Consider the following 115,343-nt stretch of genomic DNA (forward strand, 5'->3'; position numbering starts at 1 on the left):
ATCACCGCCGCCTGGTCAACACCCTCGAGCCGGGCCAGAGCGGCCTGCACCTCACCCAGCTCGATGCGATACCCGCGAATCTTCACCTGATCATCGGCACGACCCAGATACTGCAACTGCCCGTCGGCGCCCCACCGCACCAAATCCCCGGTGCGATACATCCGTTGCCCCGGACCGCTGAACGGACATGCCACAAACCGCGACGCCGTCAACCCCGCCCGCCCGACGTAGCCGTAGGCCACGCCGGCACCGGCGATATACAGCTCACCCACCACGCCGGCCGACACCCGGCGCAACCCGGCGTCGAGCACGAACAACGCCGCGCCGGCGACCGGCGAACCGATCGGCACCACCCCCGAGCCCCGCCGCAACGGCGCGCTGGCCGCCGCGTACACCGTCGCCTCGGTGGGGCCATAGGCGTTGATCATCACCCGATTTGGCGCCCACCGCTGCACCAGCTCGGCCGGACAGGCCTCACCGGCCACCACCAACGCCGCCGACTCCAACCCCGAGGCCGACAACACGCCCACCGCCGAGGGCGTCTGGTTCAAGACGGTTACCTGCTCGCCAATCAGCAAGGCGTGCAACTCATCCGGTGACGAGGCCACCTCCTCGGGTACCACTACCAACCGCCCGCCGTGCAACAACGCCCCGAAAATCTCGTACACCGACACGTCGAACACGAGCGAATGCCATTGCGACCACACCCGCCCGGAACCGATCGCCAGACCACCGGCCTCAGCGGTCAACAACTCGGTGACGCTGCGATGTGCGACTGCGACCCCTTTGGGCACACCGGTCGTGCCCGAGGTGTAGATCAGGTAAGCGACATCGTCCGGGGACGGCATCGCCGGCAACCCGGTGCTGACTTCGCGGCCAACAGCCGGATCGTCGACATCGATGACCACCACCGCGGATCCGTGCAGCCGATCGGCAAGCGCCCCCGTCGTCAACGCGGCGACCGGCGTCGCGTCGGCCACCATGAACTCGATCCGCGCCACGGGCAGCGCGGGATCGATCGGCAGATAGGCCGCCCCGGTCTTGAGCACCGCCAGGATCGCCACGATCGCCTCGGTCGAGCGCGGCACCAACAGCGCCACACACTCCCCCGGACGCGCGCCCCACCCGACCAGCAAGTGCGCCAACCGATTCGAGGCCTCGTCCAGCTCCCGATACGAGATTGAGCGCCCGTCACAGGTCAACGCCAACGCGTCCGGCGTTCGCGTGACCTGCGCGGCAAACAACTCAGGGATCGACACCGACGCCGACGGGCGGCCCAGCACCGCCCGATTGCCCCACTCGTCCAGCCCGACCTGCTCATCCTCATCGAGCAGATCGATCGACAGCAATCGGCGACTGGTATCGGCGGTCATGGCCGACAGCACCGTTTGCAACCGCGCGAACAGCGACTCGACCCTGGCCGCGTCGAACACGTCGGCGTCGTACTCGACGCGAAGGCCCAATTCGGGACCTGGAATGGCGGCGACCGTCAGCGGGTAGTGGGTGGATTCGTGCATGTCGAATCGGGTGATGGCCAACTCCTGGCCGCCAACCAACGCGGCGGTGTCCACCGGGTAGTTTTCGAAGACGAACAAGGTGTCGAACAATTGGTCGTGTCCGGTGGCGCGGTGGATCTCGGCCAGCGCCAGATGCTGGTGCTCCACCGTGTGGTTGTAGAAATCTTGCAGCTGATCCAGCAGGTCGGCGCCCGTGGTTGCCGCGGTGATCCGCGCCCGCGTCGGGACCGTGTTGATCAGCAGCCCCACCATCGAATCCGCACCGGCCAATTCCGCCGGCCGCCCCGACACCGCGGTACCGAAGGCCACATCGTGCAGGCCCGTCAGCCACACCAACAGCTGCGCCCACGCCGCCTGCAGCACGACGGCGACAGTGGTGTGCTGCGTGCGCGCCAACTCGCCGATGGCACGGGTGAGCTCCGCAGAGATCCAAAACGATTGCACGCCTGGCGGTCCCGGCTCTGATCGCCCTGGTGGGCTCACCACGGTCGGGGTGTCAAGACCGGCCAACACCTCACGCCAGGCCGCGAGGGCCGCGTCGCGATCCCGCTCGGCCAGCCAGCCGACAAAGTGGCGATACGACGGCGCCGCGGGCAGCTGGCGTCCGTAATAGCCGGCGAAGATTTCGGCCATCAGGATGGGCAACGACCAGCCATCCAGGACGATGTGGTGATTCGTCAGCACCAATCGGTGCCGGTCTTTCGCGGTGCGAAGCAACACCGCCCTGAATGACGGCGGGTCGGCCAGATCGCACACCGCGGCGCGTTCAGCAGCACCAATCTCTTTGACCCATTCGTCGACGTCCAAGTCGACGCCGTCCAAGTCGATGTACCGCCACGGCAGCACCGGATCGGCCGGGATGATCTGCACCGGCTCGTCGAAATCTGCGCAGAATCGAGCCGCCAGGTGGGGATGCCGGGTCACCACGGTGTGCAGCGCCTCGCGTAGCCGATCCTGGTCGAGGGCACCGCTGAAAGTGATGTCGAGCTGCACCGCGTACACGTCCTGGCCGCCCCGGGCGGTGCTGGTGTGAAACAGCAACCCCTGCTGCAACGGGGTCAACGGCAACACGTCAGCAAGCCGGTACTGCTCCTGCAGCTCATCGAGCTGGGTTTGGGTCAAGCGAGCGGGAGCGAAATCTGATGGCGTCCATCCGCCCCCGCCACCGCGAACATGCGCACAGATCCCGGCCAGGGCCTCAAACCACAATCGGCCCAGCCGATCGACCTGTTCGCGATCCAGCGCCGACGGGGCCCACGTCCAATTCGCGTGCAGCTGCGGGCCGGATTCGGTGTCCACCGTGCCGGCGTTGAGCTCCACTGTGTGCGACATCGGCATCGCCGGCGGCATCCCCGCGACCGCGCCGCTGAGCGACAGCCCGTCCCGATGCACCCGCCACGAATCGTCGAATACCTCGGCCGCCGAACCCAATCGGCCCAGATAGTTGAACCCTATCGCCGGATCGGGTCCGGCCAGCTCAACGTCGGGATTCAGGTAGCGCAGCAAACCGTAACTCAGCGGATCCGGCAGGGCGCGCAGCTGCTCCTTGACGTCCTTGACCAGCGCTCCCAACGGCGCCTCACCGGCGACCACTTGGCCCCACCTCAGCCCTCCGACGCTCAGCGCCGCGGGATATTTGGTGGTAAACCACCCCACCGTGCGCGTCAGGTCCACATCGGCGGCCAACTCCTCGTGGCGCCCATGACCCTCCACGTCGATGCCGATCGGCGTGGCTGGCCGGCGGGAGAACTCCGCAACCGCCAGCGCGAACGCGATCAGCAGAATGTCGTGCACTCCGGCGTGAAACGCCGTCGGCACTTCACCCAGCAGGATCCGGGTGGTCTCGGCGTCCAGCGACACCGACAAGAAACCGGCGGCGGCAAACGTATCCGCCTCGGGCTGCGCGGCCGGCAACACCGCCGGTGCGGCCGTCACCTGCCGCCATGCGTCGGCCTGATCGACGACCGCCCGCGTGCGCGCGTGCTCCGCCAGCAATGACGACCACCGGGCAAACGAGGTGCCCGCCGCCGGAAGAGCTATCGGGTGCCCGCCGCGGCGCTGAACCCACGCGAGGTTGAGGTCTTCCAGCAGAATTCGCCACGACACCCCGTCAACGGCCAGATGGTGAATGACCAACGCCAACTCGCCCGTCGGGCCGGCCCACACCGCACTGAGCATCACCCCAGCCGCGGGGTTCAACCGCGACCGCGCCTCGACCAATGCCTCCTCGGACAACGCGTCCACGCCTCGCAGGCAATCGCCGGCATGCACCGACCCCGGTTCGGGAACCTCCAGCAACCAGTTTCCGGCGCCATCGTCGTCGGCGCGCAGCCGCAGCATGGCATGGCGATCCAGCAGCGCCTGCAACATGGCCACCACATCGGGCTCGCTCACCCCGGCGGGGGCATGCACCACCACGGTTTGGTTGAACTGCTCGACCGGGCCACCGACCTCCTGTAGCGACCGCATGATCGGCGTCGCGATGACCGGCCCGACCCCCTCGTCAATGCGGCCGGCCTCGCCGCTGGCCACGGCTACCACCCTGGCCAGTCGGGCCACCGTCTGCTCGACGAATACGTGGCGGGGCCGAAACACCAGGCCCGCTGCCCGCGCCCGAGCCACCACCTGCATCGACAGAATGCTGTCCCCACCCAGCTCGAAGAAGGACTCGTCAACCCCGACCCGCTCGAGCCCCAGCACCTGGGCGTAGATCCCTGCCAGGATCTCCTCGGTCGCGTTGGCCGGCGCCCGGTAGCGATCGCCGTCCTGGTACTCCGGCGCCGGCAGCGCGCGGACATCGAGTTTGCCGTTGGTCGTCAACGGCAGCGCCTCGAGGACCACCATTGCGGTCGGCACCATGTAGGCGGGCAGCCGCTCCGCCAATGCGCTGCGCACCTGCGCCGGGTCGGAGATGCCGGTGACATAGCCGACCAGACGTTTGTCGCCGCGGCGGTCCTCACGGGTGATCACGGCCGCCTGCTCCACGCCGTCCAGGCCGGCCAACGCCGCCTGCACTTCACCCAACTCGATGCGATACCCGCGGATCTTGACCTGCTCGTCGGCGCGCCCGACATACCGCAATTGCCCGTCGACGCCCCAACTGACCCGGTCGCCGGTGCGATACATGCGCTGTCCGGCGCCCCCAAACGGACATGCCACAAACCGCGACGCACTCAAGCCCGCCCGGTCCACATATCCATAGGCCAGCCCGTCCCCGGCCACATACAACTCACCCACCGCACCGACGGGCACCGGATGCAACCACCCGTCCAGCACGAATAGGGCGGCCCCGGGTACCGGTACGCCGATCGGCACCGACGCCGCCCCCGCCTCGAGCGGTGCGCTGATCGCCACGACCATCGTCGTCTCGGTCGGACCGTAGGCATTGCGCATCATCCGCCCCGGCGCCCACCGATCCACCAACTCGACCGGGCATGGCTCGCCGGCGACCATCACCGCCGTCGATCCCAAGCCCTGCGGCGACAGCACCCCCAGGGCAGACGGGGTTCGGGCGAGCGCAGTGACCTGCTCGGTTACCAGCAACGCGTGGAGGTCTTCGGGTGAGCTGGCCACCTCTTCGGGCACCACCACCAGCCGTCCGCCACCCAGCAGCGAACCGAAGATCTCCCATACCGAGGAGTCAAACCCGTACGAATGACACTGCGTCCACACCCCGGGCCTGGGCAGGTAGGCATCCAGCACCTCGATCAGCTGGGTGACGTTCCGGTGGCTGACCGCCACCCCCTTGGGCACACCGGTAGTGCCCGAGGTGTAGATGAGATAGGCGATGTCGTCGGGCGCCGGAGCCTGCACGGCCGTGCCAGGGCAGGCCTCGATTCGGGGGTCGTCGACATCGATCACGGGAAGGCCGCATCCGCTCAGCCGCGGGCGCAGGTCCGCCGAGGCGACCGCGACGATCGGCGCGGCATCGTCGATCATGAATTTGATGCGCGCGTCGGGATGCGCCGCGTCGATAGGCACGTAGGCCGCACCGGTTTTGAGAACCGCCAGCATCGCGACGACGGTCTTGGCCGAACGCGCCAACAGCAACGCCACACGCTGCCCGGGACCCACCCCGTCAGCGGCCAAGAAATGCGCCAACCTGTTGGACGCGTCATCGAGCTCTCGATACGAGATCGATCGGCCCTCGTACGTCAGCGCTAACGCCTCCGGGACGAGGGCCACCTGCGCAGCAAACAGCGCCGGGATCGAACCCGACATGCTCGACTGGCGAGTCAACACCCCCTGGTTGCCCCAACCACCCAACCGATCATGCTCAGTGGCATCCAGCAGATCGATCGTCGAGAGCGGCCGTGCCGGGTCGGCCGTCATAGCGGCTAAAACCCGCTCCAACCGTCTCGCCAGATCGCGGACCTCGAAGTTCCAGGATGACTGCCCATTGGACGCCGTGCTAAGGAAAAGGTCGTCACCGGAGCTGGAGAACATCAGGCCGAAGCCGTCTACCACGCCGCTGTTGGTCAAGGAGGCCGAAGCCGCGACGCCGCCAAACGGCAGAGTGAATCGAGACGGGAGAAAATTGACGGTCACCCTGTCGAATGACCGACCATGCCCCCGAGCCTTGCGCTCGAGGGCTTCCACCGGAAACCTCTGGTGCTGCACCGCTTCCCGTATTCGGGTGTCCACGTATCCGCAAAAATCGGCAACCGTAGCCGCGGGCGACAGCCTCAACACCAGGGGCACCACTCCGGCCACCATCCCGGGAAGCGTTTTCGACTCCGGACGCACGCGTCGGCTGACGGGAAAGTCGAGTACTACCTCTGACGCATCCGCGTGGTACCCGCGGACCAGAAGCGCGCATGCGGCGGTGATGACCGACGAGCGGGGCACATTCCACACCCGGCACAACTCATCGATGCGCCGAATTGCCAAGGGATTCAACCGAACCGGATCAGAAGGCGGCTCCGGTTCCCGCTCGCCACAGGGTTGGGGCAAGCGATGCTGCTCTGCACCCTCCGCCGGGAGGTTCTGCGTCCAATAACTCTGGTCTTCCAGATACTCCTTGGATGCCTCATATTCCTGCTCGCAGTCGACCAAGTCCTGCAAGGAACCCAGGAGGGCGCCAGGAATTGGCGCCCCGGACACAACCGCGGAGTAGACGGCCGCGAGCCGCTGGCCGATCAGCGCTATGCCGGACCCATCCAGAACTATGTGGTGGACACACCAGAACAGGTAGAACTCATCGCGGCGCACCTGGAAAAGTACAAATTTGAACAGCGGCCCGGTGAAGGGCATCGGCGTGCTCTGTATCGACGACGCGATCCGTTGCGCTTCCTGCAGCGAATCGCTTGAGCAGGTCAGGTCGTAGAAGTCGACCTTGACGTCCGGGTAGTCGATCACGCTTTGCACAACCTGGCCGTCGACCTCGAAGAAGGCGGCCCTGAGCGGCTCAGCCTCGCTAACGGATCGGCGAATCGCCCACTCCAGGGCTTCGCGTTCCACCGGGCCCTCGAACTTCACGAACAGGCCCAACTGCCACCCCGCGCCCAGCTGACCCGTTTCCTGCGCAAGCCAAATCTCTAGTTGACCCCGCGTCAGTGGAAGTGCCCGGTCCCCAAGCACCATCGACTCCTTTAAGTAACAGAGCTGCTGATCAGAAGGCCGACCAGCTGAAAAGATTCAACGGCCGCGCATTGCTCCGGTCCTGTCCGATGGAATACAGACACGAAGCACGCTGCGCCGCGCCGTAGGCCGGCAGGCAGGCGGCTGGGACGCCGCCCCGCAGGCTGTCGTGCTCCACGTTGTTGCCCAAGACCAGAAAGCTCCCCCCGTACGGCTGTCGAACGGATCGATCCACAACACTTCCTCCCGCCGATTGAAGGCAAGCGATGTGAAACCGCTCCAAACCCTAGTGGAGGTCAACCCGCCCTGTGCGGGTTTCGGCAAACATTCTGGCGTTGCTCTAAGAACGGTGGCGGAAGAAACGCGCCCAGCCGGTAAACGGGGTCCTGAAGTGCAGCGATCGGCTGGCTGCACCTCTTATTTACCGACCTGTAAGGGGCGCCGGGGCAGCGCCCAAACGTTCGCTAACCGTCCGTCGGGGTTCGCCGTTGCCGCGGCCCGTCCGCCAAGTCCGCGTTGGGGTAAAACCACGTCACCGCGCCGAGCCCGCGGGCCCCGACGGCAGTACCCTTCGCCGGCATACTGTGCATTACGATCCAATATCGCGTTGGGAAAGTGCCGATACGAAGACCGCGCACGTGGTTTACTCGTCAAGATCAGGTCGCGGTCCCTGATGCGCTGCTAATTTGAGGTGATCGCCGCACGGCTACCCTGCGGCGCGCATGCTCGAACTGCTTGCTCTTTGGTGGACCGCGTTTGATGTGTAAGTTGCAAGTTCGAACAACTGACATACGCCAGTGTGGACGCGGGTGGAAGGTTGGATGCGATGGTCGAGCAGGGGGTGCGAGACGTTGCCGGAGCCGATACCGATGTCGCCGACACGACTCCCTTGCGCACCGGACATGAGTCCGGCCGAGGCGGTCTCCCGCGACGTGCGGGCCGGCCTCCCGCCGCGCCGCCAACGCTGAGCAGATCACGAGAAATCCGACGAACTCGGGGGTTTTCGATTTTCAAGGTTCTGGGACGGCTATGGGTGCCGCTGGTCATACTCGCCGTGGTTGTTGCAGGAGGCTTCACCGTGTCACGACTGCATGGCATCTTCGGCTCTGAGAAGCAACTTTCGTACTCCGACACCCGCGCCAATGATTCCAAGCCCTTCAATCCCAAGCACCTGAGATACGAGGTCTTCGGCCCGCCTGGGACGGTGGCCGCCATCAGCTACTTCGACGTCAATGGCGAACCCCAACACATCAAGGGAGAAAGCTTGCCGTGGTCGTTGGAGTTCGCGATCACCTCGGCGACGGCGGTCGGAAACGTTGTGGCCCAAGGGGATACGAACAGCATCGGTTGCCGCATCCTCGTCGACAATGTGGTCAAAGCCGAAAAGACTAGTCATGAAACGGCGGCGTTCACCTTCTGCATGCTGAAGTCAGCATGAGCGAACCACAATTGCGCGGCGAGCAGGCGTTGCGCGACGAGCAGGCCAGGCCGCCCTTCGCGCCGCGGATGATCCGTCGATTCGCGGTGCCCATCATCCTGATTTGGGTGGCGCTGGTCGTAATAATGGGCATCAGCATCCCTTCGTTGGAAAAGGTCGAGCAAACCCATTCGATATCGCTGGATCCGACCGATGCGCCCTCGTTCAAGGCGTCGAAGCGCATTGGCGATAAATTCAAAGAAAATGACAACGGCAGCGGCGCAATAATCGTCTTAGAAGGGCAGCAGCCACTCGGCGATTCCGCTCACGAATACTACAACAGCATAATTCGCCAATTACAAGCCGATCCGAAGCACGTGCAGCACATCCAGAATTTCTGGGGTGATCCGCTCACGGCGGGAGCTGCGCAAAGCGCCGACGGCAAGGCCGCGTATGTGCAAGTGGCCGTGCGCGGTACGCCTGGTTCGAGCGAGTCCACCGACTCGACCCTGGCCGTCGAGCACATAGTCGCGCGCACACCCGCGCCGCCGGGCGTCAAGGCGTATGTCACCGGACCCGCGGCGATCATCACGGACATGGCCAACAGTGGCGACCGTACGGTAGTCCTGATCACCGCGGTGAGCCTCGCAGTCATCTTCATCACGTTGCTTCTCGTCTACCGATCGATCGTCACCGTAATCGTGTTGTTGCTGATGGTCGGAATAGAATTGCAAGTGGCCCGTGGGATCGTGGCCTTCCTCGGCGATCATGGCGTCATCGGTCTTACGACGTTCGCCGTCAATCTGCTGGTGTCAATCGGCATCGCGGCCGGAACCGACTACGGAATTTTCTTTTTCGGTCGATATCATGAGGCGCGGCAGTTCGGCGAGGATCGGGAAACCGCCTTTTACACGACATATCACGGCGTCGCCAAGATCGTCCTAGCCTCCGGTTTGACCATCGCCGGCGCCCTTTTCTGCCTCAAGTTCACCCGGCTGCCCCATTTCCAAGCTTTGGCGGTTCCATGCGCGCTTGGCGTGGTGGTTGCCGTCGCAGTCGCCCTGACGCTCGTCCCGGCGGTTCTTCATGTCGGGAGCCGTTTCGGCCTATTCGACCCCAAGCGACGGATCACCGCTCATCGGTGGCGGCGGATCGGCACCTCGATCGTTCGGTGGCCGGCGCCCATTCTTCTCGCGACTTTGGCGGTCGCGCTCGTCGGGCTGTTGACCCTCCCGGGCTACCGGCCGAGCTACAACGATATGAACTACATCCCGGCGAATATCCCTGCCGCGCAGGGGTTTGGCGCCGCAAAGCGCCATTTTCCCCCCTCGCGAATGATGGCGCCCGAGGTCTTGATGGTGGAGGCCGACCACGATCTGCGGAACTCGGCGGACGCGCTGGTATTGGACAAGCTCGCCAAGGGCGTCCTCGCGGTTCCAGGCATTTCCACCGTGCAGAGCCTTACCAGGCCTGAGGGCACACCGATCGCGCACACATCGATACCGTTCATGATCGGCATGCAAAACGCGTCACAGCTAGAGATCATGCCGTTCCAGAAGGATCGCATGAATGACATGCTCGTTCAAGCCGACGAGTTGGCGAAAATGATCGCCCTCATGCAGCACATGTATGGCCTGATGCAACAGCTCGTCGCGACCACCCATCACATGGTCGGCGAGACGCACGATATGCAAGCGATCACCAACGAGATGCGAGACCACATCTCAGATTTCGAAGACTTCTGGCGGCCGATCCGCAGCTACTTTTACTGGGAGAAGCACTGCTACGATATTCCGATCTGCTTTTCTCTGCGATCGATATTCGACACCCTCGACGGCATTGATGAGATTACCGATAAATTGGGAGATCTGGTAAAAGATCTCGATCAAATTGACGTGGTCATGCCGCAGCTGGTGGCGCAATTCCCGGCGATGATCGAGACTATGCAGAGCATGCGAACCATGATGTTGACCATGCACAGCACCATGTCCGGCATCATGTCCTCGATGGACGAGGCCTCCGATAACTCGACGGCCATGGGCAAGGCTTTCGACGCCGCCAAGAACGACGATTCCTTTTATATCGCCCCCGAGGTCTTCAAGAATGCGGACTTCAAACGGGTCTTGGACATCTTCGTGTCCCCGGACGGCAAGGCCGCCCGCATGCTCATCACCCAAAAGGCCGATCCTGCGTCGCCTGAGGGCATCGGACGGGTCGACGCGATAAAGAGTGCGGCCGAGGAGGCGCTCAAAGGGACTCCGTTGGAATCCGCCCGGGTTTACCTGACCGGCACCGCGGCGTTCACGAAAGACATTATCGACGGATCCAAATACGATCTCCTAATTGCGGGAGTCGCGGCGTGCTGCCTTATCTTCATCATCATGCTGATCGTGACGCGAAGTTTCGTTGCCGCGTTGGTCATCGTCGGAACGGTATTGCTGTCACTGGGTGCGTCCTTTGGACTGGCCGTACTCGTCTGGCAATATTTACTCGGCGTACCAATACACTGGCTCGTCCTCATCATGGCTGTGTTGGTGCTCCTGGCGGTCGGTTCGGACTACAACTTGTTGCTGGTAGCCCGAATGCAGGAGGAATTGGGCGCCGGCATCAAGACGGGCATCATCCGCGCTATGGGCGGTACCGGCAAGGTCGTGACGAACGCCGGCCTCGTATTCGCGTTCACGATGGCGTCCATGATCGTCAGCGATTTGGTCATCATCGGCCAGATCGGCACGACAATCGGGCTGGGTCTGCTGTTCGACACGCTGATCGTGCGTGCCTTCATGACCCCGTCCATCGCCGCGCTACTGGGACGCTGGTTCTGGTGGCCGCAACGGGTACGCCCCCGCCCTGCCAGCGTGTTGCTTCGCCCGACAGGATCCCGCCCGTTGGTGCGCGCCCTGCTGAAACAGCCGCCCGTCGGTAGCGGAATTCCCAGCTGATCGCCGCATGAGTACGAAATACTCTCGGGAGCCCGCTCTGGCGCGGATGATCCGCAGGCTGTCAGTGCCCATCATCTTGGCCTGGGTGGCACTGACTGCGGTGGTGAGCCTGGCAGTTCCGTCGCTGGAGCATGTCGGGCAGAAGCATTCCGTGCCACTGGCGCCTCAAGACGCCCCGGCGGTGCAGGCCATGAAGCGAATGGGCCGGGACTTCAAGGAATCCGACTCGGATAGTTTCGCGATGGTCGTGCTCGAGGGGCAGCAGCCACTCGGCCCCGATGCTCACGCCTACTACGACAAATTGGTTCACGACTTAAGGGCCGATCCCAAGCACGTTCAGCATGTGCAGGATTTGTGGGGCGATCGACTCACGGCCGGGGGGGCCCAAAGCCCCGATCGTATGGCGACATACGTGCAGGTGAATCTGTCGGGCAACCAGGGCACGACCTTGGGGCAGGAATCGGTGGCCGCGGTCCGGGATATCGTGCATCGAATGGCGCCCCCGCCCGGCGTCAAGGCTTACGTCACCGGCCCGGCAGCGCTCGTTTCCGATATGCAGCGCAGTGGTGACCGATCCATTCTGAAGATGACGGCGATAGGTGCCGTGATCATCTTCCTGGTGCTGCTGTTCGTCTATCGTTCGATCGTTACCGTCGTCCTGCTTTTGGCCACGGTGGGGATCGAAGTGCTGGCGGCCCGGGGAATCGTCGCATTTCTCGGTAATAGCAACATCCTGGTGCTCTCGACGTTCGCCACCAGCCTGCTGACGGCCCTCGCGATGGCCGCCGGGACCGACTACGCGATCTTCTTTCTCGGGCGCTATCAAGAGGCCCGTCATGCGGGACAGGACCCGGAAACGGCCTACCACACGACCTACCGTGGTGTCACCCCCGTTGTCTTGGGTTCCGGCCTGACGATCGCCGGCGCGATCATGTGCCTGAGCTTTACCCGGATGCCGATTTTCCAGACCATGGGCGTGCCCTGCGCGGTGGGCATGGTCGTGGCGGTCGTGGTGGCGCTCACGCTGGTTCCGGCAGTTTTGACTCTGGGAAGCGGGTTCGGTTTGTTCGACCCCAAGCGCGCGATCGGGTACGGCCGGTGGCGGCGCATCGGCACCGCGATCGTGCGGTGGCCGGGCCCGATTCTGGTCGCGACCATAGCGATCGCGCTGATCGGCCTGGCGACACTGCCGGGCTATAAAACGAGCTATAACGACAAGCTCTACATTCCCAAGGACATTCCGGCGAATGTTGGGTACGCGGCCGCGGATCGACACTTTTCGCAGGCTCGAATGATGCCCGAAATTTTATTGCTCGAATCAAACCACGACATGCGTAATCCAGCGGACTTTCTGGTGTTGCATAAGGTCGCCAAGGCGATTTTCCGAGTTCCGGGCATTTCCCGGGTGCAGGGCATAACTCGGCCCGAGGGCACACCAATTGAGCACACCTCCATTCCCTTTTTGATCAGCTTGAGAAATGCGACTCAGCTTCAATACCAGCAATATATGCAGATGCGGGCCGACGACATGCTCAAGCAGGCGGACATCATGTCGACGCAGATCGCGACGATGAAACGTCTGTACGCATTGCAGTCGCAACTCACCGACATTACTCATCATTCGATCACCGTCACGAATGAGATGGTCGGCGTGGTCAATGAGCTGAGAGACCACATTTCGGACTTTGAAGACTTTTTCAGACCGATTCGCAGTTATTTCTACTGGGAAAAGCACTGCTACGACATCCCGATATGCTTTTCGTTTAGAGCGGTCTTTGACACCATCGACGGTGTAGACGAGCTCAGCGACAAGATGGAAGACCTTGTCAAGGATCTCCAGAACATGGACTCAGTGTTGCCGCAGCTGCTCGCGCAGTACCCCGCGATGATTGCGATGTCAGAAGACGCCCGGACCATGATTTTGAAGATGCACAGCACCATGGCCGGAATGCTCGGCGGAATGGACGAATCAAGCTCGAACTCGGCCGCCATGGGTGAGGCCTTTGACCAGGCCAAGAACGACGATTCCTTCTATCTGCCGCCGGAAGTGTTTGACAACGCCGACTTCAAGAAGGCGATGGAGTCGTTCTTATCCCCGGATGGGAAAGCCGCGCGGTTCATCATTTCGCACCGGGGCGACCCCGCCACGCCCGAGGGCATATCGAGGATCGACAAAATCAAGACGGCGGCAGAGGAGGCGCTCAAGACGACGCCCCTCGAGAGTGCCAACGTCTATCTCGCCGGGACGGCCTCGACATTCAAGGACTTCCACGACGGGGCGAAATATGACCTGTACATTGCGGGAATCGGTGCGCTCTGCCTCATCTTCATCATCATGCTCGTCCTCACGCGAAGCTTTGTGGCCGCGCTCGTCATCGTGGGTACGGTGGCCCTGTCGTTGGGGGCGTCTTTTGGCCTGTCAGTGCTGATTTGGCAGTACGTGTTGGGCTTCAAACTGCACTGGATGGTGCTGCCGATGTCAGTCATCGTTCTTCTGGCGGTGGGGTCTGACTACAACCTGCTGCTGGTGTCCCGAATGAAAGAGGAAATAGCCAGCGGGATCAATACCGGCATCATCCGTGCGATGGCCGGTACCGGCAAGGTGGTGACGAACGCGGGCCTGGTCTTCGCGTTCACCATGGCCTCGATGGCGGCGAGCGATCTGCGGATCATCGGCCAGGTCGGCACGACCATCGGCTTGGGATTGCTGTTCGACACTTTGGTCGTTCGCTCGTTCATGACGCCGACCATCGCCGCACTGCTCGGACGTTGGTTCTGGTGGCCGCAGATAGTTCGAACCCGTCCGCCCAGCCGGATGCTTCGTTCCCGGCCACCCCGCCCGGTCGTGCGCGAACTGCTCGGCGAGAGGTTCGGCGGCGACGACGCGGTCACCGCGCCGATTCCGAGGCCCTCGAGGCTTCCGTCCTATTAGTTGGGGCTGTCGCCTGGGCTCGTTCCGATGGACGTAGCCAGGGTCAGCCGGCGACCGCTCCAGGCTCGAAGTAGGGCGCACCGTATCCGGTGATCGGTTCGAAACCGCGCTTGCGCGCTTTCTCCGCGGCCTTGCGGATCAACGCATAAATTCCGACGAACGCCGCGTGATCGGTCATCACGAACGGTGTCAGCAGCCGGTTGTGCACCAGCGAGAAGGCCACCCCGCTCGCCGGATCGGTCCAGCCGAGCGAACCACCGAGGCCGACATGGCCGAAGCCGGGCATCACGCTCCCAATTGGCAAGCTGTGGTAGCCCAGGTGGAAAGCCAACGGCACGTAGAGGTTTCGGTCCGGGCGCAGGCTCCGCTCCCCCGTCAGACCGGCGACCAGCTGACGGGACAGGAATCGGGTGCCGTCGACCTCGCCGCCGTTGGCGATGGCGCCGTACATGCGCGCCAGCCCGCGCGCCGTCACTACGCCGTTGGCGGCCGGGATCTCGGCGTCCAGCAAGGGAACCTCGCCCCGAACGGCGCCCATCAGGCCCTTGAAGTACATCGACCGGTATGCCCCGGACATCTCGTTGGCGACCTTGCGAGTCACGAAGCCGACGACCGGGTTTCCAATCATGCTCTGCGGGCAGATGATCTCGGCGACCCGGGTCGGCGCGTCGGCGGGCGGGCGGCCGAGGTGCAGGCCGTCCGTGTTCAACGGCTGGGCGAGCTCCTCGCGGATCAGCGCGCCCATGCCTTTACCGGTCACGGCCCGGCCCAGACCCGACATCAGCCAGCCGAAAGTCAGTGCGTGATAAGCCGATTTGCCCAGCAGCCGTCCCGGGGCCGCCGCGGCCAGCTTTTGCTCCATCACGACGTGATCAAGCAGTTCGTCCATAGTGGCGCCCCGCAAACCCGACAGGCCGGCCTGGTGACGCATCACCTGCCGCACCGTCAGCTCGGCCTTCCCGTTCGCCGCGAATTCCGGCCAATACTCGGCGACGGGGGCTTCGTAGTCGATCAGCCCGCGGTCCGCGAGCCGGTGAATGACGGTGGCCGCCATCCCCTTGGTCGCCGAGAAAACCATCGGGGCGGTGTTCGCTGTCCACGGCCGCTGTCCGCCGCGGTCGGCCCATCCGGCCCAGACGTCCACGACGGGTTGGCCGTCGAGATACACGGCCAGCGCGCCGCCGCCGAAACGGCGGGCGGGGAACATGCTGGAAAAGCTGCGAACGACGCATCCGAAGTGTGAGTCCGCCGCGCCGGACACACGGTGACCTGCGTCAAGGTCATCGCGGACAGGGACCGCGCGGCGATCGACTCGGGTTTCCACCGTCACAATTTCGAATTTACTTGGATTTCACACCCGACAGGAGCGTAATCAGATTGTTTATCTATCCGTTATTCTGACGCTGCCGATAATATTTGCTGGGCCGCCAGCGCCGGGGTCAGCTCCCCCGCCTTGACTTGCCGTTCGACGTCGGCGCGCATCTTGCGAACCTTGGGGCTGGACAGCAGCCGGTCCAGCACCGTGTCGCGCACCATCTGCCAAGTCCAGTCGACCAGCTGGGCGCGGCGGCGCGCCTCGAATTCCCCCGCCTCGGTGAGAACCTGCCGATGACGTTCGATGGTGTCCCACAATTCCTTGAGGCCGGTTCCCTCGGCCGCACTCATCGTGAGAACCGGTGGCCGCCAGAGGGTTTCACGCGGATGTATCAACCGAATGGCTCCGGACAGCTCGCGCGCCGCCGACCGAGCTTCGGCGAGGTGATCCCCGTCGGCCTTATTCACCACGACGATATCGGCCAGTTCGAGCACACCCTTTTTGATGCCCTGCAGCTGGTCGCCACCGCGCGCCAGGGTCAGCAACACGAAAGTGTCGACCATGTTCGCCACGGTCACCTCGGACTGGCCGACCCCGACGGTCTCGATCAGGATCACGTCGAAGCCGGCGGCCGCCAGCAGGACCGCCGCTTCGCGGGTGGCCTTGGCCACCCCGCCCAGGGTGCCTGACGTGGGCGACGGCCGAATGTATGCATCCGGATGCATGGCCAGGCGCGCCATCCGGGTCTTGTCGCCCAAGATCGAGCCGCCGGTGCGGGTCGACGACGGGTCGACGGCCAAGACTGCCGCTCGGTGGCCCAGTTCGATCAGATGCATGCCGAGGGCCTCGATGCTGGTGGACTTGCCGACCCCGGGGATCCCGGTGATGCCGACCCGGTACGCATCGCCGGCGTCCGGCGTCAGCTCCAGCAGCAGCCGCTGGGCCTTCTCGCGATGGTCGGCGCGGGTGGACTCCAGCAGCGTGATGGCCCGCGGCAACGCCGCGCGGTCGCCGTTGCGAACCGCCTCGGCCAACCGCTCCACGGAGTCGTTCCGTTCGGAAGCCATTTAGTCGAGGGTGTAACCCAGCCGCGCGGCGAGCTTGTGCAGCAAGCCGATTGCGGCGTCAGCGATCACCGTCCCGGGCGGGAAGATGGCGGCGGCCCCGGCCTCGTACAGCTCGTCGAAATCGCCCGGCGGAATGACGCCGCCGACCACGATCATGATGTCGGGCCGCCCCACGTCGGCCATCGCCTCGCGCAGCGCGGGCACCAGCGTCAGATGGCCGGCGGCCAGCGAGGACACCCCGACCACGTGCACGTCGTTGTCGGCGGCCTGGCGGGCCACCTCCTCGGGCGTGGAGAACAGCGAACCGACGTCGACGTCGAATCCGATGTCCGCGAAGGCCGTCGCGATCACCTTCTGGCCGCGGTCGTGGCCGTCCTGGCCCATTTTCGCGACCAGAATCCGCGGGCGGCGGCCGTCGGCTTCCGCGAACTTCTCGACGAGTTCGGTCGCGGTTGCCATGTTCGTGGCCTTTCCAGCTTCGTCGCGGTAGACCCCGGCGATAGTACGGATCTCCGCCTGGTGTCGGCCATAGACCTTCTCCAGCGCATCGGAGATCTCGCCGACGGTGGCCTTATGCCGGGCCGCGTCGATGGCCAGTGCCAGCAGGTTGTTGCCCAACCCGTCCGCGCCAGCGCGGCCGTGGGCGGCCGCCGCGCGCGACAGTTCCGCCAGCGCGGCGTCCACCGCCGGCTGGTCACGGGTTTCCCGCAGTTCCTTCAGCTTGGCCAGCTGCTCGGCGCGCACCCGGCTGTTCTCGACCTTGAGGACCTCGACCTCTTGGTCCTCTTCTACCTGGTACTTGTTGATCCCGATCACCGGCTGGATCCCGGAGTCGATGCGGGCCTGGGTGCGCGCGGCCGCCTCCTCGATGCGCAACTTGGGGATGCCGTCGCTGATGGCCTGCGCCATGCCGCCGTGCTCGGCGACCTCGGCGATGTGGGCGCGGGCCCGCTGGGCGAGCTGATGGGTCAGCCATTCGACGTAATAGGACCCCGCCCACGGATCGATCGGTCGCGTGGTGCCCGACTCCTGCTGCAGCACCAGCTGCGTGTTGCGGGCGATGCGAGCCGAGAAGTCGGTAGGCAACGCGAGCGCCTCGTCGAGCGCGTTGGTGTGCAGCGACTGCGTGTGCCCCTGCGTCGCGGCCATCGCCTCGATGCAGGTGCGGGCGACGTTGTTGAAGGGATCCTGCGCGGTCAGCGACCAGCCGGAGGTCTGCGAATGTGTACGCAGCGACAGCGATTTGGGGTTCTTCGGGTCGAACTGGGAGACCAGCTCGCTCCACAACAGCCGGCCCGCCCGCAGCTTGGCGACTTCCATGAAGAAGTTCATCCCGATGCCCCAGAAGAAGGACAGCCGGGGCGCGAACTTGTCGATGTCCAGCTCGGCGTCCAGGCCGGCCTTGATGTAGTCGACCCCGTCGGCCAGCGTGTAGGCCAGCTCCAAATCGGCTGTGGCACCGGCCTCCTGGATGTGGTAGCCGGAGATCGAGATGGAGTTGAACTTCGGCATTTTCGCGCTGGTGTAGGCGAAGATGTCGGAGATGATGCGCATCGACGGTTTGGGCGGATAGATGTAGGTGTTGCGCACCATGAACTCTTTGAGGATGTCGTTCTGGATAGTGCCGGCCAGCTTCTCCGGCGGTACGCCCTGCTCCTCGGCGGCCACCACGTACAGCGCCAGGATCGGCAGCACCGCGCCGTTCATGGTCATCGACACCGACACCGTCGACAGGTCGATGCCGTCGAACAGCTGGCGCATGTCGAGGATGGAATCGATTGCCACACCGGCCATTCCGACGTCGCCCTGCACGCGCGGGTGGTCCGAGTCGTACCCGCGGTGGGTGGCCAGGTCGAAGGCCACCGACAGACCCTTCTGGCCTGCGGCCAGGTTGCGCCGGTAGAAGGCGTTGGACTCCGCGGCGGTGGAGAAGCCGGCGTACTGCCGAATCGTCCACGGCTGGTTCACATACATGGTCGGGTAGGGCCCGCGCACGAACGGCGGTTCGCCCGGGAAACTGTGCAGCGGGTACCCGTCGGCCTCTACGGCCGCCCGGTCTGCGCCGATATAAATCGGTTTGACGTCGATGTCTTCCGGTGTCTGCCACTTCAGTTGGTCGGGTGTGTACGAGTGCGCGGCCGCGGCCGCGGCCACGTGTTCCTCGACGGCGGCCTGGGTCGCCGGGGTGACAGTCCGCTCGCTGTGCAACGGCACATCGGCGAAGCTGCCAACCGCAGGTGCAGTGGTCGTCATGGTAACTACGCCCCCAGCCTTGTGAGCAGATCCGACAAAGCTTCGACCGCATTGATTTTCGCGGTCAGGAATTGGTCCGGTTGGTGCTCGGCGTCGGCAACGGCTTTGTCGGGACCGGCCAGATACACCCGCGAAATCCCCGCGCCGCGGGCCGCCTGCGCGACGTCGGAGACCTCGTTCTGGTAGCGCTTGTCGGTGCCGCAGATGACCGCCACCGTCGGCGTCCCCGCGTCCGCCACCGCTGATGCGACACTGTCGGCCTCGACCGTGCCGGGGTTGATCGCCTCGATGCCGCCGGACGCCAGCAGGTTCGAGGCGAACGTCGCGCGGATGTTGTTCTCGGCCAACGGCCCCAGCGGCAGCAACAACAGCTGCGGGCGGGAGCCGGTGCGGGCCAGGTAGGCGTCCGACCGGTCCCGCAGCGCCTCGAACTCCGCGGCGTACCGCACCAGTTTCCCGGCGGCGAGCGGCGAATACGTCGAGTCGCTTTGTGGCAGCGGAGGTTCGGTGAGGTTGGGGAATTCGTTTACCCCGGTGATCGCGGTCCTGCGGTGCGCGATGTCATCGGTGCGGCGAGCGGCCACCTCGGCGATCTGCTCGGCGATGAAGTTGCGGGCCTGCATGAATCCGCCATGGGACTCGATGGCCTGGAAATGCTCCCAGGCCCGCTCGGCCAGGCGCCGGGTGAGGTCCTCCACGAACCACGAGCCACCGGCCGGGTCCAACACGCGACCCACGTGTGACTCTTCGAGAAGCAGCAGCTGCGTGTTGCGAGCGATGCGGCGGGCGAAACTCGTTGCTATTCCCGGGAATCCGCCATCGATCGCCACGTCGAACGGGAACACCAGCAACGAGTCGGCGCCGCCCACACCGGCGCCGAAGGCGGCCAGGGTGCAGCGCAGCAGATTCACCCACGGGTCACGCTGGGTCATCATGGGCAGCGACGTCTCGGCGTGGACTACGGCCGCGCCGGCATCCGGCTCGCCGACAACTTCGGCGACCCGCGCCCAAAGGTTGCGCGCCGCGCGGAACTTGGCGATCGTCATGAACTGGTCGTCGTCGGCGGCGAACCGGAAGCTGATCTGCCGCAGCGCCTCGCCGATCGACAGCCCCGATTCGGTGAGCACCCGCAGGTAACTCACCGCGGCCCCGATACCGGCGGCGAGCTCCCACGTCGCGTTGGCACCGAGATTGTGGAACGCGGGCCCGTCGACGGTGATCGCGCGCACGCCGGTGTGACCGGCGGCCCGCTTGGCCACGGCGATTACGTCCGCGATCGTCGGCGCGGGCCGAACACTGTGCGCCGCGCTCAGCGGGTCACCGCCCAGGTCGATCGACAGGGTGGCGCGCTGGTCGGGCTCCACCCCGTCCGCCAGCGCAAGGGCCACGTCGCTGGCCGCCGGATAATCGGCGCCGGCTTGCAGGATCAGCGGCGCCATGCTCAGGTAGACACCCTCGAGCGTCTCCCCCAGCTGATCGGGCGCCACGCCCGATTCCCCGATCCGCAGCACCAGCGCGCCGGCCCCGTTGCCGAGCGCGTCCAGCACCGCGGAGTTCACGTCCTTGGCCGCGACGCCGGGCACCGGGGTAGCCGGAAAGGCTTCGGCGACCTTCCAACCGGCCTTGACGTCCCGCAACGCGTCGCCGCCACGCACATAGGGCCACTCGCCCGGCAGCGGCGGTTCCGGCAGTTCGTCGAGCGCGGTGTAGAGCGCGCGGACCGCAATTCCGTCGTAAGTCGGGGTTTCCAGCAGCCGCTCGGGGTCGTCCCCCAACTGTTCGGGGTTCTTCCGGGTGCTTTTGGCCAGCACACCGGCGACCGCACTGCGCCAACGCCCGCGAACCTGTTCTAGGTTGGCGAGCTCGGGTACATCAATGGACACCGATTGCTCCCTTTTCCCAGCATTTGGGCTACAACTCCGGGGATACCACTTAGCTACAGAGGCTAATTGATGACCGCTCATCGCAAGAAACCGCCACTTGCGGCGAGCGTTCGCGATTTCCGATGAAACACCACCCGCAGGAAACGGCTTATTCATCTGCGCCCCGTACCCTAGGAAGCCGTGACGGGTTCCGCCACCAGCAAAATCACCGAAACACTTCGCGATCTCGGCTGCGCCATCGGCGTCGCCGCGCGAGGCGTGTCCCGGTCGCGGGTCGCCTGGACAGTGGTGGGCATCACAGCCCTGGTGGTGCTGGCGTCGTGGTTGCCGCTTCCCTCGCCGGCGCAGATGCGTGACTGGGCGCAGTCCGTCGGACCGTGGTTCCCGCTGGCGTTCCTGGTCGCCCACATCGTCGTGACGGTGGTGCCCATCCCGCGCACGGCGTTCACCCTGGCGGCCGGACTGCTGTTCGGCCCACTGCTGGGCGTCGCCATCGCGGTGATCGCCAGCACCGCGAGCGCGATGATCGCGATGCTGCTGGTGCGCGCAGCCGGGTGGCGGCTGAACCGGCTGGTGCGCCACCGATCGATTGACACCGTGGAACAGCGCCTGCGACAACGAGGCTGGCTGGCCATCTTGTCGCTGCGGCTGATTCCCGCGGTGCCGTTCTCGGCGCTCAACTACGCCGCGGGCGCGTCGAGCGTGCGGGTGCTGCCCTATGCGATCGCGACCCTGGTCGGATTGCTGCCCGGCACCACCGCCGTGGTGGTTCTCGGCGATGCTCTCGCCGGTCACATCAGCACGCTGCTGTATTTGGTGTCGGCGATCACCAGCGCTTTGGGTCTGACGGGGCTGATCATCGAGATCCGCCACTTCCGTAGGCACCACCGCCGGGCACACCGTCCCGTCGACGGCGAGCGCTCCCCAGAGCCGGCCACTATCGGCTGATCGCCGACTTCGGTAAGACCGGCCTGCTGACGCCGAAAGGCACGGCGCCACCGCTGCCGCCGCACCCCGGGTGCAGGATGGGAAGGTGCCACGAGATCGATCGCCGTTTCCCACCAAGGTCGCCGGACGGCTGCTGCGCTCGCGCCGCCTCATGCGCGCACCGATCTGGATCTACAAGGCTCGCGCCGGCGCGCTGTTCGGTTCACGCATCCTGCTGCTCGAACACATCGGCCGCAAGTCGGGCATGCCGCGCTACGCGGCGTTGGAGGTCGTCGACCACTCGACGCCCGACACCTACGTGGTCGCGTCGGGCTTCGGCCGAAAAGCCCAGTGGTTCCGCAACATTGAAGCCAATCCCCGGGCGCGGGTCTACGCCGGCAGCCACCCGCCCAGAGCCGCGACCGCGCGCGTGCTGACCACACCGGAGGCCGATCGCACCCTGGCCGCCTACCGAACCCGCCACCCCAAAGCGTGGGAGCGGATGCGCCCGGTGCTGGAAGACACTCTCGGCGTCCCGATCACCGACACCGATACTCCGCTGCCGCTGGTCGAGCTGCGGCTGGACTAACTGCGGTCCGGTCCCTTGATCGTCATTGCGGCGACCAGCGCCAGGAACAACGCGGCCGGAAGGCCGTTGACGACTTTGTCGCGCACCCGGACGTGCGCGCCGACCGCCAACACGAAGTACACCGTCAGCATCGCGGTCGTCAGGCGCGCCAGCGCGGGAAAACGGTTGACCGACAGCAATCCCACCGCGGCCGCCGCCTTGACCGCCGGCAGCACGGGCCGGATGTCCTCCGGCAGGCCCACCTCATCGAGAACCTTCTTGATCGGAGCCACCTGGACGCCGCACGCCACCGCGTCGACGGCGTGGAACACGCCGAGCGCCGTGTAGGCCTTCGGGGAAGTCAACACACTCATGCCGCAATCCTAGGGAGTCAGCTCCGCAGTCGAGCCATCTGCGGGCTTGCCCGCGATCGCCTCGGCCTTAGCTACCGCCTGGGCGACCGAGGGATCGGTTTCGGTGGAGAACCAGTCGGCGACCTCAGCGTCGTCGTCGGCGCTGTGCTTGGGCGCGTCATCGACGGGCGAAGGCTGGAAGCGGAACACGCCGTCCTCACCCGGGGTTGCCAACAGCTTGGTGAATCCCTGCAACGCTGCGCTGAAGTCACTGGGCACCACCCACACCTTGTTGGCGTCGCCGCGCGCCATCTCGGGCAGCGTCTGCAAGTACTGGTAGGCCAGCATCTCCGGAGTGGGCCTGCCGGCCTTGATCGCCGCGAACGTCTTCTCGATCGCCTTGGCCTGCCCCTGCGCCCGCAGGTAGGCGGCGGCGCGCTCGCCCTGTGCGCGCAGCACCCGCGACTGCCGGTCCGCCTCGGCGGTCAGGATCGTGGCCTGCTTGGCGCCCTCGGCGGCGAGGATCTGCGCAGTCTTCTGTCCCTCGGCCTGCATGATTGCCGCTTGCCGGTTGCCTTCGGCGGTCAGGATCATCGCCCGCTTCTCGCGGTCGGCCTTCATCTGCTTTTCCATCGACGCCTGGATCGACGGGGGCGGATCGATACTGCGCAATTCGACGCGGGCGACCCGCAACCCCCAGCGGCCGGTCGCCTCGTCGAGCACGCCGCGCAGTTGCCCGTTGATCTGATCACGCGACGTCAGCGTCTGCTCGAGTGTCATGCCGCCGACGACGTTGCGCAGCGTGGTGGTGGTGAGCTGCTCGACGCCGACGATGTAGTTGCTGATCTCGTAGACGGCCGCCTGGGGAACGGTGACCTGGAAGTACACCACGGTGTCGATGTTCAGGGTCAGGTTGTCCTCGGTGATCACCGGCTGGGGCGGGAACGACACCACCCGCTCGCGCAGATCCACCCGGGCGCGAACCCGATCGATGAACGGCACCAACAACGTCAGTTGTCCGCTGACCGTGCGGCTGTACCGTCCCAGCCGTTCGATCACCGCCGCCTCGGCCTGAGGTATCAGCGCCACGGACTTGGCCACCACGACGATCGCGAAGATCACCAAGACGGCCAGCAGTACCAAACCAGCAACCGCACCTTGCATCGGACTTCCTCTCTCTACGGGTCCTTGGCAGCTTCGTCTCGCCGCTACAGACTGCTCTTGAACACCACCGCGGTGGCGCCGTCGATCTGCATGACGGTGACCGGCTCGCCGGGCTCGTAGACGTCGCCCTCGTTGAGGGGGCGCGCGGACCACACCTGGCCGTCGAGTTTGACCTGGCCCGCATCGCGCCCGACCCGTTCGAGCACCAGCGCGGTTTTTCCCTGCAGCGCCTCGATTCCCAACCGCGGCACCTCGGCCGGGGTCAGCCGCCGCTTCAGCGGCGGGCGAACGAGCACCAGCAGCAGCACCGACACGACCAGGAACACCGCCCCGTTCGTCCACGCCGGAAAGTCGGTGACCCAACTGGTCAGCGCCGCGGCCAGTGCGCCACCGCCGAGCATGACCAGAAACAAATGGCCGGTGAGCGCCTCCGCACCGGCCAGCACCAGCGCGAATATTAGCCAAAGCACCGCGGCGGGCATGCGGCAAGAATACGCGTGATCCGCCCGTGCCGGGCAAAACAACTACACTGCCTGATCGTGTGGTGTCCCAGTGTTTCGCTGTCCCTGTGGGCCAATGCCTGGCTCGCCGGAAAGGCCGCGCCCGACGACGTCCTGGACGCGTTATCCGTTTGGGCGCCAAAGCAATCGGTGACCGCGTATGATGCCGTCGCCGCGGGCCACACCGGCTTGCCCTGGCCCGACGTGAACGACGCCGGGACGGTCACGCTGCTGCAGACGTTGCGCGCCGCAATCGGGCGACGGACGCCGTCGTGCGGCGGCGCCGGCTTGATGCGCGGGACGATCAACGTGGTTTTGCCGGTACCCGGCGATGTGCGCGGGCTCGCCCCGGGAACGCAGTTCGAGCGGGACGCCCTGGCCGCCGGCGAGGCGGTCATCATCGCCAATCCCCGCAACCCCGGCACCGCGGTGGGTCTGGTACCCGAATTCTCCTACGAGGACGACGAGGACGCGCCCGAGGACTACGAGACGCGGCTGGCGGAATTGTGCGCACTGACGTGGACCGTGTACTCGCTGCCCGGCGCCCCGGTGCTGGACCACTACGAACTCGGCGACGCCGAGTACACGCTGCGGTCGGCGGTGCGCTCGGCCGCCGACGCTCTGGGCGCCATTGGGCTGGGAGCCGCGGCCACCGACGTCGACGACCCGCGCGGACTGGTCGAGCAGCTACTGGAATCCGCACGGCAACACCGCATTCCCGACCACGCGCCGACGCGGGCGCTGCGGGTGCTGGAGAACGCCGCGCACGTCGACGCCATCATCGCGGTCAGCGCGGGCCTGAGCCGATCGGATTCTGCAGACCGTTTCACCGCGCCGGTCGCCGCCGGCCTGGAACCGGTGGGAACGCAATCATCCTCCGAGGCCCGCATCGCCAGCGATGCGCTGCGACCGCTGACCGCCGTGGTGCGTTCGGCGCGGATGGCGGCCGTGACCGCGATCCTGCATTCGGCCTGGGGCGACTGATCCCGAGCGCTAGCTGTCGATCGAGAGCTAAGGCCCGGCCGCGCAGTGCGGCGGGCGGCACGGCGCCCCGTTGACGCTGGCCTGGCAGCCCGGCACCGGGTCTGCTCCGGGGACCCTCTCCGGTGGCCGGCCGTAACGCAGTTCGTCGATCAGGTCCGCGGCCAGTTGCGCGAAACGCGGGTGGGCGTTGGGCGTCGAGGGCCGCACCATCGCCACGCCCGCCGCCTCCGCCTGGGCCGCCAACTCGTTGTCGAGGTCCCATACCACCTCGATGTGGTCGGCCACAAACCCTACCGGGCAGACGATGACGGCCCTGGTCCCGGCCTGCGCCACGGCGGCCAAATGGTCGGCGACGTCAGGCTCCAGCCACGGAACCTGCGGCGGCCCCGACCGAGACTGCCACGCCAGGTCGTACTCGCGGTATCCGGCCGCGGCCGCCACAAGGCTTGCGGCGTAGGCGACTTGGCGACTATAGAGCCGCGGCCCCAAGCGGTCGTCGGCGGCCACCGGGATGGAATGCGCGGTGAACACCAAGCGCGCGTCGGCCTGTTGCTCCGCGGTCAGGGCGCCCGAGGCCGCCCCGATCGTGTCGGCGAAGATCTGCACGAACCGGGGGTGGTCGAAATAGGGCCGCAGCTTGATCAATTCGGGCGCATCCGGTCCGGCCGTATCGCGCGCCCGGGCGATGTCCTCGACATACTGCGTGCAGCTGGAGTATCCGCTCCACGCCGATGTGGTGAACACCGCGGCTCGACGAATCCCGTTGTCCCGCATTGTCGCGACGGTGTCTTCGACGTAGGGCGCCCAGTTGCGATTGCCGAAGTACACCGGCAGCTCCAAGCCGCGGTCTTCGAGCTCGGCGCGCAACTGCTCGATCAGCGCCAGGTTGATCCGGTTGATCGGCGACACGCCGCCGAAATGCAGGTAGTGCTCGGCGACGTGGTCGAGACGTTCCGGCGGCACGTCGCGGCCGCGGGTGACGTTCTCCAAGAATGGCCGCACCTGCTGGGGGCCTTCCGGCCCCCCGAAGGACAACAGCAGGACGGCGTCGAATTCCATTACCGTCTACAGCAATTGGGTGCTTGCGCCACCGTCGGCGTAGATGATGGTTCCCGTCGTCGCCGGCAGCCAGTCCGAGAGCAACGCGCACACCGTCTTGGCGACCGGCGTCGGGTCCTTCATGTTCCAGCCGATGGGGGCGCGCTGGTCCCAGCCCTCTTCGAGCAGCTGCATCTGCGCGCCGGTCTCTTCGCCGAGCGCGCCGCCGACGATCGCGCTCATCGCCAGCGTCCGGATCGGCCCGGCGGCAACCAGATTCGAGCGCACGCCGAACTTGCCGGCCTCGCGGGCCACGAACCGGTTAACCGATTCCAGCGCACTCTTGGCCACCGTCATCCAGTTATAGAAAGGCATCGCCCGGGTCGGGTCGAAGTCCATACCCACGATCGAGCCGCCGGGGTTCATGATCGGAAGCGCCGCCTTGGCCAGCGAGGCGTACGAATACGCCGAGATGTGAATGCCTTTGGAGACATCCTCATACGGCGCGTCGAAGAACGGGGTGATGCCCATCCCCGTCTGCGGCATAAAACCGATCGAGTGCACCACGCCGTCGAGCTTGTTGCCCTCGCCGATCTCGGCGGCCACCCGGCCGGCGAGCGAGTCCAGGTGCTCCTGGTTCTGTACGTCGAGTTCGATCAGCGGCGCCTTCTCCGGCAGCCGGTCGGCGATGCGCTGAATCAGACGCAACCGGTCGAACCCCGTCAGCACTAGCTGCGCCCCCGCCTCCTGAGCCGCCTTGGCGATGTGAAACGCAATCGACGCATCGGTGATGATCCCCGAGATCAGAATCCGTTTGCCGTCGAGCAGTCCTGCCATGTCCGTCCTTAATGTCCGTATGTCGTGGTTGAAGTCAGTGGCCCATGCCCATGCCACCGTCGACCGGGATGACCGCGCCGGCGATGTAACTGGCGTCCTCCGACGCCAGGAAGCTGACCACCCCGGCGACCTCCGCGGCGGTGCCGACCCGCTTCGCGGGGATGAACTCCAGCGCCCCGGCCTGAATCCGCTCATCCAGCGCGCGGGTCATCTCGGTGTCGATGTAGCCGGGGGCCACCACGTTCGCGGTCACCCCGGCCTTGGACAGCTCCCGGGAGATCGACCGGGCCATGCCGATGAGCCCGGCCTTGGACGCGGCGTAGTTGGACTGATTACCGATGCCCCAGCTGCCGGAGACCGAGCCCACGAAGATCATCCGGCCGAACCGCTTCTTCTGCATGCTGCGCGAGGCGCGCTGGGCGACGCGGAACGCTCCGGTGAGGTTGGCGTTGATGACCTTCTCGAACCGCTCCTCGGTCATCCGGATCAGGAACGCGTCCGCGGAGACCCCGGCATTGGACACCAGCACCTCCACCGAACCCTGGTGCTCCTCAACCTCTTTGAAGGCGCGGTCGACGGCGTCGTTGTCGGTGACGTCACACTCGACGCCGAACAGTCCCTCCGGCGCTCCGGACCCGCGGTGGGTGATAGCCACCTTGTGGCCGTCGGCCGCCAACCGCTGGGCGATCGCCAGCCCGATCCCCCGGTTTCCGCCGGTGACCAGGACTGAACGGGATACGAAAGGCGGTCTGCCGCCGCTGGCGGCGGGTTCGGTGGCTTGCTCGGTGGCCATGTCAGTCACCCGGCCAACTTATCGCCTCGGCCAGCCAGGGCTGCAATCGGCTCAGCGCGAACACAAGGTCGATCCACCCCCTACGGCCGGCTCACCTAGGATTTGACCCTCATGGCAGCCCGGACCCGCCACTCAAGCCTCACCGCCCACGCCGCTGCGCTCTTCGCGGTCTGCTGGGGCGGATTGCTCGTTCTGCTTCTGGTGCGCAACCGCGGGCTGTTCGCGCACGCCGTCTACGAGGCCGGAGATCCCGCGGCCAACTCGATCCTCACGCTGCAGGCCAAGCACTTCGCCCTGCTGACCGGGCATTACTCCAGGGTCGGGTTCCACCATCCCGGTCCGGCTTTCTTCTACGTGCAGGCCGGCGGCGAATGGCTGCTGCACGACCTGACTCGGCTCGTTCCGGCGGCGTACAACGGGCAGGCGATCGCGATCATGGCGCTTAACGCCGCACTGATCGCGCTGGCGCTGACCATCCTGTACACGTGGGTGCTCTCGGTGCCGACGGTACTGACGGCGGCCGGCATCACCCTGATCTTCCTCGCCGAACACCCCCAGCTGGTGTGCTCCACCTGGATGCCCCACGTGTGCTTCGCGCCGTTTCTGCTCTACGTCTTCGCGGTCGCGTCGGTGGCCGCCGGGCGGCTGGGCCAGCTGTGGATCATGGTGCTCGCGGGCGGCCTGCTGGTGCACGGACACGCGGAATTCCTGATGCTGGTGCCTCTGCTTGCGCTGGCGGCCCTGGTGCCCCAGCGGCGCCGGTTGCTCGCGCACCGGCGCGAAGTGCTGATCGCTTCGGCGGTGTTGGCGTTGTTCCTGCTGCCCATGGTGCTCAACGTGACCCTGCACTGGCCGGGCGAGATTCCGCAGTACCTGGCGTACGGCCACCGCGCGCCGAACCCGCCGGTGGCGGCGGCGCGATTTCTCGCGCAGTTCTGGGGTCCTGGTCCCACCCTCGGCACGGTGTTCCTGGTGGTGCTGTTCGCCGCGGATCTGGCGCTGGTTCGCAAGCTGGCACACCCCGATATCGACGAGCAGGTTTACGGCTTCTTACGCCGCCTGCTTCGCGTCACCGCCCTGGCCACCGCGCTGTTCGCCTTCTACTGCTGGTACGGCGTGGACCATCTCTGGCAGTCCTACATCGGCGTCTTCTCGTACGCGTTGCCCCTGGTTCTGCTCACCTTGGGCTCCTCGGCGCTGATGGTGCTGGCGCTGTCGCGGGACGTGCTGCTAGCCCACCGCTTGGCTGCCGGCGTCGCGGCGGGGAGTCTGGTGGTCGGGGTGGCGCTGGCGCTCACTACGGACGCCTTGCGCAGAGACCGCGACGAGCTGACGGGCGTGCCCATCGCACTGGATTACCTGGCCGCACACGCCCACGGTAAGCCGATCGTGCTGGAGACCCGCACCGACGAATCCTGGGCCGACGCACTCGCGCTCCTCGACGCCGCCACCCGGGACGGACGGCGCGCCTGCCTGGCACAAGACCGCTGGCGGCTCCAGGCCACCCCGCAGTTCATCTGCACGCCGCAAGAGCTGGCCGGCGGGGCGCGCTTCACGCTCAGCCGCGTCGACCCGGTGTCCCCCGGCACTCCGGTGGTGCCGAATCTCAATCCGATCCCCGCGTCGTATCCGCCGTCGGCGATCATCGCCGCCGGCTGACGATCGCCCCCGGCGATGCAACATCAGGTCGGCAGGCGCCGATTGATCAGCAGCGCCGCCAGCGCCGCCAGCGCCAACACCAGCGCACCCAGCCGCACCCAGCCCACGCTGGCATCGCCCTTGATGGTCTCGTAACCGATCTGCTGCTGCAGCGTCCCGTACACGGATTTCAATTCCTGCAATGACGCTGCGCTGTAAGCATTCCCGCCGGAAAGCTGGGCGACCTTCTTCAGCGTCTCGTCGTCGACGGGCACCGGCTGGCGCTGGTCGTTGATCTCGACGAAGCCGTACGGGGTGCCGAACGAGATGGTCGAGATCGGCACGCCCTGGTCCTTGGCGGTGCGCGCGGCGGTGAAGGCGCCCTTCGGGTTGTCCGGGTTGGTCGGCATCGTTTCCTTGCCATCGGAGAACAACACGATGCGGGCCGGCGGCGGTTTGTCGCCACCGCCGATCACGGCGCCAACCGTCGCGATGGCCTGCAGGGCGGTGAAGATGCCCTCCCCGGTGGCGGTGCGGTCTGCGAACTGGAGCTTGTCCAGCGCGGTCTTCGTCGATTCCCGGATGGTCGTCGGCGACACCAACACCGTCGCGGTCCCTGCGTAGGCGATCAGCCCGAGGTTGATGCCCGGGGTCAGTTCGTCGGCGAACTGCTTCGCGGCCTCCTGCGCGGCCGCCATCCGGTTGGGCGCGACGTCGGTGGCGCGCATGGACTGCGAGACGTCGATGACCAGCATCACCACCGCACGGTTGCGGGGAATCCGGACGTCGTTCGTCGGGCCCGCCATCGCGATGGTGAACAACACCAGGGACGCGATGAGCAGAATCGCCGGCAGGTGCCGCCACTTGGGTGGCCGTTTGGGGGCGACGCTTTCCAGCAGCTCCATGTTGGCGAAGCGCAGCATGCGCCGCTGCCTGGCCAACTGCATCAGGATGTAGAGCGCGGCCAGCCCGAACACGACGAGAAGGAACAGGAAGAACCACGAATGTTCGAAGCCCGACAACGACATTGGGCCGAGTAGCGGCAGCGTCACTGCCGCCCTGCCAATGCGCCCCGCCGGCGGGATTCGACAAACCGCACGATGTCGGCGATCCAGTCGCGGTCGGTGCGCAGTGTCAGTATCGGGGCCCCGCAGCTGCGGATGGTGCGCGCCACGTCGGCGCGGTGCGCCGCGGCGGCCTTGGCGAAATCGTCGCGCAGCTGGGCGTCAATGGTGAACTCGCGGGTGACGCCGGACTCGGCGTCCTGCAGCACCACGTCGCCGATGTCGGGCAGCTCGACGTCACGGGGGTCGAGCACCTCGACGGCCAACACCTCGTGCCGGGCGGCGACGGCCCGCAGGGGCCGCATCCAGTTGATCGGCCCGAGGAAGTCGCTGATGATCACCGCCATGCCGCGGCGGCGTTCCGGACGGCGCAACGCGTCGATCGCCGTCGCCAGATCCCCGCGCACCCCGACCGGAGCGCGCGGCGTGGTGGCGATGGTGCGCAGCAGCGTCTGCTCGTGCTGGCGCCCGGAGCGGGCGGGCACCCGGGTGAGGTTGGCGCCGGTGGAGACGATCGCGCCGAGCCGATTGCCGCCGCCGCTGTTGAGGAAGGTGATCGCGGCCGCGGCGGCGACGGCCAGGTCCCGCTTCTCACACACGGTGGTACCGAAGTCCAGGCTGGCCGACATGTCGACAACCAGCCACGTTTCCAGCTCGCGGTCGGCGATCATCTGCCGCACGTGCGGGTGCGTCGTGCGCGCGGTGACGGCCCAGTCCATCCGGCGGACGTCGTCACCGGGCTGGTACTCGCGCGACTCGCCGGGCTCCGAGCCCGGGCCCGGGATCAGGCCGAGGTGATCGCCGTGCAGCACACCGTCGAGCTTGCGTTTGACGGTGAGTTCGAGGGCGCGCAGCGCCGCGGACAGCTTCGGGTCGTCGATCTGCCCCCGCTGCATCGACGGCGGATGGACCACCGCCGGCCTCTTGGGATCGGTCACCGACCGCTGGCCGCGCCGGCGGGTTGCATCACCGGGGGCACCGAATGACCTTGCTGCGGAACGGCATTCACCTGAGGCAGGGCCACCGTCTGCAGCACCCGGTTGATGACGATCTCCGGTGAGATCTCGTCGGCCAGCGCGTCGTAGGTGAGCACCAACCGGTGGCGCAGCACGTCGGGAATGACGTCCACGACGTCTTGCGGGATCACGTAGTCACGCCCGCGGACCAGCGCCAGCGACCGGGCCCCGGCGATGATGCCCAGCGAGGCGCGCGGCGACGCACCGAATGAGATCCAGGTCTTGACGTCGTTCATGCCGAGCTGTTCGGGGTGGCGGGTGGCGGTCACCACGCGCACGACGTAGTCCACCAGCGCGTGGTGGACGAAGCCGTTGGCAGCGATGTCTTGTAGCCGCAGCAGGTCGCCGGTGTTGAGGATCTGCTTGGGCTCCGGCGGGCGCACGCCCATCCGGTAGATGATCTCCCGCTCCTCCTCGGGCGATGGGTAGCCGACGTTGATCTTGAACAGGAAGCGGTCACGCTGGGCTTCGGGCAGCGGGTAGACACCCTCGTGCTCGATCGGGTTCTGCGTCGCCATCACCAGGAACGGGTTGGGCAGCGGGAACCTCTTGCCGCCGATCGAGACCTGGCGTTCCTGCATGACCTCCAGCAGAGCCGACTGCACCTTGGCCGGCGCGCGGTTGATCTCGTCGGCGAGCAGGAAATTGGCGACCACCGGGCCGAGCTCGGTGTCGAACTCTTCCTTGCCCTGCCGGTAGATGCGGGTACCGATGATGTCGGTGGGCACCAGGTCGGGCGTGAACTGGATGCGCGCGAACGTCCCGCCGACCACCTTGGCGAACGTCTCGACGGCCAGCGTCTTGGCCACGCCGGGCACACCCTCGAGCAGCACGTGTCCCTTGGACAGCAGGCCGACCAGCATGCGCTCCACCAGCTGGTCCTGGCCGACGATGATGCGTTTGACCTCGAAGATGGCCCGTTCCAGAGTCTGCACCTCGGCGGCCAGTCCATTGCCGCCGCCCGCCGGCGCTTCGTGAGCCGGACCGGATTGCCCGCCCGCGCCCGAGTAACCGCTGGCGCCTGGCGGCGGCCCACCTGCTGATGTCATCAAGAACCCTCCACGCTCAAACGGACACGACTGCCGGGCAGCGACGTGCCCGCGTCCAACTATTCCAGGCCCGCCGAATTCCGTCGACGCTCGCCCAGCTAATGGGTTCGCTGGCCTGCGATCAGTACTCGATGATCCTGGTCAGGAACGGGGTCATGCCGGGCTTACGCACCGAGCTGACCGTAACCTTCGCGGCGCTGCCGGATGCCTCCAGCATCTGACCGTTGCCCAGGTACATGGTGACGTGCTGGCTGCCGTTCGGCCCGTAGAAGATCAGGTCGCCGCGCCTGGCCTGATCCGGCGGGATGTGGCGCCCGGCGTTGTACTGGTCACCGGAGAACCGCGGGATCAGCACGCCGACGCCGGCGAACCCGTACCGCATCAGGCCCGAGCAGTCGAAGCCGGTGATGTTCGCGCCGTCGCCGACGCCTTTGCTCGGGCCATCCAGCGAACCGCCGCCCCACGAATACGGCACCCCCATCTGGGAGCCCATCCGGCGAATCACGTACTCGATGGCCTGCCGGCCGTTTGCCCGTGGAATCTTGCCGCCGGGGTTGCCGGGAGAGCTCGCCGCGGCGGGCGGATCACCACCGAGGTTGATCCCGAGACCGCTCAAGAATTGTTTGCCCAAATCCATCGTGGTCTGGGTGGCCTGGGCGGTGGCCTGCAGCGAGGCGTTGGCGACGGCGAGCGGGTCGCCGGGCGCACCGGCACTGATCTGGGCTGGCAGGGTGGGGTCCCACTCGCCGGGGTCGGCCCCGGCGAGGGGAACCGGGGCGGCCAGAGAAAACATCAGCCCGGTCACCAGTGCGGTGATCCAGGCGAGGTTGATGAGACGAAACCGATTGCGGCGCATGGCTCCTCGTTCAGCACTCACTCGATCACCATTCGATGTACCGAATCACGTAGGGCGTCATGCCGCTGGTGCGCACCGGGGCGACGCGGACCTTCAACCCGATATCGGGGGCCTCGAGCATCTGGCCGTCACCGAGGTAGATCGTCACGTGCTGGCTGCCGCCCGGCCCGTAGAAGATGACGTCGCCGCGGCGCATCTGGGAGGACGGGATCTTGCGGCCCAGGTTGTACTGCGAACCCGAATAGTGCGGCAGCTTGATGCCCACCCCGGCGAACGAATACAGCACCAATCCCGAACAGTCGAAGCCGGTGATGCCGGCACCGGAATCGATGCCCTTGCTCGGGCCGGCCGCGTTGCCGCCGCCCCAGGAGTAGGGCACGCCGATCTGCGACATGCCGCGCCGGATCACGTATTCGGTGGCCTGCCGGCCGTAGACCCGGGGAATGCGCCCCCCGACCCCGCCGGGCGCCGCGTTGGTGATGCCGGTGTCGTCGGGCTTGAGGATTCCCATCTGCTGCAGGAAGTTGCGGCCCAGGCCGGCGGTGACCTGGGTCGAGGTGGCCGAGATGCCGAGCACCTGGTTGATCACCGCGATCGGGTCGCCGGGAACGTTGGCGCTAGGGATCATCGGCAAGGTGGGGTCCCAGGCGCCATCCCACTGGCGGCCACCGGACGACGGCGCCGGCGCGCCCGGCGATCCGGTCTCCCATCGGTCACCCGACGCTGGTGTCCCGGGGCCGCCGGCGCCTGCGGACCACACGCGTGCGGCCTCGCGCTTGGCCGCTTCGAGCTTGACCTGAGCCTGATCGCGTTCGGCGGCAAGGCGAATGATGTCGTCGCGTTGCCGGTCGAACTTCTGCTTGGAGTTGGTCAGCGCCTGCACCGCCGCGTCCTGGCTGGACTTGGCGTCGGCCGCGGCCTTGTCTGCGTTCTGCTTGGCCAGCCGCGCCGCCGATTCCTTGTTCACCTGCTCGGTCCGGGCCTGCTGCAGCTTGGCCATCACCGCCTGTGAACTGGTGGTCAGGTTCTTGGCGGCGGCTTCGGTGGCGATGATGTCGTCGGGGCTGCTCGCCGTCAGGTAGCTGTTCGATGGCCCATTCATATAGGTGGCCGCCGCGAAGGTGTCGAAGCGGTGCTGCGCCCCGGAAATGGCGATGTTGGCGTCTTTGACCGCCTGCTGGCTGGTCTCCAGGTCGTGCTGGGCGGTGGCCACGTTGTCTCGCGCGGTCTCGACGTCGACGAGGGCCTTGTTGACGCTTTCTTGTTCGGTCTGGATCTCGGCGCTCAGGTTCTGCAGCCGCTGGTTGGCTTTGGCGACGTCGGCGATGAGTGCGGCCAGGTTGTCGGCGGTGGGATCGGCCTCCGCGAGGCCGGGCGTCGCAATCAGAAGGGCCAGGCTCAACACAGATGGGACGACTGGCCGCATCAGCCTTGCGGCCGGTCGCGCAGAAGACCCCCAGCGTGTGCGTCTCATTCGACTCAGGTCTCCTACGGCTCAACACGACGGGTGGCGCCAGCCACAGGTTCCCCGAAAGGCGCCAAAGACAACACCAGCATCATTTGCACCGTACGTCACACGGTTGGGCGTGCAAACGCCCCACCGAAATCGCACTCTCTACGTGCGTTTAATGTGACCGAACGGTGACCTACCGGTTTGCCGCAGCAGGTCGTGACGGTTTGTCGAAAGAAACCGAAGAAGCGAATACCTGTGGTTAGACCGCGGTATTGGCGTCGGTAGCGGCGGTCGCCGCGGTGTCGTCGGATGTTGCTGCGCGCCTGCTGCGCAACTGCAACAAGCGGGTGCCGACGGCCGCAGCGAAGACGGCGATCAACAGGAAAATCGTCATCCCAGTCCAGGGAAACTCGGGCGTGTCCAGCTCGTGCAGGAAATGCTGCGCGGAGACCACCGGGTTGCCCGTCTTGGCATTGTCCTCACCGGCTTCGAGGGTGACGCGCGCGAACTGCGTGCTGTAGCTGCCGACGTAGCTCGGGCTGAGCGTCAGCACCGTCGCGTCGTGGTAGTCCGCACCGACCACCGTCGAGATGTCGCGCAGCGGGGTGTCGTTCGGCGGGTTGTGGTCGAGCAGCACGATCTTGAGGTTGATGCCCTCGGCGTGCGCGTGGTTGACCACGTCGACGAGCCCTGGCATCGCGGCCGGCGGCGCGCTGACTCCGGTCGCGGCGACCTGAGCCTTCACCATGGTCATGTCGACGTCCACCGGAATATAAAGCGGCAAAGCCTGCCCGACCATCGCGTCCTCCTCATGTGCCCGTCACGCTGGCGTGACTCACGGCCACGGCGGTCACTTTAGCGTGACGCTCGGCCAAGGATTGGAGAGCTCGCGGGGGGTTTCAACGGGCGGCCACGGCGACAAGACTGGATCCACGAGTGCCGTCGTAATGCAGGACAAGCGTACTGTTAAAGTGGGCACGACAGTTTGGACGACCCGCCGGCGCCAGCCCGTCGCGGTGGGAGAACTAAAGACTCTGGGAGTTGAAGTGACTGATTCCGTGAATTCGTTCGAAGCCCGCGACACCCTTGAGGTCGGCGACCAGAGTTACCAAATCTATCGTCTCGACGCCGTTCCCAACACCGAGAAACTCCCCTACAGCCTCAAGGTGCTGGCCGAGAACCTGTTGCGCAACGAAGACGGCAGCAACATCACCAAGGATCACATCGAGGCCATCGCGAACTGGGATCCCAAGGCGGAGCCCAGCATTGAGATCCAGTACACGCCCGCCCGCGTGGTGATGCAGGACTTCACCGGCGTGCCGTGCATCGTGGATTTGGCCACCATGCGCGAGGCCATCGGCGACCTCGGCGGCAAGGCGGACAAGGTCAACCCCCTCGCGCCCGCCGACCTGGTGATCGACCACTCGGTGATCGCCGACCTGTTCGGCACCGCCGACGCGTTCGAGCGCAACGTCGAGATCGAGTATCAGCGCAACGGTGAGCGCTACCAGTTCCTGCGCTGGGGCCAGGGAGCTTTCCAGGACTTCAAGGTGGTGCCGCCGGGCACCGGCATCGTGCACCAGGTCAACATCGAGTACCTGGCCAGCGTGGTGATGGAACGCGACGGCGTCGCCTATCCCGACACCTGCGTGGGGACCGACTCGCACACCACGATGGTCAACGGCCTTGGCGTGCTGGGCTGGGGCGTCGGCGGCATCGAGGCCGAGGCCGCGATGCTGGGCCAGCCGGTGTCGATGCTGATCCCGCGCGTGGTCGGCTTCAAGCTGACCGGTGAGATCCAGGCGGGCGTCACCGCCACCGACGTCGTGCTGACCGTCACCGAGATGCTGCGCAAGCACGGCGTGGTCGGCAAGTTCGTCGAGTTCTACGGCAAGGGCGTGTCGGAAGTGCCGCTGGCCAACCGGGCGACGCTGGGCAACATGAGCCCCGAATTCGGTTCCACCGCAGCGATTTTCCCCATCGATGAGGAGACGATCTCCTACCTGAAGTTCACCGGCCGCACGGAGGCGCAACTGGCGCTGGTGGAGGCCTACGCCAAGGAGCAGGGGCTGTGGCACGACCCCGATCACGAGCCGGCGTTTTCCGAGTACCTCGAGCTCGACCTGTCGACGGTGGTGCCCTCGATCGCCGGGCCGAAGCGCCCGCAGGACCGAATTGCATTGTCGGCGGCCAAGTCCACCTTCCGCGAGCAGATCCTCAGCTACGTCGAAGGTGACGGGGAACAGGGCTACTCGAAGCTGGACGAGTCGGTCGAGGAGACCTTCCCGGCCAGCGATCCCGGCGCGGTGTCCAACGGACATGCCGACGACGTCCCCGAGGTGCACTCGGCGGCAGCCCATGCCAAGGGCCGCCCGAGCAACCCGGTGACCGTAAAGTCCGACGAGCGAGGCGAATTCGTGCTCGATCACGGCGCGGTGGTGATCGCCGCGGTCACGTCGTGCACCAACACCTCCAACCCCGAGGTGATGTTGGGCGCCGCACTGCTGGCGCGCAACGCCGTCGAGAAGGGGCTGGCGTCCAAGCCGTGGGTGAAGACCACCATGGCGCCGGGTTCGCAGGTGGTCAACGACTACTACGACAAGGCCGGCCTGTGGCCCTATCTGGAGAAGCTGGGCTTCTATCTGGTCGGCTACGGGTGCACCACCTGCATCGGCAACTCGGGTCCGCTGCCCGACGAAATCTCGAAGGCCATCAACGACAACGACCTTTCGGTGACCGCCGTGCTCTCGGGTAACCGGAACTTCGAGGGCCGCATCAACCCCGACGTCAAGATGAACTACCTGGCGTCGCCGCCGCTGGTGGTGGCCTACGCGCTGGCCGGAACCATGGACTTCAATTTCGAGTCACAGCCGCTCGGTCAGGACAAGGAGGGCAATGACGTCTTCCTGAAAGACATTTGGCCGTCGCAGAAGGACGTCTCCGACACCATCGCCTCGGCGATCAACTCCGAGATGTTCACCAAGAACTATGGCGACGTGTTCAAGGGTGACGAGCGGTGGCGCAACCTGCCCACCCCAAGCGGCAACACCTTTGAGTGGAACGCCGATTCGACTTACGTGCGCAAGCCCCCGTATTTCGAGGGCATGCCGGCCGAGCCCGAACCGGTCGCCGACATCACCGGCGCCCGGGTGCTGGCGCTGCTGGGCGATTCGGTGACCACCGACCACATCTCCCCGGCCAGCAGCATCAAGCCGGGCACCCCGGCGGCGCAGTACCTCGACGAGCACGGCGTGGAGCGCAAGGACTACAACTCCTTCGGCTCGCGGCGCGGCAACCACGAGGTGATGATCCGCGGCACGTTCGCCAACATCAGGTTGCGCAACCTGCTACTCGACGACGTGTCCGGCGGCTACACCCGCGATTTCACCCAGGACGACGCCCCGCAGGCGTTCATTTATGACGCAGCGCAAAACTATGCCGCACAAGACATTCCGCTGGTGGTGCTGGGCGGCAAGGAGTACGGGTCGGGCTCGTCACGAGACTGGGCCGCCAAGGGGACGCGGCTGCTGGGTGTCCGCGCGGTGATCGCCGAGTCGTTCGAGCGGATCCATCGCTCCAACCTGATCGGCATGGGCGTGATCCCGTTGCAGTTCCCCGACGGGAAGTCGGCCAAGGATCTGGGCCTGGACGGCACCGAGGTGTTCGACATCACCGGGATCGAAGAGCTGAACAACGGCAAGACGCCGAAGACGGTGCACGTCAAGGCCAGCAAGGATTCCGGCGGGGACGCCGTCGAGTTCGACGCGGTGGTGCGCATCGACACCCCCGGTGAGGCCGACTACTACCGCAACGGCGGCATCCTGCAGTACGTGCTGCGCAACATGCTCAAGTCCGGTTAACCCGACCCGATTTCACCTCACCCGTGCCTAAGGTCAGCGAGGACCATCTGGCGGCTCGCCGCCGCCAGATCCTCGACGGCGCCCGCCGTTGCTTTGCCGAATACGGCTACGACAAGGCCACGGTGCGCCGGTTGGAGAAGGCGATCGGGATGTCGCGCGGCGCGATCTTCCACCACTTCCGGGACAAGGACTCGCTGTTCTTCGCCCTCGCCCACGAGGACGCCGAGCGGATGGCCGATGTGGCTTCCCGCGCGGGACTCATTCAGGTGATGCGCGACATGCTGGCCGCGCCGGACCAGTTCGATTGGCTGGCTACCAGATTGGAGATCGCCCGCAAGCTGCGCAACGATCCCGCATTCAGCCAGGGGTGGGCGGAGCGTTCCGCCGAGCTGGCGGCGGCAACCACCGATCGGCTGCGCCGGCAGACGGAGGCACACCGGGTGCGCGACGACGTGCCCGGCGACGTACTGCAGTGCTATCTGGAATTGGTGCTCGACGGCCTGGTGGCGAGATCGGCGGCCGGCGAGGACCCGCAGCGGTTATCCGCGGTCCTGGATCTGGTGGAGAACTCGGTGCGGCGCAACGATTCTGAGAAGCGGCCATAGCGTCACTGCGAACAAGGGGAGATGATTTCGCAGCTCGTCCAACAACTGGTCGCGTGTCCTGGCCGACCTTTGCGGCGTTCTCTTCATGGCGTTCTCTTCATGGCGCCTCCGACGCCTGACTCGATCGCAGGCACCCAGAGTAAAAAGCCGCCGACCACCGCGGGCCGATTCGCCCAATTCGCAGCCGAACTCAGGCCAGCTCGATGAGATCCCGGTATTCGTCAGACCAGAAGTCTTCGGTGCCGTCGGGCAACAGCACGACGCGCTGCGGGTCGAGGGCCTCGGCGGCACCGGGGTCGTGCGTCACCAGGACGACCGCGCCCCGATAACTGCGCAGCGCGTCGAGCACCTGCTCGCGCGAGGCCGGGTCGAGGTTGTTGGTCGGCTCGTCGAGCAACAGCACGTTGGCGGCCGACGCCACCAAACCGGCCAGCGCCAGCCGAGTCTTCTCACCGCCGGACAGGGTGCCCGCCGGCTGGTCGAGCTGGGCGCCGCTGAACATGAACGCGCCCAGCAGGCCGCGCAGATCCTGCTCACCCGAATCCGGTGCGGCGTGGCGGATGTTCTCCCACACGGTCGCATCGTTGTCGAGCGTGTCGTGTTCCTGGGCGAAGTAGCCGATCCGCAGTCCGTGCCCGGGCTCGAGTCCTCCGGTGTCGGGGGCCTCGGTGCCGCCCAAAATCCTCAGCAGGGTGGTCTTGCCGGCGCCGTTGAGGCCCAGCACCACCACCCGCGAGCCACGGTCGATCGCCAGGTCGACACCGGTGAACACTTCCAGCGACCCGTAGGACTTGCTTAGCCCGGCGGCCACCAGCGGCGTGCGCCCGCAGGCGGCGGGGTCGGGGAACTTGATGCGGGCCACCTTGTCGGCCACCCGCTCGTCGTCGAGTGCCGCCATCATCCGGTCGGCGCGGCGCAACATGTTTTGCGCCGCAACGGCTTTGGTGGCTTTCGCGCCGAGCTTTGCGGCCTGTGAGCGCAGCGCGGTGGCCTTGCGTTCGGCGTTCGCGCGCTCCCGGCGCCGGCGCTGCTCGTCGGTGGCCCGCGCGTCGAGATACTTCTGCCACGTCATGTTGTAGACGTCGACCTCGCCGCGCACCGCGTCCAGGAACCACACCCGGTTGACGACGTCGGCGAGCAGTTCGACGTTGTGGCTGATGATCACCAGTCCGCCGGTGTGCGCGCGCAGGAAGTCCCGCAGCCAGCCGATTGAATCCGCATCCAGGTGGTTGGTCGGCTCGTCGAGCAGCAGCGTGGTCGACGAACCCGACGTTCCCGCGCCGCCTTCCGACGCGGCGAAAAGGATGCGCGCCAATTCCACCCGGCGCCGCTGCCCGCCGGACAGGGTGCGCAGCTGCTGCGTCAGCACCCGCTCCGGTAGGCCCAGACTCGCGCAGATGCGGCTCGCTTCGCTTTCCGCGCCGTAGCCGCCCAGGGCGACGAAACGCTCCTCCAACTGCCCGTACCGGCGGATCGCGCGGTCGCGGGCGTCGTCGTCGGCGACCTCGGCCATCAACGCCTGCTGCTTTTCCAGATCGGTCAGCAACGCGTCGAGCCCGCGGGCCGACAAGACCCGGTCGCGGGCCAGCACATCGAGATCGCCCTCTTTCGGATCCTGTGGTAGATAACCGATTTCGCCGGTGCGGTTGATCGCCCCGGCATAGGGTTCGGTCTCCCCCGCCAGGATGCGCAGGGTGGTGGTCTTACCGGCGCCGTTGCGGCCCACCAGCCCGATGCGGTCGCCGGGCTGCACGCGTAGGTCGGGACCGTCCGGTGAGAGCAGGATGCGCGCACCAGCGCGGACCTCGAGGTCCGTGGCCGTGATCACGATCGCTCTCCTCGATGAAAAGACGCCTATTTGTCGTCGGTGAACACCGGTGGTCGTCGTTCTGCGCGCGCGGCAACCGCTTCTTCGAAGTTGGCGGTGAGCAGGCGGACGAAAAGCTGTCCCAAGCCTTCGGCTTGCATGTGCCCTTCCAGGCTACCGGCGTCCAGTCCACTCCACAGCGTGCGCTTGGTCAACTCGATGCCCGGCCGCGAGAAGGCCGATATCCGCGCGGCGATCGCGTAGCAGGTGTCCAGCAGTTGTTCCGCGGGCACCTGGCAGGACACCAGCCCGATGCGCTCGGCCTCCTCGGCGGTGACGTCACGACCGGTCAGCATGATCTCGAACGCGCGTGACGACCCGATGGCACGCGGCAACAGGTAAGACAGGCCCAGTTCGCTGGCGGTCAGCCCGTTGTTGATGCCGGCGGCACGAAAGTACGCGCTGGTCGAGGCCACCCGAATGTCGGCGGCCAGAGCCAGGCACAAGCCGCCGCCGATGGCGGGGCCGTTGACCGCGGCGATCACCGGTTGGTGCAACCGGCGCAGCGCCAGGATCACCTCGTCGAGGATCTCCATCGAGCGCAGCGCATAGGTGGGGCGGGTCAGCCCCTCCACGTGGGGCACCGAGCCGGCGGACTTGTGGTCGGCGCCGGAGGAAAAGCCGCGGCCCGCCCCGGTCAGCACGACCACCCGCACCGAATTGTCGTAGGTGACCTTTTCCAGGGCCTCTTTGAGGGGAAGCATGACGTCGAACGCCATCGAGTTCATCCGCTCGGGCCGATTCAGGGTTATCAGGGCGACGCCGGGTCGCGGGTGATCTACCAGTACCAAACTCACCCATGCAACCTAGCGCGTAGCTAGCCGTGATTTCGCCCCAGCGCGGTGTGGGCCTCGCCGGGGCTGCCGGGCCCCGGCGGCCCTAAACTTCCGAGACGTCGAACGCGCGGACTTGCTGGACCAGATCCTCCAGGGCGGCTGGCGGCAGGGCTCCGGGCTGATTGAACAGCAGTTTGCCCTTCTTGAAGGCCATCAGCGTGGGGATGGACCGGATCTGGGCGGCCGCGGCCAGCTGCTGCTCGGCCTCGGTGTCGACTTTGGCGTGCACGATGTCGGGGTGTTTCTCCGATGACGCCGCAAAAGTTGGGCCGAACTGGCGGCAGGGACCGCACCAGGACGCCCAGAAGTCGACGAGCACGATGTCGTTGCCCTCGATGGTTTCGTTGAACTTCTCCGCGGTGAGATCAAGTGTTGTCACATTTGCCGTAACGCCCGGCGCCGACGCCGTGTTCCCCGATGCAGTAGGCGTTCGGAATACGGCTGTCGGCGTACGCGCAGCTACCGGCGCACGGCGCCCTACCCGGCCGTCGCTGGTTACGGTTGCGTACGTTTTCCGGCGTCGGACAGACTGAGCCTGAGGATCCGCCGTTTTCAGGATCAGTGAGGGAATCGCCTTGAGCCACTACATCGCTAACGTTCGTGATCTCGAGTTCAACCTTTTCGAGGTCCTCGATGTCGGCGCCGTCCTCGGCACGGGCGGCTACAGCGACCTCGATACGGACACGGTCCGCACTATCTTGGCCGAAGCCGCGCGCCTCGCCGAAGGTCCGGTGGCCGAAACCTTCGCCTTCGCCGACCGCAATCCGCCGGTATTCGACCCGGCCGAGCACAAAATCACCGTCCCCGACGAGCTGGTCAAGACGGTGGCGGCGCTCAAGGAGGCCGGTTGGTGGCGGCTGGGTCTGGCCGAAGACATCGGCGGCATGGCCGCCCCGCCGCCGCTGGCGTGGGCGGTCAACGAAATGCTCATTTGCGCCAACCCTTCGGCGAATTTCTTCAATCTGGGCCCGGTCATGTCTAACGCGTTGTACGTCGAGGGCACCGAGCAGCAGAGGCAATGGGCCGCTCATGGTGTGGAGCGGGGCTGGGCCGCCACCATGGTGCTCACCGAACCCGACGCGGGCTCCGACGTCGGCGCCGGCCGCGCCAAAGCCGTCGAACAAGCCGACGGCACATGGCACATCGAGGGGGTCAAGCGCTTCATCTCCGGCGGCGACGTGGGTGACACCGCCGAGAACATCTTCCACCTGGTGCTGGCCCGCCCCGAGGGCGCCGGTCCGGGCACCAAGGGGCTGAGTCTGTTCTACGTGCCCAACTTCCTGTTCGATCCGGACACCTTCGAACTCGGCCCCCGCAACGGCGTTTACGTCACCGGCGTGGAACACAAGATGGGCATCAAGTCCTCCCCCACGTGCGAATTGACTTTCGGCGCAACGGATGTGCCCGCGGTCGGTTACCTCGTCGGCGACGTGCACCGGGGCATCGCGCAGATGTTCACCGTGATCGAGCACGCGCGCATGACGATTGGCGTCAAGGCCACCGGCACCCTGTCCACGGGCTACCTGAACGCGCTGGCCTTCGCCAAGGAGCGCGTGCAGGGCGCGGACATGACGCAGATGTCCGACAAGACCGCGCCGCGGGTCACGATCATTCACCATCCCGACGTGCGTCGCAGCCTGATGATCCAGAAGGCCTACGCCGAGGGCCTGCGGGCGCTCTACATGTACGCCGCCGCCCATCAGGATGCCGTTGTGGCGCAACGGGTCTCGGGTGCCGATCCGGGGATGGCGCACCGGATCGACGACCTGTTACTTCCGATCGTCAAGGGGGTGAGCTCGGAGCGCGCCTACGAGGTGCTGACCGAGTCGCTGCAGACGCTGGGCGGTTCGGGCTTTTTGGCCGACTATCCGCTCGAGCAATACATCCGCGATTCCAAGATCGATTCGCTCTACGAGGGCACCACCGCCATCCAGGCGCTCGACTTCTTCTTCCGCAAGATCGTGCGCGACCGGGGTGAGGCCCTGCAGTTTTTGACGACTCAGATCACGGCGTCCATCGACAGCTGTGACGAGGCGCTCAAGCCGATCGCCCAGCTGGTGCAGACCGCGTACGACGACGTGACGGCGATGACGGGCACGTTGACCAGTTACCTGATGTCCGCGGCACAACAACCCGGCGAGATTTACAAGGTGGGCCTGGGATCGGTGCGTTACCTGCTCGCGGTCGGCGATCTGCTGATCGGCTGGCGACTGTTGGTGCAGGCCGACGTCGCCACCCGCGCGCTGGCGAACGGCGCTCAGCACGACGACGCGTTCTATCGGGGCAAGATCGCGACCGCGGGTTTCTTCGCCAGGAACATGCTGCCGCAGCTGACCTCGCTGCGCGGCGTCATCGAGGCCATCGACGACGAGATCATGAACCTGGCCGAAGAAGCGTTCTGAGGGCCCACAGCTTAGGCACAGTTTAAACGGGTAACCATTACGTTGGCTTTAACCGACGAATGGAGAAACGTTGATGTCTGCCAGCTGTCAAGCGCCCCGGCTCGCTCGCTTTGCCGTATTCGCGGTCGCGGGAGCCACCGCATTGTCCCTGTCCGCCTGCGGCTCTTCGAACAATTCCAGTTCCACCTCCACCTCCACCTCCACGTCGACCTCCACCGTCACGTCGACGACGACGTCATCCACCCCCAATGCCGAAGCGCGCGTCAGCGGTCTGATCGCCTCGGTGGCGGGCAACTCCATTCAGGTCACCAAGGAAGACAACTCCACCGCGTCGGTCAACTTCACCTCGACCACCAAGGTCACCGAGGCCGTTCCGGCCGGGCTGCCCGACGTCACCCCGGGCAGCTGCCTCAGCGTGAAGCCGACGGAGGGGTCGGCGCCCGGCCAGGCGGTCACGGCCGCGTCGGTGAAGATCAGCGAGTCCGTCAACGGTGCGTGCCCGAAGCCGCCGCAGTCCGCGCCCGGCGGTTCCACCACCACGCCGCCGTCTCTCCCCCCGTCGAATGCGCCCACGAAGCCGGCCTGGGTCCGCGGCTCGGTGGCCTCGGTGTCCGGTAACACCATCAACCTGACCAACACCGATCCAAGCGGCAACACCACGCAAACGACCGTGACGGTCGATGACAAGACCAAATACACCAAGCAGTCGTCCGCTAAAACCGACGCGATCACACCGGGCAAATGCCTGTCCGCGCGCGGAACTCAAGAGAACGGCGGCGCGCTGCAGGCGACGAGCATCAAGCTACGGCAGGCCGTGGACGGCAAGTGCGGCAAGCCCAAGCAGCCCGGCCACGGTGGCTGAACCCGGCTGACTGAGATTGCCGTCACTCCCGCCGGACGCGGTGTGAAAACCGTGCCCGGCGGGGGTAATTGCTGGGGGCGGCGAAATGCATGATCGGAGATGAGATCTGTGCCTGCCTTGTTGAAGACCCGGCGGACCCAGATCGCGCTCGGCGTAGTCATTGCCTTCATCGCTGTGTGGGTGGCCATGTGCGGCTCCTCGCACGACACGTCGAACACCAGCGCGCCGCCCGCCGTCACCGCGGTCCCGCCGAGTGCGGCTCCCAGCGCCGCACCGCCGCCGGCGCCCCCACCCCCACCACCTCCGGTTGCCAAGGACTACGTCGAGGGCATGGTGCAGTCGAATTCGGGTCAAACGGTCGCGCTTCGCACGCGGACCGGCTCCGCGACGGTGGACTACACGCCCCAGACCATTGTCATGGACGTCACCCCGGCGAAGCTGGCGGATGTGACGCCGGGCAGCTGCGTGAATGTCAAAGCCACGCCGCAGAGCGCACCGCCCCCCGGGTCCATTACCGCGCAGACGGTGACCATCACCGCCGGCGCGGACGGCAAGTGCCCGCCGCCGGTCGGCTTCTACGGCACGGTGTCCTCGGTGTCGGGCAACACAATCACGGTCAACGGCCTGGGCGCCGGCGGTCCGGGAGCCTCCACCAACGTGACCGTCGCCGACTCCACCTCATACCAGCGGCAGACCCCGTCGGACACCCAGGCGATCACGAACGGCAAATGCATTGGGGCTCAAGGGATTCAGGATGGCGGCGTTTTACACGCCGCGATGATCAGTGTGGAGGCCTGCCCGCCGATGGGACGCCCACACCCGCACCTGCACCTACCTCACCTCCCTCACATCCACGTCTAGCGGCCTGAGACGAGGACAGCGCGTAGAGCGCGAAAGCCGGACTCAGACGGTGAAGCCGAGGGCGCGCAGCTGCTCGCGGCCGTCCTCGGTGATCTTGTCCGGGCCCCACGGCGGGTTCCACACCCAGTTGATCCGCAGGTCGTCCACCAAGCCGGCCCCCACCAGCGCGCTGCGTGACTGGTCTTCGATGACATCGGTCAGCGGGCAAGCCGCCGACGTCAGCGTCATATCGATCAGGGCGACGGTCCCGTCGTCACCCGCCTCGACGTTCAGCCCGTAGACGAGTCCCAGATCGACGACGTTGATGCCGAGTTCGGGGTCCACGACGTCACGCATCGCCTCCTCGAGGTCGGCGAGGAATTCGTCATCCTGCGCGGTGGTGTCGTTCATCTGTACCTCCTGACAAGTCCGCACCTTGGCCCGAATAGGCCTTGGCCAAAGCATCTTTGAAAGCCATCCAGCCCAGCAGGGCGCATTTCACCCGGGCGGGGTATTTGGCCACCCCGGCAAACGCGATCCCGTCGCCCAGCACGTCCTCGTCGCCCTCGATGGTGCCGCGCGAGGACACCATCTCGGTGAACGCGGCAATGGTCTTGAGCGCCTCATCGACGCTTTGACCGATCACCTGCTGGGTGAGCACCGAGGTCGCCGCCTGGCTGATCGAGCAGCCCTGCCCGTCATAGGACACGTCGGCAACGGTTTCGCCGTCCTCGGACAGCGCGACCCGCAGCGTGACCTCGTCACCGCAGACCGGGTTGACGTGAAACACCTCGGCGCCGAACGGCTCGCGCAGCCCGCGGTGCTGCGGGCGCTTGTAGTGGTCCAGGATCACGTCCTGATACATCTGCTCGAGACGCAATGTCAGCCTCTCCCAAAGAAATCCAGAACGCGGCGCACGCCGGCTACCAAGCGCTCGACCTCCTCGTCGGTGTTGTACACCCCGAAGGACGCCCGCGCGGTGGCCGCCACGCCGAACCGGCGGTGCAGCGGCATGGCGCAGTGGTGCCCGACCCGCACCGCGACGCCCTCGTCGTCGAGCACCTGCCCGACGTCGTGGGCGTGCACGCCGTCGACGACGAAAGAGACCGGCGAGGCGCGGTTCTCCATGGACACCGGCCCGACGATGCGCACGGCGTCGATGCCGGACAGGCCGTCGATGGCCGCGGCGACTAGGTCCTGCTCGTGGGCCTGCACCGACGCCATGCCGATGTCGCTGAGATAGCGGGTGGCCGCGCCCAATCCGACCACCTGCGACGTCATCGGAGTGCCGGCCTCGAACCGCTGCGGCACGGAAGCGTAGGTGGACGCTTCCATGGTCACGGCCTCGATCATGGAGCCGCCGGTCAAGAACGGCGGCAGGGCCGACAGCACCTCGCGGCGTCCATACAGGACGCCAATGCCGTTGGGGCCAAGCATCTTATGTCCCGAGAAGGCGGCAAAGTCCACGTTGAGGGCGTGGAAGTCGACGGGCTGGTGGGGCACCGACTGGCAGGCGTCCAGCACGGTCAGGGCGCCCACGGCCCGTGCCCGGCTGACCAGGTCGTCCACCGGCGCCACCGCACCGGTCACGTTCGAATGATGGGTGAAAGCGACGACTTTGACGCATTCGTCGAGCTTCAGCGAATCGAGGTCGATGCGCCCGTCGTCCGTGACGCCATACCAGCGCAGGGTCGCCCCGGTGCGCCGGGCGAGTTCCTGCCAGGGAACCAGGTTGGCGTGGTGCTCGAGCTCGGTGGTGACGATGACATCGCCGGGCCCGACGGCACGCTCGAAACGCTTGTCCCCCAGCACATACGACACCAGGTTGAGCGCCTCGGTGGCGTTCTTGGTGAATACCAGCTCGTCGCACTCGGCGCCGACGAACGCCGCGACGTCCGCGCGCCCCTGCTCGTAGGCGTCGGTGGCCTCCTCCATCAGCTGGTGCGCACCGCGGTGCACCGCGCCGTTGGAGGTCAGCAAAAACTCCCGCTCGGCGTCGAGCACCTGCAGCGGCCGCTGCGACGTCGCACCGGAATCCAGGTACGCCAGCGGGTTTCCGCTGCGCATGACGCGCTTGAGGATGGGGAAATCGGCGCGGATGGCCGCGAGATCGAGAGCGGAAGCCGCCGCATCAGGCCGAGTCATGTCAGGCCTTCGCTGACGCCGCCTGCTGGGGACCCCTCCCGCTTGCGGGGGAGAAGCGCACGTAGCCGTTCTGCTCGAGCTCGTCGGCCAGCTCGGGACCGCCGGATTCGGCGATGCGCCCGCCGACGAACACGTGCACGTATTCGGGGTGGATGTAGCGCAGGATGCGGGTGTAGTGCGTGATCAGCAGGACGCCACCATCCTCGGCCTCGGCGTAGCGGTTCACGCCCTCGCTGACTACGCGCAGGGCGTCGACGTCGAGCCCGGAGTCGGTCTCGTCGAGGATGGCGATCTTGGGCTTGAGGAGCTCCAGCTGCAGGATCTCGTGGCGCTTCTTCTCGCCGCCGGAGAAACCCTCGTTGACGCTGCGCTCGGCGAAGGCGGGGTCGATCTCGAGCGAGCCCATCGCCCCCTTGACCTCTTTGACCCAGTGCCGCAGCTTCGGGGCTTCACCGCGCACGGCGGTCGCCGCTGAGCGCAGGAAGTTCGACACCGAGACGCCGGGCACCTCGACGGGATACTGCATGGCCAAAAAGATTCCGGCCCGGGCGCGCTCGTCGATGCTCATCGCCAGCACATCCTCACCGTCCAGCGTGATGGAGCCAGAGGTCACCGTGTACTTGGGGTGACCGGCGATGGCGTAGGACAGCGTCGACTTGCCCGAACCGTTGGGGCCCATCAGGGCATGTGTCTCACCGGATTTCACCGTCAGGTCGACGCCGTTGAGGATGGGGATCTCGCGCTCGGATTCGGCGCCGTTCGGGTTGACGACGCTGACGTGTAGGTCCTTGATTTCCAGAGTGGTCATGAGGCTGTTGTTTCCGTCTTTTCCGTTAAGGCCAGTTCGTGTTCGATGGCTGCGGTCAGGCGTTCCCGGATCTCGGGCACCCCGATCTTGGAGATCATTTCGGCGAAGAAGCCGCGGATCACCAGGCGGCGAGCCTGCTCCTCGGGAATGCCGCGGGAGCGTAGGTAGAACAGTTGCTCGTCGTCGAAGCGGCCGGTGGCACTGGCATGTCCGGCCCCGACGATCTCGCCCGTCTCAATCTCCAGGTTGGGCACCGAGTCCGCGCGTGCCCCGTCGGTCAGCACCAGGTTGCGGTTCACCTCAAAGGTGTCGGTGCCGGTGGCTTCGGCGCGGATCAACACGTCGCCGATCCAGACGGTGTGCGCGTCGGGCAGCGCGGAATCCGGATTGCCTTGCAGCGCACCCTTGTACAACACGTTCGACTTGCAGTCGGGCCGCGCGTGATCCACCAGCAGCCGCGATTCCAGGTGCTGGCCGTCGTCGGCGAAGTACAGGCCAAGCAGCTCGGCGTCCCCGCCCGGGGCGGTATACCGCACGTTGGCCGTCAGCCGCACCACCTCGCCGCCGAGCGTGACGGCGACGTGGCGCAGCACCGCGTCCTTGCCCAGCTTGGCGTGGTGCATGCTGACGTGCACCGCGTCGTCGGCCCAGTCGGCGAGCCACACCACGGTGAGACGGGCGGCGTCGTCGACGACGAATTCCACGTTGTCGGCGTAGGTTCCGCTGCCCCGCTGGTCGATGACGACGACGACCTCGGCGAGCTCGGCGACTCGGATCTGCAGGTGCCCGTAGGCCACCGCGCCCTCGCCGGGGCCGGTCACGGCGATGCCGATCGGCTCGGCGATGCGGGTGTCGCGCTCGACGGTGACCAGCGTCGCAGAGTTGAACGACGAAAACGCTTGCGCGGCAACCCGATCGGTGGGGGCGCCGCCCTGGCCTAGCCGCTCGTCGCCGCGGGGGACGGTCTCGACCCGCAGGCCGGGCCGTTCGGTAACGCTGATCCCGGCCTTGGCGGTGGCGAGCGCCGAGCCGTCGTGCAGGCCACGCAGCCGGCGCAGCGGGGTGAACCGCCAGATTTCGTCGCGCCCGTGCGGAACCTCGAACGCATCCACCTCGAACGAGGAGAACAGCTCGCCCTTGTTGGCAGCGGCGAGGGCCGAACCCTCAACCGCCTCGGTCAATCCCGTCACTAGCCGACCGCACCTTCCATCTGCAGCTCGATCAGCCGGTTGAGCTCCAGCGCGTATTCCATCGGCAGCTCTTTGGCGATCGGCTCGACGAAGCCGCGGACGACCATGGCCATGGCCTCGTCCTCGGTCAGGCCGCGGCTCATCAGGTAGAACAGCTGGTTCTCGCTGACCTTGGACACGGTTGCCTCGTGGCCCATGGTGACGTCGTCCTCGCGGATGTCGACGTAGGGGTAGGTGTCGCTGCGGCTGATCGTATCGACCAGCAGCGCATCGCATTTCACGCTGGAGCGCGATCCGTGCGCGCCCTTGTTCACCTGCACCAGGCCGCGGTAGGAGGTGCGACCGCCACCGCGCGCGACGGACTTGGACACGATGTTGCTCGACGTGTTCGGCGCCAGGTGCAGCATCTTCGCGCCGGTGTCCTGGTGCTGGTCCTCGCCGGCGAAAGCGACCGAGAGCACCTCCCCCTTGGCGTGCTCGCCGGTCATCCAGACCGCCGGGTACTTCATGGTGACCTTCGATCCGATGTTGCCGTCGACCCACTCCATGGTGGCGCCGGCCTCGGCGCGGGCCCGCTTGGTGACCAGGTTGTAGACGTTGCCCGACCAGTTCTGGATCGTCGTGTAGCGAACGCGCGCATGGGGTTTCACGATGATCTCGACCACCGCCGAGTGCAGCGAATCCGACTTGTAGATCGGCGCGGTACAGCCCTCGACGTAGTGCACGTAGGAGCCCTCGTCGGCGATGATCAGCGTCCGCTCGAACTGGCCCATGTTCTCGGTGTTGATCCGGAAGTAGGCCTGCAGCGGGATGTCGACGTGCACCCCCTTCGGAACGTAGATGAACGAGCCGCCGCTCCACACCGCGGTGTTCAGCGCGGAGAACTTGTTGTCCCCGGCCGGGATCACAGTGCCGAAGTACTCCTGGAAGATCTCGGGGTGTTCGCGCAGCGCAGTGTCGGTGTCCTGGAAGATGACGCCCTGCTTTTCCAGGTCTTCACGGATGGAGTGGTAGACGACCTCGGACTCGTACTGGGCCGCGACGCCGGAGACCAGCCGCTGCTTCTCGGCTTCCGGGATGCCCAGCCGGTCATAGGTGTTGCGGATGTCCTCGGGCAAGTCGTCCCACGTCGCCGCCTGCTTCTCGCTGGAGCGCACGAAGTACTTGATGTTGTCGAAGTCGATGCCCTGAAGGTTCGAGCCCCAGTTCGGCATCGGCTTGCGGTCGAAGATGCGCAGCGCCTTCAGCCGGGTCTGCAGCATCCACTCGGGCTCGTTCTTCTTCGCCGAGATGTCGCGGACAACGGCCTCGGACAACCCGCGCTGGGCGCTGGCCCCGGCGACGTCGGAGTCCGACCAGCCGTAGCCGTACCGCCCCAGGGAGGCGATCGCCTCTTCTTGAGTCAGCGGCGCGGTGGCCGTCTTGCTGGCCTCGGGTGTGAGTGTCATCGAGACGCTCCTTTGATGCTCGTGGTGTCGTGGCGCGGGCTGGGCGCCTGGGTCAGGGGTACGTGCGTGGTGCAGGCGCAGTCGCCGTTGACGATGGTCGCCAACCGCTGGACGTGGGTCCCCAGCACCTCGGCCATGGCCTGCTGTTCGGCCTCGCACAGCTCGGGGAATTCCTCGGCGACGTGCGACACCGGGCAATGATGCTGGCAGATCTGCACGCCGTGAATCGGCCCGCCGACCTGCGTGGTGGTGGTGACGTAGCCGGCCTTGGTCAGCGCGGTGGCGATCCGGTCGGCCGCGGCCTCGACGTCGGGGTCCGCCGCGCTGTCGGCCGCGGGAACGTCGGCGAGGATGGTGTCGATGCGCTGCCGGGCGAAGGCCTGCACCGCCTCTTCACCACCGATCTCGCGGAGCTGCCGCATGGCCGCCGCCGCCAGGTCGTCGTAGGCGTGGTCGAGCTTGGCCCGCCCGGCCGCGGTCAGCCGGTAGCGCTTGGCGGGACGCCCGCGCCCCACCTGCTGCCACGCCGCGGCCGCCGTGGACTCGGCATCCCCGGCCTCGATCAGGGCGTCGAGGTGGCGTCGCACGCCGGCGGCCGCCAGGCCCAGCCGGTCACCGATCTCGCCGGCAGTGATCGACCCGGACTCCAGCAGCAGGCGCACGATCGCGCGGCGGGTGTGGCCATCCGTCACCGGCGCGCCGACGTCCGCCACGCGGGGAGCGACGGCGCCGCCCCCAGTGGCCCCATCGAGGCTGGTTCGGATTTTCACAACACCAGTGTGACGCAATTCCCGGGATCGGTCTAGCAAGGGTCCCCTGTCCTGGCGTTGCGCTGCTCACACCGCAGAGCCAGCTGGAACGGCGGCTAGGCTGCTCTGATGGCAGCCCGCCACCACACGCTGAGCTCATCGATCGCGAGTCTGCACGGCGACGAGCAAGCAGTGGGCTCGCCGCTGAACAATACCGAGCTCACCGCCCTGCGCCGCATCCGCCTGTTCGGCGCGACCGGCACGGTGGTGATGGCGATCGGCGCGCTCGGCGCGGGCGCGCGGCCCGTCGTCCAGGACCCCACGTTCGGGGTCCGGCTGCTCAACCTGCCATCGCGGATCCAGACGGTGTCGTTGACCATGACGACCACCGGCGCGGTCATGATGGCGCTGGCCTGGTTAATGCTCGGCCGGTTCGCCCTGGGAAACCGGCGGATGTCACGCGGCGACCTGGACCGCACCCTGCTGCTGTGGGTGCTGCCGCTGCTCATCGCCCCACCGATGTACAGCAAGGACGTCTATTCCTATCTGGCGCAGAGCCAGATCTCGCTCGAGGGTCTGGACCCGTACCGGGTGGGCCCGGCCTCGGGGCTCGGCCTGTCCCACATCTTCACGCTGTCGGTGCCGACGCTGTGGCGCGAGACGCCCGCACCGTACGGTCCGCTGTTCTTGTGGATCGGGCGCGGCATCTCGGCGATCACCGGCGAGAACATCGTCGCCGCCGTGCTGTGTCACCGGCTGGTCGAGTTGGTGGGCGTCGGACTGATCGTCTGGGCGACACCACGGCTGGCCCGGCGCTGCGGCGTCGCCGAGGTCAGCGCGCTGTGGCTGGGGGCGGCCAATCCGCTGCTGATCATGCATTTGGTGGCCGGCGTGCACAACGAGGCGCTGATGCTGGGCCTGATGCTGGCCGGGGCCGAATTCGCGCTGCGCGGCATCGACGCGCCGCGGCTGCTGCCCTCCTCCTGGAATATGGCCGCGGACTGGGAACCGCTCGGCATGCTGGCGGCCGGCGCCGTGCTGATCGTGTTGTCGTCGCAGGTGAAGCTGCCGTCGCTGCTGGCGCTGGGCTTCGTCACGATGGCGCTGGCCTACCGGTGCGGCGGCACCCTGCGCGCCCTGGCGGTGGCGGGCGGCTGCATGGCGGCGCTGTCGCTGGCGGTGATGGCGCTGGTCGGCTCGGCCAGCGGGCTGGGCTTCGGCTGGATCTACACGCTGGGCACCGCGAATGTGGTGCGCAGCTGGATGTCACCACCCACCCTGCTGGCGCTCGGCACCGGGCAGGTGGGCATCCTGCTGGGCCTGGGTGATCACACCACCGCGGTGCTGGGGCTGACCCGTGGGATCGGCGTGCTGATCATCACCGTGATGGTGGCCTGGCTGCTGCTGGCCGTCTTCCGCGGCCGCCTGCACCCGATCGGCGGGCTGGGTGTCGCGCTGGGTATCACGGTGCTGTTGTTCCCCGTGGTGCAGCCGTGGTATTTGCTGTGGGCGATCATCCCGCTGGCCGCGTGGGCGACCCGCACCGGCTTTCGGGTGGCGGCCATCGTCATCAGCCTGGTCGTCGGGATCTTCGGCCCCACCGCCAACGGCGACCGATTCGCGCTGTTCCAGATCATCGACGCCACCCTGGCCAGCACGGTCATCGTCGTCGCGCTCATCGGGTTGTCCTACTCGCGGTTGCCGTGGCGCCGCCCACCGGCTCAGGGCGCCGAGGCCGACGGCCAACCCGGCATCGACACGGCCGCGACGCCGGTCACACCGTCGCCCCCCCAGCCCGCGCCGGCACGCGACGCCTACGCTGATTCCACGTGAGCTCGGCCTTTCCAGAATCACGCGAATCCCCTGACGTAGTGGTGCGGCTGCGCGGGGTCACCAAGAAATACGGATCCGGCGCGACGGCTGTGGAGGCCGTCGCCAACCTCGATCTCGAGGTGCACGCCGCCGAGGTGCTGGCTCTGCTGGGCCCCAACGGCGCCGGGAAGACCACGACGGTCGAGATGTGCGAGGGCTTCGTGCGCCCGGACGCCGGCACCATCGAGGTGCTCGGCCTGGACCCGATCGCCGACAACGCGCGGCTGCGGGCCCGCATCGGGGTGATGCTGCAGGGCGGCGGCGGCTACCCCGCGGCCCGCGCGGGAGAGATGCTGAACCTGGTGGCGGCCTACGCCGCCGACCCGCTGGACCCCGCGTGGCTGTTGGACACGCTGGGCCTCACCGATGCCGCCCGTACCACCTACCGCCGGCTCTCCGGCGGCCAGCAGCAGCGGCTGGCGCTGGCGTGCGCGCTGGTCGGCCGCCCCGAACTGGTGTTTCTCGACGAGCCCACCGCGGGCATGGACGCGCACGCCCGGTTGCTGGTCTGGGAGCTGATCGACGCCCTGCGCCGCGATGGCGTGACGGTGGTGCTGACCACGCACCAGCTCAAGGAGGCCGAGGAGCTCGCCGACCGGCTGGTCATCGTCGATCACGGCGTCACGGTCGCCTCCGGTACGCCCGCCGAGCTGATGCGCAGCGGGGCCAAGGACCAGTTGCGATTCAGCGCGCCGCCACGCCTCGATTTGTCGTTGCTGTCCGCCGCGCTGCCGGAGGACTACAAAGCCACCGAGTTGACGCCGGGCGAGTACCTGGTGGAGGGGCACGTCGACCCCCAGGTGCTGGCAACCGTCACGGCGTGGTGCGCTCGGATCGACGTCCTGGCCACCGACATGCGCGTCGAGCAACGCAGCCTCGAGGACGTGTTCCTCGACCTCACCGGCAGGAAGTTACGGCCTTGACGGACAACGCGACCGGATCGAACACCTTCCCCGCGGGCACCTTCGCTCCCGATCCGCGGCCCAGCGCGGTGCCGAAAATGCTTGCCGCGCAATTCGGTTTGGAACTCAAGCTGCTGCTGCGCAACGGCGAACAGCTGCTGCTGACCATGTTCATCCCGATCACGCTGCTGGTTGGGCTCACGCTGCTACCGCTCGGCTTGTTCGGCCAGCACCGCGCGGCGACCTTCACTCCGGTCATCATGGCGCTGGCGGTCATCTCGACGGCGTTCACCGGTCAGGCGATCGCGGTCGCCTTCGATCGGCGCTACGGCGCTTTGAAACGGCTTGGCGCCACGCCACTTCCGGTGTGGGGCATCATCGCGGGCAAGTCTCTTGCGGTGGTCACCGTGGTGTTCCTACAGGCAATCCTGTTGGGCGCCATCGGTTTCGCGCTGGGCTGGCGACCCACGCCGGCGGCCCTGGCGCTGGGCGCGGCGGTCATCGCGCTGGGCACCGTGGTCTTCGCGGCGCTGGGGCTGCTGCTCGGCGGGACGCTGCGCGCCGAGATCGTGCTCGCGGTCGCCAACCTGATGTGGTTTGTCTTCGCGGGCCTCGGCGCGCTGACCCTGGAAACCGGGATCACCCCGACGGCAGTGAAGCTGGCCGCCCGGCTGACTCCATCCGGCGCGCTCACCGAGGCGCTCTCGCAGGCGATGACCATGTCGGTGGACTGGTTCGGAATGGTCGTTCTGGTGGCATGGGGCGCGGTGGGCGCGCTCAGCGCGCTGCGCTGGTTCCGCTTCACCTGACGTTCGTGCGTCGCTGGCCGCCGCGGCACGACACTTAAACCACGCCCACGACACGCCGCACCCTGTGTGCGTGGTTTAAGTCTCGCGAGCGGCCGGGCTTACTACGGGCTGTAGTTTTTGTTCGCATACCATCGGGCAATGCTTGGACGGATGCTGATGCGCGTGGTGGACCTGCTCCCCAACCCCAGCCCGGGTGTGCAGCGCCTGATCGCCGCGTTGGTCATCTTGACTCAGGGCGGCATCGCCATCACCGGCGCGATCGTCCGCGTCACCGCCTCGGGCCTGGGCTGTCCCACCTGGCCGCAGTGCTTTCCGGGCAGCTTCGTTCCGGTGGCGCACGCCGAGGTGCCGCGCATTCATCAGGCCGTCGAATTCGGCAATCGGATGGTCACCTTCGCGGTGGTGATCACCGCGGCGCTGGCCGTGCTGGCCGTGACCCGGGCGCGGCGACGGCGCGAGGTGCTGGTCTACGCCTGGCTGATGCCGGTGTCGACGGTCGTGCAGGCGGTGATCGGCGGCATCACCGTGCGCACCGGGCTGCTGTGGTGGACGGTGGCCATCCACCTGCTGACGTCGATGACGATGGTGTGGCTGGCGGTGCTGCTGTACGTGAAAATCGGCGAACCCGACGACGGCGCGGTTCGCGAGCGAGTGGTCCGGCCGCTGCGCGCGCTGACCGCGCTCTCCGCCCTGAACCTGGCGGCGGTGCTGGTCACCGGCACGCTGGTGACGGCCGCCGGCCCGCACGCGGGCGATCGCAGCCCCACCCGGACGGTGCCGCGGCTGAAAGTCGAAGTCGACACCCTGGTGCACCTGCACTCCTCGCTGCTGATCGCCTACCTGTCGCTGCTGGTGGGGCTGGGCTTCGGGCTGCTGGCCGTGCGTGCCGCCCGGCCCGTGCTGCTGCGGCTGGGGGTGCTGGTGGTACTGGTGTTCGCCCAAGCAGGGGTCGGCACCGCGCAGTACTACACCGGGGTTCCGGCCGTGCTGGTCGCCCTGCACGTGGCCGGGGCCGCGGCCTGCACCGCGGCCACCGCGGCGCTATGGGCTTCGATGCGAGAGCGGGCCGAGGCCGAGCCGCTCGCAAGCTGACTCCAACGCCAGCGCGAACCGGCGCTGGGCGAGTTCGCGGGCCGCGGTGTCCAGCCGGCGCCAACCCAATGAGGGCGCGACCAGGTCGAGCCCGACGAGCCGTGCCCCGGCCACATCGGCACGCGCGAAGAGCAACTCCCGCGCCCCAATGCCGGCGCGCCCGGCGGCCGCGGCCAGCGCGGCGTAGCCGACGTCCCACGACTCGAACTCCGGCTCGACCGGCCAGGCGTGTGACTGCTCGCCCCCCAGGAAGATCAGCGCCGCCTCGGGAATCGTGCCCGGCCCGCTCGTCGGCACCCCGTCGTCCTCGAGGTCGCTCAAGTACCGCTCATCGAGGTTCCAAGCCACCGCTCCGGGCGGGTTGAGCAGGTGGCGCACCCGCCGTGCCCACGACAGGAATTCGTCGCGCCGATCCGGGTTGCCCGCGGCTGCTCGCAGGATCACCAGATCTGCGCTGGCGGTATCCGGGTCGTCCCAGGGCAGCCGGCGCGCGTGCAGCCCGCGCCGCCGTAGCGCGCCCACCAGACCGGCGTCGTCCGCTGTCCTGTCCGCGCCGTCGGCCGGCCCCGCCAACACGATGCGGGGATGGAAGACGTCCGGGCGAGCGAGCTTCATGCCCGGGCATGATAAGCAGATGCACGCAATCGAAGTCAGCGAAACCGGCGGCCCCGAGGTGCTGCGCTACGTCGATACGGCCGCGCCGACGCCGGGAGCGGGTGAGGTGCTGATCAAGGCGGAGGCCATCGGCGTCAACTACATCGACACCTATTTCCGCTCCGGGCAATACCCGCGGGCGTTGCCGTTCATCCTCGGCTCGGAATTGGCCGGCACCATCGAAGCCCTGGGCGACGGCGTCGACGGGTTCAACGTCGGCGACCGCGTGGTCAGTGCGGCAGCGTCCGGAGGGTATGCCGAGTACGCTACGGCCCCAGCATATTTGACCGCCGAGCTGCCCGACGGCGTGACCGCCGACGTGGCGGCCTCGGCCCTGCTGAAGGGGCTGACCGCGCATTATCTGTTGAGGTCGGTGTATCCGGTGCAGGCGGGCGACACGGTGCTGGTGCACGCCGGCGCGGGCGGCGTCGGCCTGATCCTGACCCAGTGGGCTCACCTGCTGGGTGTGCGGGTGATCACCACGGTCTCGACCCCGGAGAAGGAGCGGCTGTCCCGCCGCGCCGGCGCCGACGAGGTGCTCCCCTACCCCGACGATCCCGCGGCGTTCGGCGACCGGATCCGTTCGTTGACCGACGGCGCCGGGGTGGCCGCCGTGTACGACGGCGTGGGCGCGACCACCTTCGACGCCAGCCTGGCCAGCCTGGCCATTCGGGGCACCCTGGCGCTCTTCGGAGCGGCCAGCGGACCCGTTGCGCCGTTCGACCCGCAGCGCCTCAATGCGGCCGGGTCGGTGTTCTTGACCCGGCCGTCGCTGGCGCATTTCGTCCAGACCGCGCAGGAATTCAGCTGGCGGGCAGAGGAATTGTTCGCCGCGATCGCCGGCGGCGACATCACCGTCGAGGTGGGCGGGCGCTACCCGCTGGTCGAAGCTGCCCGCGCCCACCAGGATCTGCAGGGCCGCAGGACGGCGGGCTCGATCGTGCTGCTGCCCTGAGGGGAATCACGAGCCGCAGTGATCCCGCCGGCCACAGTGATCTCGCCGCGGGGGCATTAGCCATTTGCCCGCCTTTGAGCGACAGACAGGAGTGGCAGGTGTGGCAGGCAGCCCGGTCGCGGCGACAGTCAGAACAGGTGCGGCAGGCCGATGGCCGAGTCCACGGCCAGCGCGCAGAACACCACGGCCAGATAGTTGTTCGATTGCAAGAACAACCGCAACGGCTTGACCGGCTCGCCGGCGCGGACCCCGGCGTACAGCTGGTGGGCCATCGCCAGGAACCACATCCCGGCCACCACGGCGACCGCCGCGTACAGCCAGCCCGTCGCCAGCGCCAGCGCCAGCGTGGCCAACACCGTCAGCCAGGTGTAGATCAGGATCTGCTTGGTCACCTGACGCTCGGTCGCCACGGCCGGCAGCATCGGCACGCCCGCCGCTTTGTAGTCGTCCTTGTAGCGCATCGCCAGCGCCCAGGTGTGCGGCGGTGTCCAGAAGAAAATGATGGCGAACATGACCAGCGCGGGCCACCCAATGGTGCCGGTGACGGCCGACCAGCCGATCATCACCGGCATGCAGCCGGCCGCGCCGCCCCACACCACGTTCTGCGAGGTGCGCCGCTTGAGCAGCAGGGTGTAGATGAACACATAGAACGCGATCGTCGCCAGGGCCAGCAGTCCGGACAGCAGGTTCGTCGTCCACCACAGCCAGAAGAACGAAGCCACCGTCAGCACCAGGCCGAGCACCAGGGCGTTGCGTGTGGGCACCGCGGCACGGGCCAGCGGCCGGCGGGCCGTACGCTTCATCACCTTGTCGATGTCCGCGTCGGCCACACAGTTGAGGGTGTTCGCGCCCCCGGCGGCCAGCATTCCGCCGATCAGCGTGTTGACGATCAGCAGCGGGTTCACGGTGCCACGCTGGGCCAGCAACATCGCCGGGATCGCGGTGACGAGCAGCAATTCGATGACCCGCGGCTTGGTCAGCGCCAGATAAGCCAGCACCGTGCCTTGTATTCGGCTTGGCAATCGGCTCGGCGCGACGCGCCCGCGAACGCTCACGCAATAACTCCTCGGGGTCGCAGCGGCGCGCAGCATCTACTACACACGATGGTAGACCGGGTTGTGGCGATGGCCCGCCCGCGGGTCCATTCCGCAGATTTTTCCCAGATTTCCGAACTGAATGTTAAACGTTTTCCACGGCCGCGTAATTTTCACATCTGCCGGCCGTGGGTACCCGAATCCTGCCGCTGCAAGAGCCGGCCCTCCCGCACTAGGGTGGGATTGATCAGCTCGATGACCCAAGGACAGAGTCTGTGACGACACTCGAAGAGATCTCCACGCTGACCCAACCGCACCTTCCCGACGACTGGACCGAGCTCGACTCGGCCGCCGTCGACACCATTCGGGTGCTGGCCGCCGATGCGGTGCAAAAGGTCGGCAATGGCCATCCCGGGACTGCGATGAGCCTGGCGCCCCTGGCCTACACCTTGTTCCAGCGCGCCATGCGCCACGATCCCAGCGACACCCACTGGCTGGGCCGCGACCGCTTTGTATTGTCCTGCGGGCACAGTAGCCTGACGCTGTACCTGCAGCTGTATCTGGGTGGTTTCGGCCTGGAGCTGTCCGACATCGAGTCGCTGCGCACCTGGGGATCCAAGACCCCGGGGCACCCGGAGTTCCGGCACACCAAGGGCGTTGAGATCACCACCGGTCCGCTCGGGCAGGGCCTCGCCTCGGCGGTGGGCATGGCAATGGCCGCGCGCTACGAGCGCGGGCTGTTCGATCCCGACGCCGCCCCGGGCACCAGCCCGTTCGACCACTTCATCTACGCGATCGCCTCCGACGGCGACATCGAAGAGGGCGTCACCTCGGAGGCCTCGTCGCTGGCGGCCGTCCAGCAGCTGGGCAACCTCATCGTCTTCTACGACCACAACGAGATTTCGATCGAGGACGACACCAACATCGCGCTGTGTGAGGACACCGCCGCGCGGTATCGGGCGTACGGCTGGCACGTGCAGGAGGTCGAGGGCGGCGAGAACGTCGTCGCGATCGAGGAAGCCATCGCCAACGCCAAGGCGGCCACCGACCGGCCGTCGTTCATCTCGCTGCGCACCATCATCGGCTATCCCGCACCCAAGCTGATGAACACCGGCAAGGCGCACGGCGCCGCCCTGGGCGACGAGGAAGTGGCCGCCGTCAAGGAGATCCTCGGCTTCGACCCGGACAAGAAGTTCGAGGTTCGCGACGAGGTGATCGCCCACACTCGCAAGCTGGTGGACCGCGGCAAGGAAGCGCACGAAAAATGGCAGGCGGATTTCGACGCCTGGGCGGAGGGCCAACCCGAGCGCAAGGCGTTGCTGGACCGGCTGACCGCCGAGGAGTTGCCCGACGGCTGGGACGACGACCTGCCGCACTGGGACCCCGGCTCCGACCCGATCGCCACCCGCAAGGCCTCCAACGAGGTACTCAACGCGGTCGGGCCGAAACTGCCGGAGCTGTGGGGCGGTTCAGCCGACCTGGCGGGCAGCAACAACACCACCATCAAGGGCGCCGATTCCTTTGGGCCGCCGTCTATTTCGACCAAGGACTACACGGCGCACTGGTACGGTCGCACGTTGCACTTCGGCGTTCGCGAGCACGCGATGGGCGCCATCCTGTCCGGCATCGTGCTGCACGGCCCGACCCGCGCTTACGGTGGCACGTTCCTGCAGTTCTCCGACTACATGCGGCCGGCGGTGCGGTTGGCCTCGCTGATGGACATCGACACCATCTACGTCTGGACCCACGACTCCGTCGGTCTCGGCGAGGACGGCCCGACGCACCAGCCGATCGAGCACCTCGCGGCGCTTCGGGCCATCCCGAATCTGTCGGTGGTGCGCCCGGCCGACGCGAACGAGACGGCCTATGCCTGGCGGACCGTCCTGGCCCGCGGCAACGGCAGCGGCCCCGTCGGCCTGATGCTGACCCGCCAGAATGTGCCGGTCCTCGAGGGCACCAGCGCCGACGGCGTCGCGCGGGGCGGCTACATCCTGGGCTCGGACGGCGAGGAAGCCGGCCAAGATCCCGACGTGGTGCTGATCGCCACCGGCTCGGAGGTCCAGCTCGCGGTCGGGGCACAGAAGTTGTTGGCGGACAAGGACATCGTGGCACGGGTGGTTTCCATGCCGTGCGTCGAATGGTTCGAATCCCAGCCCGACGACTACCGCGACAGCGTGCTGCCGCCGACCGTGTCGGCCAGGGTCGCCGTCGAGGCCGGCGTCGCGCAGAGCTGGCACAAGCTGGTCGGCGACACGGGCAAGATCGTCTCGATCGAGCACTACGGCGAATCCGCCGACTACGAAACCATATTCCGTGAGTTCGGCTTCACGGCCGAAGCCGTCGCGGCCGCCGCGGAAGAAGTAGTGGACAATTGAGGAAAGGGTAATTCACATGACCGCTCAGAACCCGAATCTGGCGGCGCTGTCCGCCGCCGGCGTATCCGTCTGGCTTGACGACCTGTCGCGTCAGCGGCTGCAGTCGGGCAACCTGCAAGAGCTGATCGACACCAAGAGCGTCGTCGGCGTGACCACCAACCCGTCGATCTTCCAGAAAGCGTTGGCGGAGGGCGATTCCTACAAGGACCAGATCGCCGAGCTCGCCGAGCGCGGCGCCGACGTCGAGGCGACCATCCGCACGGTCACCACCGACGACGTGCGCAATGGGTGCGACGTCCTCAAGCGTGAGTGGGAGGCGTCGGACGGGGTGGACGGCCGGGTGTCCATCGAGGTCGACCCGCGGCTGGCGGCCGAGACCGACAAGACCACCGCGCAGGCCGTCGAGCTGTGGAAGATCGTCGACCGCCCGAACCTGTTCATCAAGATCCCGGCCACCAAGGCCGGCATCCCGGCCATCACCGCCGTTCTGGCGGAAGGGATTTCGGTCAACGTCACGCTCATCTTCTCCGTCGAACGCCACCGCCAGGTGATGGACGCCTACTTGGAAGGCCTGGAGAAGGCCCGCGAGGCCGGCCACGACCTGTCCAAGATCCATTCGGTGGCCTCGTTCTTCGTATCTCGCGTGGATTCCGAGGTGGACAAGCGGCTCGAGAAGATCGGCTCGGATGACGCGAAGGCGCTGGCTGGACAGGCCGGTGTGGCCAACGCCCGCCTGGCCTATGCGGCCTACCAAGAGGTGTTCGAGGGCGGCGATCGCTTCGAGGCGCTCAAGGCCGACGGGGCCCGGGTTCAGCGTCCGCTGTGGGCGTCCACGGGCGTTAAGAATCCCGACTACTCCGACACCCTCTACGTCACCGAGCTGGTAGCGCCGAACACGGTGAATACCATGCCGGAGAAGACGATTGACGCGGTCGCCGACCACGGCGAGATCAAAGGTGACACGGTCACCGGCACCGCCGACGGCGCGCAGGAGGTGTTCGACAAGCTTTCGGGCCTCGGCATCGACCTCACCGACGTATTCAAGGTGCTGGAGAACGAGGGCGTGGAGAAGTTCGTGGATTCCTGGACCGAGCTGTTGGAGGAAACGCAGAAGCAGCTGGATTCCACCTCCAAATGAGCCCGGCCCGCACCGCGCAACAATGGCATAACCCCTTACGGGACAAGCGAGACAAGCGGCTTCCGCGCATCGCGGGGCCGTGCGGGATCGTTATTTTCGGCGTGACCGGCGACCTGGCCCGCAAGAAGGTCATGCCGGCTATCTACGACCTGGCCAATCGCGGCCTGCTGCCGCCCAGCTTCTCCCTGGTGGGCTTCGCCCGCCGCGATTGGAGCACCCAGGACTTCGGCAAGGTGGTGCACGAGGCCGTCAAGGAACACTGCCGCACTCCCTTCCGGCAGGAGAACTGGGATCGGCTGGCCGAGGGATTCCGTTTCGTGCCGGGCGCTTTCGACGACGACGAGGCGTTCGGCCGGCTGGCCGAGACCTTGGACAAGCTGGACGCCGAGCGCGGCACCGGCGGCAATCACGCCTTCTATCTGGCCATCCCGCCCAAGTCCTTCCCGGTGGTGTGCGAGCAGTTGCACAAGTCGGGTTTGGCGCGCCCGCAGGGTGAGCGGTGGAGCCGGGTCGTCATCGAGAAGCCGTTCGGTCACGACCTGGAAAGCGCGCAGGCGCTGAACAAGTCCGTCAACGCGGTCTTCCCCGAGGAGTCGGTGTTCCGGATCGACCACTACCTGGGCAAGGAGACCGTCCGCAACATCCTGGCGCTGCGGTTCGCCAATCAGTTGTTCGACCCGATCTGGAACGCGCATTACGTCGACCACGTGCAGATCACCATGGCCGAGGACATTGGTCTGGGCGGCCGGGCCGGCTACTACGACGGCATCGGGGCCGCCCGCGACGTGATCCAGAACCATCTGATGCAGCTGCTGGCGCTCACCGCGATGGAGGAGCCGGTCAGCTTCAGCCCGTCGGCGCTGCAAGCCGAGAAGATCAAGGTGCTCTCGGCCACCCACCTGGCCGAGCCCCTCGACGAGACCACCAGCCGCGGCCAGTACGCCGCGGGCTGGCAGGGCGGCGAGAAGGTCGTCGGTCTGCTCGACGAGGAGGGGTTCGCCAAAGACTCGACCACCGAAACGTTCGCGGCCATCACGCTCGAAGTGGACACCCGCCGCTGGGCCGGTGTTCCCTTCTACCTGCGCACCGGAAAACGCCTGGGCCGCAGGGTGACCGAGATCGCGCTGATCTTCAAGCGTGCACCGCATCTGCCGTTCGATGCGACCATGACCGACGAGCTGGGCACCAACGCCATGGTGATCCGCGTGCAGCCGGACGAAGGCGTCACGCTGCGGTTCGGGTCCAAGGTGCCGGGCACCGCGATGGAAGTCCGCGACGTCAACATGGACTTCTCCTACGGCTCGGCGTTCGCCGAGGAATCGCCGGAAGCCTACGAGCAGCTGATCCTTGACGTGCTGCTGGGCGAGCCGTCCCTGTTCCCGGTCAACGAGGAGGTCGAATTGGCTTGGGACATACTCGATCCCGTCCTCAACAACTGGGCGGCCAGTGGCAAACCCGAACCCTACGAGTCGGGCACGTGGGGTCCGGACTCCGCCTTTGAGATGCTGCGCCGCACCGGCCGGGAATGGCGGCGGCCCTGATGATCATCGATATGGAAGACACCACCACCACGGCGGTCAACAAGAGACTCGACGAACTGCGTGAAAAGGTCGGCGCCGTCGCGATGGGCCGGGTGCTGACCTTGATCATCGCTCCGGACAGCGACGAGATCTTCGACGAGTCGCTGAAAGCCGCGAACAACGCCAGCCATGAGCACCCCAGCCGCATCATCGTGACGATGAGGGGCAATCCGTATGCGGACAAACCACGCCTGGATGCGCAGTTGCGCGCCGGCGGTGACACCGGGGCCAGCGAAGTCGTGGTGCTTCGGCTGTCCGGGCCGCTGTCCGGCCATGCCGCCAGCGTGGTGACTCCCTTCCTGCTGCCCGACATCCCGGTGGTGGTCTGGTGGCCCGACGTCGCGCCGGCAGTGCCGGCGCAAGATCCGTTGGGCCGGTTGGCCATTCGACGCATCACCGACGCGACCAACGGGGTCGACCCCTTGTCGGCCATCAAGAGCCGACTGCCCGGATATACCGCGGGCGACACCGACCTCGCCTGGGCGCGCATCACCTATTGGCGCGCGCTGCTCACCTCGGCCGTGGACCTGACGCCGCACGAACCGATCGAGTCGGCGCTGGTGTCGGGCCTGGCAACCGAGCCCGCCCTCGACGTCCTGGCGGGGTGGCTGGCCAGCCGCATCGACGGCCCGGTGCGCCGGGCCGTCGGCGAGCTCAAGATCGAACTGGTGCGCAAGAGCGAGACCATCGTCTTGAGCCGGCCGCAGGAAGGAAGGACGGCCACGTTGAGCCGGACGGCCCGACCGGACGCCCTACTTCCTCTGGCGCGCAGGGAAACCGGTGAGTGCCTCGCCGAAGACCTGCGCCGACTGGATCCCGACGAGATATATCAATCAGCGCTTGACGGCATTGAGAAAGTGCAGTACGTGTGAGCACCAGCATCGAGATTTTTCCGGACAGCCAAACCATGGTCGAAGCCGCCGCCGCGCGACTGACCGATACCATCGCCAGCGCCGTGGCGGCGCGGGGCCGAGCGCTCATCGTGCTGACCGGCGGCGGCAACGGCATCGGGCTGCTGCAGTCGTTGGTGGGACGAGAGATCGACTGGGCGTCCGTGCATCTGTTCTGGGGCGACGAACGCTACGTCCCCGAGGATGACGACGAGCGCAACGACAAGCAGGCACGGGCCGCGTTGCTCTCCCACGTCGACATCCCGTCCAGCCAGGTGCATCCGATGCCGGCCAGCGATGGGGAATTCGGCAATGATCTCGCCGCGGCGGCGCTGGCCTACGAACAGCTGCTGGCGGCCAACGCCGCGCCCGGCGAAGCGGTTCCGAATTTCGACGTGCACCTGCTGGGGATGGGCCCCGAGGGCCACATCAACTCGCTGTTCCCCGACACCCCGGCCGTGCTCGAAACCACCCGCATGGTGGTGTCGGTCGACGACTCCCCCAAACCGCCCCCGCAACGAATCACCTTGACACTGCCCGCCGTTGCCCATTCCCGCGAAGTCTGGCTGATGGTCTCCGGCGGCGGCAAGGCCGACGCGGTGGCCGCGGCGATCGGTGGCGCCGCACCCGTCTCCGTGCCGGCGGCCGGGGCGGTCGGGCAGGACACCACGCTGTGGCTGCTCGACGAAGACGCCGCGGCCAGGCTGCCGTCGCGGTCTTCAGGGCGCGCCTGACCGAGCGCACTCGCGCTTCCAATGTCGCGGATGCCCGCGGGCAGCGGCCCGGGTCGGGTCATAATGACGGACATGGCAGACAGAACCGTGCGCGGGGGGCAAGAGCGAAGCCGGATCAAAACGCTCACCCAGGCCGCGTTGAACGCCGACAAAACGGTGGAGCAGGTCGAGGACGTCCTCGACGGGTTGAGCACCACCATGAAGGAGCTCAGCAGTTCGCTGTCCAGCCTGAACGCCACGGTGGAACGCCTGGAAACTGGCCTGGACCACCTGGATGGCACCATGTCCAGCCTCGATGACCTGGCCAAGCGGTTGATCGCGCTGGTCGAACCGGTGGAGGCCATCGTCGCGCGGGTCGACGACATGGTGCGGGTGGGCGAGACCATGATTTCCCCGCTGGCGATCACCGAGCACGCGGTACGCGGCTTCGTGGACAGGCTGCGCAACCGGAGCGTGCAGTAGCGGCGAGAAGGACTTTCGATGGTCACGCTGCTGCTGCACCACGCCGCCTTCGCCGCCCATCGGACCGCTCCCGGCCATCCGGAACGGCCGGACCGCTACCGGGCGGTGGAGGCGGCGCTGAGCCGGCCGCAGTTCGACGCCCTGATCCGCGAGGAGGCCGAGCCGGCCGACCTCGCGACGACGCGCTACGTGCACTCCAATCGTTACGTGGACGCATTGGAAGCCGCGCGACCCGCCGACGGATACGTCTACCTCGACGGCGGCGACACCATGATGGAGCCCTCGTCCTGGGAGACGGCGCTGCGCGGGGTGGGCGCCACGCTGCAGGCCGTGGACCGGGTGCTGGCCGGCGACGCGCAGAACGCGTTCGTCGCGAGCCGCCCGCCGGGCCATCACGCCGAGACCGAGCGCGCCATGGGCTTCTGCCTGTTCAACAACATCAGCATCGGCGCGCGTCATGCGCGGCGCAAGCACGGGCTGACACGGGTCGCGATCGTCGACTTCGACGTCCATCACGGCAACGGCACTCAGCAGATCTTCTACTCCGACCCGAGTGTGCTCTACGCGTCCACGCATCAGATGCCGCTGTTCCCCGGGACCGGTGCGGTGCGGGAAACCGGCGTGGGCAACATCTTCAATTCGCCGCTGGCCCCCGGTGATGGTGGCGCCGACTTGCGTGCGGCGTTTCAGGATCGAATCGTGCCTGCGCTGCAGGCTTTTTCTCCCGAGCTGATCATCGTGTCCGCCGGTTTCGACGCCCACGAACGTGACCCACTGGGCTCACTGACCATGACGGCAGACGACTTCGCCTGGGTCACAAGGGAATTGATGATGTCGGCCGAAACACTGTGCGACGGCCGGTTGGTGGCGGTGCTCGAAGGCGGCTATGACCTGCAAGGCCTCACCGATTCGGTCACCGCGCACGTCGGCGAGTTGGTGAAGGGCTGAGCCGACCCGCCACGATTCGCCACATCGATGCTCAGCGCGGGAAATAGCGGCTGTCGTTGTCGACCGAATCGAAGATGTCCAAGGCGTGCGTGAACGGCCCGGACGTAATGCGTTGATCGGTCGCATACGAGTGGTCGAGCTGGAACACGACGCACAGCAGCAGACCCAGCAGAACCGCGACCGTGCTGGACACGATGACGTGACCGACGGCGCTGCCCATCCGCAGGAAACCCGTAAACGCAACCAGCACAACCGCACCGAAGATGAGTCCCGCCCACATCAGGGCGGGTATCCGGGGCTTGGTGCCCACGATCCGCTCGTTACGGTCGGACGCCAGCTCACTCAGCTGGTTGAGAAATTGCTGATTGATCGGCTTGGCCGCGACGTTGGGTTGCTGGCGGCCGACGGTGCGATACATCCGGGTGATCGCGGCGCGCGCGCCATCGTTGTGCTGTTTGTTCCATTCCGGTCCGGCTACCGCGCCTGCGTACTTGCGCAACAGCTCCTGCACTTCGGTGCGCTCGGGTTCGGGCATCGCGACGGTTTGCCGATACATCGTCGTCAGCGCGGACGCCTCGCCGGACACCACAACCTGCGTCGAGGAGAAGTGCTCCCAGGTGGCCACCACGGTGAAGCCCAGCAGAGCGCCGTAGATGAATCCGACGACGGTGAGGAAGGAGGCGATCGGCGGATTCTGCGCTTCCCCGTGCCCATGCATCGGCAGGACGCGATTACCCAGCCAGATCGAGCCCACCGCGATCGCAATCGCGACGGCGACAACGGAAACCAGAAGTAGCCACAGGGGTAGTCCGGATCCGCTCACTGGTCTCCTTGGTCGGCGTCGCGTCGATCCAGGGTATTCGCGAGCGGCCCGGCCCGGTGACCGAATCGCCAGCAATCAGCCGCTGTTTCGCAGCGCGCTGGCCAGCCCGTTCATCGTCAGCAAAATGCCGCGCTGCACGAGCTCGTCGTCATCGCCGGAACGGTAACGGCGAAGCAGCTCCACCTGCAGGTGATTGAGCGGCTCGAGGTACGGGAAGCGGTTGAACACCGAACGTGCCAGCGCCGGGTTGTCGGCGAGCAGGTTGTCCTGGCCGGTGATGAGCTTGTGCATGGCGATGGTGCGCCGGTGCTCGTCGGCGATCTTGTCGAAGACGCGATGCCGCAGTTCCTCGTCGTCCACCAGTTCGGCGTAGCGCGCCGCCAGGCCGAGGTCGCTCTTGGCCAGCACCTGCGCCAGGTTCGACAGCACGCTGCGGAAAAACGGCCAGCGCTGGTACAAGTCGTGCAGGATGTCCACCCGCTCGCTTTCGCTTTCCGGGCCCGCCGCGATCCACTGCTCGAACGCCGACCCGGTGCCGTACCAGCCGGGCAGCATGACGCGCGACTGGCTCCACGCCAGCACCCATGGGATGGCGCGCAGATCCGAGATCGACTCGGTGGGTTTGCGCGAGGTGGGGCGGCTGCCGATGTTCAGCGACCCGATCTCGCTGACCGGCGTGCAGGCCATGAAGTAGTCGACGAAACCCGGTGTCTCGTGCACCAATTCGGCATAGGCGCGCTGCGCCAGCTCGGCCACCTCGTCGAGCAACGCGTACGCCGGTTCCGCGGCATCGCCCAACCCCTCCACGTCCAGCAGCGTGGATTCCAGCGTGGCGGCCAGCAGGCTCTCCAGATTGCGTTGCGCCGCTTGCGGTTCGGCGTACTTCGCGGCGATCACCTCGCCCTGTTCGGTGAGCCGCAGCGAACCGTTCACCGCCCCGGGGGGTTGCGCCAGGATGGCTTCGTAGCTCGGCCCGCCACCGCGGCCGACGGTGCCGCCGCGACCGTGGAAGAGGCGCAACCGGATTCCGGTCTTGCGGGCCACCTCCACCAGGGCCAGCTCGGCTCGGTACACCGCCCAGCTGGAGGCCAGATACCCGCCGTCCTTGTTGGAGTCGGAATAGCCCAGCATCACTTCCTGGCTGTCGTCGCGCGCGGCCACCAGAGCGCGATAGATCGGGAGTTCGAGCATCGCGTGCAGAATCGTCGCGCCGTTGCGCAGATCGTCGATGGTCTCGAACAGCGGCGAGATACCCACCGGGCAGTACGGCGCGTCCCCGGACGTGTCGATCAGGCCCGCCTCCTTGAGCAGGATGGCGGCCTCCAGGACGTCGGAGACCGATCGGCACATGGAGATCACGTAGTTCGGCACGGCGGAGGGCCCGTAGCGCTCGATGGCGTGCGCGGCCGCGCGGACCACGCCCAGCTCTTTGTCGGCCAGCTCGGACAGTCCCGCGCGGTCGCCGACCAGCGGACGCCGCACACTCAACTCGGCGGCCAACAGCTCGACCCGCTCGTCTTCGGACAGCGAACCGTAATCCGGATGCACCCCCGCCCAGGCCAGCAGCTCGGCGACCACTTCCTCGTGCACGTCGGAGTTTTGCCGCATGTCCAGGCCGCACAGATGAAATCCGAAGACTCGCACGCCTTCTCGCAGCAGCGCCAGGCGATCATCGGCCAGCAGGGCGCTGCCGTGCGCGCGCAGCGACGCATCGATGGTGTCCAGGTCGGCCTGCAGTTCGGCCGGCGTGGCATACGGCGCCGAGTCCAGGTCCAGCTCGTGCTGCGGTCGCCGGTCCAGGATTTCGGCGCTCGTCGCGGTGAGCCGGGCGCGGATCACCCGCACCGCGCGGCGGTAGGGCTCGTCGGCGCGGGCTTTCTCGCCACAACCCTGCGCCAGCTCGCTCAATTCGGGGGTGACTGCCACCAGTCGCGCCGACATCGACAGCTCCTGTTCCAGGGCGGTCAGCTCGGCCAGGTAGTGCGCCAGCGCGGTGAACGCGGCGTTGCCGGTGGCCTGGCGCACCACGTCGGCCGTCACGTTCGGGTTGCCGTCGCGGTCACCGCCGATCCAGGATCCCGGCTGCACGATCGGCTGCTTCAGCAGGTCGGCGTCCGGCCAGCGGGCCCGCAGCGCGTCGCGCACCTGGGCGTTGACCTGCGGGACCACCCTGAAGAACGCGGCGGCGTAGTAGCGCAGCCCCACCTCGATCTCGTCGGTGATCTGCAGCCGGGACAACCGGATCAGTGCGGTCTGCCACAGCGTCAGGACCTGGCGGCGCAGCTCGAGTTCGATGTTGCGGCCCTCGTCGGTCTCCTGGTGCCCCTCGGCCCGCAGCCGCATCAGTTCGGTGATGCGGTGCTGGGTGACGAAGACGGTGCGCCGGCGGGTTTCGGTGGGGTGTGCCGTGATCACCGGGGCCACCACCGCGCCCTTCAGTGCGTCGCCGACGGTGGTCGAATCCAATTGCGCCCGGTCGAGTTTGGCGTAGGTCGCGGCCAGGCTGCTGTCCTGCGGTGCCTCGCCGGCGGCGACGTGGATCGCCCGGCGGCGCTCTCGGTGGATGTCCTCGGCGACGTTGGCGAGCAACGCGAAGTGGCTGAACGCCCGGATGACGGGGATGGCCTGGTGAATGTCGATGCCGTCGAACATCCGCGCCAGCTCGGCCCGGTCGATCTCGGAGCGCCGCACCCGAAACGATTCCACTCGGGCGCGCTCGACGAGCTCGAACACCTCGTTTCCGCCCTGCTCGCGCACCGTGTCGCCCAAAATGGCGCCCAGCAACCGGATGTCGGCCCGCATCGGCTCCGTCGCCTCACGACCCACCGTGGTGCGCTGTACGGCACCAATAGGTTCCAGCGTGCCCTCGGATGCCTCAACCATGGGACCCAGTATCGATGGGAATGTCAGCGGCCGCCCGGCAACGATTCAAGCGTCAGCGGTACTTGATCATCAGCGCTATGCCGATGATGCACACCAGCCAGATGGCGGTGATGAAATACGTCAGGCGGTCCAGGTTCTTCTCCACCACCGTGGAGCCGGACAGGCTGGACTGCACGCCGCCACCGAACAGTGTGGACAGGCCGCCGCCCTTGGCGCGGTGCAGCAGCACCAGCAGCACCACCAGGATGCTGGTGACGACCAGGGTGATCTGCAAAGCCAACTGCATGGCGGCCAGCCTACCGGGACGGAGTCGTTCTCAGGGCAGCGGCCCACCGGCGGCGATCGCCGCCAGCGTGGCGAACTGCTCGCCGTCCAGTGACGCGCCCCCGACCAAACCGCCGTCGATGTCTTCGCGGGCGATCAGCTCGCCGATGTTCTTGGCGTTCACCGATCCGCCGTAGAGCACCCGCACGCCGTCGGCGATCTGCGGTGACGCCAGCGCGCCCAGTTCCTTACGGATCGCCGCGCACACCTCCTGGGCGTCACCCGCGCTGGCCACCCGCCCGGTGCCGATGGCCCACACCGGTTCATAGGCGATGACGACCTTGCCGATCTGTTCGGCGGACAGCCCGTCCAGCGAGCCACGCAGCTGCTCCTCGCAATGGCCGACGTGATTTCCCGCCTCGCGGACCTCGAGGTGCTCGCCGATGCACACGATCGGGGTCAATTCGTGCTTGAGCGCCGCGGCAGTTTTAGCGGCCACCACCGCGTCGTCCTCGTGGTGGTAGGTCCGGCGCTCGGAGTGCCCGACGACGACGAAAGTGCAACCCAGCTTGGCCAGGAAGGCGCCGCTGACGTCGCCGGTGTAGGCGCCCGAGTCGTGCTGGGACAGGTCCTGCCCGCCGTAGGTCAACCGCAGCTTGTCGCCGTCGACCAGGGTCTGCACGCTGCGCAGATCCGTGAACGGCGGCAGGACCGTGGCGTCGACCTTGTCGTAATACTTGTCGGGCAGCGCGAAGGCGATCTTTTGCACCAGCGCGATGGCCTCGAAGTGGTTGAGGTTCATCTTCCAGTTGCCGGCGATCAGCGGTTTGCGGCTCACGCGTCTCCTTCGCTTGGCTGGGGCCGGCTCAACACCTCGATACCCGGCAACGTCTTGCCCTCAAGGTATTCCAGCGACGCGCCACCTCCGGTGGAGATGTGCGAGAAGTCGCCCTCCGGGATGCGCAGGGCGCGCACCGCGGCCGCGGAGTCGCCACCGCCGACCACGCTGAACGCGCCCTTGCGGGTCGCCCCCGCGATGGCCTCGGCGACACCCTTCGTGCCCGCGGCGAACGCGGGAAACTCGAACACGCCCATCGGGCCGTTCCAGAACAAGGTCCTGGCGTTGCGCAACAGCGCCGTGAACCGTTTTACCGAGTCCGGCCCGATGTCCAGGCCGATCATGTCGTCCGGGATGGCGTCGGCCGACACGGTTTGCGGCGGTGAGTCAGCCGCGAACTTCTCGGCCACCACGATATCCCTCGGCAGGCGCAGCACGTCGACGTAGGTGTCCAGAAGGTTCCGGCAGGTTTCCACCATATCTTCTTCCAGCAGCGACTTGCCTAGCGGAAATCCTTGCGCGGCAAGGAAAGTGAAGCACATGCCGCCGCCGATGACGATGCTGTCGGCCTTGGTGGCCAGCGACTCGATGACGCCGAGCTTGTCGGAGACCTTCGATCCGCCGAGCACCACCGCGTAGGGCCGCTCCGTCGAACTGGTCAGCTGCTCGAGCACCCGGATCTCCTGGGCCACCAGGGTGCCGGCGTAGTGCGGCAGCAGGGTGGCTATGTCGTACACGGAGGCCTGCTTGCGGTGCACCACACCGAAGCCATCGGAGACGAAAGCCCCTGTCGGCCCGACCAATTCGGCCAGCTGTTTGGCCAGCGCCAGCCGTTCGCCATCGTCCTTGCTGGTTTCCCGGGCGTCGAAGCGGACGTTTTCCAGCAGCAGGACGTCGCCGTCGGTCAGCCCCTCGGCGCGCGCCAGCGCGTCGGTGCCCACGACGTCGCCGGCCAACTGCACGTGCCGGCCGAGCTGCTCACCGAGCGCCGCGGCGACTGGCGCCAGCGACAGCTTCGGGTCGGCTCCGTCCTTGGGCCGCCCCAGATGCGCGGTGACCACCACCTTCGCGCCCGCCTCGACCAGCGCCTTCAGCGTCGGCACCGAGGCGGTGATGCGGCCGGCGTCGGTGATCTTGCCGTCATCGAGCGGCACGTTCAGATCGGAGCGCACCAGCACGCCGCGCCCGGAAACCCCTTCGGCGAGCAGGTTTTTCAGATCGTGGACGGCCACGGTTTACAGCGACTTGCCGACCAGGTCGACCAGGTCGACGAGGCGGTTGGAGTAGCCCCATTCGTTGTCGTACCAGGACACCACCTTTGCCTGATCCTCGATCACCTTGGTCAGGCCGGAGTCGAAGATCGAGCTGTGCGGGTCGGTGACGATGTCGCTGGACACGATCGGCGCGTCGTAGTACTTCAGGATGCCCTTCATGGGCCCCTCGGCGGCGGCCTTCATCGCGGCGTTGATCTCGTCGGCGGTGGCGGACTTGCGCAACTCGGCGGTGAGGTCGGTGACCGACCCGGTCGGGATCGGCACCCGCAGCGCGTACCCGTCCAGCTTGCCCTTCAGCTCCGGCAGCACCAGGCCGATGGCCTTGGCGGCGCCAGTAGAGGTCGGCACGATGTTCAGCGCGGCGGCACGCGCCCGGCGCAGGTCCTTGTGCGGCCCGTCCTGCAGGTTCTGGTCCTGGGTGTAGGCGTGGATGGTGGTCATCAGACCCTTGACGATGCCGAACTCGTCGTTGAGGACCTTGGCGATCGGACCGAGGCAGTTCGTGGTGCACGAGGCGTTGGAGATGATGTTCTGGCTGCCGTCGTACTTGTCGTCGTTGACGCCCAGCACGATGGTGATGTCCTCGTCGGTGGCGGGCGCGGAGATGATCACCTTCTTGGCGCCCGCGTCCAGGTGGCCCTTGGCCTTCGCGGCGTTGGTGAAGATGCCGGTGGACTCCACGACGACGTCGACGCCCAGGTCGCCCCAGGGCAGCGCCGCCGGGCCTTCCTTGACCTCGAGCGCCTTGATCTTCTTGCTGCCGACGACGATCGTGTCGTCACCCTCGAGGCTGACGTCGTGGGGCAGGCGGCCCAGGATGGAGTCGAATTTCAGCAGGTGCGCCAGGCTGGCGTTGTCGGTGAGGTCGTTGACCGCGACCACCTCGATGTCAGCGGTGCCTTGCTCCTGTTGAGCCAATAAGGCCCGGTAGAAGTTCCGCCCGATGCGACCGAAGCCGTTGATACCTACTCGGACCGTCACTTGTCTCTCCTGTCGTCTTTCTTTCCTGCGTCCGCTGATCTGCGCTCGTCGCCAGCCTAGATCAGTGATGCACTCCGTTGCCGGGCTGGTACATCACCCGTGACGCCGACCACACGCGGTCCGGCTATCGACGACGCTTCCGCAGCCACCCCAGCGCCGCCTCGGCGGCGTAGTAGCCACACAGGCCGTGGATTCCGGCTCCCGGCGGCGTGGATTGCGAACACAGGTACACACCCGGCACCCCGGTCGCATACGGGTTGACGGAGATGCGCGGCCGCAGGATGACCTGCAGCCCGTCGTTGGCGCCGCCGATGATGTCGCCGCCGATGAAGTTGGGGTTGTAGGCCTGTAGATCCGCGGTGCCCTTGCTGACCGTCGCGACGATGCGGTCGCGGAATCCCGGGGCGAAGCGCTCGATCTGGTCGACGACGGCGGCGGTGGCGTCGCCGGTGTAGCCGAACGGCACGTGCGCGTAGGCCCAGATCGGGTTGATGCCGCCCGCCGACCGGGACGGGTCGGCCAGGTATTGCTGCCCGACGAGCACAAAGGGCCGCCGCGCCATCTTGCCTTGCGCGCGTTGTCGTTCGGTGTCTGCGACCTCGGCGAACGTGCCGCCTAGATGAACGGTGCCGGCGCGACCGCAGTCGGGATTGGTCCACGGGATGTGACCCTCGATGGCGAAGTCGACCTTGAACGCCGAGGAGCCCTGGCGGTAGCGGGCATAGGAGCGTTTGACGCGCCCCGGCATCGCATCCCCATAGATATTCAGCGCCGCCGCCGGAGTCAGGTCGAGCATGACGACGTCGGCGTCGGGGATGTCAGTGCGGCGCGTGACGGTCACTCCGTTGGTCACCGCGCCGCCGTGCGCTTCGAGGGCGGCGGTGAGCGCCTTGGTGATCGAGCCCGATCCCCCCTCGGCGACCGGCCACCCGTATCGGTGGCCGCTGGCCAGGATCATCAGCCCCAGCGACGCGGTGAGCGGGCGGTCCAGGCGGGTGTAGACGTGCGCGGCCGATCCGCCGAACAGCGCGCGCACCTGTTCGGTACGAAACCACCGGGCCATCGCGGTGGCCGGCAGGATCGCGCGCGGTCCGAAGGCGGCGAGGCGAACCGGGTGACGAGGAATGTTGAGCACGGGACGCAGCAGGTCTTCGGCCAGGGCGTCGAATCCGGCCGCAAGGTCCCCGACCGCGCGGCGCCACCGGGAGGCGTCGGGTCCCATGCCGGCCGTCGTCTCATCGAGGGACCGGTACAGCACCCCGGCGGTCCCGTCGTCGAGCGGGTGCGCGCAGTCGACCTCCGGCCACTTCCACGCCAGCCCATAGCGCTGCAGGTCCACCTGCTTCCAGAACGGCGAACCGATGCCCAGCGGATGAAACGCCGAGCAGTGGTCGTGGATGACGCCGGGCACCGTCAGCTCACCGGAGCGTGCCCCCCCGCCGGCGGTCTCGTGCGCCTCCAGCACCTGGACGTCGACGCCGTCCCGGGCCAGCCGGATCGCAGCGGCCAAACCGTTGGGCCCGGCACCGACGACTACCGCCTTCGTCATGACTCGCCGTGAACGACGGGTTGGGTGGTGAGGTGAACCGGAAATTCGTCACCCGGCTCGGGCCATGGCTGACGCGACGCCATGTCCTCGATGGTGACGTAGCCCGCCTCGATCAATCCGGTCTTGGCGTCCAGGATGCGGTACCACTGCTTCTGGATATGAATCGGTTGCCCCTCGAGGACGATCACGCGAAGGTCGCCGTCAGTGAAGTTGCAGCGTCGCTGTACCGCCTCGAGCAACTGCTCGTTGTGCAAATGGCCTTCACCGAAGTTCCACCCGACCAAAGGTCCGGCCACCACCTCGCCCTCGCGCACCTTGTAGTCGGCCTCGTTTCCGATCGCCCGCGGCAACAGCCCGTTGAGCGCCCGGCCGTGAATATGCATCGCACGGAATGCCGCCACCTTGTCCGCCATGACTTCGGCGGTCTCCGGGCCATAGAGCCGGGCCAGCTGATTGACGACGAGCGCGGAGCTTTTGACGACCTCGGAGTCGACCTTCTCCTCGGCGCCCGCCCGGAAGCACCACAGGCTGGTGGCCCAGTTGCCGGCGTAGTAGCGCATGGCCGGCAGGAACGAAATCTTTTCGGGGAACATGTTTCCCGCGATCACGAGGGCCACCACGACCACCACGAGCGCCAGCAGCAGCGGCGACGAAAGATCGGTGGCACGAATCCCGCCGTAGTGCCCGAACAGGTAGAACAGCGAGAAGATGAAGAACACGTTCCACTCCAACGGCACTCCCATCGGGAGGTTGGAGATGATGTTGAGGTGGAAGACCACCATGAACCCGATCAAAAACCACCGCCACGGTTGGTCGCCGGCGACGAATACCAGAACCGTGGGAACGATGAATTCGGCCGTCGTGCCGCCGACGTGAGCCATCAGCTTCGGCAACCAGGTGGGCCGTAGGTCGTTGACGTGGTCGCGGTAGAGCAGGTGCTTGATCGGGGTGAACAGCCTGGGCCGCAGCAGCGCGTTGTTGCTCGTCATCACCGCCACTACGTACGGAAAATGGTGGTTGAGCTTGGAGGTCGCCGCCCCCCACCACAGGCACAGGATGATGATCTTGAACATCGCGATCTGATCGGTGAACGGGAAGAAGAACACAAACAGTTTCAGCCAATAATGTTCACCGCGGGCGGCCAGGAAGATGGTCTTGTCGCGCAAACCCAACAGCGCCAGCGCGACGATCGTCGGGATCACCACGACGGGGTTGAGCAGCCCCACGTCGCCGGCGGCGGTGACCGGGCCGCCATGACCCGGCGACAACAGCGCCCACACTCCGCCGAGCAGGACGATGGCATACAGCACAACATCGACGACGGTGCGGGTGTCGCCACGGGTGAACGGAACCTTGCCGGGCCAGGCGGGTAGGCGAATCGTGTTGGGCCGCAACCAGTACAGGATGCCTCCGATCGGCGGCATGAACCGCCCGGTCAGCGGCCCGGATCCGCAGCCGAGGCCCATGACCTCAAATAGCAGCGTGAAGACGACGACCTTCTGATAGACGATGGGTTGCGTCCACCAGTCGCCGATGCGGCTCAGCCCGCCGAGGCCGGGAGTGAGCGAGATGATGGCGGCGGGCGCCGCGATGTACAGCAGGATCTTGAGCAGATACAGCAGATACACCGCGTACGGCGTCCCGAAGCCGTGCTCCGCCCAATGCCGCGTGACCACTTGCAGTCGGGTGGCCCGGGGCAGGGTCGGCCAGGTCTTGTGATCGACGTCCGGAAGTTCCGGAGCCATGAATCCCATGGGCGGCCTCGTTCCTGTCTAGAAACCAGCTGGCCCATCGAATGTATCGGCACCACCCTGCGGGTGTTGCGATTTGTGCGGGTCAGTCATCTGCGCCTGGCCACCTCGTCAGCGAAGCGGTGACGAAAGCAGCTGCGACAACCGTTGATTCAGCACACGGGCGAACCGCCGCCCGCGCCGGGGTCGGACCGGGACGGTTCCTGACTGCGCCGAGCGCTTTCCGGCCCGGTCGGCGTCCGGATCTTCAAAGCGAAACACCATGACAGCGGCCGGGCCCGGGTCGCTAACATCGATGCCACTCGGCGAGGCGGCCCCGCGCGAGCGTCAAGGGAGGAACGTGACCGACAACGGCAAACCCGACGGCGGGGACATCGGCAAATTCGACCCCGGCTTGACCCAGCGACTGATGACGGTCATGCGTCCGGTCCTCAAAACCTACTTCCGGTCCGAGGTGCACGGCCTGGACACGTTCCCGCCCGGCGGAGCGCTGGTGGTCGGCAACCACTCCGGCGGCATGTTCCCCATGGACGTCCCGATCTTCACCGTCCACTTCTACGACAAACTCGGCTACGACCGCCCGGTCTACACGCTCAGCCACGACATCCTCATGACCGGGCCTACCGGAGATTTCTTCCGACGCACCGGATACATCCGCGCCAACCGCGAGAACGCGGCGCAGGCATTGCGGTCCGGTGGGGTGGTGATCGTGTTCCCGGGCGGAGACTACGACGCCTATCGGCCCACCCTCTCGGAGAACGTCATCGACTTCAACGGCCGCAAGGGATACATCCGCACGGCGATCGAGGCCGGCGTCCCGATCGTGCCGGCGGTGTCCATCGGCGGGCAGGAGACGCAGCTGTATCTGACCCGCGGCACCTGGCTGGCCGAGCGGCTGGGCATCAAACGCTTGTTGCGCAGCGCGATTCTGCCGTTGTCGTTCGGCTTTCCCTTCGGCTTGAGCGCGGTGATCCCGCCGAACCTGCCGCTGCCCACCAAGATCGTGACCCAGGTGCTGAAACCCATCGACATCGCCAAGCAGTTCGGCGACGACCCCGACGTCGACGAAGTCGACGAGTACGTGCGGTCGGTGATGCAGGAGGCCCTGACCGCACTGGCCGCCAAGCGTCGCTTCCCGATCCTGGGCTGAGCGATGCCGAATCCTTTGAGCGAGACCCTCGGGCTGGTCACCACGCTGAGCCGCGCCGGCATGATCGCGCCGATGCGGCCCGACCGCTACCTCAAGATGGCCGCGGCCATGCGCCGCGAGGGCATGGGCATGACCGTCGGATTCGCCGGTGCGGCGCAGCGCTGCCCCGACCGTCCCGGGCTGATCGACGAACTCGGGACATTGACCTGGCGGGAACTCGACCAACGGATCAACGCGTTCGGCGCCGCGCTGCAGCACCTACCCGGCGGGCAGCCGAAGGTCTTGGGCATCATGTGCCGCAACCACCGCGGCTTCGTCGAGGCGGTGGTGGCCACTAACCGGATCGGCTCCGACGTCGTGCTGCTCAACACCTCGTTCGCCGGGCCGGCGCTGGCGGAGGTGGTCAATCGCGAGGGTGTCGACGCCGTGGTCTACGACGAGGAATTCACGCCGACGGTGGATCGCGCGCTCGCCGACAAGCCGGACGCCAGCCGCATCGTGGCCTGGACCGACGACCAACACGACCTGACCGTCGAGAAGCTGATCGCCGAACACGCCGGGCAACAACCGCGGCGCTCCGGCCGCAAGGGCAGGATGATTCTTCTCACCTCCGGCACCACCGGAACGCCCAAGGGCGCCAACCAAACCGGCGGCAACGCCGGAATAGGCACGCTCAAGGCGATTCTGGACCGCACGCCGTGGCGGGCCGAGGAGAACATCGTGATCGTCGCGCCGATGTTCCACGCCTGGGGTTTCTCCCAGTTGATCTTCGCCGCGTCGATGGCCTGCACGGTGATCACCCGGCGCAAATTCGACCCCGAGGCCACGCTGGACCTCATCGACCGCCACCAGGCCACCGGGCTTGCCGTGGTCCCGGTGATGTTCGACCGCATCATGGAGTTGCCCGCCGAGGTGCGACGCCGCTACAGCGGCCGGTCCCTGAGATTCGCCGCGGCATCGGGGTCGCGGATGCGGCCCGACGTGGTTATCGCGTTCATGGATGCGTTCGGCGACGTGATCTACAACAACTACAACGCCACCGAGGCAGGCATGATCGCCACCGCCACCCCGCAGGACCTGCGGGCCGCACCCGACACCGCGGGCCGGCCCGCGGGGGGAACCGAAATCCGGATCCTGGACCCGGAATTCAACGAGCTGCCCACCGGCGAGGTCGGCAGCATCTACGTGCGCAACAACACCCAGTTTGACGGCTACACCTCGGGTAGTACCAAGGACTTTCACGCCGGATTCATGTCCTCGGGCGACGTGGGATACCTCGACGAGGCGGGGCGCCTGTTCGTCGTCGGCCGCGACGACGAGATGATCGTGTCCGGCGGCGAGAACGTGTACCCGATCGAGGTAGAGAAGACCCTGGCGGCACACCCCGACGTGGCGGAGGCGTCGGTGATCGGCGTGGACGACGAACAATACGGGCAGCGGTTGGCGGCCTTCGTGGTGCTGGAGCCCGGCGCCACCCTCGACGCGGCCGCCGCTCCCGAGGCGCTCAAGCAGCACGTGCGGGAGAACCTCGCCAGCTACAAAATCCCGCGCGAAATCACCGTGCTGGACGAACTGCCACGCAGCAGCACCGGCAAGATCCTGCGCGCCGACTTGCAAGCGCGGGTGCAGGGGTGACGCGGCTGGCCCGGACGATCAGAAAGCCGCGGCCGCTGGCGCGGGCCGCGCTCGAGTTGGCCAACGCGGCCAACGGATTACGTCCGCTGGCCCGCAAGGGCTACAGCACCGTGCTGGTCTTCTGGTTCGGCTGGCCGGCCTCGGAGGTGCCCGGCGTCTACTTCTCCGCGTCGCTGCTCGACGCGCTGCGGCGGGGTCGCCGCGGCGACTTCGCGGGACGGCGCGGCAAGGCTGCGCTGGCGCTGACCGTGGCGTCCTGGGCCGTCCTGGGCGTGATCAAGTATCGCGGGGTCACCACTCCCGGGCCGGTGCTGGAGGCGGGGCTGCGCGACCAACTGGGCGACGACTACGAAGAGGCGCTAAACAAGCTGCCCCAGGCGACACCGACACGCAGCGGACGGCGCACCCTGCCGCTGGGCAACACCATCGCCCGCCGCCGCTACGTCGAGAAGACCAACGTGGTGTCCTACGGTCCACACGGCCGCGCGAATCTCGCCGACATCTGGCGCCGCCACGACCTGCCGCGCGACGGCAAGGCGCCGGTGCTGCTGCAGGTCCCGGGCGGCGCCTGGGTGATCGGGATGCGCCGGCCCCAGGCCTATCCGCTGATGAGCCACCTCGCCGCCCGCGGCTGGGTGTGCGTGTCGATCGGCTACCGGGTGTCGCCGCGCCACACCTGGCCCGACCACATCGTCGACGTCAAACGCGCGCTGGCCTGGGTCAAGGAGAACATCTCCCGCTACGGCGGGGATCCGGACTTCGTGGCGATCACCGGTGGATCCGCCGGCGGCCACCTGTGTTCGCTCGCCGCGCTGACGCCCAACGACCCGAAATTCCAGCCCGGTTTCGAAGACGCCGACACCTCGGTGGTCGCCGCGGTGCCCGTGTACGGACGCTATGACTGGTTCTCCACCGAGGGCGAAGGCCGGCGCGAATTCGTGGACCTGCTCCAAAAGTTCGTTGTCAAAAAGAAATTCACCACGCACCGCGACATCTACGTCGACGCCTCCCCGATCCGGCGGCTGCGCGCCGACGCACCGCCCTTCTTCGTCCTGCACGGCCACGACGATTCACTCATCCCCGTCGGCGAGGCCGAAGAGTTCGTCGAGGAACTGCGCGGGGTATCCAAGAACCCGGTCGCCTACGCCGAATTGCCGCACGCGCAACACGCTTTCGACATCTTCAGCTCTCCGCGGGCGCATCGGTCCGCGGAGGCCGTGGCTCGATTCCTGTCGTGGGTGTACGCGACTAATCCGCCCGAGCGCGGCTGAGACGCTACGTCACCGCGACGAGCGTCACGCTAGCGCGGCCGTGGCGCGCGAGCGTCGCGCTAGCTTGACTGGTTGTGGATGGACGGCCCTGGTGACCTGACGCGAGGTGCCGTTTATGCGACGCTACCGCGATGGCGCAGCCTTTCATCGGCAGTGAGGCCGTCGCGAACGGAGAAGTCGTCAAGAGTGCTCTGCGCACGCACTATATGAAGTTGGTGCGCGATGTTTATGTCAACCCTGACGCCGAGCTGACTCCACTGGTTCGCGCCCGCGCGGTGTGGCTCTGGTCGCGCCGGCGAGGCATTGTCGCGGGGCTCTCGGCTGCCGCTGTTCACGGTGCCGAATGGGCGGACGCCACCGCGCCGCTTGAGCTCCTTCATAGCAACAGAAACCCGTCGCCAGGATTGCGAATCCACAGTGACCGGATAGAAGACGATGAAGTAATTCTGATCAGCGGCGTACCTGTGACGACGCCGGCCCGGACTGCTGTCGACTTGGGGTGCTGGTATCCGCTTGACGACGCCGTCGCCGCGATCGATGATCTGTTGCGCGCGACCGACTGCAAGGTGACTGAGGCTCAGTTGCTCGCCGAGCGGTATCCGGGCCGACGCGGAATTCACTCGGCGCGCAACGCAATCGGTCTCGCGGATGCCGGCGCGCAGTCGCCTAGGGAAACGTGGGTGCGACTTCTACTGACACGGGCGGGCTTGCCAAGAGTACAAACGCAGATCCCAGTCAGCGACGAGTTCGGCGAAGTAACTTACTACCTCGATATGGGCTGGGAGGATCTAAAGGTTGCTGTCGAGTACGACGGCGAGCAACACCGGCGAAATCGCCGGCAATACACGTGGGATGTCCGGCGGCGGGAGACCCTTGAGCGCTTGGGCTGGATCGTCATTCGAGTCGTCCTGGGGGATCGACCCGCCGAGATCATCAGCCGGGTACGAGGCGCCTTGGCGCGGCGAGTGTCACGCTAGCGTGACGCTCGCCTGCGGCGGTCACGCTAGCGTGACGCTCACCCAGAGGCACTCGCCCCTAATCGCTCTCGCGCGCCGCGGCCTTCTCTAGGTCGGTCAACGCCGGCTCGATCCGATCGGCCATGTCGTCGATGTCGTTGGCCACCTCGGGCGTCGTCACGAAACCGAAGTCCAGGTAATCGGTGTAGGAGAAGCAGGTGATGTTCAGCGCAACGTCCATCACCGGCGGTCCCAGCGGCACCAGCGAATCCAGTTTCGCGCCGGCCATATACAGCGGGAACGACGGGCCGGGGACGTTCGAGACGACCAGGTTGATCGGGGCGAGGTTTCGCGACAGGCCGCTGGCCGTGTAGGCCCGTGCGGCCAGGTGCAACAGTCCCGGCGGCGTCGTTTCGGTCAGCCCCATGATCTGATGCGCCGACAACGCCTTGGCCATCAACTTCGCACTTCGCGTGCTGTCGTGGATGACTCGCAGCCGCTCGCCGGGGTCCTCCACATCGGTGGCAAGGGACACCGTCATCGAACCCACCTTGTTGCCGACGTCGTCCTTGTTCTCATCGGTACGGGTGGATACGGGGATCTGCGCAATGAGCGGTTTGGCGGGCAGCTCGCCGCGCTTCTGTAAGTAGTCCCGCACGGCGCCGGCCACTAATGCCAGCACGACGTCGTTGAGCTTGACGCCGTACGCGTCCTTGATGACTTTGGCGCGCGCCAGTTCGACGCGGCAGCCGGTGATGCGCCGGTGCGGCGAGACCGAAGCATTGAACCGGGTTTTCGGCGCATCGAAGTAGCGCGACGGCTTGCTGCGCACACCCAGGGCAGCGACCTGCTGTCGCACGGTCTGCTCCATCAGCCGAGCGATGCGGAACGGCGTCTTGACACCAACATTGATAAGCGCGCCGACGGCGCGCCGTTCCAGCCCCGGCAGTTTGAAACCCACCAGCGATCCGACCGTTTCCTGTTGCGGCGCACGCGGTTCCGGCGTGACGTCCAACAGAATCTCACCCAGGCCGGCGCCCGAGACCCCGTCGACGATAGCGTGGTGCATCTTGGTCAGCGTGGCCATCCGGCCACCCTCGACGCCCTCGATCACCCACATCTCCCACAGCGGCCGGGAGCGGTCCAGCTTGTAGGACATCAACCGGCCCACCAACTCCTCGAGCTCACGGCGACCGCCCGGCGCGGGAACGCCAATGCGGCGGACGTGGAAGTCCACGTCCAGCTCTTCGTCTTCGACGAACCAGGGCCGATCCAGGCCCAGCGGCGCGCCGGTGACCCGCCAGCGCAACTGAGGTACCTCAGGCAGGCGCTCGATCAGCAATTGACGCAGGCGTTGAAAGCTGTACTCGGAGCATTCCTTCGGGTCGCAAATTGCCAACGCCCCCACGTGCATGTGCCAGCCCGCGGTTTCCGCCGACCAAAACGCCGCATCGACACTCGAAAGCCGTTTCATCACCTGACCGTAACCCCCCCACACCCGTCCTCACCAGCAAATGCTCCACATTTGGCGGGACGCGATCAGGCGTCCTCCAGCAAATCCGGCGTGACCGCCGACTCGGTGTCGGGAATGCCCTCGACCTTCGCCTTGCGATCGGCCATCGACAACAGCCGCCGAATACGGCCCGCCACAGCATCTTTCGTCATCGGTGGGTCGGCGAGGCGGCCGAGCTCCTCCAGCGATGCCTGCCGGTGCTCGACGCGCAGCTTCCCGGCCGAGGCCAGATGGTCCGGAACGGTGTCGCCCAGGATCTCCAGCGCCCGCTCCACCCGGGCCGCCGCCGCCACCGCCGCCCGCGCCGATCGGCGCAGGTTGGCGTCGTCGAAGTTGGCCAGCCGGTTGGCGGTGGCCCGAACCTCGCGCCGCATCCGGCGCTCCTCCCACACCAGCCGGGTGTCCTGGGCGCCCATCCGGGTGAGCAGTGCGCCGATCGCCTCGCCGTCACGCACCACCACCCGGTCGGCGCCGCGCACCTCGCGGGCCTTCGCGCTGACACCGAGCCGCCGCGCGGCGCCCACCAGCGCCAGCGCCGCCTCGGGGCCGGGGCAGCTGACTTCCAGCGCCGACGAACGTCCCGGCTCGGTCAGCGACCCGTGCGCCAGGAAGGCTCCTCGCCATGCGGCTTCGGCATCGCCCACGCTGCCGCCCACCACCTGCGCGGGCAGACCGCGAACCGGGCGGCCGCGATTGTCGAGCAGGCCGGTCTGGCGGGCCAGCGCCTCACCGTCATTGGCCACCCGCAAGACGTACCGGGTGCTCCTGCGAATCCCGCTGGCCGACAACACATGCACGACGGCGTTGTATCCGTAGAGTTCGAAGATGTCCTTGCGCAATCGCCGCGCGACGTTGCCCAGGTCCACCTCGGCCTCGACCACGACGCGGCCGCCGACGATGTGCAGCCCGCCGGCGAACCTCAGCAGGGAGGTGACTTCCGCCCGGCGGGCGCTGACCGATTTCACGATGAGGCGGCTCAGTTCGTCCTTGACTTCGGTCGTCATCGCCACGCGTCATCACCCCTTGGTCCACTGCCGGCCGGCCCATCCCCGGCTTGTGGGCTTGCACCGTCCACCCGAATATCCGCGGTGGCCGTCACCGAAGACGCTCCCGGAGCTTTACGGGCCGCCCGGACCCCGTCCAGGGCCGCCGCGAGCTTGCCCGGATCATGTAAAGGTGTACCAGGTCTGGCCACGTCGGCGAAGTGGACCTCGGCCGAAAGCAGCGTGGCGGTGCGGCGCAGTTGATCGCGTTCGCGCTCACTGGGCACCCGTTCGGCGTCGATGATGATGTCGTGCACGCTGAATTCCGGTGCGTGCTGCGCCAGCACGTGCAGATGACGCTCGACGGAGAAGCCCGCGGTCTCCCCCGGCTCGGCCACCAGATTGAGCACCAGGGCGCGCCGCGCGGTGGTCGTCCGCAGCGCCGCCGCCAATCCGGGCACCAGCACATGCGGGATCACGCTGGTGAACCAGGAGCCAGGGCCCAGCACCACCAGATCGGCGGCCATGATGGCGTCGACGGCCTGCCGCGTCGCCGGCGGGTTGTCTGGCAGCAGCCGCACGCGGCGCACCTTGCCCGGTGTGGTCGCGATCGCCACCTGGCCGCGGATCAGCCGGAACATCCGCGGGTCGCTTTCCAGACCGGAGACGTCGGCCTCGATCTGCAGCGCGATCGGGCACATCGGCAACACCCGACCCTTGACGCCGAGGATGCGCCCCAGCTCGTCGAGTGCGGCCACCGGATCGGCCAGCACTTCGGATAGGCCGGCCAGCAACAGGTTGCCGATCGGATGCCCGGCCAGGGCGCCGCTGCCGCCGAACCGGTGCTGCAGAATGGTCGCCCACAGCCGCCCGTGCGGGCTGTCAGATGCCAAGGCGGCCAACGCCATTCGTAGATCGCCCGGCGGCACGACGTCCAGTTCGCTGCGCAGCCGGCCGGAGGAACCACCGTCGTCGGCGACGGTCACGACCGCGGTGACATGGGGAGTCAGCCGACGGGCCGCCGACAGCGTCGCGTACAGGCCATGTCCGCCGCCCAGCGCGACGATGCCCCGGTTCACCGGCTCGGTCATTCGCGGCCCAGATCCCGGTGCAGCACCCGCACCGACAGTTGCGCTTCCCCCTTTTTGGCGTTCAGCAACTGCATCAACGCCTCGGCGATCGCGACGCTGCGATGCTTGCCGCCGGTGCAGCCGATGGCGACCGTCATATAGCGCTTGCCCTCCCGGCGGTAGCCGTCGACGACCAGGGATAGCAATCGATGGTAGGCGTCAAGGAACTCGGCCGCGCCGGGCTGGCTCAACACGTAATCCCGCACCGCCGGGTCCTGCCCGGTGCGTGGACGCAATTCGTCGACCCAGTGCGGGTTCGGCAGGAACCGCACGTCCATCACCATGTCGGCGTCCATCGGCAGGCCGTACTTGAAGCCGAACGACTCGACAGTGACGCTGGTGGTCGCGGCGGCGGCACCGCCGAATGCCCGCTCGATGGTCTCGCGCAGGCCGCGCACCGACATCGTCGAGGTGTCGATGATCAGATCCGCAGTGGCGCGAACCGATGCCAGCATCCGGCGCTCGGCGGCGATCCCCTCGGCCAGGGTCTGATCACCCTGCAACGGGTGGCTGCGACGATTTTGTTCGTAGCGGCGCACCAACATGTCGTCGGATGCTTCCATGAACACCACGCGCGGGGCGATGTTTCGGGTGGCGAGCTCGGTGCGCACCGAGTCCAGGTCGCCGGTGAAACCCCGCGACCGTACGTCCATCACCACCGCCAGCTGGGTGATCCGCGAGCCGGCGGCCAGACCGAAATCGACCATCCGGGTGATCAGCTGCGGGGGCAGGTTGTCGGCCACGTACCAGCCGAGGTCCTCGAGCACCTTGGCCGCGGTACCCCGCCCGGCGCCGGATAAGCCCGTCACCAGAACGACGTCGATACCGGCCGGGGCGTCCACCGAGTGACTGCTTGCGAACTCACCTTGGCCCGTCATGGGGCGGGCTCGGACTGTTCCGGTCGCAGTGCCTCCAGGACGGCGGTGGCGGTTGCCACCCCGATGCCGGGAACCGCGGTGATCTGGTCGACGGTGGCCTCCTTGAGGCGGGCTATCGATCCGAAATGGGTTACCAATGCCTTGCGCCGATGTTCTCCCAATCCTGGCACCGAATCCAGCACCGATGCCGTCATTCGCTTGGATCGCTTGCTGCGATGGTAGGCGATCGCGAACCGGTGCGCTTCGTCACGGACGCGTTGCAGCAGATAGAGCCCCTCGCTGTTGCGCGGCATGATGACCGGGTCGGGCTCCGAGGGCACCCACACCTCTTCCAGCCGCTTGGCCAGGCCGATTACCGCGACGTCGGTGATGCCGAGTTCCTCGAGCACCGCGCTGGCCGCATTGACTTGTGGCGCACCGCCGTCGACGACGTACAGATTCGGCGGGTAGGCGAAGCGGCGAGACTTTCCTTCCGGCGAAAGCATATTCGGGTCGTTTTGTTCACTGAGGTGCCGCGCGAAGCGGCGGCGGGTCACCTCGGCGATGGAGGCGACGTCGTCGGAGCGCCCCTGTCCGGCGGCTTCCCGGATGCCGAAGTGCCGGTAGTCCGATTTGCGCGGCAGACCGTCCTCGAACACCACCAGCGACCCCACCACGTCGGTGCCCTGCACGTGGCTGATGTCCACACATTCGATGCGCAGCGGCGCGTCGGACAAGCCGAGGGCTTCCTGGATGTTCTGCAGCGCAGCGGATCTGGCGTTGAAATCACCTGCCCGCCTCAGCTTGTGTTGTTGCAGGGCCTCTTTGGCGTTGCGCTGCACTGTTTCGGCCAGCGCGCGTTTGTCGCCGCGCTGGGGCACCCGCAGCGCCACCCGGGATCCGCGCAGAGCGGACAGCCAACTGGTCAGCTCGCCAGCGTTGGACGGCAGGCAGGGCACCAGCACCTCCCGCGGCACCGGGTTTACGGATTCGTCTGCGGCACCGCCCAATTCGGCCTGCTCGCCGTAGAACTGCGTCAGGAACTGCTCGACCAGCTGTTCCTCACCGGAATCACCGGGATCCGCGGACTTTTCGACGATCCAGCCGCGCTGGCCGCGGACCCGGCCGCCGCGGACGTGGAACACTTGCACCGCGGCCTCGAGATCGTCGTCGGCGAACGCCACCACGTCGGCGTCGGTGCCGTCGCCGAGGACGACGGCCTGCTTTTCCATCGCCCTCTTGACCGCGCCGAGGTCGTCGCGCAGCCGAGCGGCCCGCTCGAAATCGAGCCGCTCGGCCGCGGCGTTCATCTGCTGTTCCAGTTCCCGCGCGAACCGGTCGGTCTTACCGGACAGGAAGTCGCAGAAATCCTCCACGATCTGGCGATGCTGCTCCGCGCTGACCCTGCCGATACACGGCGCCGAGCATTTGTCGATGTAGCCGAGCAGGCAAGGACGGTCGATCTGCTTGTGTCGCTTGAACACTCCCGCCGAACAGGTGCGAGCCGGAAACACCCGGGTGAGCAGATCCAGCGTTTCCCGGATGGCCCAGGCGTGCGAGTACGGCCCGAAATATCGCACCCCTTTGCGGCGGGGGCCGCGATAGACCATCAGCCGCGGGAACTCCTCGTTGAGGGTCACCGCCAGCACCGGATAGGTCTTGTCGTCGCGATAGCGGACGTTGAACCGCGGGTCGAACTCTTTGATCCAGTTGTATTCGAGCTGCAGCGCCTCGACTTCGGTGTTGACCACCGTCCACTCGACCTTGGCCGCGGTGGTCACCATCTGCCGGGTGCGCGGGTGCAGGCTGGAGATGTCGGCGAAGTATGACGTCAGCCGGCTGCGCAGGCTCTTGGCCTTGCCGACATAGATGACTCGCCCGTGCGGATCCCGGAATCGGTAGACGCCGGGCTGGACCGGGATGGACCCGGGCGCGGGGCGGTAGGTGGCGGGATCGGGCACAGATCCAGGCTAGTAGCCGCCCGCGCGGTGCCGAGAAAGGCGGGGCGCGTGCGGGTGCCGGTCTACTGTGGTGCATACCGGTCGCCACGATGTTTGGGGGGATTACCGTCGATTCCTCGCTAGCCAGGTTGCTGCAGCCCGTCGGCGTCGACACCTTCCTCGACGAGATCTGGGCGACGAGGCATCACCACATGGGTCTGACCACACTTACCGGCGCCTCCTTGGACGACAGCCCGAATCTGCCGCTGCTGCCGAGCAGCTGGAGCCCGGATGCCGAAGAAGGAACGACCGGCGGTTGACGTCGCGCCACCAGCGGCCAGACCCGCTGCACGCGCTCGAGCGCAGCCGGAGGGTCGAGCGGGCGCTGACTCGCCCGCCGTGGGCCGGCCAGGTTTTCAGGCGGTACGCCCGCTGATCTGCGCAAGGCGTTTCGACGTCCAGTCCGCCATGGGGAACCCGGGCTTGGCGTCACAGGCCGACAGCAACAGGACAACTCGCGGCAGGGCCGCCAGCCCGTAGTCACAGATCCAGCCCGGCTGGGTCATGGTCCACACCACGGCGGTGCGCGACGAGGTATCGACGTCGCTGAGGTGCATCGACGCTGACTGTCCGTCTCGGCTCACCCCGACCGCTTCGCGGCGGCACTGGGCGATGGCGATGAAACCGTCGACCACCACGCGTTGGACGTCCAGCGGGTCGCCGTAGAGGTCGACCGACTCGCCGTAGGTTGCCGGACCGGCGAAGCGGTAGGCGGACTCGGCGTGCTCGGATGCGCCGGGCGGCCGCAGGGGCGAGTTCTCGAACAACACTGCCGCTTCGCAGTTCGGGGGCTGGGCCGTGACGAAGTAGTTGTCGCTTACCGGAATCGGGGTCGCCGCCCCGAAAGGCGTGTCGTCCCCGCTGTGTAGCAGCAGGTCTTGCGCGCGGACCTTCACCGGCGCGGACGGCGCTGCCCCTGACTGACCGGACGCCCGGACCGCCCGTCCCCCCACCACAACGCTGCACCCACTGAGCACCAGCATGGCGACGACGGCGAGCGCGGCGACCCGTGCCTGAAGTGCCATCGGCCGATGGTACAGCGTTCAGTGGGTCGGCAGGTCCGGTCGATAGCGCGCCAGCAGCGAGCGCACCGTATCCATGGCGTCCACGGCGCGGCCCTTGTCAACGGCCTGGATGGCCATCACCGGGATGTACTCGTCATCGGGTAAGTCGATTCGCGCCCATCGGTGGCCCACCGGGAACGACACGCCCGCGACATCCGGCCATTCGATCAGCTTGTCGCCCAACAGGTTCCGCACCGAAACACCGGCCGGCCCCACTCGCAGCCGCGGGCGCGCGAACAACAGGACGACGCCGGCGACGACCAGACCGAGCGCCGCGATCGCCACCTGATCGGAGGTCTGAAAGACCACCCCGGTGGAGCCCACCTTGAGCAGCAGGCCCACCACGATGTGCGCCGCGGCGATGAGAAACGCCGCCCCATAGGCGAATAACGGTGTGCGATGGGGACGCAACACCGCATCCCAGGTCTCGCGGTCCGGCGACGTCACGACCGGGCGCGCAACTCACGCAGGGTGAGCGCGGCGGACAGGGCCGCCGCGGCGGCCTGGGCCCCTTTGTCCTCGGCCGACGCGGGGAGCCCGGCCCGATCCAGGGCCTGCTGCTCGTTGTCCGTGGTCAGCACGCCGTTGGCGACCGGGGTCGAAGCGTCCAGTGAGACCCGGGTCAGACCCTGGGTTACCGCATCGCAGACGTACTCGAAATGCGGTGTCTGCCCGCGGATCACGACGCCCAGCGCGACGACGGCATCGTAGTTTCGGGCGAGTTCCTGTGCCACCACTGGGATTTCGATCGCACCGAGCACGCGGACCACCGTGGGGTCATCGATACCCGATTCGGCGGCGACTTTGCGTGCGCCGTCGAGCAGCGCGTCGCAGATCTCGCTGTGCCAGGTGCTTGCCACGATGCCGAGCCGCACACCAGAAGCGTCAAGCGCCGGCATCTCCGGCACGCCGGCGCCACCACTCACAGGGCACCGCCGAATTCACCTGGCAGATGGACGGATTCGTGAAAGTCGTCCAGCCCGGCCAGGTCGTGGCCCATCTTATCCCGCTTGGTCATCAGGTAACGGATGTTCTCCGCGTTGGCGCGCACCGGTAGCGGCACGCGCTCGATGATGTGCAGGCCGTACCCGTCCAGCCCGACCCGCTTGGCCGGGTTGTTGGTCAGCAGCCGCATCGAACGCACCCCGAGGTCCACTAGTATCTGTGCACCGATACCGTAATCCCTTGCATCAGCTGGCAATCCGAGCTTGAGGTTGGCGTCGACGGTGTCTTCACCGGCATCCTGCAATTGATAGGCCTGCAGCTTGTGCATCAGCCCGATGCCGCGGCCCTCGTGGCCGCGCATGTACAGCACGATGCCGCGTCCCTCGCGGGCCACCATCGCCATCGCCGCATCGAGCTGGGGCCCGCAATCACAACGGCGCGAACCGAACACGTCGCCGGTCAGGCATTCGGAGTGGACGCGCACCAGCACGTCGTCACCCTCGGAGTTGGGCCCGGCGATGTCGCCGCGCACTAGCGCGACGTGCTCTACCTCTTCGTAGATGCTGGTGTAGCCGATCGCACGAAATTCCCCGTGCCGCGTGGGGATCCGGGCCTCGGCGATCCGAGCGATGTGCTTTTCGTGCTTGCGTCGCCACTCGATCAGGTCGGCGATGGTGATCATCGCGAGGTCGTGTTCGTCGGCGAAAACCCGCAGTTCGTCGGTCTGGGCCATCGAGCCCTCGTCCTTTTGGCTGACGATCTCGCAGATGGCGCCCGCGGGCTGCAGCCCGGCCAGCCGGGCGAGGTCGACGGCGGCCTCGGTGTGACCCGGACGGCGCAACACGCCACCGTCCTTGGCGCGCAACGGAACCACGTGGCCCGGCCGGGTGAAGTCGTCGGCGACGCTGGTGGGATCGGCCAGCAGACGCATGGTGGTCGCGCGGTCCGAGGCGGAGATCCCGGTGCCCACGCCTCGGCGCGCGTCGACCGTGACGGTGTAGGCGGTGCCGTGCTTGTCCTGATTCACCGCGTACATCGGCAGCAGCCCCAGCCGGTCACAGATCGCACCATCCAGTGGCACACAGAGGTATCCCGAGGTGTAGCGCACCATGAACGCCACCATCTCCGGCGTCGCCTTCTCGGCGGCGAAGATCAGATCGCCCTCGTTCTCGCGGTCTTCGTCGTCGATGACGATGACGGCCTTGCCGGCCGCAATGTCGGCAACCGCCCTCTCGACGGAGTCCAACCTCGTCATTTTTGCTACCTCGCCGTTCCCGCTGCCCGGCGGGAACACTGTCGAAAACGGCACACACGAGAAGCCCACGTGTTGCATTCAGTATGAACCACCGGGGCGGCCCCGTTATTGCCGCGGCTCGATCAGCGGGACGGCCCCGGAAGGCGTTGCACAGCCGGTCAGGTTGGCGGTGCCGACGGCCTGACCACTTCTGATGACCGTGCACTCATCGGGTTGCCGCAACCCCGACAGCGGCGCGGTGCCGGGCAAAGGCTTGTCACCGCGCGCGCCGGATCCGTAATCGTTGCCGGGATCACACTTTTCGCCACTCCCGACACCGGTTCGAGCGGCCGGGCCGAGGACGACGAGGTCCCGTTTTCGCCGCAGAAATTGGCAATCTCGCCATTCACCCGAGAGACCTCCCGCAAAACAGCACACCCGCGTCAAGAATGGTTCGCTCGGCCGGCGATACCGTCACTTAGTGCCAAAAATATGTCCATGAAAGGGTCGTATACGCCGGAACCCTTTGCATCAGATATGTGTTCGCTGTGCTCAATATTTGACGTGGGCAAACGCAAAAAACGGGTTTGCCGTGCATTACCACGGGGAATTTAAATCCGTATGAATACCAACACTCAAACACAGCTATGGGCCCGCCTGTGTACCGGCGCGCTGGCGGCCGGCGGCCTGGCCATGTCCGCCCTCGGTCTGTCCTCGGGCACCGCTGCCGCGGCGCCTCCGCCTGTACCTATGTATCACCACCACTGGTGCCCAGGAGAGCAGTGGGACCCGGGCTGGGGCCCATACCAGAACTGGAACAACTGCCGTGACTGGGACGACAACTACAACAACGGCGGCCCGGCAGGCTACGGGGCTCCGCCGTGGGCGGGACCACCGCCACCGCCCCCGCCGTGGGCGCCGTGGGCTCAGATCGTCTGGGATCCCGGCATGAACCACTGGGGTTACTGGGAAGGCCCCAACTGGCGCCCGGTCTAATCGCCCGGGCAAATTTGCTGATATCAGCGGGCCGCTGCCGCGGCGCCACACGCCGCGGCTAGCGTCCGGCTTGCATCAGCCGCTCTACATATTTGGCGATGACGTCGACCTCGAGGTTCACCGGCGTCCCGACTGGAGCGCGACCCAGGGTGGTCAATTCGCGGGTGGTGGGTATCAATGAGACTTCGAACCAGTCCCCCGGCGGGTCGCCGAGCGCGGACACCGTCAACGAAATCCCGTCGACGGTGATCGACCCCTTCTCCACGACGTAGCGGGCGACCTCGGCAGGCATCTCGATTCGCACCACTTCCCAGTGCTCGGACGGTGTCCGGGCCACGATGCGCCCCGTCCCGTCGACGTGCCCCTGCACAATGTGCCCGCCCAGCCGGCTGTCGACGGCCGCGGCGCGCTCCAGGTTCACCCGGCTGCCGACCCGCAATTCGCCCAGGTTGGACCGGTTGAGCGACTCGGCCATCACGTCGGCGGTGAACTGACCGCCGGGCAGCAGTTCGGCGACGGTCAGACAGACGCCGTTGACGGCAATGGAGTCGCCGTGGCCGGCATCGGCCGTCACGACCGCGCCGCGGATGGTCAGCCGCGCCGCGTCGGAAAGGACGTCACGAGCAGTCACCTCGCCGAGTTCCTCGACAATCCCGGTAAACATCCCCTTAGGCTAATTACGCCTCACGAAGACTGATGAACAGGGCAAAGACCGCGACCCAAGCGACACCGGCACCCCGCGTTCACCAGAGCAGTCACCGGCACCCTCTACGATGCACAGTATGCAGACCCGCCGCCGTCTATCGGCCGTCATCGCATCCCTGACCCTCGCCGCCACCTTGATCGCCGGCTGTTCGTCCGGCTCCAAGCAGAGCGGCGCCCCTCTCCCCGACGCCACGACCTTGGTCAAGCAGTCGGCCGCCGCTACCAAGAACGTGAAGAGCGCGCACCTCGTGCTGAGCGTTCAGGGCAAGATTCAGGGGCTACCGCTCAAGACGCTGACCGGTGACCTCACTACGGCGCCCGCCACCGCCGCATCGGGCAACGCGACGATCACCCTGGGCGGGTCCGACATCGACGCCAACTTCGTGGTGGTCGACGGAACCCTGTATGCCGCCCTCACCCCGAACAAGTGGAGCGACTTCGGCAAGGCGTCCGACATCTACGACGTCTCGGTGCTGCTGAACCCTGACACCGGGCTGGGCAACGTGCTGGCGAACTTCAGCAACGCCAAGGCCGAGGGCCGCGACAACATCAACGGGCAGAACACGGTCCGGATCAGCGGAAACGTCTCCGCGGACGCGGTGAACAAGATTGTGCCGCAGTTCAACGCGACGCAGCCGGTGCCGAGCACGGTGTGGATCCAGGAGAGCGGTGACCACCAGCTGGTCCAGGCCAATCTGCAGAAGAGCTCGGGCAACACCGCCCAGATCACCCTGTCCAACTGGGGCCAGCAGGTTCAGGTCACCAAGCCCCCGGTGAGCCAGTGACCGCGGAGACCGAAGCCCAAACCGGGCACCAGACCGGACGCCGCGTAGCGATCAGCGCGGGTAGCCTCGCGGTCCTGCTGGGCGCCCTGGACGCCTATGTCGTCGTGACGATCATGCGCGACATCATGACCGACGTTCACATCCCGATTAACCAGCTGCAACGCATCACCTGGATCATCACGATGTACCTGCTGGGCTACATCGCCGCCATGCCGCTCCTGGGCCGCGCTTCCGACCGATTCGGCCGCAAGCTGGTGCTGCAGGTCAGTCTGGCGCTGTTCATCGTCGGCTCCGTGGTCACCGCGCTGGCCGGCCATTGGGGCGATTTCCACCTGCTGGTCGGTGGCCGCACCATCCAGGGTGTGGCCAGCGGCGCCCTGTTGCCGGTCACCCTCGCGCTGGGCGCCGATCTGTGGGCGCAGCGCAACCGCGCCGGTGTGCTGGGGGGCATCGGTGCAGCGCAGGAGCTCGGCAGCGTGCTGGGCCCGCTGTACGGGATTTTCATCGTCTTCCTGACCCACGACTGGCGCTACGTCTTCTGGATTAACGTCCCGCTGACCCTCATCGCGATGGTGATGATCCAGTTCAGCCTGCCGTCGCATGAGCGGGTCGAGCAGCCCGAAAAGGTCGACCTGGTCGGTGGTGTGCTGCTGGCGGTCGCCCTGGGCCTCGCCGTGATCGGTCTGTACAACCCGCAACCCGACGGCAAGCAGATCCTGCCGAGCTACGGGTTGCCGCTGGTCATCGGTGCCGTCGTGGTGGCGGTGCTGTTCCTGCTCTGGGAGCGCTTCGCGCGCACTCGGCTGATCGAGCCGGCGGGCGTGCACTTCCGTCCGTTCCTGGCCGCGCTGGGCGCCTCGCTGTTCGCCGGTGCCGCGCTGATGGTGACGCTGGTCGATGTGGAGCTGTTCGGCCAGGGCGTGCTGGGACAGGACCAGGCCCAGGCCGCCGGACTGTTGCTGTGGTTCCTGATCGCATTACCGATCGGGGCGGTGATGGGCGGCTGGATCGCCACCCGGGTCGGCGACCGGATCATGACCTTCCTGGGGCTGCTGATCGCCGCCTACGGGTACTGGCTGATTCACTTCTGGCGTCAAGACGTGATGAACCAGAAGCACAACATCTTCGGGGTGTTCAGCGTGCCCGTACTGCACGCCGACCTGCTGGTGGCCGGCATCGGCCTCGGCCTGGTGATTGGGCCTCTCACCTCCGCCGCGCTGCGCGTGGTGCCGTCCGCCCAACACGGCATCGCTTCGGCGGCGGTGGTGGTGGCCCGGATGACCGGCATGCTGATCGGTGTGGCCGCGCTCAGCGCGTGGGGCCTCTACCGGTTCAACCAGATCGTGGCGAACCTGACCGCCGACATCCCGCCCGACGCCACCCTGCTGGAGCGGATCGCCGCGCAGGGCACGCTTTACCTCAAGGCCTTCGCCCAGATGTACGGCGACATCTTCTTGGCCACCGTCGTGATCTGTATCGCGGGTGCGCTGCTGGGCCTGTTGCTCGGCGGGCGTAAAGAGCACGCCGAAGAGCCGGAAATCCCCGAGCCGGAGGCGGTCCCCCTGGGTGAGCGCTAGCCGCTACGTGGCACCAGGCTGAGCACCAGGTCAGGTCCGACCCGGTCGACGCCGTCGAACTGCCAGCGCAGCGCCCGCGCGATCGTGGTGACCCCCACGTCTTCGACCGCGGTGACGGGGCCGCCCAGCAGGGTCGGCGCGACGTAAGCCAGAATCCGGTTGACCACCCCGGCGCGCAAGAAGGCGCCGGCCAATGTGGGGCCGCCCTCCAGCAGCACATCGGTGCGGTCCGACACGGCCTTGAGCACCTCTAGCGGGTCGTGCGTTCGGATCAGCATGGTCCGCGAATCGTCGTTGAGAACCTTTGCCTCCGAGGGTATTTCACGCTTCCCGACGACGACTCGCAGCGGTTGCCGGTCGGCCAGTGAACCGTCGGGCAGCCGGGCGGTCAACGCCGGGTCGTCGGCCAGCACGGTGCCGGTCCCGACCACGATCGCGTCGGCGGCCGCGCGGCGGCGATGCAGGTCGAGCCGCGAGGCCTCGCTGGAAATCCACTGGCTGGAGCCGTCCGCGGCCGCGCTGCGGCCATCGACGCTGCTGGCGTATTTCCAGGTCAGGTGCGGAAGGCCGGTCCGTTGCTTGTGTAGCCACTCGCGCAGCGGGCCGCCGGTCACCGCGTCGGCCAGCACGCCGGAGGCCACCGCCACGCCGGCTTCCTCCAGGCGGGCCGCTCCACCGGCGGCCTTCGGGTTCGGGTCGGCGACGGCGAACACCACGGTGCCCACCTTGGCGTCCAGCAGGGCGTTCACGCACGGCGGGGTTCTGCCGTAGTGGTTGCACGGCTCGAGGGTGACGACGACGGTGCCGCCGGCCGCCAGATCACCGGCCCGCCGCAACGCCAGGATTTCAGCGTGATCGCCACCGGCCGGCTCGGTGGCGCCGACTCCCACCACGTCGCCACCGGCGTCCAAGACGACTGCCCCCACCGGCGGGTTCGGATACGTGGTCCCCTTGACATGATTGGACTGGTCGATCGCCAGGCGCATCGCGGCGTCAAGGCTGTCGCCCGGCGGAACCGTCATCGACGCAGGTGCGGGGATGCGGCGGCGGCCTGGCGCCGCAACGCGTCGATCGCGACCTCCGGGTCATCGGCGCCGTAGACGGCCGACCCGGCGACGAAGCAATCGACGCCGGCCTCGGCGGCCTGCTCGATGGTGTCCTCGTTGATGCCACCGTCGATTTCGACCAGGATCGTCAGCTCCCCCGCCTCGATGAGCTTGCGCGCGGTGCGCACCTTGCTCAGCACTTCGGGGATGAAGCTCTGGCCACCGAAGCCGGGCTCCACCGACATGATGAGCAGGGTGTCGAACTGCGGCAGGATTTCGAGGTAGGGCTCCAGCGGGGTTCCCGGCTTGACGCTGATGCCCGCCTTGGCGCCGGCGGCTCGGATATCGCGGGCCACCGCGATCGGATTCTGGGTGGCCTCGGCGTGGAAAGTGACGTTGTAGGCACCCGCCTCGGCGTACGGCGGCGCCCAGCGGTCGGGGTCCTCGATCATCAGATGGCAATCCATTGGGATGGTGGTGGCGGCCAGCAAGCTCTCCACCACCGGCAGCCCGAGGGTCAGATTCGGCACGAAGTGGTTGTCCATCACGTCGACGTGCAACCAGTCGGCGCCGGTCACGGCGGCGGCTTCGTCGGCGAGCCGGGAGAAGTCAGCGGAAAGGATCGACGGCGCGATCAGAGGCCCCTTCAACGGTTCCGTATTGCGAGGCATGAGCGCCAGACTACTGAGCCGCGCGGCCCCCTTCACATCCGGCGCGTCCCGCTGCACAACCGCGCGGCCGCGCTACCCCGCCTCGCGGCGTAGCGCGACCGCGAACATCGCGTCGGTGCCGTGCCGATGCGGCCAGAGCTGCACGTGCGGCCCGTCGCCCAGGTCGGCGACGGGCGCGAACATCGGCCGGGTGTCCAGCGCGCTCACCGGGTGGCGGCGCAGCGCGTCGGCGACCACGCCGACGGTTTCGGCCAGGTGTGGCGAGCAAGTCGCGTAAAGCACCACACCGCCGGGACGGGTCAGCGCAATCGCGGCGCCCAGCAACTCGCGTTGCAGCTTGGTGAGCGTGGGCACGTCGGTGGGTTGACGCCGCCACCGGGCCTCCGGCCGGCGGCGCAGCGCCCCCAGACCGGTGCAGGGGGCGTCGACGAGCACGCGGTCGAAGGTCGGTTCCAGATCCGTGTGTCGCCCGTCGATGCGCAGCACGTCCACCGGCAACCCACGGGTGTTCTCGGCCACCAGGTCTGCGCGGCGCGGCGCGGGTTCTACCGCCGTAAGCCGGAACCCGGACTCCGGGTGCTGCTGTACGCCCAGCGAGGCCAGCAGCGCCGTCTTGCCACCCGGCCCGGCGCACATGTCCAGCCACCGGCCACCGTCGCCGTCGACGGGCGCAAGAGTCAGCGCCCGGGCCACCAGCTGACTGCCCTCGTCCTGGACCAGCGCGACGCCGTCGCGCACCGGCGCCAGCCGCCCGGGATCACCGCCCGCCAGGTACACCGCGTACGGCGAATAGCGGCCGACCGTCCCGCCGACCGCGTCGGCCAACTCGGCGGCGGTCAGAGCGCCGGCGCGGGCGGCCAGATGCACCTGAGGGCGTTCGTCGTCGCTGGCCAGTATCGCGTCGAGTTCGGTGGCGGCGGCACCCAGCGCATCGGCGAAGGCCTGGGCGATCCACCGGGGGTGGGCGTGCACAAAGGCCGCATGCCCGATCGGATCCCGCGCCCGGTTCGGGGCGAGCTCGGCGACCCAGGACTGCTCGTCGCGCAAGGAGATGGCGCGAAGCACTCCGTTGACGAAACCCGCTCGCGCCGAATCGAATTCGATACCGGCCTGCTCGACGGTGGTGGACACCGCGGCGTGCGCGTCGACCCGGGTGCGCAGCAACTGATACGCGCCGAGGCGCAGCAAGTCGAGCAGCACCGGATCGATGGCTTGCGGCGAGCGCCCCGCGGCCGCGCCGATGACCGCGTCGAGCAGGCCCCGGGTGCGGCAGGTGCCGTAGGTGAGCTCGGTGGCGAACGCCGCGTCGCGGCCGGTGATTTCGCGTTCTCGCAGCAGCGCGGGCAGCGCCAGGTTCGCGTAGGCATCGCGCTCGCTGACCGCCCGAAGCACGTCGAAGGCGGCGGCGCGGGCCGGGTCCAGCGGGCGGCGTGGTGGTCGACGGTCCCGTTGCTGGGGCCGGCGGTCGCGCTGCTGCGGCTTGCGTTCCGGCCGGCCGCGCTGCGCCCTGTCGCGCCCGGTGCTCACGTCGCCCGCACCGCGGGGCCCAGCCGGGCGCCGCGCGCCCAGTCGACCGCGTTCATGAATTTCTTTCCGGGCGGCTGAATTTGGTCTAGCCGTACCGGGTCGGAACCCGTGCCGATCCAGACGCCCTTGCGATCGGCGTGAATAGCGCCGGGCGGCAGGGATTCTGATGGCCCGGGCAGAGCGGGGTCCTCGGAAACATGCACCGGCCCAAGTTTGACGCGCAGATCGCCGATCAGCGTCCAGGCGCCGGGATTGGGCGTGACGGCGCGGATGCGGCGCTCGACCGCCAGCGCAGGCAGGTCCCAGCGCACCCGGGCCTGCTCGACGGTGACCTTGGGCGCGATGCTGACCCCGTTGGCGGGTTGCGGCACCGGCGTCAGCGTCCCGTCGGCGATGCCGTCCAGCGTGGCCGACAACAGCGCCGCGCCCGAAACAGCCAGGCGCCCAAGCAATTCCCCGGCGGTATCGGTCGGCCGGATCGTCTCGGTCACGACCCCGTAGATCGGGCCCGAGTCCAGGCTCGGCTCGATCTGAAACGTCGTAGCGCCGGTGATGCCGTCGCCCGCGGCGATGGCCGCCTGCACCGGCGCGGCGCCGCGCCAGGCGGGCAGCAGCGAGAAGTGCAGGTTGATCCAGCCCCGCGGCGGCACCGCGAGCAGGCCGTCGCGCAGCAGCGCGCCATAGGCCACTACGGCGCAGCAGTCGGGCGCCAACCGCGAAAGCTCCGAGACGAATTCTTCCGAGTTCGGGCGCGACGGCCGCAGCACCGGGATGCCGCGGTCAAGTGCTTCGCGGGCCGCCGGTGACGGCTCTGGCTTGCCGCGCCGTCCGGCGGCGGCGTCGGGCCGGGTCAGCACCGCGATCACCTCGTGCCGCGGTGAGTCGATGAGACGGCGCAGTGCGGGTAGCGCGGGTTCGGGGGTTCCGGCGAAGACGATGCGCACCGGCCCAGTCTAGGAAGCGGCATGCGCAGGCCGGACCCGCCCGAGCCTGCGAAATGTGCGTGCGTATACTATTGCCTATAGCTATTATTTCTAAAAGCCATTAACGAACGGTGGGAACCCCACCGCGCACTCACGTCGACAACGAGGTCGAAGGCCACCCTTCCCCCCTCTCAAGGAGGTCCGCATGACCCTCGACGCTCCGATCAACGACGCATCAGTGGCCGCCACACATCGCACGGTATGGGCGCTGGGCGACTACGCCCTGATGGCCGAGGAGGTGATGGCTCCCCTCGGCCCCGCCCTGGTCGAGGCCACCGGCATCCGTCCGGGCCTGCGGGTCCTCGATGTCGCCGCCGGCTCCGGCAACATCTCGCTGCCGGCGGCCGCCACCGGCGCCGCCGTGGTTTCCACCGACCTCACCCCGGAGCTGCTGCGGCGATCGCAGGCCAGGGCGAAGTCGCGGGGCTTGACGATCGACTACCGGGAGGCCAACGCGCACGCGCTGCCGTTCGGCGACGGCGAATTCGACGTGGTGATGTCCGCGATCGGCGTGCAGTTCGCCCCTGACCAGCCGCGCGCCGCCGCCGAGCTGGTCCGGGTCTGCCGGCCGGGCGGCACGATCGGCGTGATCAGCTGGACCCCCGAAGGATTCTTCGGCCGGATGCTTGCCACCATTCGGCCCTACCGGCCGAGCCTGTCGCACCCCGTGCCGCCGGCGGCGCTCTGGGGGCGCCCCGGCTATGTCGCTGCGCTGCTCGGCGAGCAGATCGACGACATCACCACGACGCGAGGCATGTTGGCGGTCAACAGGTTCGACAGCGCCGAGGCCGTGCATGCGTACTTCAAGCACCACTACGGCCCGACGATCGAGGCGTACGCGAACATCGGCCACAACCGGGTGCTGACGGCCGAGCTGGACGCCCAACTCGTCGAACTTGCGCAGGACCACCTCGCCAACGGCGTCATGGGCTGGGAGTACCTGCTGGTCACCGCCCGAAAGCGGGGCCACTAGCCGGCACCGCCGCGCTCGCGATCGCCACAAGCCCGATGGCGGCGACCCGCTTCGCCCGGCACCGCCGCGCTCGCGATCGCCACAAGCCCGACGGCGGCGACCCGCTTCGCCCGGCACCGCCGCGCTCGCGATCGCCACAGTCGCTACAGGTCGATCTCGGCGTCCAGGTGGACGTCAGGCTCGCCGCCGGCGGCGGTGAAGGCCGTCAGGGCCCGGACGAGCCCATGCCGCTCCGGCGGGGGCATCTTCGCCACGATGGCAGCGATCTCGGCGCGTCGGTGCGCGGTGACCTGGTGGACGACGTCGCGGCCGCGCGTGGTGAGGGCGGCGAGCAACTCGCGCCGCGAGGTCGGATGCGGCAGGCGGTCGATCAGCCCGGCGGCGACCAACCGGTCCACCATCCGGCCGGTGGCCGACGGCTGCACACCCAGCAGACCCGCCAGCGTGGCCAGGTTGACCGGACCTCGATTGGACAGAATCACCAGCGTCCGGAACTGCGGGATGGTAATGGTCTCGTCGACCTGCCCGACGGAGCGAGCCGAGATGGCAATCAGCAAACGGGAGGCCGTCAGTAGCGCATCGGTGATGACGTCCAACGATTCGTCAACCGCGGTGTGATCCGCTGACATAACGCCCCTCTCCGGATGGTTTCCGGCCTTTCGGCGGCTAAGGATTAGAAAGTGTAGCAACACTCTAATGTCGTAAGAAGAGATTATTGCATACGCATATTGTCGCCTACGGTAATAGTTGGCGAAGGTTAGCCGATGTGCCGCGGGTCGATCTGCACCCGGGCCGGCTCATGGGTTTGGCGGGCGCTGAGCACGCTGATGCCGCGCCGCAACGCAGCCGCGAGCGACAGACCCTGCCGGCGGGGCACACGCACCAGCATTCGCGTCACGGGAGCGCCGGCGGGGGTTCCGGCCGGGCGGCGCACGCCGGCCGGAAGGTCTACCGGCCCAAGCAAATCCGCGTCGAGCGACTCCCGATCGGACAGCCGGGCCTCGTCTAGCAGCGCCGTCACGGCGCCGGCCGTCCCGTCGACGGCCGCGATATGCACGCTGGGCGGCAGACCGACCTCGGCCCGAGCGGTCACTTCGGCCTCCGCATGACCCACGGGATCCCAACGAATCAGCGATTGCACTGTGGGAAGCGATGATTCGGCGACGATCATCACCACACCGCCGTCGCCACGGGCGCGCACCAGCGCCGCGGCGGTCATCCAGCGCCACAACGCGTCCTCGGCCGCCCGCAGGTCTTGGCGGCCCAGCAGCGCCCAGGTGTCCAACAGCAGCGCCGCACCATAACCGCCGGACGCCCGCGGTTCGGCGCCCGGGGTGGCCACCACCAGGGCCGGACCGGTCGCGACCTCGGCCACGACGCCGTCGCCCGACGACGTGATCACCGCCGTGCCCGGAAACGCGCGGCCGAGTTCTTCCGCGGTGCGGCGCGCGCCGACGACGACGGCGCGCACCGCGTCCGATCCGCAGCGCGCGCACCGTCGTGTCGCGTCGACGCGGCCGCACCAGCGGCACAGCAGCGCGGCGCCGCCCTCCTGCAACGACAGCGGGCCCGTGCAGTGCCGGCAACGGGCGATTGTGCGGCATCGCGCGCAGGCCAGCGCCGGGATGTACCCGCGACGGGGCACCTGCACCAGCACCGGCGCCCCGGCCTGCAGCGCCGAACGGGCGGCGCGCAGCGCGATGGACGGGACACGGGCCGTGCGCGCCGCCGGGTCGCGCTCGTCGGCGTAACCGGTGTCGTCCAGCGCGATCACTCGCGGCGTGCGGGCGCGCACCACGGGCCGCGCGGCCACGATGTCGTGCGCCCAGCCGCTGCGCACCAGCGCGTGAGCTTCGGCCGTGCGCGCGTAGCCGCCGATCAGCGCCGCGCACCGGGCCTGATGCGCGCGCAGCATCGCCACCTCTCGAGCATGCGGATACGGCGCGCGCGGCTCGGCCAGGCTGTCGTCGGCGTCGGCCCACACCATGACCAGCCCCAGATCGCCCAGCGGTGCGAACACCGCGCTGCGGGTGCCGATCACCAACCGCGCGGAGCCGCGCAGCGCCGCCAGCCACCGCCGGTACCGGGCAGCCGGCCCCAGGCCGGCCGACAGGGCCACCACGCTGTCCTCGTCGATCCGCGTCGTCGCGGCCTGCCACAGTGCGTCCAGGTCGCGCTGGTCGGGAACGATCGCCAGCACCGAGCGGCCGGTCCGCACCGTCTGCGCGGCGGCGTCGGTGAAGCGCTCCGTCCACGGCGCGCCGGGAAGCGCCTGCCAGACGGCCCGGGCCGCCCGCGATTCGGCCAGGGCGGCCAGGAACTGAGCGCCCCGGCCGTAGCCGCCCCAGCCCGACGGATCGACGGGCCCCGGGGCCGCGGTATCGCGACTGACCCGGGGTTCCCGCTCCACCCTGGCGTGCCGGGCCGGCACCGCCAGACGCAACACGTCGGGGCGGGTGCCGGCATAGTGCGCGGCCACGGCGTCGACCAACCGGCGGATTTCCGGGGTGAGCACCGGTTCGGCCGACACGACGCGATCCAGCCAGCCCAGTTTGCCGGGGTGATCAGTGTCGTTGCGGCGCTCCAGCACGAACCCGTCGACCAGCCTGCCGTGGAAGCGCACCCGCACCCGCACCCCGGGCTGGGCATCGTCGGACTGTTCAGCCGACACCAGATAGTCGAATTCACGGTCCAGATGCGGCACCGACAGCATCGGCAGCACCCGGGCGATGGGCTCCACCTCGACGGGCGTGCGCGCACTCGGACTCACCGCGTCTCCGGACCGCGAATCATGTTGTCATCCAATGGTTTACCGACGGAGTCCGCAGCGTACCGGGCACCGGTGACAATCAGCTCTCGGCGGGCGCCGGGGTATCCTCGGCGGGCTGCGCGGGAAGGTCGCGGCCGAAGAAGAAGCCGGCCGTGATCAGAATCTGGGCCGCCGCGTAGGACCACCAGATCGGCACCGCGAGGGCCTCGTTGCCGAGGATGAAGCGGCCGATGGCGATCATCGAGTCCGAGACCGCAAAACACAGCGCCCCCACCGCCGTCCAGATTGTCGGCAGATTCGCCAGCAGGGCCGCGCACACCATCGCGGTCAGCACCACGATGTAGACAGTCACCGGCAGCGTCAGCTTTTGCGCGCCCAGGTGGGGCCAGAACCAGGCCAGCAACGCGATCGACGCCCCACACATCAGGACCACCGCGACGATGCGCACCGGTGACGGGCGGTCATCCTCCGAAGTCCCGGAGAACGCCGGAATCAGCGGCAGCAGGGCGGCAATAAAACACATGTGCGCCAACAGGAATGCCGCAAGACCCACCTCGAACGACATTGGCCACCACGGGATCGCCAGCACCCAGTCGCCGACGGCCGAGAGCAACAGCGCCAGCATCAGCCATCGTCGCTCGCGGACGCACGCATGGCCCGCCGCGGCCAGCGTGAGCAGGAACGCCATCGAGGCCTTGAACGCCGGCTGCAACACCCAGTGACCGGTCAGCTCGATACCCGGCGGGGAGCGCAGCGCCAGCACGGTCAAATAGATGCCGTAGCCGAGGGCCACCCAGCCGGCCACCACCCAGGCGCCGGCCACCAGACGGGGTGCGTACGGTACGTCCATGCCCAGCTTGGATAACACAGCCGAGGAGAAACCCGCTATCGACCCCATCCTGCAGAAGGTACTGGATGCGGTTCCCTTCCGGCTATCCACTGAGGACGGAATCCGCGCGGCACGCCAGCGGTTCCGCGACCTGCCCCGCCGGCCGCTGCATCCCGAGCTGCGGGTCGAGAACCGCACGATTTCCGGCCCCGCGGGCCCCATCACCCTCCGGATCTATTGGCCGCCAAGCTATTCCGGCGATGATCCGCAAGGGGCCACCGCCCCGGTCGTGCTGTTCTTCCACGGCGGCGGCTTCGTCATCGGCGACCTCGAAACCCACGACGGCACGGCGCGCCAGCACGCGGTGGGCGCCGACGCGATCGTGGTAGCCGTCGACTACCGGCTCGCCCCCGAGCATCCCTACCCCGCCGCCGTCGAAGACGCCTGGGCCGCAACGCTTTGGGCCACCGAGAACGCGGCCGAACTGCACGCCGATCCGAGCAGGATCGCCGTGGTCGGGGATTCAGCCGGCGGCACCATCGCCGCCGCGGTGGCGCAGCGGGCGCGCGACAACGGCGCTCCGCCAATCGTGTTCCAGCTGTTGTGGTATCCGTCGACGATGTGGGACGCGTCGCTGCCGTCGTTCACCGAAAACGCCGCCGCGCCGATCCTGGACACCCAAGCCGTCGCGGCGTTCTCCCGTTGGTACGCGGGCGAAGTCGACATGGCCGATCCGCCGCCGGGCATGGCGCCGGGGCGCGCGAAGGACCTGAGCGATCTGGCGCCGGCCTGCATCGCCGTCGCCGGGTACGACCCGCTGCGCGACGACGGCATCCGGTACGCCGGGTTGCTGACGGCCGCCGGCGTCGCCGCCGAGGTGCACAACGCCGAGACGCTGGTGCACGGCTACCTGGGCTATGCCGGCGTGGTGCCCGCCGCGACCGCGGCGCTCGAGGGCGGACTGACCGCCCTGCGCGCGGCCCTGCACCCGTGACCCCCCGGCGTACGGTGAACGCATGAGCGAGCCGACCACCGCCCGCCCCGGGACCGATCCGACCTTCAAGGCGTTGCTCGACGCCTATCCGATGACCTTTCGCGATGCCGACGGCGTCGAGGTCGCCCGTAAGCGGCTCCGGCTGCTCAAGGTGCCGGCGGAAATGCTGCCGGACCTGCGGATCGAGAACCGCACGATCTCCCACGGCGAGCTCACCGACATCCCGGTGCGCATCTACTGGCCCGACAGCGACCTCGCGCCGTTGCCCGTCGTCGTCTTCTACCACGGCGGCGGGTTTTGCCTCGGCGACCTGGACACCCACGACCCGGTCGCGCGCGCGCATTGCGTCGGCGCCGAGGCCATCGTGGTGTCTGTCGGCTACCGGCTGGCCCCCGAGCATCCGTTCCCGGCGGGCGTGGACGACTGCTGGGCGGCCCTGCAATGGGCCGGCGAGCACGCCGCCGAACTCGGCGGCGACCCGGACAACATCGCGGTGGCCGGTGATTCGGCGGGCGGCAACCTCGCCGCGGCGACGGCGCTGCTGGCCCGCGACAACGGCGGCCCGGCACTGCGTTTCCAGTTGCTGTGGTATCCGACTGTCACCGCGGATCTGTCCCTGCCGTCGCATACCGCCAACGCCGAGGCCCCCATTCTGAACCGGGACGTCATCGACGCGTTCCTGTCCTGGTACGTGCCCGACCTCGACCTCACCGACCCGAAGGCGCTGCCCACCACCATGGCTCCGGCCAATGCCGCGGACCTGTCCGGGCTGGCGCCCGCCTACATCGCCACCGCCGAACACGATCCGCTGCGCGATGACGGGGCCCGGTACGCCGAGCTGCTGGGCGCGGCGGACGTGCCGGTCGAGCTGGCCAACGAACCCACCCTGGTGCACGGGTTCGCCAGCTTCGCCCTGGCGATACCCGCCGCCGCCGAGGCGACCGAGCGCGGCCTCGCGGCGCTCCACAAGGCGCTCCACCCCTAGGCAGGCACCGATGATCCGGCGCGACGACGAAACCCCCGACTACCACACGCTGATCATCGGCGCCGGGTTCTCCGGCATCGGCGCCGCCATCAACCTCGACAGGGCCGAGCTGTCTGATTATCTGGTGATCGAAGCCGGCGACGGGGTCGGCGGCACCTGGCACTGGAACACGTATCCCGGTATCGCCGTGGACATTCCTTCGTTCTCCTACCAGTTCTCCTTCGAGCAGAGCCGGCATTGGTCGCGCACCTACGCGCCGGGCCGAGAACTCAAGGCCTACGCCGAACACTGCGCCGACAAATACGGCATCCGATCGCGAATCCGCTTCAACACCAAGGTGCAAGCCGCCGAGTTCGACGACGAACGCGGCCTGTGGCGGGTGCAGACCGACCCTTCGGGCGAAATCACGGCACGGTTTGTGATCAGCGCCTGCGGCGTGCTGACGGTGCCCAACCTGCCCGATATCGACGGCGTGGACTCGTTCGGCGGCATCACCATGCACACCGCGCGGTGGGACCACGGCCAGGATTTGCGCGGCAAGCGAGTCGCGGTGATCGGGACCGGCGCGTCGGCCGTGCAGGTGATCCCCGAAATCGCGCCAATCGTCTCGTCGCTCACGGTATTTCAGCGCACGCCGATCTGGTGTTTCCCGAAGTTCGACGTCCCGCTGCCCACGCCCGCGCGCTGGGCGATGCGAATCCCCGGCGGCAAGTTCGTGCAGCGCCTGCTCAGCCAGGCCTACGTGGAGCTCACCTTCCCCATCTCGGCGCACTACTTCACGGTCATCCCGCTGGCCAAGAGGATGGCGGCGCTGGGCAAATCTTATCTGCGGCAACAGGTTCGGGATCCGGCCGTGCGCGAGCAGCTCACGCCGAAGTATGCCGTTGGCTGCAAACGCCCCGGCTTCCACAACGGTTACCTGGCCACGTTCAACCGCGACAACGTGCGGCTGGTCACCGAACCGATCGACAAGGTCACGCCCGACGCGGTGGCCACCACCGATGGCGAGAGCCATGAGATCGACGTGCTGATTCTGGCGACCGGCTTCAAGGTGATGGACCCCGACAACGTGCCCACGTTCGCGGTGACCGGAAGCGGCGGAAAGTCGTTGAGCCGGTTCTGGGATGAGCACCGGCTGCAGGCCTACGAGGGTGTCACCGTGCCCGGCTTCCCCAACCTGTTCACCGTGTTCGGCCCTTACGGTTACGTCGGCTCTTCGTATTTCGCGCTCATCGAGGCGCAGACACATCACATCGTGCGCTGCCTCAAGCGGGCCAAGCGCGTCGGCGCGACCCGCGTCGAGGTCAGCCAGGAGGCCAACGACCGCTACTTCGCCGAGATGATGCGCCGACGGCACCGGCAGATCTTCTGGCAAGACAGCTGCAAGCTGGCCAACAGCTACTACTTCGACAAGAACGGTGACGTGCCATTGCGTCCGGGCACCACCCCGGAGGTGTACTGGCGCAGCCGGCGGTTCAATCTGAACGACTACCGGTTCACCGGCTTACCCGGCCCTAGATCGCGCGCTTGAGGTCGTCGACCTTGTTCAGCTGCTCCCAGGGCAGTTCGATGTCGGTGCGGCCGAAGTGCCCGTACGCGGCGGTCTGCGCATAGATGGGGCGCAGCAGGTCCAGGTCGCGGATGATCGCGCCAGGCCGCAGGTCGAACACCTCCGGAACGATCTTCTCGATCTTGACCGGGTCGACCGTCGCGGTGCCGAACGTCTCGATGAACAGCCCGACCGGGGCGGCCTTGCCGATGGCGTAGGCCACCTGCACCTCGACTCGCTCCGCCAGCCCGGCGGCGACGATGTTCTTGGCCACCCAGCGCATCGCGTAGGCCGCCGAACGGTCCACCTTGGATGGATCCTTGCCGGAGAAGGCCCCGCCGCCGTGGCGGGCCCAGCCGCCATAGGTGTCGACGATGATCTTGCGGCCGGTCAGGCCCGCGTCGCCCATCGGGCCGCCGAGGACGAACTTGCCGGTCGGGTTGACCAGCACCCGCGTCGCCGACGAGTCCAGGGTGTCGTGGGCCAGCTCGTCCAGCACGGTCGTGAGCACATGCTGCCGGATGTCGGGGTCCAGCGTCTTCTCCAGGTCGATGCCGTCTGCGTGCTGGGTGGACACGACCACGGTGTCCAGCCGGACCGGAACGTCGTCCTCGTACTCGATGGTGACCTGCGTCTTGCCGTCCGGCCGCAGGTACGGCAGCGTGCCGTTCTTGCGGACCTCGGTGAGCTTGCGGGACAGCCGGTGGGCGAGCGCGATCGGCAGCGGCATCCGCTCCGGGGTGTCGTTGATCGCGTACCCGAACATCAGGCCCTGGTCGCCGGCGCCCTGGGCGTCCAGCGGGTCCGCGGCGCCCTCCACTCGCGCCTCGTGGGCGGTGTCGACGCCCTGGGCGATATCGGGCGACTGAGCGCCGATACCGATGTTCACGCCGCAGGTCGCCCCGTCGAACCCCTTGTCGGACGAGTCGTAGCCGATGTCGAGGATGCGCGCGCGGACCGTGTTGGTGATGTCGGCGAAAGCCTCTTTGGCCGTCGTCGTCACCTCGCCGACCACGTGCACCTGTCCGGTGGTCACCAGCGTCTCGACCGCGACACGTGAGCTCGGGTCCTCCGCCAGCAAGGCGTCGAGGACCGAGTCGCTGATCGCGTCACAGATCTTGTCGGGATGTCCCTCAGTCACCGACTCACTGGTAAACAGGCGACCCTTTTCGCTCACAATGCCGATCCTTCCAATTAGTTAGTTAGCCGAATTATATCGACTGGCGTCGGCCCGCCAGCACCTGGTCCGGTGCCGAGATGAACTCGACCGCGTTACCCGCTGTCCCCGTGCAGGAACGCGGCGATCGCATCCACGATACGACTGGCCATCAAAGTCTTGGAGCCGTGCTGCAGCGCCGACTCGGTACCGTCGGCCGCCAGCAGCCAGCCATCGTTGCTGTCCACCTCGAAAGCTCTGCCGTCGCCCACCGCGTTGACGACCAACAGATCACATCCCTTGTTGCGCAGCTTCGTCCGGGCGTGGAACAGCACGTCCCCGTTGGCGTCCCCGGTCTCGGCGGCGAATCCCACGATGGCGCGCATGTTGGGCAGCTCGCCGTTGGCGCGTGCCCGCACGGCGCCGGCCAGCACATCGTCGTTGCGGACCAACTCGATCGTGGGCGGCCGATCCTGATCCTTCGGGCCCTTTTTGATCTTGGCGGCCGCAACCCGGGCCGGCCGGAAGTCGGCGACCGCGGCGGCCATCACCAGCACGTCCACCTCGGAGGCGTGCTTGGCGACGGCGTCGCCCAGTTGCTCGGCCGAGCTGACGTGGACCACCTCGACGCCCGCGGGATCGATCAGCCCCGCGGTATGCCCGGCGATCAGCGTGACCTCGGCGCCCCGCTGGGCAGCCACCCGCGCCACCGCATAGCCCTGCTTGCCGGAGCTGCGATTGCCGATGAAGCGCACCGGATCGACCGGTTCGCGGGTGCCGCCGGCCGTTACCAGCATCTTGCAGCCGGCGAGGTCGTAGGGCAGTGCGTCCTGGCGTTCCAGCAACAGGTGGGACAAGGTGGTGATCTCTTCGGCTTCGGGTAGCCGGCCCGACCCGCTGTCCGTTCCGGTGAGCCGCCCGGCGGCGGGTTCGAGCACCACCGCTCCCCTGCGGCGCAACGTGGCCACGTTGTCGACGGTGGCCGGGTGCAGCCACATCTCGGTGTGCATCGCCGGCGCGAACAGCACCGGACATCTCGCGGTGAGCAGGGTGGCGGTCAGCAGATCGTCGGCGCGGCCGTGCACCGCCCGCGCCAGCAGGTCCGCCGTGGCCGGCGCCACCACGACCAGGTCGGCCTGCTTGCCGAGCTGGACGTGCGGAACCTCGGGCACGTCATTGAAGACGCCGGTGTGCACCGGCTGGCCGGACAGCGCCTCGAATGTGGCCGCCCCGACGAAACGCAGCGCGGACTCGGTCGGGATGACGCGAACCGAATGACCGGCCTCGGCGAGCTGACGAACGACAGTGCACGCCTTGTAGGCGGCGATACCGCCCGAGACGCCGACGATGATCCGCTTGCGGTCCACAGCGCGCCCGGCCCGGCCGGTTACTCGCCCTCGGTGTGCTCGAGCAGGTCGCCGTGGATCTCGCGCATCGCGATCGACAATGGCTTCTCCTGCAGCCCCGGCTCGACGAGCGGACCGACGTATTCCAGGATGCCCTCGCCGAGCTGGTTGTAGTAGTCGTTGATCTGACGGGCTCGCTTGGCGGCGTAGATCACCAGGGCGTACTTGCTCGAAACGCGGTCCAGCAACTCGTCGATGGGCGGGTTGGTGATGCCCAGCGGGGTGTCGTATGCGCCCGGTCCCCCGGCGGACGGATCGAACCGGTCGGGGACGGCGGCCAGTGCCGCGTCGGACTGCGGAATGCTCACTTAGGTCAATCTCCTGGCGCATTGGAGCGGCTCGTCGCCGCTGAAAGATAGTGAAAAACTCGTGGTCAATCGTGCTGGGAGGTGGTCTGGCCAGACGGGTCATGGCGGCCCGGCGCGTTTCCCACCAGCAAGGATACCAATTCGGAGCAGGCTGACTCCAATTCGCTGTTCACGACCACGCGATCGAAGTCTTTTTGGGCCGCCATTTCGGTGCGGGCGGTCTCCAGCCGCCGGTGCATGACCTCGGGTGTCTCGGTGCCGCGGCCGATGAGCCTGGCCTCGAGATCCTCAAAGCTGGGCGGCGCCAAAAAGACCGCCAGGGCCTCGGGCATCGCCTTCTTCACGGCCCTGGCCCCGGCCAGGTCGACTTCGATCAGAACCGGGAATCCGCGGGCGGTGGCGGCCCGAACCGGCTCGGCCAGGGTGCCCGATCGATGCAGTCCGGCATGGATCTCGGCCCACTCCAACAGCGCACCTTCGTCGATGAGCTGCTGGAAGCGGGCGGGGGTGACGAAGTGGTAATCGACGCCGTCGACCTCGCCGGGGCGCGGGGCCCGGGTCGTGGCCGAGACGCTGAAATGCAGATCCGGCACCCGCTCACGCAGGCATCGGACCACAGTCGACTTGCCGACCGCTGAGGGACCGGACAGCACGACCACACGTCCGTTACCCGATGGTTCAGGACGTGTCCCGTGCTGGGCGTCCGGTCCCCCGCCGGCGCTCACGGGCGCTCCTGGGCCGGTGCGCCCACGGCTCGGTTAGGAGCCGAACTTTTCCAGCAGGGCCTTGCGCTGACGATCACCGAGACCCCGCAGACGGCGGGTCGGGGCGATCTCCAACTCGTTCATGATTTCCTGCGCCTTGACCTTGCCCACCTTGGGCAACGCCTCGAGAAGCGCGGAAACCTTCATCTTGCCCAGGACTTCGTCGGTCTCGGCGTCCTTGAGCACCTGGGTGAGGTTGGTGCCGCCACGCTTCAGGCGGTCCTTCAGCTCTGCTCGCGCTCGACGTGCGGCAGCCGCCTTCTCCAACGCGGCCGCGCGCTGCTCGTCGGTCAACTGGGGAAGGGCCACGATTCCTCCGTATCTGATCAATCAATTTCAATCGATCTCATTTTGTCTCGCCGGCACTTCTGCCAGCGCAGACGACCGTACTCAGGCCTTCTGACGAAATCTAACCCGGCCCCCTGCTTAAGGGGGCAAAGTCCCAGCATGGACCGGCGTGGGACCGGCCAAAGCGGCGCTCTGACGGAGGTCGGCGGCGGTCGCGTGTTGCACCGTCGGGGCGTCGTCACCAGCCCCGTTTCAGCGCGCCTATAGGCCATCGAGCTGCGGTTTTGTCTCCCGGCGGCGACGTAGGTCGGGCCGGCCGGGTGGCCCGGAACAGGCGCTGGCGGGTGGCCCTGACGCCCGGTGCGAGGGATCACCGATTTGTTGCGGCGTGTCGCGCGTGTCGCGTCGTTCGGTCAAACGGCAGGCCAACGCGGCGTTGGACGCCGCGCTCGGGTCTCAGCCGGTCCCGGGGGGCTTTCGCCGGGCCCCGGGGCGCCCTGCGTGCTGCCCGCACGTCGCGCACGGATCTCCAGCAACCGACGCAGCTATCGCGGGAATTCGAACACAGGGCGGACTGGCCGCCCGTGCGACGGACGCCCTTCGCCGCTCGGGGTGTTCGCGCCGGCGGGCGGGCCACCCATTCGGACGCCGGCACCGTCCCTCGCCGCAGAACATCGGCGTCTCTCGCTAATCACCAAGAGCCCCAGCATCTTCGGGCGCGGAGATTCGCCACCGCGGCCGCACGCGCGGAGAGGCCTGTTGCCCGTTTCCGTGGATCCGGTCGAACGATCCAGCTATCTCCGCACTAGCGGGCTCACACCGTCTTAAATACCGTAATTGCGGATGAACAGCCGGTCTCCGCCATGTTTCAGCTAATCGGCAGTGCGAAATCCGATACGATCGACCGGTGTCCAACCTGCGAATTCGCCAGGCGGCTGAGCTGCTGGGAGTCAGCGACGACACCGTGCGGCGCTGGATCAACCAGGGCACATTGACGGTCAGTCACGATGCCGCCGGCCGGAAGGTGATCGCCAGCGAGGACCTGGCCCACTTCTCCCGCACCAACGCGCCCGCCCCGCCGGCGGACCCGCTCAGCATCGGCAGCTCGGCCCGCAACCGCTTCGTGGGGCTGGTCACGTCGGTGGTCAGCGACAAGGTGATGACCCAGGTGGAGATGCAGTGCGGTCCGTTCACCGTCGTCTCGCTGATGAGCACCGAAGCCGCCGAGGAATTGCAGCTGCGTCCCGGCAGCGTCGCGGTGGCCGTCGTCAAGGCCACCACCGTCATCGTCGAAACCGCGCGGCCCAGCGCCGCATTGGCGTCCGACTAGGTGTACTGCCCAGCTCACACGGCCAGGTAGGCCACCGCATCCAGCATGCGATCGGCCGCGGCACGCAGCTCCGCCACGTCCGGGCCGGCCCGCAGCACCTCGCGGGCCACCGCGGGCAGCAGCTGCCCGGGTTCCGCCCCACCCAGCCCGGCGAGCGCCTCGGGCCGCCCGCCCTGCACGCCGAGCCCGGGCACCAGGACCGGACCGCCCAGCGCGCTGAGGTCGGGCGCCTGCAACACCGTCGCGCCGACGACCACGCCGACATATCCCGGCCCGGACGGGGTCGCCGACCGGTTCACCACCGCCGCCTGGTCGACGACCAGCTGGGCCACCGTGCGGCCGTCGAAGGCGGCTCGCTGCACCGTGGCGCCCTCGGGGTTGGAAGTGGCCGCCAGCA

At 67.4% G+C, this 115,343-nt stretch carries 97 protein-coding genes (1 of these 97 running past the window's edge); 37 read left to right on the plus strand and 60 right to left on the minus strand.

Translation table 11 applies throughout. The features are described from left to right. Positions 1-7,100: non-ribosomal peptide synthetase (locus A5753_RS20755; protein ID WP_067132676.1), on the minus strand; the 7,100-nt coding region annotated here is incomplete at its 3' end. Between the two features lie 1,015 nt (positions 7,101-8,115). On the opposite strand from A5753_RS20755, the gene A5753_RS20760 reads away from it, so the two are divergent. From A5753_RS20760 to A5753_RS20770, 3 genes are read left to right on the plus strand one after another with little or no spacing between them, the layout of a single operon-like run. Next, positions 8,116-8,535, plus strand: coding sequence for an MmpS family protein (locus tag A5753_RS20760; protein WP_067133138.1), 420 nt, complete (start codon positions 8,116-8,118; stop codon positions 8,533-8,535). Further along, on the plus strand, positions 8,532-11,456 hold the full coding sequence (locus A5753_RS20765) for an RND family transporter (RefSeq protein ID WP_067132680.1): 2,925 nt from the start codon (positions 8,532-8,534) through the stop codon (positions 11,454-11,456). Before A5753_RS20760 ends, A5753_RS20765 begins: the two co-directional genes overlap by 4 nt. A 7-nt stretch (positions 11,457-11,463) precedes the next feature. After that, the gene (locus A5753_RS20770) at positions 11,464-14,388 is read left to right on the plus strand and encodes an RND family transporter (RefSeq protein ID WP_067132682.1); all 2,925 of its coding nucleotides are present in this window, start codon (positions 11,464-11,466) and stop codon (positions 14,386-14,388) included. A 43-nt stretch (positions 14,389-14,431) separates the two neighbouring features. Here A5753_RS20770 and A5753_RS20775 read toward each other — a convergent pair whose 3' ends face one another. The 4 genes from A5753_RS20775 to mutA form a co-directional block, all read right to left on the minus strand. Continuing rightward, positions 14,432-15,718 (minus strand): serine hydrolase domain-containing protein, encoded by a 1,287-nt coding sequence (locus tag A5753_RS20775; RefSeq protein ID WP_067132685.1) that lies wholly within the window; start codon positions 15,716-15,718, stop codon positions 14,432-14,434. Between the two features lie 62 nt (positions 15,719-15,780). Further along, the gene (gene meaB / locus A5753_RS20780) at positions 15,781-16,770 is read right to left on the minus strand and encodes a methylmalonyl Co-A mutase-associated GTPase MeaB (RefSeq protein ID WP_067132688.1); all 990 of its coding nucleotides are present in this window, start codon (positions 16,768-16,770) and stop codon (positions 15,781-15,783) included. Then, the gene (gene scpA / locus A5753_RS20785; protein WP_067132691.1) at positions 16,771-19,023 is read right to left on the minus strand and encodes a methylmalonyl-CoA mutase; all 2,253 of its coding nucleotides are present in this window, start codon (positions 19,021-19,023) and stop codon (positions 16,771-16,773) included. It lies immediately after the preceding gene. A 5-nt stretch (positions 19,024-19,028) separates the two neighbouring features. Next, positions 19,029-20,906 carry a methylmalonyl-CoA mutase small subunit gene (gene mutA / locus A5753_RS20790; protein ID WP_067132694.1) on the minus strand — a complete coding sequence of 626 codons (1,878 nt, stop codon included), beginning with the start codon at positions 20,904-20,906 and terminating at the stop codon, positions 19,029-19,031. A 180-nt stretch (positions 20,907-21,086) separates the two neighbouring features. On the opposite strand from mutA, the gene A5753_RS20795 reads away from it, so the two are divergent. Both A5753_RS20795 and A5753_RS20800 read left to right on the plus strand, forming a co-directional pair. Continuing rightward, positions 21,087-21,854, plus strand: a complete 768-nt coding sequence (locus A5753_RS20795; RefSeq protein ID WP_067132697.1) for a TVP38/TMEM64 family protein — start codon at positions 21,087-21,089, stop codon at positions 21,852-21,854. Positions 21,855-22,005: 151 nt separating this feature from the next. Next, positions 22,006-22,422, plus strand: a complete 417-nt coding sequence (locus A5753_RS20800) for a nitroreductase family deazaflavin-dependent oxidoreductase (RefSeq protein WP_067133141.1) — start codon at positions 22,006-22,008, stop codon at positions 22,420-22,422. Here the strand turns inward: A5753_RS20800 and A5753_RS20805 are convergent. From A5753_RS20805 to A5753_RS20815, 3 genes are read right to left on the minus strand one after another with little or no spacing between them, the layout of a single operon-like run. Next, the gene (locus A5753_RS20805; RefSeq protein WP_067132699.1) at positions 22,419-22,775 is read right to left on the minus strand and encodes a DoxX family protein; all 357 of its coding nucleotides are present in this window, start codon (positions 22,773-22,775) and stop codon (positions 22,419-22,421) included. The genes A5753_RS20800 and A5753_RS20805 overlap by 4 nt on opposite strands. Before the next feature lie 9 nt (positions 22,776-22,784). Next, the gene (locus A5753_RS20810; RefSeq protein WP_067132702.1) at positions 22,785-23,918 is read right to left on the minus strand and encodes an SPFH domain-containing protein; all 1,134 of its coding nucleotides are present in this window, start codon (positions 23,916-23,918) and stop codon (positions 22,785-22,787) included. Positions 23,919-23,962: 44 nt separating this feature from the next. Next, positions 23,963-24,400: an NfeD family protein gene (locus A5753_RS20815; RefSeq protein WP_067132706.1), complete on the minus strand. Its 438-nt coding sequence runs from the start codon at positions 24,398-24,400 to the stop codon at positions 23,963-23,965. Between the two features lie 57 nt (positions 24,401-24,457). Here A5753_RS20815 and A5753_RS20820 point away from each other — a divergent pair, with 57 nt between their 5' ends. Next, positions 24,458-25,402 carry a hypothetical protein gene (locus tag A5753_RS20820; RefSeq protein ID WP_067132709.1) on the plus strand — a complete coding sequence of 315 codons (945 nt, stop codon included), beginning with the start codon at positions 24,458-24,460 and terminating at the stop codon, positions 25,400-25,402. Between the two features lie 27 nt (positions 25,403-25,429). Here the strand turns inward: A5753_RS20820 and A5753_RS20825 are convergent, their stop codons facing one another. The 3 genes from A5753_RS20825 to fabG1 are packed head-to-tail and all read right to left on the minus strand — an operon-like array spanning position 25,430 to position 28,070. Beyond that, positions 25,430-26,461 carry a ferrochelatase gene (locus A5753_RS20825; RefSeq protein WP_067132712.1) on the minus strand — a complete coding sequence of 344 codons (1,032 nt, stop codon included), beginning with the start codon at positions 26,459-26,461 and terminating at the stop codon, positions 25,430-25,432. 6 nt (positions 26,462-26,467) lie between these two features. After that, positions 26,468-27,277: an NADH-dependent enoyl-ACP reductase InhA gene (inhA, locus tag A5753_RS20830; RefSeq protein ID WP_067132715.1), complete on the minus strand. Its 810-nt coding sequence runs from the start codon at positions 27,275-27,277 to the stop codon at positions 26,468-26,470. Between the two features lie 34 nt (positions 27,278-27,311). Further along, entirely contained in the window at positions 27,312-28,070 is a 759-nt protein-coding gene (gene fabG1 / locus A5753_RS20835; protein WP_156656187.1) for a 3-oxoacyl-ACP reductase FabG1, read from the minus strand. 111 nt (positions 28,071-28,181) lie between these two features. On the opposite strand from fabG1, the gene A5753_RS20840 reads away from it, so the two are divergent. Beyond that, the gene (locus A5753_RS20840) at positions 28,182-29,729 is read left to right on the plus strand and encodes a hypothetical protein (protein WP_067132721.1); all 1,548 of its coding nucleotides are present in this window, start codon (positions 28,182-28,184) and stop codon (positions 29,727-29,729) included. Between the two features lie 23 nt (positions 29,730-29,752). On the opposite strand, the gene A5753_RS20845 is transcribed toward A5753_RS20840, so the two are convergent. From A5753_RS20845 to A5753_RS20870, 6 genes are all read right to left on the minus strand, one after another. Continuing rightward, positions 29,753-30,760 carry a VWA domain-containing protein gene (locus A5753_RS20845; RefSeq protein WP_067132724.1) on the minus strand — a complete coding sequence of 336 codons (1,008 nt, stop codon included), beginning with the start codon at positions 30,758-30,760 and terminating at the stop codon, positions 29,753-29,755. After that, entirely contained in the window at positions 30,757-31,710 is a 954-nt protein-coding gene (locus A5753_RS20850) for a DUF58 domain-containing protein (protein WP_067132727.1), read from the minus strand. The genes A5753_RS20845 and A5753_RS20850 overlap by 4 nt, the downstream gene beginning before the upstream one ends. Next, positions 31,707-32,837, minus strand: coding sequence for a MoxR family ATPase (locus tag A5753_RS20855; protein ID WP_067132730.1), 1,131 nt, complete (start codon positions 32,835-32,837; stop codon positions 31,707-31,709). Before A5753_RS20855 ends, A5753_RS20850 begins: the two co-directional genes overlap by 4 nt. 121 nt (positions 32,838-32,958) lie before the next feature. After that, complete coding sequence (gene ripB / locus A5753_RS20860; RefSeq protein WP_067132732.1) at positions 32,959-33,693, minus strand: NlpC/P60 family peptidoglycan endopeptidase RipB; 735 nt, start codon at positions 33,691-33,693, stop codon at positions 32,959-32,961. A 25-nt stretch (positions 33,694-33,718) separates the two neighbouring features. After that, complete coding sequence (ripA, locus tag A5753_RS20865; RefSeq protein WP_067132736.1) at positions 33,719-35,167, minus strand: NlpC/P60 family peptidoglycan endopeptidase RipA; 1,449 nt, start codon at positions 35,165-35,167, stop codon at positions 33,719-33,721. Positions 35,168-35,405: 238 nt separating this feature from the next. Then, positions 35,406-35,945 (minus strand): DUF6676 family protein, encoded by a 540-nt coding sequence (locus A5753_RS20870; RefSeq protein WP_067132739.1) that lies wholly within the window; start codon positions 35,943-35,945, stop codon positions 35,406-35,408. 247 nt (positions 35,946-36,192) lie between these two features. Between A5753_RS20870 and A5753_RS20875 the strand changes: the two genes are divergently transcribed. Both A5753_RS20875 and A5753_RS20880 read left to right on the plus strand, forming a co-directional pair. Continuing rightward, the gene (locus tag A5753_RS20875; RefSeq protein ID WP_067132742.1) at positions 36,193-39,006 is read left to right on the plus strand and encodes an aconitate hydratase; all 2,814 of its coding nucleotides are present in this window, start codon (positions 36,193-36,195) and stop codon (positions 39,004-39,006) included. 23 nt (positions 39,007-39,029) lie between these two features. Further along, a complete protein-coding gene (locus A5753_RS20880; RefSeq protein WP_067132746.1) occupies positions 39,030-39,611 on the plus strand; it encodes a TetR/AcrR family transcriptional regulator in 582 nt (193 codons plus the stop codon). 190 nt (positions 39,612-39,801) lie between these two features. On the opposite strand, the gene A5753_RS20885 is transcribed toward A5753_RS20880, so the two are convergent. From A5753_RS20885 to trxA, 3 genes are all read right to left on the minus strand, one after another. Continuing rightward, positions 39,802-41,439 (minus strand): ABC-F family ATP-binding cassette domain-containing protein, encoded by a 1,638-nt coding sequence (locus A5753_RS20885; RefSeq protein WP_067132749.1) that lies wholly within the window; start codon positions 41,437-41,439, stop codon positions 39,802-39,804. 26 nt (positions 41,440-41,465) lie between these two features. Then, complete coding sequence (locus A5753_RS20890) at positions 41,466-42,275, minus strand: enoyl-CoA hydratase (protein ID WP_067132752.1); 810 nt, start codon at positions 42,273-42,275, stop codon at positions 41,466-41,468. A gap of 82 nt (positions 42,276-42,357) precedes the next feature. Further along, positions 42,358-42,693: a thioredoxin gene (gene trxA, locus A5753_RS20895; protein ID WP_067132756.1), complete on the minus strand. Its 336-nt coding sequence runs from the start codon at positions 42,691-42,693 to the stop codon at positions 42,358-42,360. Between the two features lie 196 nt (positions 42,694-42,889). Here trxA and A5753_RS20900 point away from each other — a divergent pair, with 196 nt between their 5' ends. From A5753_RS20900 to A5753_RS20915, 3 genes are all read left to right on the plus strand, one after another. Then, positions 42,890-44,716, plus strand: a complete 1,827-nt coding sequence (locus tag A5753_RS20900) for an acyl-CoA dehydrogenase (RefSeq protein WP_067132758.1) — start codon at positions 42,890-42,892, stop codon at positions 44,714-44,716. 73 nt (positions 44,717-44,789) lie between these two features. After that, positions 44,790-45,578 carry a DUF5666 domain-containing protein gene (locus A5753_RS25260; protein ID WP_197694761.1) on the plus strand — a complete coding sequence of 263 codons (789 nt, stop codon included), beginning with the start codon at positions 44,790-44,792 and terminating at the stop codon, positions 45,576-45,578. 120 nt (positions 45,579-45,698) lie between these two features. Then, positions 45,699-46,439, plus strand: coding sequence for a DUF5666 domain-containing protein (locus A5753_RS20915; RefSeq protein ID WP_067133144.1), 741 nt, complete (start codon positions 45,699-45,701; stop codon positions 46,437-46,439). Positions 46,440-46,481: 42 nt separating this feature from the next. On the opposite strand, the gene A5753_RS20920 is transcribed toward A5753_RS20915, so the two are convergent. Genes A5753_RS20920 through A5753_RS20950 form a run of 7 tightly spaced genes read right to left on the minus strand, consistent with a single transcriptional unit; the run spans position 46,482 to position 52,818 of the window. Beyond that, positions 46,482-46,829: a metal-sulfur cluster assembly factor gene (locus tag A5753_RS20920; RefSeq protein ID WP_067132768.1), complete on the minus strand. Its 348-nt coding sequence runs from the start codon at positions 46,827-46,829 to the stop codon at positions 46,482-46,484. Next, positions 46,804-47,304, minus strand: coding sequence for a Fe-S cluster assembly sulfur transfer protein SufU (gene sufU / locus A5753_RS20925; RefSeq protein ID WP_156656184.1), 501 nt, complete (start codon positions 47,302-47,304; stop codon positions 46,804-46,806). The genes A5753_RS20920 and sufU overlap by 26 nt, the downstream gene beginning before the upstream one ends. Then, positions 47,301-48,563, minus strand: coding sequence for a cysteine desulfurase (locus A5753_RS20930; protein ID WP_067132774.1), 1,263 nt, complete (start codon positions 48,561-48,563; stop codon positions 47,301-47,303). Before A5753_RS20930 ends, sufU begins: the two co-directional genes overlap by 4 nt. A gap of 1 nt (position 48,564) precedes the next feature. After that, complete coding sequence (sufC, locus tag A5753_RS20935; protein WP_067132776.1) at positions 48,565-49,371, minus strand: Fe-S cluster assembly ATPase SufC; 807 nt, start codon at positions 49,369-49,371, stop codon at positions 48,565-48,567. After that, complete coding sequence (gene sufD, locus A5753_RS20940; RefSeq protein ID WP_067132779.1) at positions 49,368-50,561, minus strand: Fe-S cluster assembly protein SufD; 1,194 nt, start codon at positions 50,559-50,561, stop codon at positions 49,368-49,370. Before sufD ends, sufC begins: the two co-directional genes overlap by 4 nt. Further along, the gene (gene sufB, locus A5753_RS20945; protein ID WP_067132782.1) at positions 50,561-52,009 is read right to left on the minus strand and encodes a Fe-S cluster assembly protein SufB; all 1,449 of its coding nucleotides are present in this window, start codon (positions 52,007-52,009) and stop codon (positions 50,561-50,563) included. The genes sufD and sufB overlap by 1 nt, the downstream gene beginning before the upstream one ends. Continuing rightward, the gene (locus A5753_RS20950) at positions 52,006-52,818 is read right to left on the minus strand and encodes a metalloregulator ArsR/SmtB family transcription factor (protein WP_156656185.1); all 813 of its coding nucleotides are present in this window, start codon (positions 52,816-52,818) and stop codon (positions 52,006-52,008) included. The genes sufB and A5753_RS20950 overlap by 4 nt, the downstream gene beginning before the upstream one ends. Positions 52,819-52,887: 69 nt before the next feature. Between A5753_RS20950 and mptB the strand changes: the two genes are divergently transcribed. The 4 genes from mptB (at position 52,888) to A5753_RS20970 (ending at position 57,433) form a co-directional block, all read left to right on the plus strand. After that, a complete protein-coding gene (gene mptB, locus A5753_RS20955) occupies positions 52,888-54,591 on the plus strand; it encodes a polyprenol phosphomannose-dependent alpha 1,6 mannosyltransferase MptB (protein ID WP_067132787.1) in 1,704 nt (567 codons plus the stop codon). After that, the gene (locus A5753_RS20960) at positions 54,588-55,553 is read left to right on the plus strand and encodes an ABC transporter ATP-binding protein (RefSeq protein ID WP_067132791.1); all 966 of its coding nucleotides are present in this window, start codon (positions 54,588-54,590) and stop codon (positions 55,551-55,553) included. The genes mptB and A5753_RS20960 overlap by 4 nt, the downstream gene beginning before the upstream one ends. Before the next feature lie 77 nt (positions 55,554-55,630). Then, positions 55,631-56,341, plus strand: a complete 711-nt coding sequence (locus A5753_RS20965; RefSeq protein ID WP_231990132.1) for an ABC transporter permease — start codon at positions 55,631-55,633, stop codon at positions 56,339-56,341. Between the two features lie 138 nt (positions 56,342-56,479). Next, positions 56,480-57,433, plus strand: coding sequence for a heme A synthase (locus A5753_RS20970; RefSeq protein WP_067132797.1), 954 nt, complete (start codon positions 56,480-56,482; stop codon positions 57,431-57,433). On the opposite strand, the gene A5753_RS20975 is transcribed toward A5753_RS20970, so the two are convergent. After that, positions 57,383-58,048 (minus strand): hypothetical protein, encoded by a 666-nt coding sequence (locus tag A5753_RS20975; protein WP_067132800.1) that lies wholly within the window; start codon positions 58,046-58,048, stop codon positions 57,383-57,385. The two genes, A5753_RS20970 and A5753_RS20975, sit on opposite strands and share 51 nt — an antisense overlap. 19 nt (positions 58,049-58,067) lie before the next feature. On the opposite strand from A5753_RS20975, the gene A5753_RS20980 reads away from it, so the two are divergent. Then, positions 58,068-59,042, plus strand: a complete 975-nt coding sequence (locus A5753_RS20980) for a quinone oxidoreductase (protein ID WP_067133147.1) — start codon at positions 58,068-58,070, stop codon at positions 59,040-59,042. A 128-nt stretch (positions 59,043-59,170) separates the two neighbouring features. Here A5753_RS20980 and A5753_RS20985 read toward each other — a convergent pair whose 3' ends face one another. Then, the gene (locus tag A5753_RS20985) at positions 59,171-60,097 is read right to left on the minus strand and encodes a heme o synthase (protein WP_067132803.1); all 927 of its coding nucleotides are present in this window, start codon (positions 60,095-60,097) and stop codon (positions 59,171-59,173) included. A 254-nt stretch (positions 60,098-60,351) separates the two neighbouring features. Here A5753_RS20985 and tkt point away from each other — a divergent pair, with 254 nt between their 5' ends. From tkt to A5753_RS21020, 7 genes are all read left to right on the plus strand, one after another. Then, positions 60,352-62,451 (plus strand): transketolase, encoded by a 2,100-nt coding sequence (gene tkt, locus A5753_RS20990; RefSeq protein ID WP_067132806.1) that lies wholly within the window; start codon positions 60,352-60,354, stop codon positions 62,449-62,451. A 16-nt stretch (positions 62,452-62,467) separates the two neighbouring features. Beyond that, positions 62,468-63,589 (plus strand): transaldolase, encoded by a 1,122-nt coding sequence (gene tal / locus A5753_RS20995; RefSeq protein ID WP_067132809.1) that lies wholly within the window; start codon positions 62,468-62,470, stop codon positions 63,587-63,589. After that, positions 63,586-65,130 carry a glucose-6-phosphate dehydrogenase gene (gene zwf / locus A5753_RS21000; protein WP_067132812.1) on the plus strand — a complete coding sequence of 515 codons (1,545 nt, stop codon included), beginning with the start codon at positions 63,586-63,588 and terminating at the stop codon, positions 65,128-65,130. The genes tal and zwf overlap by 4 nt, the downstream gene beginning before the upstream one ends. Then, positions 65,130-66,041, plus strand: a complete 912-nt coding sequence (gene opcA / locus A5753_RS21005) for a glucose-6-phosphate dehydrogenase assembly protein OpcA (protein WP_067133150.1) — start codon at positions 65,130-65,132, stop codon at positions 66,039-66,041. Before zwf ends, opcA begins: the two co-directional genes overlap by 1 nt. After that, positions 66,038-66,793 carry a 6-phosphogluconolactonase gene (pgl, locus tag A5753_RS21010; RefSeq protein ID WP_067132815.1) on the plus strand — a complete coding sequence of 252 codons (756 nt, stop codon included), beginning with the start codon at positions 66,038-66,040 and terminating at the stop codon, positions 66,791-66,793. The genes opcA and pgl overlap by 4 nt, the downstream gene beginning before the upstream one ends. 63 nt (positions 66,794-66,856) lie before the next feature. After that, positions 66,857-67,255, plus strand: coding sequence for an ATPase (locus A5753_RS21015; protein ID WP_067133153.1), 399 nt, complete (start codon positions 66,857-66,859; stop codon positions 67,253-67,255). Positions 67,256-67,273: 18 nt separating this feature from the next. Next, positions 67,274-68,203 (plus strand): histone deacetylase family protein, encoded by a 930-nt coding sequence (locus A5753_RS21020; RefSeq protein ID WP_067132818.1) that lies wholly within the window; start codon positions 67,274-67,276, stop codon positions 68,201-68,203. Between the two features lie 31 nt (positions 68,204-68,234). Here the strand turns inward: A5753_RS21020 and A5753_RS21025 are convergent, their stop codons facing one another. The 8 genes from A5753_RS21025 to A5753_RS21060 all read right to left on the minus strand — a co-directional run bounded on the left by A5753_RS21025 (position 68,235) and on the right by A5753_RS21060 (position 78,569). Further along, the gene (locus A5753_RS21025; protein WP_067132821.1) at positions 68,235-69,026 is read right to left on the minus strand and encodes a DUF4239 domain-containing protein; all 792 of its coding nucleotides are present in this window, start codon (positions 69,024-69,026) and stop codon (positions 68,235-68,237) included. 75 nt (positions 69,027-69,101) lie between these two features. Next, a complete protein-coding gene (gene ppc, locus A5753_RS21030; protein WP_067132824.1) occupies positions 69,102-71,909 on the minus strand; it encodes a phosphoenolpyruvate carboxylase in 2,808 nt (935 codons plus the stop codon). 52 nt (positions 71,910-71,961) lie between these two features. After that, on the minus strand, positions 71,962-72,195 hold the full coding sequence (gene secG, locus A5753_RS21035) for a preprotein translocase subunit SecG (RefSeq protein ID WP_067132831.1): 234 nt from the start codon (positions 72,193-72,195) through the stop codon (positions 71,962-71,964). Positions 72,196-72,225: 30 nt separating this feature from the next. Then, positions 72,226-73,011 (minus strand): triose-phosphate isomerase, encoded by a 786-nt coding sequence (tpiA, locus tag A5753_RS21040; RefSeq protein WP_067132834.1) that lies wholly within the window; start codon positions 73,009-73,011, stop codon positions 72,226-72,228. Then, positions 73,008-74,243, minus strand: coding sequence for a phosphoglycerate kinase (pgk, locus tag A5753_RS21045; protein ID WP_067132837.1), 1,236 nt, complete (start codon positions 74,241-74,243; stop codon positions 73,008-73,010). The genes tpiA and pgk overlap by 4 nt, the downstream gene beginning before the upstream one ends. Before the next feature lie 3 nt (positions 74,244-74,246). Beyond that, on the minus strand, positions 74,247-75,266 hold the full coding sequence (gene gap / locus A5753_RS21050; RefSeq protein ID WP_067132840.1) for a type I glyceraldehyde-3-phosphate dehydrogenase: 1,020 nt from the start codon (positions 75,264-75,266) through the stop codon (positions 74,247-74,249). Positions 75,267-75,390: 124 nt separating this feature from the next. Then, positions 75,391-76,815 (minus strand): NAD(P)/FAD-dependent oxidoreductase, encoded by a 1,425-nt coding sequence (locus A5753_RS21055; protein ID WP_067132843.1) that lies wholly within the window; start codon positions 76,813-76,815, stop codon positions 75,391-75,393. Beyond that, on the minus strand, positions 76,812-78,569 hold the full coding sequence (locus A5753_RS21060; RefSeq protein ID WP_067132846.1) for a DUF3556 domain-containing protein: 1,758 nt from the start codon (positions 78,567-78,569) through the stop codon (positions 76,812-76,814). The genes A5753_RS21055 and A5753_RS21060 overlap by 4 nt, the downstream gene beginning before the upstream one ends. Before the next feature lie 292 nt (positions 78,570-78,861). On the opposite strand from A5753_RS21060, the gene A5753_RS21065 reads away from it, so the two are divergent. The 4 genes from A5753_RS21065 to A5753_RS21080 all read left to right on the plus strand — a co-directional run bounded on the left by A5753_RS21065 (position 78,862) and on the right by A5753_RS21080 (position 83,599). Beyond that, complete coding sequence (locus A5753_RS21065) at positions 78,862-79,716, plus strand: lysophospholipid acyltransferase family protein (RefSeq protein ID WP_369829346.1); 855 nt, start codon at positions 78,862-78,864, stop codon at positions 79,714-79,716. A gap of 3 nt (positions 79,717-79,719) precedes the next feature. Beyond that, positions 79,720-81,351, plus strand: coding sequence for an acyl-CoA ligase FadD12 (gene fadD12 / locus A5753_RS21070; protein WP_067132852.1), 1,632 nt, complete (start codon positions 79,720-79,722; stop codon positions 81,349-81,351). A gap of 5 nt (positions 81,352-81,356) precedes the next feature. Then, positions 81,357-82,622, plus strand: coding sequence for an alpha/beta hydrolase (locus A5753_RS21075; RefSeq protein ID WP_197694764.1), 1,266 nt, complete (start codon positions 81,357-81,359; stop codon positions 82,620-82,622). Between the two features lie 131 nt (positions 82,623-82,753). Continuing rightward, on the plus strand, positions 82,754-83,599 hold the full coding sequence (locus A5753_RS21080) for a DUF559 domain-containing protein (RefSeq protein ID WP_067132858.1): 846 nt from the start codon (positions 82,754-82,756) through the stop codon (positions 83,597-83,599). Positions 83,600-83,657: 58 nt separating this feature from the next. Here the strand turns inward: A5753_RS21080 and A5753_RS21085 are convergent, their stop codons facing one another. From A5753_RS21085 to uvrC, 5 genes are all read right to left on the minus strand, one after another. Then, entirely contained in the window at positions 83,658-85,052 is a 1,395-nt protein-coding gene (locus tag A5753_RS21085; RefSeq protein ID WP_067133156.1) for a wax ester/triacylglycerol synthase family O-acyltransferase, read from the minus strand. Between the two features lie 65 nt (positions 85,053-85,117). Further along, positions 85,118-86,095, minus strand: coding sequence for a DNA-binding protein WhiA (whiA, locus tag A5753_RS21090; RefSeq protein WP_067133159.1), 978 nt, complete (start codon positions 86,093-86,095; stop codon positions 85,118-85,120). Beyond that, positions 86,092-87,153 (minus strand): YvcK family protein, encoded by a 1,062-nt coding sequence (locus tag A5753_RS21095; protein ID WP_156656188.1) that lies wholly within the window; start codon positions 87,151-87,153, stop codon positions 86,092-86,094. Before A5753_RS21095 ends, whiA begins: the two co-directional genes overlap by 4 nt. Before the next feature lie 8 nt (positions 87,154-87,161). Beyond that, on the minus strand, positions 87,162-88,082 hold the full coding sequence (rapZ, locus tag A5753_RS21100; protein ID WP_067132863.1) for an RNase adapter RapZ: 921 nt from the start codon (positions 88,080-88,082) through the stop codon (positions 87,162-87,164). Beyond that, positions 88,079-90,022, minus strand: coding sequence for an excinuclease ABC subunit UvrC (gene uvrC, locus A5753_RS21105; protein ID WP_067132866.1), 1,944 nt, complete (start codon positions 90,020-90,022; stop codon positions 88,079-88,081). Before uvrC ends, rapZ begins: the two co-directional genes overlap by 4 nt. Positions 90,023-90,111: 89 nt before the next feature. On the opposite strand from uvrC, the gene A5753_RS21110 reads away from it, so the two are divergent. Then, positions 90,112-90,321 carry a hypothetical protein gene (locus A5753_RS21110; protein ID WP_067132869.1) on the plus strand — a complete coding sequence of 70 codons (210 nt, stop codon included), beginning with the start codon at positions 90,112-90,114 and terminating at the stop codon, positions 90,319-90,321. 96 nt (positions 90,322-90,417) lie between these two features. On the opposite strand, the gene A5753_RS21115 is transcribed toward A5753_RS21110, so the two are convergent. Genes A5753_RS21115 through A5753_RS21130 form a run of 4 tightly spaced genes read right to left on the minus strand, consistent with a single transcriptional unit; the run spans position 90,418 to position 93,325 of the window. Continuing rightward, the gene (locus A5753_RS21115; protein WP_067132872.1) at positions 90,418-91,086 is read right to left on the minus strand and encodes a hypothetical protein; all 669 of its coding nucleotides are present in this window, start codon (positions 91,084-91,086) and stop codon (positions 90,418-90,420) included. A gap of 18 nt (positions 91,087-91,104) precedes the next feature. Then, on the minus strand, positions 91,105-91,572 hold the full coding sequence (locus tag A5753_RS21120; RefSeq protein WP_067132875.1) for a PH domain-containing protein: 468 nt from the start codon (positions 91,570-91,572) through the stop codon (positions 91,105-91,107). Continuing rightward, positions 91,569-92,051, minus strand: coding sequence for a 6,7-dimethyl-8-ribityllumazine synthase (gene ribH, locus A5753_RS21125; protein WP_067132878.1), 483 nt, complete (start codon positions 92,049-92,051; stop codon positions 91,569-91,571). Before ribH ends, A5753_RS21120 begins: the two co-directional genes overlap by 4 nt. Further along, positions 92,048-93,325 (minus strand): bifunctional 3,4-dihydroxy-2-butanone-4-phosphate synthase/GTP cyclohydrolase II, encoded by a 1,278-nt coding sequence (locus tag A5753_RS21130; RefSeq protein ID WP_067133162.1) that lies wholly within the window; start codon positions 93,323-93,325, stop codon positions 92,048-92,050. The genes ribH and A5753_RS21130 overlap by 4 nt, the downstream gene beginning before the upstream one ends. 600 nt (positions 93,326-93,925) lie before the next feature. Between A5753_RS21130 and A5753_RS24095 the strand changes: the two genes are divergently transcribed. Next, on the plus strand, positions 93,926-94,300 hold the full coding sequence (locus A5753_RS24095) for a hypothetical protein (RefSeq protein ID WP_082971418.1): 375 nt from the start codon (positions 93,926-93,928) through the stop codon (positions 94,298-94,300). A 58-nt stretch (positions 94,301-94,358) separates the two neighbouring features. Here the strand turns inward: A5753_RS24095 and A5753_RS21140 are convergent, their stop codons facing one another. Further along, the gene (locus A5753_RS21140; RefSeq protein ID WP_067132884.1) at positions 94,359-94,964 is read right to left on the minus strand and encodes a riboflavin synthase; all 606 of its coding nucleotides are present in this window, start codon (positions 94,962-94,964) and stop codon (positions 94,359-94,361) included. A 118-nt stretch (positions 94,965-95,082) separates the two neighbouring features. Between A5753_RS21140 and A5753_RS21145 the strand changes: the two genes are divergently transcribed. Together A5753_RS21145 and A5753_RS21150 are read left to right on the plus strand one after the other, a co-directional pair. Further along, positions 95,083-95,790: an LppX_LprAFG lipoprotein gene (locus A5753_RS21145; RefSeq protein ID WP_067132887.1), complete on the plus strand. Its 708-nt coding sequence runs from the start codon at positions 95,083-95,085 to the stop codon at positions 95,788-95,790. Beyond that, positions 95,787-97,367, plus strand: a complete 1,581-nt coding sequence (locus A5753_RS21150) for an MFS transporter (protein WP_067132890.1) — start codon at positions 95,787-95,789, stop codon at positions 97,365-97,367. The genes A5753_RS21145 and A5753_RS21150 overlap by 4 nt, the downstream gene beginning before the upstream one ends. Here A5753_RS21150 and ribD read toward each other — a convergent pair. From ribD to fmt, 4 genes are all read right to left on the minus strand, one after another. Beyond that, complete coding sequence (gene ribD / locus A5753_RS21155; protein ID WP_067132893.1) at positions 97,364-98,389, minus strand: bifunctional diaminohydroxyphosphoribosylaminopyrimidine deaminase/5-amino-6-(5-phosphoribosylamino)uracil reductase RibD; 1,026 nt, start codon at positions 98,387-98,389, stop codon at positions 97,364-97,366. The genes A5753_RS21150 and ribD overlap by 4 nt on opposite strands. Further along, positions 98,386-99,084, minus strand: coding sequence for a ribulose-phosphate 3-epimerase (gene rpe / locus A5753_RS21160; protein WP_067132896.1), 699 nt, complete (start codon positions 99,082-99,084; stop codon positions 98,386-98,388). Before rpe ends, ribD begins: the two co-directional genes overlap by 4 nt. A 72-nt stretch (positions 99,085-99,156) precedes the next feature. Continuing rightward, on the minus strand, positions 99,157-100,506 hold the full coding sequence (locus tag A5753_RS21165) for an RsmB/NOP family class I SAM-dependent RNA methyltransferase (RefSeq protein WP_156656190.1): 1,350 nt from the start codon (positions 100,504-100,506) through the stop codon (positions 99,157-99,159). Between the two features lie 101 nt (positions 100,507-100,607). After that, complete coding sequence (fmt, locus tag A5753_RS21170) at positions 100,608-101,555, minus strand: methionyl-tRNA formyltransferase (protein ID WP_067132905.1); 948 nt, start codon at positions 101,553-101,555, stop codon at positions 100,608-100,610. Positions 101,556-101,739: 184 nt separating this feature from the next. On the opposite strand from fmt, the gene A5753_RS21175 reads away from it, so the two are divergent. Beyond that, entirely contained in the window at positions 101,740-102,567 is an 828-nt protein-coding gene (locus tag A5753_RS21175; protein WP_067132908.1) for a class I SAM-dependent methyltransferase, read from the plus strand. A gap of 143 nt (positions 102,568-102,710) precedes the next feature. Here the strand turns inward: A5753_RS21175 and A5753_RS21180 are convergent, their stop codons facing one another. The 3 genes from A5753_RS21180 to A5753_RS21190 all read right to left on the minus strand — a co-directional run bounded on the left by A5753_RS21180 (position 102,711) and on the right by A5753_RS21190 (position 106,187). After that, complete coding sequence (locus tag A5753_RS21180) at positions 102,711-103,196, minus strand: MarR family winged helix-turn-helix transcriptional regulator (RefSeq protein ID WP_067132911.1); 486 nt, start codon at positions 103,194-103,196, stop codon at positions 102,711-102,713. 128 nt (positions 103,197-103,324) lie between these two features. Further along, positions 103,325-105,337 (minus strand): primosomal protein N', encoded by a 2,013-nt coding sequence (locus tag A5753_RS21185; RefSeq protein ID WP_197694762.1) that lies wholly within the window; start codon positions 105,335-105,337, stop codon positions 103,325-103,327. 79 nt (positions 105,338-105,416) lie between these two features. After that, positions 105,417-106,187: a lysoplasmalogenase gene (locus A5753_RS21190; protein WP_067132914.1), complete on the minus strand. Its 771-nt coding sequence runs from the start codon at positions 106,185-106,187 to the stop codon at positions 105,417-105,419. Between A5753_RS21190 and A5753_RS21195 the strand changes: the two genes are divergently transcribed. The 3 genes from A5753_RS21195 to A5753_RS21205 are packed head-to-tail and all read left to right on the plus strand — an operon-like array spanning position 106,186 to position 109,676. Beyond that, positions 106,186-107,160 (plus strand): alpha/beta hydrolase, encoded by a 975-nt coding sequence (locus A5753_RS21195; protein WP_067132917.1) that lies wholly within the window; start codon positions 106,186-106,188, stop codon positions 107,158-107,160. The genes A5753_RS21190 and A5753_RS21195 overlap by 2 nt on opposite strands. Positions 107,161-107,182: 22 nt before the next feature. Next, positions 107,183-108,145, plus strand: a complete 963-nt coding sequence (locus tag A5753_RS21200; protein ID WP_067132920.1) for an alpha/beta hydrolase — start codon at positions 107,183-107,185, stop codon at positions 108,143-108,145. A gap of 10 nt (positions 108,146-108,155) precedes the next feature. Beyond that, entirely contained in the window at positions 108,156-109,676 is a 1,521-nt protein-coding gene (locus A5753_RS21205) for an NAD(P)/FAD-dependent oxidoreductase (RefSeq protein WP_067132923.1), read from the plus strand. On the opposite strand, the gene metK is transcribed toward A5753_RS21205, so the two are convergent. The 5 genes from metK to mihF form a co-directional block, all read right to left on the minus strand. Further along, the gene (metK, locus tag A5753_RS21210) at positions 109,660-110,871 is read right to left on the minus strand and encodes a methionine adenosyltransferase (RefSeq protein WP_067132926.1); all 1,212 of its coding nucleotides are present in this window, start codon (positions 110,869-110,871) and stop codon (positions 109,660-109,662) included. The two genes, A5753_RS21205 and metK, sit on opposite strands and share 17 nt — an antisense overlap. Before the next feature lie 95 nt (positions 110,872-110,966). Further along, positions 110,967-112,217: a bifunctional phosphopantothenoylcysteine decarboxylase/phosphopantothenate--cysteine ligase CoaBC gene (gene coaBC, locus A5753_RS21215; RefSeq protein ID WP_067132929.1), complete on the minus strand. Its 1,251-nt coding sequence runs from the start codon at positions 112,215-112,217 to the stop codon at positions 110,967-110,969. Between the two features lie 20 nt (positions 112,218-112,237). Then, positions 112,238-112,564 (minus strand): DNA-directed RNA polymerase subunit omega, encoded by a 327-nt coding sequence (gene rpoZ / locus A5753_RS21220; protein WP_007774376.1) that lies wholly within the window; start codon positions 112,562-112,564, stop codon positions 112,238-112,240. 65 nt (positions 112,565-112,629) lie between these two features. After that, positions 112,630-113,289 carry a guanylate kinase gene (gene gmk, locus A5753_RS21225; RefSeq protein WP_156656186.1) on the minus strand — a complete coding sequence of 220 codons (660 nt, stop codon included), beginning with the start codon at positions 113,287-113,289 and terminating at the stop codon, positions 112,630-112,632. Between the two features lie 33 nt (positions 113,290-113,322). Beyond that, positions 113,323-113,637 carry an integration host factor, actinobacterial type gene (gene mihF, locus A5753_RS21230; protein ID WP_067132935.1) on the minus strand — a complete coding sequence of 105 codons (315 nt, stop codon included), beginning with the start codon at positions 113,635-113,637 and terminating at the stop codon, positions 113,323-113,325. A gap of 886 nt (positions 113,638-114,523) precedes the next feature. Here mihF and A5753_RS21235 point away from each other — a divergent pair. Continuing rightward, positions 114,524-114,946 (plus strand): molybdopterin-binding protein, encoded by a 423-nt coding sequence (locus tag A5753_RS21235; protein ID WP_067132938.1) that lies wholly within the window; start codon positions 114,524-114,526, stop codon positions 114,944-114,946. Between the two features lie 14 nt (positions 114,947-114,960). Here the strand turns inward: A5753_RS21235 and pyrF are convergent, their stop codons facing one another. Next, on the minus strand, positions 114,961-115,343 hold the final stretch of the coding sequence (gene pyrF / locus A5753_RS21240) for an orotidine-5'-phosphate decarboxylase (RefSeq protein ID WP_067132940.1). The gene runs 442 nt beyond the window's last position; 383 of the gene's 825 nt are visible here — the last part of the coding sequence; its start codon lies beyond the right edge, outside the window; its stop codon occupies positions 114,961-114,963.

Source organism: Mycobacterium sp. 852002-51971_SCH5477799-a (assembly GCF_001667145.1).
Lineage (GTDB): Bacteria > Actinomycetota > Actinomycetes > Mycobacteriales > Mycobacteriaceae > Mycobacterium.

Excerpts from the sequence above, each read along its gene's own strand:
- A5753_RS20765 (WP_067132680.1), top strand. The coding sequence starts at position 8,532 with ATGAGCGAACCACAATTGCGCGGCGAGCAGGCGTTGCGCGACGAGCAG.
- A5753_RS20770 (WP_067132682.1), top strand. The coding sequence starts at position 11,464 with ATGAGTACGAAATACTCTCGGGAGCCCGCTCTGGCGCGGATGATCCGC.
- meaB (WP_067132688.1), bottom strand. The coding sequence starts at position 16,770 with ATGGCTTCCGAACGGAACGACTCCGTGGAGCGGTTGGCCGAGGCGGTT.
- scpA (WP_067132691.1), bottom strand. The coding sequence starts at position 19,023 with ATGACGACCACTGCACCTGCGGTTGGCAGCTTCGCCGATGTGCCGTTG.
- A5753_RS20800 (WP_067133141.1), top strand. The coding sequence starts at position 22,006 with ATGCGCGCACCGATCTGGATCTACAAGGCTCGCGCCGGCGCGCTGTTC.
- A5753_RS20805 (WP_067132699.1), bottom strand. The coding sequence starts at position 22,775 with ATGAGTGTGTTGACTTCCCCGAAGGCCTACACGGCGCTCGGCGTGTTC.
- A5753_RS20810 (WP_067132702.1), bottom strand. The coding sequence starts at position 23,918 with ATGCAAGGTGCGGTTGCTGGTTTGGTACTGCTGGCCGTCTTGGTGATC.
- A5753_RS20815 (WP_067132706.1), bottom strand. The coding sequence starts at position 24,400 with ATGCCCGCCGCGGTGCTTTGGCTAATATTCGCGCTGGTGCTGGCCGGT.
- A5753_RS20825 (WP_067132712.1), bottom strand. The coding sequence starts at position 26,461 with ATGGAATTCGACGCCGTCCTGCTGTTGTCCTTCGGGGGGCCGGAAGGC.
- inhA (WP_067132715.1), bottom strand. The coding sequence starts at position 27,277 with ATGGCAGGACTGCTCGACGGCAAACGGATTCTGATCTCGGGGATCATC.
- fabG1 (WP_156656187.1), bottom strand. The coding sequence starts at position 28,070 with ATGGCCACCGAGCAAGCCACCGAACCCGCCGCCAGCGGCGGCAGACCG.
- A5753_RS20840 (WP_067132721.1), top strand. The coding sequence starts at position 28,182 with ATGGCAGCCCGGACCCGCCACTCAAGCCTCACCGCCCACGCCGCTGCG.
- A5753_RS20855 (WP_067132730.1), bottom strand. The coding sequence starts at position 32,837 with ATGACATCAGCAGGTGGGCCGCCGCCAGGCGCCAGCGGTTACTCGGGC.
- ripB (WP_067132732.1), bottom strand. The coding sequence starts at position 33,693 with ATGCGCCGCAATCGGTTTCGTCTCATCAACCTCGCCTGGATCACCGCA.
- ripA (WP_067132736.1), bottom strand. The coding sequence starts at position 35,167 with ATGAGACGCACACGCTGGGGGTCTTCTGCGCGACCGGCCGCAAGGCTG.
- A5753_RS20870 (WP_067132739.1), bottom strand. The coding sequence starts at position 35,945 with ATGGTCGGGCAGGCTTTGCCGCTTTATATTCCGGTGGACGTCGACATG.
- A5753_RS25260 (WP_197694761.1), top strand. The coding sequence starts at position 44,790 with ATGTCTGCCAGCTGTCAAGCGCCCCGGCTCGCTCGCTTTGCCGTATTC.
- A5753_RS20920 (WP_067132768.1), bottom strand. The coding sequence starts at position 46,829 with ATGAACGACACCACCGCGCAGGATGACGAATTCCTCGCCGACCTCGAG.
- A5753_RS20930 (WP_067132774.1), bottom strand. The coding sequence starts at position 48,563 with ATGACTCGGCCTGATGCGGCGGCTTCCGCTCTCGATCTCGCGGCCATC.
- sufC (WP_067132776.1), bottom strand. The coding sequence starts at position 49,371 with ATGACCACTCTGGAAATCAAGGACCTACACGTCAGCGTCGTCAACCCG.
- sufB (WP_067132782.1), bottom strand. The coding sequence starts at position 52,009 with ATGACACTCACACCCGAGGCCAGCAAGACGGCCACCGCGCCGCTGACT.
- mptB (WP_067132787.1), top strand. The coding sequence starts at position 52,888 with ATGGCAGCCCGCCACCACACGCTGAGCTCATCGATCGCGAGTCTGCAC.
- A5753_RS20965 (WP_231990132.1), top strand. The coding sequence starts at position 55,631 with ATGCTTGCCGCGCAATTCGGTTTGGAACTCAAGCTGCTGCTGCGCAAC.
- A5753_RS20970 (WP_067132797.1), top strand. The coding sequence starts at position 56,480 with ATGCTTGGACGGATGCTGATGCGCGTGGTGGACCTGCTCCCCAACCCC.
- A5753_RS20975 (WP_067132800.1), bottom strand. The coding sequence starts at position 58,048 with ATGAAGCTCGCTCGCCCGGACGTCTTCCATCCCCGCATCGTGTTGGCG.
- A5753_RS20980 (WP_067133147.1), top strand. The coding sequence starts at position 58,068 with ATGCACGCAATCGAAGTCAGCGAAACCGGCGGCCCCGAGGTGCTGCGC.
- tal (WP_067132809.1), top strand. The coding sequence starts at position 62,468 with ATGACCGCTCAGAACCCGAATCTGGCGGCGCTGTCCGCCGCCGGCGTA.
- zwf (WP_067132812.1), top strand. The coding sequence starts at position 63,586 with ATGAGCCCGGCCCGCACCGCGCAACAATGGCATAACCCCTTACGGGAC.
- opcA (WP_067133150.1), top strand. The coding sequence starts at position 65,130 with ATGATCATCGATATGGAAGACACCACCACCACGGCGGTCAACAAGAGA.
- A5753_RS21015 (WP_067133153.1), top strand. The coding sequence starts at position 66,857 with ATGACGGACATGGCAGACAGAACCGTGCGCGGGGGGCAAGAGCGAAGC.
- A5753_RS21020 (WP_067132818.1), top strand. The coding sequence starts at position 67,274 with ATGGTCACGCTGCTGCTGCACCACGCCGCCTTCGCCGCCCATCGGACC.
- ppc (WP_067132824.1), bottom strand. The coding sequence starts at position 71,909 with ATGGTTGAGGCATCCGAGGGCACGCTGGAACCTATTGGTGCCGTACAG.
- secG (WP_067132831.1), bottom strand. The coding sequence starts at position 72,195 with ATGCAGTTGGCTTTGCAGATCACCCTGGTCGTCACCAGCATCCTGGTG.
- A5753_RS21055 (WP_067132843.1), bottom strand. The coding sequence starts at position 76,815 with ATGACGAAGGCGGTAGTCGTCGGTGCCGGGCCCAACGGTTTGGCCGCT.
- A5753_RS21060 (WP_067132846.1), bottom strand. The coding sequence starts at position 78,569 with ATGGGATTCATGGCTCCGGAACTTCCGGACGTCGATCACAAGACCTGG.
- A5753_RS21065 (WP_369829346.1), top strand. The coding sequence starts at position 78,862 with ATGCCACTCGGCGAGGCGGCCCCGCGCGAGCGTCAAGGGAGGAACGTG.
- fadD12 (WP_067132852.1), top strand. The coding sequence starts at position 79,720 with ATGCCGAATCCTTTGAGCGAGACCCTCGGGCTGGTCACCACGCTGAGC.
- A5753_RS21080 (WP_067132858.1), top strand. The coding sequence starts at position 82,754 with ATGGCGCAGCCTTTCATCGGCAGTGAGGCCGTCGCGAACGGAGAAGTC.
- A5753_RS21085 (WP_067133156.1), bottom strand. The coding sequence starts at position 85,052 with ATGAAACGGCTTTCGAGTGTCGATGCGGCGTTTTGGTCGGCGGAAACC.
- whiA (WP_067133159.1), bottom strand. The coding sequence starts at position 86,095 with ATGACGACCGAAGTCAAGGACGAACTGAGCCGCCTCATCGTGAAATCG.
- rapZ (WP_067132863.1), bottom strand. The coding sequence starts at position 88,082 with ATGACGGGCCAAGGTGAGTTCGCAAGCAGTCACTCGGTGGACGCCCCG.
- A5753_RS21110 (WP_067132869.1), top strand. The coding sequence starts at position 90,112 with ATGTTTGGGGGGATTACCGTCGATTCCTCGCTAGCCAGGTTGCTGCAG.
- A5753_RS21115 (WP_067132872.1), bottom strand. The coding sequence starts at position 91,086 with ATGGCACTTCAGGCACGGGTCGCCGCGCTCGCCGTCGTCGCCATGCTG.
- A5753_RS21130 (WP_067133162.1), bottom strand. The coding sequence starts at position 93,325 with ATGACGAGGTTGGACTCCGTCGAGAGGGCGGTTGCCGACATTGCGGCC.
- A5753_RS24095 (WP_082971418.1), top strand. The coding sequence starts at position 93,926 with ATGAATACCAACACTCAAACACAGCTATGGGCCCGCCTGTGTACCGGC.
- A5753_RS21140 (WP_067132884.1), bottom strand. The coding sequence starts at position 94,964 with ATGTTTACCGGGATTGTCGAGGAACTCGGCGAGGTGACTGCTCGTGAC.
- A5753_RS21145 (WP_067132887.1), top strand. The coding sequence starts at position 95,083 with ATGCAGACCCGCCGCCGTCTATCGGCCGTCATCGCATCCCTGACCCTC.
- ribD (WP_067132893.1), bottom strand. The coding sequence starts at position 98,389 with ATGACGGTTCCGCCGGGCGACAGCCTTGACGCCGCGATGCGCCTGGCG.
- rpe (WP_067132896.1), bottom strand. The coding sequence starts at position 99,084 with ATGCCTCGCAATACGGAACCGTTGAAGGGGCCTCTGATCGCGCCGTCG.
- A5753_RS21175 (WP_067132908.1), top strand. The coding sequence starts at position 101,740 with ATGACCCTCGACGCTCCGATCAACGACGCATCAGTGGCCGCCACACAT.
- A5753_RS21180 (WP_067132911.1), bottom strand. The coding sequence starts at position 103,196 with ATGTCAGCGGATCACACCGCGGTTGACGAATCGTTGGACGTCATCACC.
- A5753_RS21195 (WP_067132917.1), top strand. The coding sequence starts at position 106,186 with ATGCCCAGCTTGGATAACACAGCCGAGGAGAAACCCGCTATCGACCCC.
- A5753_RS21190 (WP_067132914.1), bottom strand. The coding sequence starts at position 106,187 with ATGGACGTACCGTACGCACCCCGTCTGGTGGCCGGCGCCTGGGTGGTG.
- A5753_RS21200 (WP_067132920.1), top strand. The coding sequence starts at position 107,183 with ATGAGCGAGCCGACCACCGCCCGCCCCGGGACCGATCCGACCTTCAAG.
- A5753_RS21205 (WP_067132923.1), top strand. The coding sequence starts at position 108,156 with ATGATCCGGCGCGACGACGAAACCCCCGACTACCACACGCTGATCATC.